Annotated in this window: 86 protein-coding genes and 1 other RNA gene (2 of these 87 only partly in view); 54 read left to right on the top strand and 33 right to left on the bottom strand. The window is 45.7% G+C overall.

Annotated features, from left to right (window positions below):
• Together RA178_RS15965 and hpf are read left to right on the top strand one after the other, a co-directional pair.
• Nucleotides 1-1,050, top strand: the 3' portion of a protein-coding gene (locus tag RA178_RS15965) for a methyl-accepting chemotaxis protein (protein ID WP_306682749.1). 519 nt of this gene lie to the left of the window's left edge; 1,050 of the gene's 1,569 nt are visible here — the last part of the coding sequence; its start codon lies beyond the left edge, outside the window; the stop codon is at nucleotides 1,048-1,050.
• Between the two features lie 248 nt (nucleotides 1,051-1,298).
• The gene (gene hpf / locus RA178_RS15960) at nucleotides 1,299-1,655 is read left to right on the top strand and encodes a ribosome hibernation-promoting factor, HPF/YfiA family (protein ID WP_028760784.1); all 357 of its coding nucleotides are present in this window, start codon (nucleotides 1,299-1,301) and stop codon (nucleotides 1,653-1,655) included.
• Between the two features lie 93 nt (nucleotides 1,656-1,748).
• Here the strand turns inward: hpf and RA178_RS15955 are convergent, their stop codons facing one another.
• Together RA178_RS15955 and RA178_RS15950 are read right to left on the bottom strand one after the other, a co-directional pair.
• Nucleotides 1,749-2,399 (bottom strand): response regulator transcription factor, encoded by a 651-nt coding sequence (locus RA178_RS15955; RefSeq protein WP_168823385.1) that lies wholly within the window; start codon nucleotides 2,397-2,399, stop codon nucleotides 1,749-1,751.
• Nucleotides 2,400-2,428: 29 nt separating this feature from the next.
• Nucleotides 2,429-3,592, bottom strand: coding sequence for a sensor histidine kinase (locus RA178_RS15950; RefSeq protein WP_306682747.1), 1,164 nt, complete (start codon nucleotides 3,590-3,592; stop codon nucleotides 2,429-2,431).
• Between the two features lie 183 nt (nucleotides 3,593-3,775).
• Here RA178_RS15950 and RA178_RS15945 point away from each other — a divergent pair, with 183 nt between their 5' ends.
• Entirely contained in the window at nucleotides 3,776-4,282 is a 507-nt protein-coding gene (locus RA178_RS15945; RefSeq protein ID WP_306682745.1) for a DUF2141 domain-containing protein, read from the top strand.
• Nucleotides 4,283-4,296: 14 nt separating this feature from the next.
• Entirely contained in the window at nucleotides 4,297-5,961 is a 1,665-nt protein-coding gene (locus RA178_RS15940; protein WP_306682743.1) for a carotenoid oxygenase family protein, read from the top strand.
• A gap of 65 nt (nucleotides 5,962-6,026) precedes the next feature.
• On the opposite strand, the gene RA178_RS15935 is transcribed toward RA178_RS15940, so the two are convergent.
• The gene (locus RA178_RS15935) at nucleotides 6,027-6,749 is read right to left on the bottom strand and encodes a YebC/PmpR family DNA-binding transcriptional regulator (RefSeq protein ID WP_028760779.1); all 723 of its coding nucleotides are present in this window, start codon (nucleotides 6,747-6,749) and stop codon (nucleotides 6,027-6,029) included.
• Nucleotides 6,750-7,184: 435 nt separating this feature from the next.
• Here RA178_RS15935 and RA178_RS15930 point away from each other — a divergent pair, with 435 nt between their 5' ends.
• Together RA178_RS15930 and RA178_RS15925 are read left to right on the top strand one after the other, a co-directional pair.
• Nucleotides 7,185-8,753, top strand: coding sequence for a methyl-accepting chemotaxis protein (locus RA178_RS15930; RefSeq protein ID WP_212600005.1), 1,569 nt, complete (start codon nucleotides 7,185-7,187; stop codon nucleotides 8,751-8,753).
• Between the two features lie 332 nt (nucleotides 8,754-9,085).
• Nucleotides 9,086-9,310 carry a TIGR02922 family protein gene (locus RA178_RS15925; RefSeq protein ID WP_028760777.1) on the top strand — a complete coding sequence of 75 codons (225 nt, stop codon included), beginning with the start codon at nucleotides 9,086-9,088 and terminating at the stop codon, nucleotides 9,308-9,310.
• A 176-nt stretch (nucleotides 9,311-9,486) separates the two neighbouring features.
• Here RA178_RS15925 and RA178_RS15920 read toward each other — a convergent pair whose 3' ends face one another.
• Nucleotides 9,487-10,068 carry a TetR/AcrR family transcriptional regulator gene (locus RA178_RS15920; protein ID WP_212600006.1) on the bottom strand — a complete coding sequence of 194 codons (582 nt, stop codon included), beginning with the start codon at nucleotides 10,066-10,068 and terminating at the stop codon, nucleotides 9,487-9,489.
• Between the two features lie 130 nt (nucleotides 10,069-10,198).
• Between RA178_RS15920 and RA178_RS15915 the strand changes: the two genes are divergently transcribed.
• A complete protein-coding gene (locus RA178_RS15915; protein ID WP_028760775.1) occupies nucleotides 10,199-11,266 on the top strand; it encodes an alkene reductase in 1,068 nt (355 codons plus the stop codon).
• Between the two features lie 70 nt (nucleotides 11,267-11,336).
• Here the strand turns inward: RA178_RS15915 and RA178_RS15910 are convergent, their stop codons facing one another.
• Nucleotides 11,337-13,754, bottom strand: a complete 2,418-nt coding sequence (locus RA178_RS15910) for a Lon protease family protein (RefSeq protein WP_306682737.1) — start codon at nucleotides 13,752-13,754, stop codon at nucleotides 11,337-11,339.
• A 520-nt stretch (nucleotides 13,755-14,274) separates the two neighbouring features.
• Here RA178_RS15910 and RA178_RS15905 point away from each other — a divergent pair.
• Nucleotides 14,275-16,995: a putative bifunctional diguanylate cyclase/phosphodiesterase gene (locus tag RA178_RS15905; protein ID WP_371134932.1), complete on the top strand. Its 2,721-nt coding sequence runs from the start codon at nucleotides 14,275-14,277 to the stop codon at nucleotides 16,993-16,995.
• A gap of 99 nt (nucleotides 16,996-17,094) precedes the next feature.
• Nucleotides 17,095-18,333 carry a DEAD/DEAH box helicase gene (locus RA178_RS15900; RefSeq protein ID WP_263179065.1) on the top strand — a complete coding sequence of 413 codons (1,239 nt, stop codon included), beginning with the start codon at nucleotides 17,095-17,097 and terminating at the stop codon, nucleotides 18,331-18,333.
• 178 nt (nucleotides 18,334-18,511) lie between these two features.
• Here the strand turns inward: RA178_RS15900 and ssrA are convergent.
• Together ssrA and smpB are read right to left on the bottom strand one after the other, a co-directional pair.
• Nucleotides 18,512-18,867, bottom strand: a transfer-messenger RNA (tmRNA) gene (gene ssrA, locus RA178_RS15895).
• Between the two features lie 71 nt (nucleotides 18,868-18,938).
• Entirely contained in the window at nucleotides 18,939-19,430 is a 492-nt protein-coding gene (smpB, locus tag RA178_RS15890; protein ID WP_006080832.1) for an SsrA-binding protein SmpB, read from the bottom strand.
• 278 nt (nucleotides 19,431-19,708) lie between these two features.
• On the opposite strand from smpB, the gene RA178_RS15885 reads away from it, so the two are divergent.
• Nucleotides 19,709-20,146 (top strand): type II toxin-antitoxin system RatA family toxin, encoded by a 438-nt coding sequence (locus RA178_RS15885; RefSeq protein WP_028760728.1) that lies wholly within the window; start codon nucleotides 19,709-19,711, stop codon nucleotides 20,144-20,146.
• Nucleotides 20,136-20,468: an RnfH family protein gene (locus RA178_RS15880; RefSeq protein ID WP_106651167.1), complete on the top strand. Its 333-nt coding sequence runs from the start codon at nucleotides 20,136-20,138 to the stop codon at nucleotides 20,466-20,468. Before RA178_RS15885 ends, RA178_RS15880 begins: the two co-directional genes overlap by 11 nt.
• An 89-nt stretch (nucleotides 20,469-20,557) precedes the next feature.
• Here RA178_RS15880 and RA178_RS15875 read toward each other — a convergent pair whose 3' ends face one another.
• On the bottom strand, nucleotides 20,558-21,049 hold the full coding sequence (locus RA178_RS15875) for an outer membrane protein assembly factor BamE (RefSeq protein WP_306682730.1): 492 nt from the start codon (nucleotides 21,047-21,049) through the stop codon (nucleotides 20,558-20,560).
• A gap of 428 nt (nucleotides 21,050-21,477) precedes the next feature.
• Here RA178_RS15875 and RA178_RS15870 point away from each other — a divergent pair, with 428 nt between their 5' ends.
• The 4 genes from RA178_RS15870 (at nucleotide 21,478) to RA178_RS15855 (ending at nucleotide 26,437) form a co-directional block, all read left to right on the top strand.
• Nucleotides 21,478-22,269, top strand: a complete 792-nt coding sequence (locus RA178_RS15870) for an SAM-dependent methyltransferase (protein WP_306682729.1) — start codon at nucleotides 21,478-21,480, stop codon at nucleotides 22,267-22,269.
• A gap of 58 nt (nucleotides 22,270-22,327) precedes the next feature.
• Nucleotides 22,328-22,540, top strand: coding sequence for a hypothetical protein (locus RA178_RS15865; protein WP_306682727.1), 213 nt, complete (start codon nucleotides 22,328-22,330; stop codon nucleotides 22,538-22,540).
• A gap of 63 nt (nucleotides 22,541-22,603) precedes the next feature.
• Nucleotides 22,604-24,337 carry a GGDEF domain-containing protein gene (locus tag RA178_RS15860; protein WP_306685417.1) on the top strand — a complete coding sequence of 578 codons (1,734 nt, stop codon included), beginning with the start codon at nucleotides 22,604-22,606 and terminating at the stop codon, nucleotides 24,335-24,337.
• A gap of 330 nt (nucleotides 24,338-24,667) precedes the next feature.
• Nucleotides 24,668-26,437, top strand: a complete 1,770-nt coding sequence (locus RA178_RS15855; RefSeq protein ID WP_105249794.1) for a monovalent cation:proton antiporter-2 (CPA2) family protein — start codon at nucleotides 24,668-24,670, stop codon at nucleotides 26,435-26,437.
• 92 nt (nucleotides 26,438-26,529) lie between these two features.
• Here the strand turns inward: RA178_RS15855 and RA178_RS15850 are convergent, their stop codons facing one another.
• Nucleotides 26,530-28,971 (bottom strand): TonB-dependent receptor, encoded by a 2,442-nt coding sequence (locus tag RA178_RS15850; protein WP_306682725.1) that lies wholly within the window; start codon nucleotides 28,969-28,971, stop codon nucleotides 26,530-26,532.
• 860 nt (nucleotides 28,972-29,831) lie between these two features.
• Between RA178_RS15850 and aceB the strand changes: the two genes are divergently transcribed.
• From aceB to RA178_RS15835, 3 genes are all read left to right on the top strand, one after another.
• Nucleotides 29,832-31,481: a malate synthase A gene (gene aceB, locus RA178_RS15845; RefSeq protein WP_263167146.1), complete on the top strand. Its 1,650-nt coding sequence runs from the start codon at nucleotides 29,832-29,834 to the stop codon at nucleotides 31,479-31,481.
• A gap of 140 nt (nucleotides 31,482-31,621) precedes the next feature.
• Entirely contained in the window at nucleotides 31,622-32,947 is a 1,326-nt protein-coding gene (gene aceA / locus RA178_RS15840) for an isocitrate lyase (RefSeq protein WP_028760720.1), read from the top strand.
• Nucleotides 32,948-33,480: 533 nt separating this feature from the next.
• Nucleotides 33,481-33,849, top strand: a complete 369-nt coding sequence (locus RA178_RS15835) for an acyl-CoA thioesterase (RefSeq protein ID WP_006080843.1) — start codon at nucleotides 33,481-33,483, stop codon at nucleotides 33,847-33,849.
• A gap of 80 nt (nucleotides 33,850-33,929) precedes the next feature.
• Here RA178_RS15835 and RA178_RS15830 read toward each other — a convergent pair whose 3' ends face one another.
• From RA178_RS15830 to yiaY, 3 genes are all read right to left on the bottom strand, one after another.
• Nucleotides 33,930-34,136, bottom strand: a complete 207-nt coding sequence (locus tag RA178_RS15830) for a hypothetical protein (protein WP_028760719.1) — start codon at nucleotides 34,134-34,136, stop codon at nucleotides 33,930-33,932.
• 288 nt (nucleotides 34,137-34,424) lie between these two features.
• Nucleotides 34,425-34,790 carry a hypothetical protein gene (locus tag RA178_RS15825; protein WP_028760718.1) on the bottom strand — a complete coding sequence of 122 codons (366 nt, stop codon included), beginning with the start codon at nucleotides 34,788-34,790 and terminating at the stop codon, nucleotides 34,425-34,427.
• A gap of 851 nt (nucleotides 34,791-35,641) precedes the next feature.
• Complete coding sequence (gene yiaY, locus RA178_RS15820) at nucleotides 35,642-36,790, bottom strand: L-threonine dehydrogenase (protein ID WP_028760717.1); 1,149 nt, start codon at nucleotides 36,788-36,790, stop codon at nucleotides 35,642-35,644.
• 601 nt (nucleotides 36,791-37,391) lie between these two features.
• Between yiaY and betI the strand changes: the two genes are divergently transcribed.
• The 6 genes from betI (at nucleotide 37,392) to RA178_RS15790 (ending at nucleotide 44,056) form a co-directional block, all read left to right on the top strand.
• Nucleotides 37,392-38,003 carry a transcriptional regulator BetI gene (gene betI, locus RA178_RS15815; RefSeq protein ID WP_263145113.1) on the top strand — a complete coding sequence of 204 codons (612 nt, stop codon included), beginning with the start codon at nucleotides 37,392-37,394 and terminating at the stop codon, nucleotides 38,001-38,003.
• Nucleotides 37,988-39,457, top strand: a complete 1,470-nt coding sequence (betB, locus tag RA178_RS15810) for a betaine-aldehyde dehydrogenase (RefSeq protein ID WP_306682718.1) — start codon at nucleotides 37,988-37,990, stop codon at nucleotides 39,455-39,457. Before betI ends, betB begins: the two co-directional genes overlap by 16 nt.
• A 9-nt stretch (nucleotides 39,458-39,466) precedes the next feature.
• Nucleotides 39,467-41,152: a choline dehydrogenase gene (gene betA / locus RA178_RS15805; protein ID WP_306682716.1), complete on the top strand. Its 1,686-nt coding sequence runs from the start codon at nucleotides 39,467-39,469 to the stop codon at nucleotides 41,150-41,152.
• A 388-nt stretch (nucleotides 41,153-41,540) separates the two neighbouring features.
• Nucleotides 41,541-42,758 (top strand): BCCT family transporter, encoded by a 1,218-nt coding sequence (locus tag RA178_RS15800; protein ID WP_306682714.1) that lies wholly within the window; start codon nucleotides 41,541-41,543, stop codon nucleotides 42,756-42,758.
• A 14-nt stretch (nucleotides 42,759-42,772) separates the two neighbouring features.
• Complete coding sequence (locus RA178_RS15795) at nucleotides 42,773-43,477, top strand: TorF family putative porin (protein ID WP_173246025.1); 705 nt, start codon at nucleotides 42,773-42,775, stop codon at nucleotides 43,475-43,477.
• 102 nt (nucleotides 43,478-43,579) lie between these two features.
• The gene (locus tag RA178_RS15790) at nucleotides 43,580-44,056 is read left to right on the top strand and encodes a MarR family winged helix-turn-helix transcriptional regulator (protein ID WP_006080852.1); all 477 of its coding nucleotides are present in this window, start codon (nucleotides 43,580-43,582) and stop codon (nucleotides 44,054-44,056) included.
• An 87-nt stretch (nucleotides 44,057-44,143) separates the two neighbouring features.
• Here the strand turns inward: RA178_RS15790 and RA178_RS15785 are convergent, their stop codons facing one another.
• Entirely contained in the window at nucleotides 44,144-44,773 is a 630-nt protein-coding gene (locus RA178_RS15785; protein WP_173246022.1) for a peptidylprolyl isomerase, read from the bottom strand.
• Between the two features lie 566 nt (nucleotides 44,774-45,339).
• Between RA178_RS15785 and malQ the strand changes: the two genes are divergently transcribed.
• The 10 genes from malQ (at nucleotide 45,340) to RA178_RS15735 (ending at nucleotide 64,124) form a co-directional block, all read left to right on the top strand.
• Nucleotides 45,340-47,766 (top strand): 4-alpha-glucanotransferase, encoded by a 2,427-nt coding sequence (malQ, locus tag RA178_RS15780; RefSeq protein ID WP_306682711.1) that lies wholly within the window; start codon nucleotides 45,340-45,342, stop codon nucleotides 47,764-47,766.
• Nucleotides 47,767-47,893: 127 nt separating this feature from the next.
• Nucleotides 47,894-50,125, top strand: coding sequence for a 1,4-alpha-glucan branching protein GlgB (glgB, locus tag RA178_RS15775; protein ID WP_306682709.1), 2,232 nt, complete (start codon nucleotides 47,894-47,896; stop codon nucleotides 50,123-50,125).
• Nucleotide 50,126: 1 nt separating this feature from the next.
• Nucleotides 50,127-52,343, top strand: a complete 2,217-nt coding sequence (glgX, locus tag RA178_RS15770; protein ID WP_306682707.1) for a glycogen debranching protein GlgX — start codon at nucleotides 50,127-50,129, stop codon at nucleotides 52,341-52,343.
• A complete protein-coding gene (locus RA178_RS15765) occupies nucleotides 52,336-54,870 on the top strand; it encodes a glycogen/starch/alpha-glucan phosphorylase (RefSeq protein ID WP_212600350.1) in 2,535 nt (844 codons plus the stop codon). Before glgX ends, RA178_RS15765 begins: the two co-directional genes overlap by 8 nt.
• Before the next feature lie 46 nt (nucleotides 54,871-54,916).
• The gene (locus RA178_RS15760; protein WP_306682704.1) at nucleotides 54,917-55,063 is read left to right on the top strand and encodes a hypothetical protein; all 147 of its coding nucleotides are present in this window, start codon (nucleotides 54,917-54,919) and stop codon (nucleotides 55,061-55,063) included.
• Nucleotides 55,056-56,318 (top strand): glucose-1-phosphate adenylyltransferase, encoded by a 1,263-nt coding sequence (glgC, locus tag RA178_RS15755; protein ID WP_006085131.1) that lies wholly within the window; start codon nucleotides 55,056-55,058, stop codon nucleotides 56,316-56,318. Before RA178_RS15760 ends, glgC begins: the two co-directional genes overlap by 8 nt.
• 103 nt (nucleotides 56,319-56,421) lie before the next feature.
• A complete protein-coding gene (locus RA178_RS15750) occupies nucleotides 56,422-58,041 on the top strand; it encodes a glycogen synthase (protein ID WP_306682700.1) in 1,620 nt (539 codons plus the stop codon).
• A gap of 128 nt (nucleotides 58,042-58,169) precedes the next feature.
• Entirely contained in the window at nucleotides 58,170-61,217 is a 3,048-nt protein-coding gene (locus RA178_RS15745; protein ID WP_306682699.1) for an EAL domain-containing protein, read from the top strand.
• 129 nt (nucleotides 61,218-61,346) lie between these two features.
• Nucleotides 61,347-62,765 (top strand): DEAD/DEAH box helicase, encoded by a 1,419-nt coding sequence (locus RA178_RS15740; RefSeq protein WP_131522993.1) that lies wholly within the window; start codon nucleotides 61,347-61,349, stop codon nucleotides 62,763-62,765.
• A 252-nt stretch (nucleotides 62,766-63,017) separates the two neighbouring features.
• The gene (locus tag RA178_RS15735) at nucleotides 63,018-64,124 is read left to right on the top strand and encodes a CobW family GTP-binding protein (protein ID WP_263206097.1); all 1,107 of its coding nucleotides are present in this window, start codon (nucleotides 63,018-63,020) and stop codon (nucleotides 64,122-64,124) included.
• A gap of 79 nt (nucleotides 64,125-64,203) precedes the next feature.
• On the opposite strand, the gene RA178_RS15730 is transcribed toward RA178_RS15735, so the two are convergent.
• Nucleotides 64,204-64,965 (bottom strand): substrate-binding periplasmic protein, encoded by a 762-nt coding sequence (locus tag RA178_RS15730; RefSeq protein WP_306682694.1) that lies wholly within the window; start codon nucleotides 64,963-64,965, stop codon nucleotides 64,204-64,206.
• Nucleotides 64,966-65,349: 384 nt separating this feature from the next.
• Here RA178_RS15730 and RA178_RS15725 point away from each other — a divergent pair, with 384 nt between their 5' ends.
• A complete protein-coding gene (locus tag RA178_RS15725) occupies nucleotides 65,350-65,874 on the top strand; it encodes a DUF3087 domain-containing protein (protein WP_306682691.1) in 525 nt (174 codons plus the stop codon).
• A 100-nt stretch (nucleotides 65,875-65,974) separates the two neighbouring features.
• On the opposite strand, the gene RA178_RS15720 is transcribed toward RA178_RS15725, so the two are convergent.
• On the bottom strand, nucleotides 65,975-67,516 hold the full coding sequence (locus RA178_RS15720; RefSeq protein WP_028760700.1) for an MFS transporter: 1,542 nt from the start codon (nucleotides 67,514-67,516) through the stop codon (nucleotides 65,975-65,977).
• A gap of 401 nt (nucleotides 67,517-67,917) precedes the next feature.
• Between RA178_RS15720 and RA178_RS15715 the strand changes: the two genes are divergently transcribed.
• The 4 genes from RA178_RS15715 to RA178_RS15700 all read left to right on the top strand — a co-directional run bounded on the left by RA178_RS15715 (nucleotide 67,918) and on the right by RA178_RS15700 (nucleotide 72,225).
• The gene (locus RA178_RS15715; RefSeq protein ID WP_028760699.1) at nucleotides 67,918-69,273 is read left to right on the top strand and encodes an MATE family efflux transporter; all 1,356 of its coding nucleotides are present in this window, start codon (nucleotides 67,918-67,920) and stop codon (nucleotides 69,271-69,273) included.
• Nucleotides 69,274-69,661: 388 nt separating this feature from the next.
• Nucleotides 69,662-71,173: a BAR domain-like protein A BdpA gene (gene bdpA, locus RA178_RS15710; protein WP_113941018.1), complete on the top strand. Its 1,512-nt coding sequence runs from the start codon at nucleotides 69,662-69,664 to the stop codon at nucleotides 71,171-71,173.
• 121 nt (nucleotides 71,174-71,294) lie between these two features.
• Nucleotides 71,295-71,762, top strand: coding sequence for a DUF6386 family protein (locus RA178_RS15705; protein ID WP_251071031.1), 468 nt, complete (start codon nucleotides 71,295-71,297; stop codon nucleotides 71,760-71,762).
• Between the two features lie 109 nt (nucleotides 71,763-71,871).
• Complete coding sequence (locus RA178_RS15700) at nucleotides 71,872-72,225, top strand: hypothetical protein (RefSeq protein ID WP_306682687.1); 354 nt, start codon at nucleotides 71,872-71,874, stop codon at nucleotides 72,223-72,225.
• 11 nt (nucleotides 72,226-72,236) lie between these two features.
• Here the strand turns inward: RA178_RS15700 and RA178_RS15695 are convergent, their stop codons facing one another.
• The 7 genes from RA178_RS15695 to nadK all read right to left on the bottom strand — a co-directional run bounded on the left by RA178_RS15695 (nucleotide 72,237) and on the right by nadK (nucleotide 83,501).
• Nucleotides 72,237-73,415 carry an AAA family ATPase gene (locus RA178_RS15695; protein WP_306682685.1) on the bottom strand — a complete coding sequence of 393 codons (1,179 nt, stop codon included), beginning with the start codon at nucleotides 73,413-73,415 and terminating at the stop codon, nucleotides 72,237-72,239.
• Between the two features lie 634 nt (nucleotides 73,416-74,049).
• A complete protein-coding gene (locus RA178_RS15690) occupies nucleotides 74,050-74,619 on the bottom strand; it encodes a LutC/YkgG family protein (RefSeq protein ID WP_168823311.1) in 570 nt (189 codons plus the stop codon).
• Between the two features lies 1 nt (nucleotide 74,620).
• Entirely contained in the window at nucleotides 74,621-76,015 is a 1,395-nt protein-coding gene (locus tag RA178_RS15685; RefSeq protein ID WP_113941021.1) for a lactate utilization protein B, read from the bottom strand.
• Between the two features lie 10 nt (nucleotides 76,016-76,025).
• The gene (locus RA178_RS15680) at nucleotides 76,026-76,769 is read right to left on the bottom strand and encodes a (Fe-S)-binding protein (protein ID WP_006085148.1); all 744 of its coding nucleotides are present in this window, start codon (nucleotides 76,767-76,769) and stop codon (nucleotides 76,026-76,028) included.
• Between the two features lie 311 nt (nucleotides 76,770-77,080).
• Entirely contained in the window at nucleotides 77,081-79,885 is a 2,805-nt protein-coding gene (locus tag RA178_RS15675; RefSeq protein WP_306682682.1) for an FAD-binding and (Fe-S)-binding domain-containing protein, read from the bottom strand.
• A 77-nt stretch (nucleotides 79,886-79,962) separates the two neighbouring features.
• Nucleotides 79,963-81,606 carry an L-lactate permease gene (locus tag RA178_RS15670; protein WP_049821741.1) on the bottom strand — a complete coding sequence of 548 codons (1,644 nt, stop codon included), beginning with the start codon at nucleotides 81,604-81,606 and terminating at the stop codon, nucleotides 79,963-79,965.
• Between the two features lie 1,016 nt (nucleotides 81,607-82,622).
• Nucleotides 82,623-83,501, bottom strand: a complete 879-nt coding sequence (gene nadK / locus RA178_RS15665) for an NAD(+) kinase (RefSeq protein WP_081729057.1) — start codon at nucleotides 83,499-83,501, stop codon at nucleotides 82,623-82,625.
• A 100-nt stretch (nucleotides 83,502-83,601) separates the two neighbouring features.
• On the opposite strand from nadK, the gene grpE reads away from it, so the two are divergent.
• A complete protein-coding gene (gene grpE, locus RA178_RS15660; protein ID WP_028760692.1) occupies nucleotides 83,602-84,222 on the top strand; it encodes a nucleotide exchange factor GrpE in 621 nt (206 codons plus the stop codon).
• Between the two features lie 126 nt (nucleotides 84,223-84,348).
• Here grpE and dxs read toward each other — a convergent pair whose 3' ends face one another.
• The 3 genes from dxs to xseB are packed head-to-tail and all read right to left on the bottom strand — an operon-like array spanning nucleotide 84,349 to nucleotide 87,362.
• Nucleotides 84,349-86,217 (bottom strand): 1-deoxy-D-xylulose-5-phosphate synthase, encoded by a 1,869-nt coding sequence (gene dxs, locus RA178_RS15655; protein WP_263265553.1) that lies wholly within the window; start codon nucleotides 86,215-86,217, stop codon nucleotides 84,349-84,351.
• Nucleotides 86,218-86,238: 21 nt separating this feature from the next.
• Nucleotides 86,239-87,120 carry a (2E,6E)-farnesyl diphosphate synthase gene (gene ispA, locus RA178_RS15650; protein ID WP_306682679.1) on the bottom strand — a complete coding sequence of 294 codons (882 nt, stop codon included), beginning with the start codon at nucleotides 87,118-87,120 and terminating at the stop codon, nucleotides 86,239-86,241.
• Nucleotides 87,121-87,122: 2 nt separating this feature from the next.
• Entirely contained in the window at nucleotides 87,123-87,362 is a 240-nt protein-coding gene (gene xseB, locus RA178_RS15645; protein WP_306682677.1) for an exodeoxyribonuclease VII small subunit, read from the bottom strand.
• Nucleotides 87,363-87,676: 314 nt separating this feature from the next.
• On the opposite strand from xseB, the gene pomA reads away from it, so the two are divergent.
• The 3 genes from pomA to thiI all read left to right on the top strand — a co-directional run bounded on the left by pomA (nucleotide 87,677) and on the right by thiI (nucleotide 91,279).
• The gene (pomA, locus tag RA178_RS15640; protein ID WP_173497062.1) at nucleotides 87,677-88,444 is read left to right on the top strand and encodes a flagellar motor protein PomA; all 768 of its coding nucleotides are present in this window, start codon (nucleotides 87,677-87,679) and stop codon (nucleotides 88,442-88,444) included.
• 3 nt (nucleotides 88,445-88,447) lie between these two features.
• Nucleotides 88,448-89,374: a flagellar motor protein MotB gene (locus RA178_RS15635; RefSeq protein ID WP_113941028.1), complete on the top strand. Its 927-nt coding sequence runs from the start codon at nucleotides 88,448-88,450 to the stop codon at nucleotides 89,372-89,374.
• Nucleotides 89,375-89,824: 450 nt separating this feature from the next.
• Nucleotides 89,825-91,279, top strand: coding sequence for a tRNA uracil 4-sulfurtransferase ThiI (gene thiI, locus RA178_RS15630; RefSeq protein ID WP_028760687.1), 1,455 nt, complete (start codon nucleotides 89,825-89,827; stop codon nucleotides 91,277-91,279).
• A 135-nt stretch (nucleotides 91,280-91,414) separates the two neighbouring features.
• Here the strand turns inward: thiI and RA178_RS15625 are convergent, their stop codons facing one another.
• Nucleotides 91,415-91,651 (bottom strand): hypothetical protein, encoded by a 237-nt coding sequence (locus RA178_RS15625; RefSeq protein WP_306682675.1) that lies wholly within the window; start codon nucleotides 91,649-91,651, stop codon nucleotides 91,415-91,417.
• A 227-nt stretch (nucleotides 91,652-91,878) separates the two neighbouring features.
• Here RA178_RS15625 and RA178_RS15620 point away from each other — a divergent pair, with 227 nt between their 5' ends.
• The 4 genes from RA178_RS15620 to rlmM all read left to right on the top strand — a co-directional run bounded on the left by RA178_RS15620 (nucleotide 91,879) and on the right by rlmM (nucleotide 95,129).
• Nucleotides 91,879-92,790, top strand: a complete 912-nt coding sequence (locus tag RA178_RS15620) for a transcriptional regulator GcvA (RefSeq protein ID WP_105249769.1) — start codon at nucleotides 91,879-91,881, stop codon at nucleotides 92,788-92,790.
• Nucleotides 92,771-93,445 (top strand): alpha/beta family hydrolase, encoded by a 675-nt coding sequence (locus RA178_RS15615; RefSeq protein ID WP_306682672.1) that lies wholly within the window; start codon nucleotides 92,771-92,773, stop codon nucleotides 93,443-93,445. The genes RA178_RS15620 and RA178_RS15615 overlap by 20 nt, the downstream gene beginning before the upstream one ends.
• A gap of 28 nt (nucleotides 93,446-93,473) precedes the next feature.
• Nucleotides 93,474-93,866 (top strand): DUF423 domain-containing protein, encoded by a 393-nt coding sequence (locus RA178_RS15610; protein WP_011918954.1) that lies wholly within the window; start codon nucleotides 93,474-93,476, stop codon nucleotides 93,864-93,866.
• A gap of 177 nt (nucleotides 93,867-94,043) precedes the next feature.
• Nucleotides 94,044-95,129, top strand: coding sequence for a 23S rRNA (cytidine(2498)-2'-O)-methyltransferase RlmM (gene rlmM / locus RA178_RS15605; protein WP_011846285.1), 1,086 nt, complete (start codon nucleotides 94,044-94,046; stop codon nucleotides 95,127-95,129).
• 220 nt (nucleotides 95,130-95,349) lie between these two features.
• Here rlmM and RA178_RS15600 read toward each other — a convergent pair whose 3' ends face one another.
• The gene (locus tag RA178_RS15600; RefSeq protein WP_113941031.1) at nucleotides 95,350-96,357 is read right to left on the bottom strand and encodes an isocitrate dehydrogenase; all 1,008 of its coding nucleotides are present in this window, start codon (nucleotides 96,355-96,357) and stop codon (nucleotides 95,350-95,352) included.
• 254 nt (nucleotides 96,358-96,611) lie between these two features.
• On the opposite strand from RA178_RS15600, the gene RA178_RS15595 reads away from it, so the two are divergent.
• Nucleotides 96,612-99,446 carry a prolyl oligopeptidase family serine peptidase gene (locus RA178_RS15595; RefSeq protein ID WP_306682666.1) on the top strand — a complete coding sequence of 945 codons (2,835 nt, stop codon included), beginning with the start codon at nucleotides 96,612-96,614 and terminating at the stop codon, nucleotides 99,444-99,446.
• Nucleotides 99,447-99,545: 99 nt separating this feature from the next.
• Here the strand turns inward: RA178_RS15595 and RA178_RS15590 are convergent, their stop codons facing one another.
• The 5 genes from RA178_RS15590 to RA178_RS15570 all read right to left on the bottom strand — a co-directional run bounded on the left by RA178_RS15590 (nucleotide 99,546) and on the right by RA178_RS15570 (nucleotide 106,189).
• The gene (locus tag RA178_RS15590) at nucleotides 99,546-99,968 is read right to left on the bottom strand and encodes a DUF3192 domain-containing protein (RefSeq protein WP_028760680.1); all 423 of its coding nucleotides are present in this window, start codon (nucleotides 99,966-99,968) and stop codon (nucleotides 99,546-99,548) included.
• 110 nt (nucleotides 99,969-100,078) lie between these two features.
• Nucleotides 100,079-100,885: a flap endonuclease Xni gene (gene xni, locus RA178_RS15585; RefSeq protein WP_306682663.1), complete on the bottom strand. Its 807-nt coding sequence runs from the start codon at nucleotides 100,883-100,885 to the stop codon at nucleotides 100,079-100,081.
• A gap of 21 nt (nucleotides 100,886-100,906) precedes the next feature.
• Nucleotides 100,907-102,262: a nucleotide 5'-monophosphate nucleosidase PpnN gene (gene ppnN, locus RA178_RS15580; protein WP_028760679.1), complete on the bottom strand. Its 1,356-nt coding sequence runs from the start codon at nucleotides 102,260-102,262 to the stop codon at nucleotides 100,907-100,909.
• Nucleotides 102,263-102,318: 56 nt separating this feature from the next.
• A complete protein-coding gene (locus RA178_RS15575) occupies nucleotides 102,319-103,875 on the bottom strand; it encodes a GGDEF domain-containing protein (RefSeq protein WP_105249767.1) in 1,557 nt (518 codons plus the stop codon).
• A 151-nt stretch (nucleotides 103,876-104,026) separates the two neighbouring features.
• Nucleotides 104,027-106,189 (bottom strand): tetratricopeptide repeat protein, encoded by a 2,163-nt coding sequence (locus tag RA178_RS15570; RefSeq protein WP_306682661.1) that lies wholly within the window; start codon nucleotides 106,187-106,189, stop codon nucleotides 104,027-104,029.
• A 134-nt stretch (nucleotides 106,190-106,323) separates the two neighbouring features.
• Here RA178_RS15570 and RA178_RS15565 point away from each other — a divergent pair, with 134 nt between their 5' ends.
• Entirely contained in the window at nucleotides 106,324-108,135 is a 1,812-nt protein-coding gene (locus RA178_RS15565; RefSeq protein ID WP_306682659.1) for a M61 family metallopeptidase, read from the top strand.
• Between the two features lie 170 nt (nucleotides 108,136-108,305).
• Here the strand turns inward: RA178_RS15565 and rdgC are convergent, their stop codons facing one another.
• A complete protein-coding gene (gene rdgC / locus RA178_RS15560; protein WP_113941038.1) occupies nucleotides 108,306-109,220 on the bottom strand; it encodes a recombination-associated protein RdgC in 915 nt (304 codons plus the stop codon).
• Between the two features lie 291 nt (nucleotides 109,221-109,511).
• On the opposite strand from rdgC, the gene RA178_RS15555 reads away from it, so the two are divergent.
• The 5 genes from RA178_RS15555 to RA178_RS15535 form a co-directional block, all read left to right on the top strand.
• On the top strand, nucleotides 109,512-110,480 hold the full coding sequence (locus RA178_RS15555; protein WP_168823290.1) for a porin: 969 nt from the start codon (nucleotides 109,512-109,514) through the stop codon (nucleotides 110,478-110,480).
• Nucleotides 110,481-110,666: 186 nt separating this feature from the next.
• Entirely contained in the window at nucleotides 110,667-111,356 is a 690-nt protein-coding gene (gene phoB / locus RA178_RS15550; protein ID WP_006085167.1) for a phosphate regulon transcriptional regulator PhoB, read from the top strand.
• An 80-nt stretch (nucleotides 111,357-111,436) separates the two neighbouring features.
• Nucleotides 111,437-112,735: a phosphate regulon sensor histidine kinase PhoR gene (gene phoR / locus RA178_RS15545; RefSeq protein WP_105249762.1), complete on the top strand. Its 1,299-nt coding sequence runs from the start codon at nucleotides 111,437-111,439 to the stop codon at nucleotides 112,733-112,735.
• Between the two features lie 134 nt (nucleotides 112,736-112,869).
• Entirely contained in the window at nucleotides 112,870-114,192 is a 1,323-nt protein-coding gene (locus tag RA178_RS15540) for an IS4-like element ISSba6 family transposase (protein WP_306682614.1), read from the top strand.
• Nucleotides 114,193-114,662: 470 nt separating this feature from the next.
• On the top strand, nucleotides 114,663-115,343 hold the 5' portion of the coding sequence (locus RA178_RS15535; protein ID WP_113941039.1) for a PstS family phosphate ABC transporter substrate-binding protein. The gene runs 291 nt beyond the window's last position; 681 of the gene's 972 nt are visible here — the first part of the coding sequence; the start codon lies at nucleotides 114,663-114,665; its stop codon lies beyond the right edge, outside the window.

The following is a 115,343-nucleotide window of genomic DNA, read 5'->3' as shown; positions in this document are numbered from 1 at the left end:
GCGATGGTGGGAATGAGTCTCGCGTGCCTAGCATGGTATTACCTGATGCAGCCGCTGCAAAAGCTTGTGTCTATGGCAACCAACATTATTGACGATCCCGTCGCTACGGGCGTGTACACCGGCCGCCAAGATGAGATCGGTAAATTAGACCTCGCCCTACGTTTTTTGATCACTGAAATTGGTGGCGTTGTTGGCCGTATGGCTGATTCTGCCAGTGAGATCCAAGCACAAAGTGTCAGCCTTAAACAAACCATTACAAACACTTGGGAGCACGCTGATAGTCAGAGTGAACAAACCACGCAAGCTGCGACTGCGATGGAGCAGATGAGTGCCAGTTTTGCTGAAGTAACGGGAAACATTCATCGCACTGCCTCGGAAATGGTGTCGAGCCATGAGGCGGCTCAACGCGGGCATTCTCGTTTAGAAACGGTTATTGATGCGATACATCAGTTAAGTGTACAAGTGAGCCACTTTTCCGATGTTGTACAAGCTATTGAACAAGATAGCAGTGCGATTCACCAAGTGCTCGAAGTCATACGTGCCATTGCCGACCAAACTAACTTATTAGCCTTAAATGCGGCAATTGAAGCGGCGCGGGCTGGGGAGAGTGGTCGTGGTTTTGCCGTGGTGGCCGATGAGGTCAGACAATTATCGAGCCGTACTAGCCAATCAACCTCACAAATTGAGTTAATTGTTAGTCGTTTTAGGGAAAGCACTCAAAGGGCATCCTCGACCATGATGGCAGGGCAGGAACAGGTAAAACGTTCGGTAAGCTTAGCGCAAGATGCGAGTGTGGCTTTTGGCGAGTTGCTTTCATCTATTTCGCGAATTAATTCTTTGAGTGATGATAATGCGGCGGCGATGACGCAGCAGACTTCGGTGGCCGCAGAAATTAGCCGAGCCATCCATGTGATCAGCGACTTGGCTCAGCAGAGTTTAGAGCAGACGCTCGATGCGGCGGCGCGGGGTGATCAAGTGTCGCGTTTATCGACCAAGACGCATCATTTGTCCCAACAGTTTTGGCAGCAGAGTGTGCAACGTAAATATTAAGCGTATTTACCTTATGTCGTATTGCATTTTGTGATTGATTTATTATTAATGCCTGTTTATAAATCAATCACTTAATCATGTTTTTCTCGCTGTTTTATTTTTGACTTCTTGATGGAGGTCACATTTAGGAGATGCTAATACCTGAGTTGACCGAAATATTTGCCAATAACCCTTGTGTTTTATCCTGCATGCCCCAAGCTCTATTAGTGAAGCAAAAATAAAAGTAATGACACTAAAAGGGACAACCTATGAAAATAAATATTTCTGGTCACCACGTCGATGTTACTGATTCTATTAGAGAAGATGTTAACGAAAAATTTGCAAAAATCGCCACCCATTTCCCCTCTCTGATCGCACTGGACATTATTATTGCGAAAGAGCATGGCGAGTATCAGGTTGAGCTTCGTACGAATTATGAAGGAAGCCGTATTTCTGCTTCAGGTACTGATGAGGTTATGTACCCAGCAATCAAAGCCGCATCGAAAAAATTAGATGCAGCACTTAAGCACCGTAAAGGTCAGCTAAAAGCGGATTTGCATGAAACCCCGAGCTGTACAACGCCAGCTATTGCCCATGAAATTATCCAAGAGATGGATCTTCGTTAGGTTTTAGTCATAACTCATCGCTTTAGATGAGCACAAAAAGGGCCTTAAATGGCCCTTTTTGTTGGCAATCGGGTTTGGTTTAATGCTAATGGGTTAAATCAATGCCAGTTGTAATCCCTTGAGCACAGCTTGGGTACGGTCTCGGCAATCGAGTTTAGTGAGTATGTTAGAGACATGATTCTTCACTGTGCCCTCGGCTAAAAATACCGCATTGGCGATTTCCTTGTTGGAGAAGCCGCCCGCCATAAAACTGAGAATTTCCCGCTCCCGTTCCGACAATAATTCATTTCTAGTTACCCCAACGCTAGGTGCAGGTTTAGGCTCACTCATCTGTTTGAGTACCGAAGGCTCTATCAAGTAGCCGCCTTTGGCGACGGTTTCGATGGCGTGCAGTAACTTGTCGAGTGACACGTCCTTGAGCAAAAAGCCGTTGGCTCCCGCCTGTAAACTATTGAGGAATAACTCACTGTCATCGAAGGTGGTTAACATGATGACAGGTAAGCGATTGGCACTTTGCCGTATCTGTTTGAGCATGGCGATACCATCAAGATTTGGCATACGGATATCACTGAGCAGTACATCGACGGGATTGCTGGCAAGCTTTTTGAGTGCATCTTGGCCGTCTTCGGCTTGCCATAACACGCGAATGTTGTCGGAAATAGCGAGCAGGCTAGCGATACCTTGGCGAACCAATTGTTGATCTTCTACTAAGCCGACACTGATGATGTTGTTTTGCGTATCCATAGCGATTCTAAAGAGTTTCCAATAAAAAGTTATGCGAGTGCTGGGAGGGTGAGGGTGAGTTGGCAGCCGGGCGCCGAGTCATTTGCTCTTAACTCCAAGGTGCCATTAAAGGGTTGTAGCCTTTCCTGCATGCCGCCGAGCCCAGTACCGAACTGTCCAGTGCCGCTTTTAGCTGATGCGTTTCGCGCGGATCCCCGTGTTAGCCCCATGCCGTTGTCGCTTAGTTGCAATACCAGCGCGCTTTGGGAGTCTTCCATGCTCAGTTGCAGTTGATTCGCCTTGCCGTGACGTACGGCGTTGCTGATGCCTTCTTGCAGCACTAACAGTAGTGCCTGAGTCAGTTCGGCTGATTGCAGTGGCTTCATCCCTTTGCAGTTAAGAGTCACGCTGGGCAAGCGGGTCATCAGTGCCTCTAAAGGTGGGACTAAATCCAATCCCACTTGCACTCTTTGCGCCCTGACGACGGCGCGAATACTTTCAAGTAGCTCTTTAGCTAAGGATTTACTTTGGTTAACTTGAGGTTTGAGCTCCTCGGGCGCGGTATGGCTTAGTACTTCCAATTGCAGGGAAAGCGCTGTGAGTTGGTGGCCGAGAATGTCGTGCAAATCGCGTGATATCCTTAATCTTTCTTGCTGTTCGCTGGCTTGGCTCAGCAGGGCGCGAGTGGCAATAAGCTGTTGGTTTAGCTGTTCTTGTATCAAACGTGATTTACGTTCAGAAAGTCTTGCTTGGCTACTGCTGTAGGCAAAGAGTTGAAAGCCAAGATAAATCAAAATATTGAACACATTGCTTTGTTCATGCAATTGCCATTGCAGCAGCACGTAATAAACAAGGTTGGCTAGCAGCAGCTGTGAAATAGCTTGGCGGCGATTGAAAAACTCAGGCAACAGTGACGCCCAAATAACGAAGAGGATCGGCAGTAATGCGTTGTTTGCTGTGAGCATTAAGCTCATCACGGTTAACGGCATCACTAGCGTGGTTATGCGGCGAAGTTGAATATTATTATGCGCAACTTTATCGGTAGCTATCAGTATAAATTGCACTACAAACAGCCCATACAGTACGGCATTTAGCATGCCTTGCCATGTATGCAATGCGGCTTGATTTATCCCAACCCAAGCGACTAATGCCCAAGTGAGCACTCCAGCGGCAATCAACATGTTTTCTTCTTTCGCTAATCGATTTTCTAGCACGAATGTCTATTCCTTAATCCAATTCTGCCGACCATTCTAAGGTATCACCGCCAGATGTCACTATGCCAAAAGTCATGTTGTTATTATTTTGTTTCATGACTTTTGGCACCTGTTTTTAGTCCTGTGATTTTTTAAGCTAACTCCATCGCGGTTACTTATGAGCGCAAATAACAGGAGTAAGACATGAAACACATGAACTCGGCTATGACAACACAGGTTCGCCAAGTTAATAAGACGAAAAGGACGTTATCAGCGATTTGGGGCGCAGGCTTAGCTTGCTTACTCTTGTCGGCTGGAAGTGTGTCGGCAGGAAGCATGTCGGCTGAGAGACAGGCACATACCCTGACTGTGAATATCGATAATATTCAAGTACAAACCGGCGCCTTGATGGTGGAGCTTTACGCCAATGCCGAGGATTACGCCGCAGGCCACAATCCCTGCGCATCTATGATAAAGCCCGTCACTAAGACAGAGCATAGGCTGGTATTTAGCGATCTCGCCGATGGCCAATATGCGGTCAAGGTCTTTCACGATGAAAACGGTAATCACAGTTTAGATACCAATATGTTAGGTGTGCCGAGTGAAGGTTATGGCTTTAGCAATAACGCTGGCAGTTTTGGACCTGCGAGCTTTAAAGACGCCAGCTTTAGTTTGCAGGCCGATGCGCAAATCACCATACACATTCGCTAAGAGGGGGCTGCACCATGGATAGACGTCAATTTCTAGCAGGCTCAGCCGCCCTAATGACGACCGCTGTTTGGGCCTGTTCAGTGGATAAATTGCTGGCGCTGGATAACGCACAAGCGGTCGCACGTGAGCCATGGGCGATTGGATTTAGTGGTGCTGAAGGCGACTATCAGCTACTCACTATGCAGGTTTCGGGCGAGTGGCCAGCGCAGTTGAATGGCAATCTATATCGTAATGGGCCAGCGAAAATGTCTCGGGCAGGTAAGGCATATCAACATTGGTTTGATGGTGATGGCATGGTGCAACAGTTTAGTGTGAGCAATGGGCAAATTCAGCATCAGGCTAAGTTTATCCAAACAAAGAAGTTTAAAGTCGAAGAGGCCGCTGGCGCGTTTAAGTACACGACCGCAGGCACAGTGATCCCCAATGCTTTACCTATTCGAAATAACGATGATTTGAATGTGGCTAATACTAGTTTATTGCCGCGCCACGGCGAGTTGCTCGCTTTATGGGAGGCGGGTTCACCCTATCGACTCGATGCGCAGACCTTAACCACGCTCGGCGTTAAAAGCTTTGGCGACAAGTTTAAGGGTTTACCCTTTTCCGCCCATCCACTCGATGATGGACAAGGTGGATTGTGGAATTTTGGCGTCTGGTATGTCGGCGGCGAGAAGCTATTACTTGTGTATCAAGTGGCAGCCGATGAGAGCATTGCCAGAATGGAAGTGATTGAATTACCGCAGGCGAGTTATTTACATGCCTTCGCGCAGAGTGAGAATAAGCTAGTGTTTTATATTTCATCCTGCGTGTATGAAGAGGGCGAAACTTATATCGATGCTTTTAAATGGCGCCCCGAATTGCCATCGCAATTACTGGTTATCGACAAAGCCGACTTTAAAGCGCGCCAGTTACACCCGCTGCCCGCTGGATTTGTGTTTCACTTTGGTCAAGCCATTGAGAAGAATGACGAACTTTCAGTACAACTTTGCCTCTATCCCAATTCGGCGATTTTAACGCAAGGGATGAAGGGGTTACTAACGGGTGCCCGAAAAACAAAAACACCCCATGCAGAGTTAGTGACTACCACAGTACCGCTCACAGTACCACTCACAGCAGCTAGCAAAACGCAGTTTGCAGAGACCTTGTCTTCCTCTGCACGTATTAACCGCAGCGGCGTGATGATGGAGTTTCCCCAGTTTTCGCAGCACATTATGGGTAAAAAACAAACTAGCGGTGAAAAAGCGTTTGCAGAGAAAACAGGCGGGGCTTCGGAGTTTGTTCCGTTATTTGGCGTTGGAGCAAGATCAGATTCAGCTGTTAACTCTGGCTCCAGCTCTAACTTTAAATATGAAGCAGAATCTGACTCTGAATCAGGGCTAAGTAACACTCTGTATTGTATTCATAATGCAAAAGACAGCAGCAAGCACAGTGCGGATACAATTGGCGACGCGAGCTATAGCGCGTTTTATCTTGGCAAAGGCAAGATTGCCGAAGAGCCGCTCTATATCCCCGCCACTGAGCAGCACGAAGCCTATTTACTGATGACTTGGCTCGATTACCATAATGCACAGTCTGGTTTGTCTTTGTTTCGTGCCAGTGACATCAGTGCGGGCCCCATCGCTTCGGCTCAAATGAACAGGGTATTGCCACTAGGGTTTCATGGCTGCTTTATTGAAGCTTAATATTTTGATCTATAAATAAAAAACGCAGCTTTTAGCTGCGTTCTTGTTTCAGGCGAAAGAAACGTTTAGTCATCAATTTCCGCATTGTGATAGACGTTTTGTACGTCGTCACAATCTTCAAGTGCGGCAATAAACTTTTCAAACATAACGACATCTTCACCTTCAACTTTAGTCATGTCCTGCGGTACGAAGGTGATATTGTCAAATTCAAAGTTAACCTCTGGCATCGCTTCGGTCAGCGCAGTTTTGACTTTAAAGTACTCAGTGTGCGGCGCGTAAACTGTGATTAAGCCATCTTCCAGCTCAACATCGCTTACATCAACGTCAGCCATCATCAGCAGTTCTAAAATCGCATCTTCGTCATCACCCGCAAACACGAACACGGCTTGATGATCAAACATGTGGCCAACTGTACCTGGGCCGCCGAGTTTGGCATCGTTTTTCACGAAGGCTTGACGCACTTCGGTGAAGGTACGTTTTACGTTATCGGTTAAGCAGTCAACAATGACCATGCAGTTGCCAGGACCAAAACCTTCGTAACGGGCTGTATCGTAATCTTCACCGCCGCCGCCTTTGGCTTTTTCAATTGCGCGTTCAATAACATGCGCAGGCACTTGGTCTTTCTTAGCGCGTTCAATTAAGCGACGCAGTGATAAGTTTCCATCGGGCTCAACGCCGCCTTGCTTAGCGACAACGTAAATCTCTTTACCGTAGCGTGAATAAATGCGGGTTTTTTGACCGGCTGTTTTCGCCATGGATTCTTTCTTGTTTTGATATGCTCTGCCCATCTTGATCTCGTTAGCTCAAAAAAATTGCGCCGATATTAGCAGTTTTCTTGGCATAAGTGCAGTCGTCCCTATGTGATTTATTACCGAGAAGGCGACGGGGCACGCATTTCAGGGCAAAGTTGGTTTTCTCAAGGAAGATCCGCTTTTAGATAGGCTAGGACTATATCGCGATAGATTAATACTAATGTCTAATGCCATACGCTCGTGAGACTGTTGATGATAGCTAACTTCTACTTTGTTTATTTAGCGAGATAAATTATCTAGCTTATTCAGAGAAATAGACTAAAACTATAAATCTTGAGCGCTATCATAGTTAGTCCTCCTTGGTCATTTGTAATCAATAGCCGCTGTAATTGATACCAACTGAACGAAGGCTAATGATTCGACTCTTAGCATTTCCCTTTCATTTTTACCTTGCGCAGTTACGGGAAGTATATGGAAATACAGCACAAAATTTTAATTTTCATCAGTTTTACGCTGGTCACTCTGGGGAGTTTATTACTTGAGGGACTGCATCTTCCGAGTATTGTGCAGGCGGTGATCTTGGGCGTTCTTGCCTGTGGCTTAGTGGTGAGGGTGTGTTTGCGCGCATCTAAGGCTAAGCTCGACACCGATGAGGCAAACATTAAGGCATTACAAGAGCAAAGCATCCCCGCCCACGACATTAGTGTGCAAACCAGCAAAATTGCTATCGGTTCGGCTGAGGTGTCGCATTTTATTGATTTATTGAATAAATCAATAAAATCAAATGGCGAGCATGCCAGTGCCATTGCGGTTGCCGCGGGGCAATTGAGCCACACTACGGCCCAACTTGGCGATAATGCGGCAGATATTTTAGGCCAAGCTCAAGAGGCTGAGCGCGTTAGCGTGCAGGGACGAAGTCAAGCTCAGAAAGGTGTTGCGGCTATTCGTTCACTGAGTACGGATATTGATACCGCCGCTGAGCAAGTGCAGGCGCTTAAATCAAGAGCCGAAGAAATCCAAAAAATTACCGAGGTGATTAACTCCGTTGCCGAGCAAACGAATCTGCTGGCCTTAAATGCGGCTATCGAAGCGGCTCGTGCGGGGGAGCAGGGTCGAGGTTTTGCGGTAGTGGCTGACGAAGTACGCAGCCTTGCGGGGAAAACGGCGGGTGCAACCCAAGATATTGGCAAAATGCTATTAGAAATCCGCAGTGAAACGGATAAAACTTCTGGGCTGATGGAGCGAGTCGTGACGCAAACCGCCGATGTGGTCGCCGCCATGGGCGAGTTAGACGCGCACTTCACTGAGATTTCGGCTTCTGTGACTCAATCGGCCCATGCCTTAGGTGATATGGAAGATTCACTCAAACAATATAACAACACTACTAACGACATTAGCCGCTCGGTGACTCAAATACGTGACTCGTTAAATTCGACGGGTAAACAGAGTCATAGCGTATCCGAGCAGGCCTTTACTTTATCCTTGACCACTGAGGGTATTTTTAAAGCGCTGTCTAAATGGGATACACAAACCTTCGATCAGCAGGTTCTGCAATTGGCGAATGTTGCCGCTAAAGCGTGCGGTGACAAGTTAGCACAAGGTTTAGCCAGTGGCAGTTTTAGCGAGGCTGATTTGTTTAATCCTAAATACCAACCTATTACCAATACTCAGCCGCAGAAATACAGCACGGCTTTCGATCGTTATACCGATCAGCATTTTCCAACGATTCAAGAGCCCATTCTGGCAAAACACAGCGAAATTATTTATGCGGGAGCCGTTGATAGGAAAGGTTATTTTCCGACCCATAATAAACGCTTTAGCCAAGCACTGACAGGCAAAGTTGAGGTTGATATGGTGCACAATCGAACCAAACGCTTGTTTAATGATCCGACAGGGATCCGTTGCGGCGCCCATACTGAACCTGTGCTATTGCAAACTTATAAACGCGATACGGGCGAAGTGATGCACGACTTGTCGGTGCCCATTTTTGTAAACGGTAAACATTGGGGCGGATTTCGAGTGGGATTTAAAGCTAAGTAGATTACTGATAACTCAAATTTAGGTTATTTACTCTAAAAAATGCATAAAAACGCATCTTTATTTGTGTCTTATATGTGATCGATAGTGGGTAATTGATTAACATAATAGAAATAGATTGGCATCTTTTTGCCGAAGTGCTTAAATAGCCCAAGGTGTACAGTATAAGACAGTATTGTATCCAATAAAAAATCATAAAATTTGAATAAGACCTTAAGTAATTGATTTAAAATGTTTAAAATATCTTCCTGGATATTTTAAAATGTTGAGGACAGGGAGCTCTCTTGCGACGTAAATATAACGCAGTAGATGCTGCTTAATGTGAGTTAAATGTGATGCAAGCAAATCAAGCGACTGTAACTGTTTTATATTATGATGCCCCCGTAGGGTTAATTATGCACAACGCCGTATTAGGTAATTTGCCAGTGAGTGAAGCTGGGCGTGTGATGATACCTGCAAGTTTCCGCAAGGGAAAATCTATCATTGCTGTACTTGAAGGTGAGTGTAAGATATTGAATTCATTAGGCGAGCGAGTGTTTGCTCAAGCTAATATAGGTTAACATTTTAAACTAATCGTCATTCTTGGGACGAATAATTCGCTTTGCTAAATTATCGTCCCGACATCTTCTGCAAAAATTCTATTCAATCCATCTATTTCTATTAATGTTAGCGCTTGTTCGCCTAATCATATTCGGTTAGTCATTCAGATATTTACTGTCCCACAAATTAACGCACTTTAATGGCAGACTTCTGCCAATAATTGGTCTGCAAGGTACTGTAAGGTTTCGGCATTAGGATGGGTGTGGGCGAAGGTTCTTAAACCATAAATTCCCATCATTAAATATTGGGCTCTTTGCTCGCTGCTGCGATTGCCTTGGAGGAGTCCTTGTAACGTTGCGGTGGCAAATTGTAGTGTGAGTGCTTGCTGCCAAGATTGTAGATACTGATTGATGATGTCTCGGATCTCAACATCTTGCTCTGCAATTTCATTTAACGCTTTTGTCAGTAAGCAAGCTTGGGCGCTATCGCAACTCAGACATTCAATAACGAGATGATCTAAGTAGGTTTTCAAATTAGTAAGCACATTCTCGCCATTGCCGAATAGATTGTTGAATTGCTCGTTTCTGTCGAGTTGATATTGCTCAATGGCCGCGATTAGTAATCCGCGTTTATTGGTGAAGGCACAGTAAATCGACCCCGGATGTAATCCCGTGGCTTGAGTAAGATCTTGCATGCTCGTTTTGGTGTAACCCTTGTGCATGAAGGCGGCCATAGCGCCGCGAAGTACCAGTTCTCGGTCGAACTCTGCATTACGCATCGAATTTAATTCACTTATATAGAAACGCTTAGGCCAGATTCTACCTAAATTTGAATAAACATTCAAAAATGAACTTGAATGATCGTTCAAATAATATCTTGAATGCATATTCAAGAATGGAACTGAGAAAATGACCACACAAACCACGCCAAATTCATTGGTGAATCTGTTCGATACCTACTCACTTAATGACACTATTACCTTAAATAATCGTATCTTAATGGCACCTTTAACCCGTTGTATGGCGGATGCCGATTTAGTGCCGACCGATGATATGGTTGCCTACTATGCACGCCGCGCCGAAGCGGGTTTGATCATCACAGAGGCGACGATTATTCGTCCCGATGCTCAAGGTTATCCAAATACCCCTGGTATTTTTACTCAAGCGCAAATTGCTGGCTGGCGTAAAGTGACCGATGCGGTACATGCCAATGGCGGTAAGATTTTTGTGCAGTTATGGCATACGGGCCGTGTTGCTCATCCACACTTTTTCGGTGGTGGTGATGTGCTTGCGGCATCAGCACAGAAGATTGAAGGCAGCGTGCCAAGAATGCGCGAACTGACATATGTCACGCCAAAACCTGCCACACTTGAGGATATTCAAGGCCTAGTGCGTGATTACGCCAAAGCGGCGGAAAATGCCATTGAAGCTGGGTTTGATGGCGTCGAAATCCATGGTGCAAATGGTTATTTGATTGATACCTTCTTACACCATGACAGCAATCGCCGCACCGATGAATACGGTGGAACACCTGCCAATATGTCCCGTTTTGCGCTTGAGGTTGTCGATGCTGTTGTGGCTCGTATCGGCAAAGACAGAACCGGTTTACGGATTTCTCCAGGGGCTTATTTCAATATGGCGGCAGATAGTCGTGACCGCGAAGTTTTCGATTACTTCTTGCCTGAGCTGGAATCCCGCGATATCGCTTTTGTGCATATTGGGATTTTCGATGACAGCATGGAATTCGACTATCTTGGTGGCAGAGCTTCAAGCTATGTGCGCGCACACTATGGCAAAACCTTAGTGGGTGTTGGAAGCTACAGCGCTGAAACCGCCAGTGAAGCGATTGCAGCGAATAAGTTTGATTTGATTGCTATCGGTCGTCCATTCATTGCTAACCCTGACTATGTTGCTCGCGTGCGTGATGGCGTTGAACTTGTTCCTTACAGCGATGAAATGCTTACAAGCTTAGTGTAATTTCGCTTAATAGCTTTATAAAGAAAGGGTTAGCATGTGCTAACCCTTTTTTTGTCTCTCTCGTTTTTATTTAATCCGCTTTAACTAAGGATCTGAGTGCGGTGAGCTTTTGCTGAGCGATGCCAAAAATACTCTCGGGAGAATATTGCCCTTGGCTAGGTGCGGCCGTTTGCGGCAAACTTCCTGCGGTTTTACCGAGCAGTAATTCCATTGCTTGAGTCACATGGGTAATAGCCCAAATATGGAATTCCCCCTGTGCCACTGCATCGACAATGTCTTTGCGCAGCATAAGGTTGGCCATGTTCGAGGCAGGAATAATCACCCCTTGTTCCGGTGTACGGCCTTTTATTTTGCAGACATCGAAGAAGCCTTCAATTTTTTCATTCACGCCGCCAATGGGTTGAGTCTCACCAAATTGGTTCATCGAACCTGTGATGGCAATATCTTGCCTAATTGCTTGCTCGCTAATAGCCGAGATAATGGCGCAGCATTCAGCCATCGACGCGCTGTCACCGTCCACTCCGCTGTATGATTGCTCAAAGGTGAGGTAAGTGGTGAGCGGGATTTGCGCCGTCTTACCTAAAACTGAGGCTAAATAAGCGGTTAAGATCAACACGCCCTTAGAATGGATCCGGCCTCCAAGTTTGACTCTGTGCTCGATATCCATCACTTCACCCTTACCAAAGGCAGTGGTTGCTGTGATGCGATTGGGCATACCAAACTGATGATCTGAGGTCGAGATTACGGATAAGGCATTGATTTGCCCAACCACTTTGCCCTGAGTGCTAATCAAGGTCGTGCCGTTGGTAAAGCTTTGCATTATGTTGTCGTGCAGACGCGAGACTCTTTGCTCTTGATTTCGCAGTGCTTGCTCAACGTGCGGCACTAAAATTTGCTGGCTACCCGAAGATTTAGCGCAGTAGTTTGATTCCCGCAGCAGGTTGGCAATATTGGCTGAGTGTAGCGACAGTTTTTGCTGATCTTCGGCCTCACGCGAGCTGTATTCGATGATGCGTGCTATAGCCGCACGGTCGCAATGTAGCATGTTGTTGTCGTGAACTATGCTCGAAATAAAGCGGGCATAGTGCGCCTCAGAAGTTGAGGTTCTGTCCATCACATCTTCAAAATCGGCGGTAACGCGGAATAACTCACTGAAGTCAGGATCATAGTGCTGTAACAGCTGATAAGTTTCGTGATCGCCAAACAGAATAATTTTCACATCTAAGGGGATAGGCTCAGGCGCCAATGAAATCGTGCCCGACAGTGACACTTCCCGCTCCAGCGAACTTAAATCGAGTTTGCGTGAACGCAGGGCGCGTTTTAACCCGTCCCACACGTAAGGGCGTTCTAACACTTTTACCGCATCCATCAATAACACGCCGCCGTTAGCTTTGTGCAGACTGCCGGAGCGGATAAGTGAGAAGTCGGTGAACACTGTCCCCCTGAAGGTAGCGTTTTCCACATAGCCAAATAGGCTGTGATAACTTGGGCTTTCTTCTACGACAATAGGGAATTTTTGAGTCCCTTGAGCGACCAAAACGTTAACTTGGTAGCGGCGGGGCATTTTCTTTTCAAGGGAAGCGTAGGCTAGGCCCAGTTGTTCTTCACTTTCTTCTAAAAAGATATCTAAATTGTCTAAGATATCCGCCTGCATACCGGTTAAGAAAGTCCGCGCTTCGGGCTGGTGCTTGAACTTATCTTTGAGTGGCTTAATAAAATGGATTAATACTTCTTTGGCGACTTGTTCGTCATGCTCTTGCTGCTTGTCGCTGAATTCTTCTTCCCATTCAGTGATTTGGCGAATAATACCGCGCAGTTTAACTTCTAGGCCATTGATATTACTTTCAAATTGACTACGTTCAGTCTCTGTCAATGCTTCGAATGAAGCTTCGTCATGGGGTTCTTCACCATTGAGCGCTACCATTTGATAGTCGCCCTGCATGGTTAAACTGAGGCTGATGCCTTTTTGTTTCGCTTCTTCGGTTAATTCAGTGAGTGCGACTTCTTGTTTCTGTGATAATTGGCTTTTGAGCTTTTCGGTGCGGGCATAATACATTTCATTATCAAAGGCTAAAGGCATAGCTTTGACAAGTTTAAGCATCAACTTTTCGACGGCTTTTTTAAATTCAAGCCCAGTCCCTGCGCTCAGTTTCAGTACTTTAGGGCAACGGGTATCATCGAAATTAACCACATAGCACCAATCGTACAGGGTATGGTCGTTTGGCTCGTGACGGCTTAGGTAACGCAGCATCATGGTCCGTTTGCCGAGGCCGTTCTGACCTATGGCGTAGATGTTGTAACCCTTTTCTTTAATTCCCATTGCAAACTCTACCGCTTGCTGGGCGCGTTCTTGGCCGACAATATCATTGAGAGGTGTTAGTTCTGCTGTCGATTGGCAATCTGTGCTTAATTGGTCGAGTTCGCAAATGCGATATAATTGTTTACTGTTGAGCAGGGTAGCTTGGCTTGATACGACGTCAGTGGGCATAAATATCCTTGGTTTTTCAGCCTTATTATTTCCATTGTAGACAATAAGATAGCATTTTTGTCAATCAAAACCCTGTTATTGCTGATATATGTCTTTAGGGATGGTTTTCTCTCGCTAAGAAAGTGCTGAATTATCCGGGGGAAGACTTAATTGATTAAGTCTAACTAATTGTTACTCAATAAACTTATCGCGATACTGACACTAAAATTTTGTGCTAAAGTAGCAAATGCAATGTTAGTTGGATTTACCCGTGCAAGCAGTCTGCTGAGTGTGAGTAAGTTAGTGTGAATTTTGATGGTTTGACCTCTACCACCCTAAAAGGTGGATATGATGGAGTAAGTTTTAGATCCAACCTTAGTGCCAATTGAGATGTATTGATTTGATGTTAAACGTAAAATTTTATGAGATTTTACTGCTTGGTTAACGTTTTCCCTCTGTAGCAATATTGGGCATGTGTTTAAGGTCTTACGGTATTCTCGCTGTAGGCCGATTGAGCAGTAACGAGATCTGAGTTGGCAAGATGATGATAGATGTACCTATTACGCAGCAACAGCTGGATAACTGGTTGAGTGACTTAAATTTAGTCGCTGAGATATCAAGCAGTAAAGTAATGTTATTAGCATGGAATGCTGCGGGTGAACTTAGCAGCATGTTAAGTTCAGACTCTGCGGCTGAAAGTGAAATACAGGCAATACTCAGCCACTTAAGTGGCAATCATTTGGCTACCCCCCAGCCTGCTATAAGCCAGTCCGTTGTGATGCCCTCAATGCTCACACCATCAGAAATCGTTTCCAATCCCTTTGATATTATTGATAAACCTACTATTTTCCCTCTAAGCAATGCTAAGTTGTCCAGCTTGAGTGAGCCGATTTCAGCATTGCCCCGATTAGGCAGTCATCAAATCACGGCTGCATTATCTGTATCACAGCTAACTGAGCAGGTACGTGAGCCTCTGTTAATTATGGATACTCTGCAGCACTCAGATTGGCACACTTGTAGCGCAATCGGCAGCGTGATTTGTTTGTCTCTCGCTTGGCCATCTGGGGCAAATTTTGGCTTTTTATGTTTCTATCATAACGAGGCTCACGGCGTAGATTCAAAAACGCTACAACTTGCCAAGCTTATCAGCGATAGCATTCAACATCAGTTAGGCGAGATATTGAGCCAACATAATGCGGCTGAAACATTAAGCCGAGGTTCACCGAGTCGTGTCGATACGGTCGATTTACAAACTTTTATCGATAGTTTTGACGAACATATTTGGATGAAAAATGCCGCTGGCATTTACACTCTTTGCAATCGTAGTGTTGAGAATGCGTGGGAAATGCCCCGTAGTGAGATTGTTGGTAAATCCGATGTTGAACTCTTTGGTGCTGATATTGCAGAGATTTTTCTAGAGGGTGATAGGCTCGCTATCGAGTCTGGTACACCTATCATTGTCGCTGAGTGTTTAGATGGCAGTGAAGCTAAAAATCATCTTTGGCTAGAAACGCTAAAACTCCCAACACTCAATGCCCTGGGTGAGCTCGTGGGCGTTATCGGTATGACTCGCAACATCTCCAAGCATAAAGCAGTTGAAGAACAACTGACACTGGCGACCAATGTGTTTAAAAACTCGGTTGAAGGTGTGGTAGTGACCGACCGGCATGGCAATATTACCGACGTTAACGGTGCATTTTTTGAGATCACAGGTTATGTGAGGGAAGAGTTACTCGGCCAGAATCCTCGGATTTTTAGTTCGGGTCGGCATGATAAAGATTTTTTCGATAAACTCTGGAATGCCTTGCTTACTCAAGGTAAATGGAATGGCGAAATTTGGAATCGGCGTAAAAATGGCACGATTTTTCCGCAAAATATCACCATAAGCACTATTTATGATGACGTTGGAGATGTGCGTTATTTTGTCGCTGTATTTGCCGATATTTCAGCCCAGAAAGAGAATGAAGCGCAACTCACGCACTTAGCGTATTTTGACCCGCTAACGCATTTGCCCAATCGCATGAAGTTCATGATGCAGCTTAAGCAAGAAGTGCGACAAGCTAAGCGGCTGAATTTGCAATTAGCGACTGTGATGATTGATGTCGATCTGTTCAAGCATATCAACGACAGTTTTGGCCACAGTATAGGCGATGAGATGTTGGTCGAGCTTGCCAAGCGTTTACGCAGTCAAGTGGGTGATCAGGATGTGTTATCACGGATTGGTGGCGATGAGTTTGTGGCATTGATTTCAGGGATCGACAATAGTGCAGATGCCGCAGTTGCCATAAATCAATTGCGCCAAGTGTTTGAGCAACCTTTTATTGTGAGCACGGGCGACCACTTACGTTTAACGGCGAGTATGGGCGTTTCTTTGTATCCGAATGATGGAACCGATGCGGACACTTTACTGCGTAACGCCGATGCAGCCATGTATCGCGCCAAAAATGATGGCCGCAATAATTATGCTTTTTATACAGAGTCCTTAACTCAACAGTCTTTTGAACATCTTAAGCTGCAAAGTGCTCTCTATGGAGCGATTGAGCAAAATGCTTTGTACTTAATGTACCAGCCAAAACTTGATTTAGTGACTCGACAAACCGTTGGATTTGAAGCATTACTGCGTTGGCACGATCCTCAACTGGGGTTGATTTCTCCCGCGATATTTATTCCTGTGGCAGAAAAGATAGGTCTTATCCATGAAATTGGTTTATGGGTTTTAGAAACCGCTTGCCGTCAGGGAATGCGTTGGCTTGGTGAAGGCAAAAATTTTGGCCGTATTGCCGTGAACGTGGCAGGACAACAGTTACAGCGCAGTTCCTTTGTGGATGATGTGAAGCGTGTCTTAGCTGAAACGGGTTTGCCCGCCAAGCATTTAGAGCTTGAAGTGACCGAAAGTGTGATGATGCAGAATCCTGATCTTGCTATCCGTGACTTAAAGCGACTTGGCGATCTGGGTATCGAATTATCGGTTGATGATTTTGGTACAGGCTATTCATCGCTCAACTATTTGAAAAAACTACCTATTCATAAATTGAAAATTGATCAGTCTTTTGTGCGAGACATTCCCTTTGATACTAACAATACCGCTATCGCTAAGGCTGTGATTGCGCTTGGACATGCGTTGAAGCTGGAAATTATCGCTGAAGGGGTTGAAACTAAAGAGCAAGCTGATTTTCTGCAACAAAACCAGTGCGATCAAGCCCAAGGTTACCTTTTTAGTCGTCCGCAACTAGCTGCAGATCTCGACGCATTTTTATCGTAAAACAAGTTTGCATATAACAATAGGACTAACGCTATGCCGCTAGTCGCTTAGGGTTGTGTCTGCTAAAATTCTGGCCATTATTTTCAGTGGTTAACCGCAATGTCTTTTAGTGCCTTATCCTTAAACTCCACGTTAGTGAATACCTTAGCGGCTCTTGGTTATGAATCGCCAACGCCTATCCAGTTAGAAGCGATCCCTGCCATCTTAGCTAAACGGGATGTGATGGCTGGCGCCCAAACGGGTACAGGCAAAACCGCTGCGTTCGCCTTGCCTATCTTGCATCATTTGATGACACTCAGCCCTTCGCAAGAATTAATAACTGTGAGACCCGTACGCGCATTAGTCTTAGTGCCGACACGTGAACTGGCAGTGCAGGTACAGCAGAGTTTTGTTAAGTACGCTAAAGGGACTGATATTCGTATCGGCATCGCCTACGGCGGCGTGAGTATCGATGCGCAGGTCGCCGTGTTTAATGCAGGGATTGATGTGTTAATCGCAACTCCTGGTCGCTTACTTGATCACCTTAGACAAGGTGCATTAAATCTTAAGCAATTGAGTGTGCTTGTTTTCGATGAAGCTGACCGTATGCTCGACATGGGGTTTATGGATGAGATCCAAGCCGTGCTCAAGCAAGTACCGAGTGATAGGCAAACCCTGTTATTTTCTGCCACCTTAGATGCCGCTATCTTCAGCTTAAGTAAAACTTTACTGCGCGATCCCAAGTTGATTGAAGTTGCCAAGCGCAATACGACCGCTGCTGAAATTGAACAAGTGGTTTATGCCGTCGACGCCGACCGTAAAACCGAACTCGTCAGCCATCTGGTGCGCAGTAAAAACTGGCATCAAGTGCTGATTTTTAGCCGCACTAAGCAAGGTGTCGATAAACTGGTTCAGCAACTGAATAAAGCCGATATTATCACTCAGGCGTTTCACGGTGACTTGTCCCAAGGCGCGCGCGAGAAAGTTTTACAGGAATTTAAACAAGGTAAGATCCAAGTGCTAGTGGCAACGGATGTCGCCGCCAGAGGCCTAGATATCGTCGAGCTTAAATATGTGATCAACTTTGAGCTACCCTTTATCGCTGAAGATTATATTCATCGTATCGGTCGCACAGGTCGAGCGGGCAGTGCAGGGCTTGCCATCACCCTCTTTAGTCAAGAGGACGCCCTATTATTGGAAGAAGTTGAAGTTGTGCTCGACAAGCGTCTACCACAACAATGGTTACTAGGCTTCGAACCCGACTTTAATAAGATGGATACCGAACCTAGACGTAACGGCAAAGCGGCGCAAAAACAACGTGCTAAAAAGCGCGCTTTGGGTGGAAAGGGAAAAAGGTAGTTTTTTAGGTGCGGCGTCTGAATGGCTGAATCTAATAGAGATTAGATCAAGTGGTGACATGATTCATTTATCGACGCCAGTTCAGTTCCCGCCGCCGCATTTGAATTGATAGCTCAAAATAGCCTGAAAGTTCAAACAAAAAGGGCTTAACCTTGCGGTTAAGCCCTTCTGGTAAAATTGGTGGAGGCGGCGGGACTTGAACCCGCGTCCAGAACACCTACATCCAAGGCACTACATGCTTAGTCTCTCTTTTAATTAACCCGAATAAACTCCGAAAGACAGGATTTCATCGGGCGAGTCCGGTACTATTTCGCGGTTCACCCCCGGACGGAGTTCCCTCGCTATCAAATGTAAGATGACCATCTGTATACACCGCCCATTTGAGAGACCTGTGTCAGATGGCTAGCTAGCCTAAGCTGCTAGAGCGTAGTTATCGTCGTTTGCAACTATAACTGTGCGGCTTTTTACGAGGCCAACCGCCCCTCGGCATGCTCCCAGGGTTTCGTGAATCCTGTCGAATCCAGAATCGCCCCCAAGAATTTGATTGTAACCCGTAGCACTATGATCACCTAGCATCATTTGCTTCAAGTTCAATCGTTTGTTCATTATCCGTGCGTTTTTTCTTTTTTCATCACGCGGGCTTTTTCAACTTCCCATTCACGCGCTTTAGTATCTTCGCGCTTATCGTGATCTTTCTTACCTTTACCTAGGCCAATTTCCACTTTTACCCATGCACCTTTACGCCAGTACATTGAGATAGGAATAATAGAGTAGCCTTGGCGCTCAACTAAGCCCGCTAGTTTATCTAGCTCTTTACGGCTGAGTAGCAGTTTTTTCAAACGTAGGGGATCGCAGACAACGTGTGTCGATGCCGTATTCAAGGGAATAATGGTGCAGCCATGCATAAAGGCTTCGCCATTTTTCAGGAATACGTAACAGTCGGACAAGTTGACCTTACCCATACGGATAGATTTCACTTCCCATCCCATAAGGGATAGGCCGGCTTCCATTTTCTCTTCGAAACGGTATTCGAAGGTTGCGCGCTTATTACGTGCGATAGTCGCAGGCGCGGCTTTGCTTGAATTTTTCTTTACCATAGTGGCGCCATTATACGCACGGTGAATCAATTTGGTATTGATATAAGGTTTTATTTAGTTAATTTCAAGCCTCTATCGTGTTATTGCTGGTTTTTTGAACGTGATTAGGGGGTTGAGTATCAGCCTAAGTGCACAAGGGGTGCGTTTTTTACGTATCGTGATAAAATCCGTGCAAATTTTGATTGCTGGCCTAAGTTGTTTATTGCACGTGCGTTATTTTCGTGCGTTTGAGTTTGCTTAGGTCGCTGTGAATACGTTAGTGAAGAGTACTAAGTCCTATGCCGCAAATTTCTCGAAGTGTGTTAGTCCGTTTTAGTGCGATGCAAATGTATGACTTAGTGAATGATGTCGAGTCGTATAAGGAATTTTTACCCGGTTGTGTGGGTGGTAAAGTCTTAGAATTTGATGGTAAGACTATGCTGGCATCTGTGGATGTGAGTAAAGCGGGGATCCGTAAGACATTTACGACTCGCAACCAAGTGGTTCCTGGTAAGAGTATTGATTTAACATTGGAAAATGGGCCCTTTAAGCATTTATTGGGGCAGTGGCGTTTTACTGAGCTGACTGAAGAGGCCTGCAAGGTAGAGTTCGAGCTGAGTTTTGAGTTTTCAAGTTCGTTAGCCGATATGGCCTTTGGTAAAGTGTTTAATGATCTTATGGTATCAATGGTGACGGCATTTACGAGTCGCGCTAAGGTGATTTACAGTGACAAATGAGACAGATAAGTTTGTAGTTGATGTGGTTTATGCCTTGCCTACACAGCAAAAAGTGATTTCGGTGAATGTGAATCCCGGCACGTCAGCGATTGAGGTGGTGCGTTTAAGTAACATAGTGAGTTTTTTTCCTGAGATCGATTTAGAGACGGTTAAGCTCGGTGTGTTTAGTAATGTGGTTAAGCATGACCAAGTGATTTTGCCGGGGCAAAGGGTTGAGATTTATCGTCCTTTGATTGCTGATCCTAAGGATGTGCGTCGTCGCCGAGCAGATAAAGCTAAAGATGAAGGCCGCGCGAATAAAGTGACGGGCGGACGGGCTTAAATACTGACATCATTGCTCAATAAAAAAGCGCCCTTGGGCGCTTTTTTGTATTTGATTGACTGAGAAGAGCATAAGCAAAGTTTAGGATATTACTTAATTGGTTTTTGAACTTGCGCTTCAGCTTGATTTTCTTTCACTAATGGCTTTTCATCGGCGCGCTGTGCTGGAATTTGTGGCACTAGCTCAGTTTTATTACCTGTTGGCAAGCTGCTTTGTTCTAGCGGCGTACTAAATTCTTTGCTCAGTTCATAATCGCCTTTCACTGAGGTAAGTTTATCGCCCGTAAAGTGCAGTATGAGTTCTTTATGCGTAATGCTGGCATCACGCCCACTCTTGTAGTGATACACATAGTACCAAGTATCGTCGGCAAAACTATCTCGTAATACCGGACGGCCGAGAATGTATTCGGCTTGTTCTTTGGTCATGTCAATGCGCAACTGTTCAACTTGTTGCGGTTCCATGTAGTTGCCCTGTGGAATGTCGGGCTTATAAATTAACCAATCGAACAGGCTACAGGCACTGAGTGAAACAGAGAGCGCCACAGCGCCCAGTAGGGTAAGACTTTGCTTTTTATTGATCATTGTATGCGCTACTTCTGAAAATCTGGCGGCCATAATACCCAAGCATTCCCCCTCATGACAAGGGCAATCGGGCTTTGCAACCGTCATTGATCGAATTGTGTGACTTTTCGACCCAGTATGTTGGCTTTAGTTCTCAATCTTTAAGGATATTTATTCGCTGAAGTCATATGGGGCTATGAGTATGATTTTCTGCTTCAGAGCCGTACAGGTTTACTGTTGGCTGGATTGGGAAAAGAGTAAATGTGAGCGATTTCTTCTTTAAAGCCAAGCAATTAGTTACTAAGTCGATAGACAGTATGTGTGGCGATAAACATAGTAATCTCGTTAAAATCAGATTAAAGTTACCGATATGTTTTTATTGTGTTCTTGTACTGTGGCTTTTTGCCGTAAGTTTGCAGTGTTCGAAATAAAATAGTGGGATAGATGCATTGGGTTCTTTAGTTTGCGTAGGTACGGGTTTACAACTGGCCGGACAGATCAGTGTGATGAGTCGTAGTTATATTGAGCACGCTGATGTCGTGTTTTCACTCTTGCCCGATGGTTTTTCGCAGCGTTGGATCCAGAACATTAATCCCAATGTCATCAATTTACAGCCGTTTTATGCACAAAATGGTGAAGTTAAAAATCGCCGAGAAACCTACGAACAAATGGTTAATTCTATATTGGAGGCCGTAAGGGCTGGCAAAAAAACCGTTTGTGCGCTCTATGGTCATCCTGGAGTCTTTGCCTGTGTTTCCCATATGGCGATTACACGGGCGAGGGCAGAAGGGTTTTCAGCGAAGATGGAGCCGGGGATTTCGGCCGAGGCGTGTTTATGGGCTGATCTGGGTATTGACCCCGGCAGCTCTGGGCATCAAAGTTTTGAAGCTAGCCAGTTTATGTTTTTTAATCATGTGCCCGATCCGACAACCCATTTATTGTTATGGCAAATTGCGATTGCTGGTGAACATACCTTAACTCAGTTCCATACTACGAGTGACAGGCTGCAGATTTTGGTTGAACAACTGAATCAATTGTATCCGCGAGATCATCAAGTGGTGATCTACGAAGCTGCTAATCTGCCAGTTCAAGCCCCTAGAATTGAGTATTTGCCGTTGAGTAAGCTGCCCGAGGCAAACTTGTCTCCGATCAGTACTTTACTGATCCCGCCAGCAAAAAAACTCGAATACAACTATGCTATTTTAACTAAATTAGGCATTAGACCTGAAGATTTAGGCTAATTGTGAGTGCTGTACTTCTGAGCTGAATTCGGGAGTCATCATATAAATAAGGAAAGGTATGTCTGCATTATCGGATTTTTTTACCCAGTTAGGTCAAGATGCACAACTGATGGAAGCGTATCAACAGGACCCGGAGGCCGTAATGCGCGCCCATGGGTTAACTGATGAAGAAATTAGCGCTGTAATGAGAGGGGATATGACAAAACTAAAAGTTTTGAGTGGCGACCAAAATTATCAAACATTTATTTTAGTCAATCATGGTAATAATTAACTAATCTTGAAACGGTTACGTTGTGCCCTATTAGCCATCTTCGCCTTGTGTTCGACAGCTTTGATGGCTAACTCTCTCGATTTTGATCAGGCACTCAATGAGCTTGATGTATTACTGCAATCTGACCTTAGTGCTGCGCAGAAAAAGCTTGCCGAATATGAGAAAGAATTCAGTCGTTTAACTACAATACAACAAGGACGACTGAGGATAGATAGAGCGATAGGTTATTTTTTCACTGGTGAATATACTAAAGCGTTAGATGATCTACACCAAGCCGAAACCTTAGTGCCAAATACTGATTTATTGGCGTCAGTTTATAGTTACAAAGCCACGGTATATATAGGTCTGCGTGACTATGACAAAGCCTTGGCTGCAGTCGCTCAAGCATTAGCCCTAGTGGTGAATATTGATGATGTCACGATTAAACGGCACTCATATCTAAGAATTGCCAATATTTATTCCGAAATGGACGCTTATAGCGATATGGGCCTTTATGCCAATAAGGTGTTACAACTCGCAAAGGAAACCGATGTCCGCGATATTTGCCATGCCAAATTGCTGCGCGCTATTTATTTACTCGGCGTGAAAAATCCCGACGCCTTCGATGCCTTCGAAGATAGCCGTGAATACTGTGATGCGAAGCAATTCCCCCTTCTGGCGACTATGTCGATAAAAGGCAAAGCTATGGTTTTGCAGGAGCGGGGCGACTTTTTAGGTGCGAGAGCGATTCTACTATTAGCTTTAAAAGGGTATGAAGCTTTTCAATTTCAGTTAGAAATCAGCCATGTGCATGCACTACTTGCCGAGAATTACTTTGCCATGGATGAGCAGGTTCAAGCGAAAAGTCACGCCGTTAAAGTGCTTTCATTCCCCGATGATAATAGCTACATCGAACATAAGCATATTGCATATAAGGTATTTGCCGAACTGATGGCGGCGGATAAACAATTTGAGCAAGCCTATGAATACACAAGAAAAGAACAATATTATAATCAATTGATTTTTGACCAATCTAGAATGAAAACCCTCGCTTATCAGGCGGCTAAGTTTAATGCTGATGAACAGTCGCGTGAAATCAATTTACTCAATAAAGAGCGTGAACTTTACATCGCTCAGCAAATGGTAAAAGAGCGGGAATACACCAATATGCTGATGTTTATCACTATTCTAGTGGGTGGGCTGTTCTTCCTTGGGATTTTGTTAGCCGTAGGTCAGATGCAGAAACGTAAGTTTATGCGTATGGCGAGAATGGATGCCTTAACAGGCATATTGAATCGTGGTGCAGGGCAAGAGTTGGGAGAAAACCTTTTTGTGCAAGCCACGGCGCGTAGCGGGGATTTCTGTGTCATTTTATTCGATTTAGATTTCTTCAAACGCATCAACGATTCTTTTGGTCATGGAACTGGCGATTGGGCGCTTAAAAAGGTGGTTGACTCCCTTAAATCCCATATCCGAAATGGTGATGTTTTTGCTCGTATCGGCGGTGAGGAGTTTGCAATTTTATTACCCTATGCCGATGAAGATAAAGGCATGGAAGTGGCGGAGCAGTGCCGAGCCCGTATCGAGGCCATTGATACCCAACATTCAGGGCATAAGTTCGTCATAACGGCGAGTTTTGGCGTGAGCGGTTTAATGGCTGATGATCTGAGTTTGGATCCATTATTTCACCGAGCCGACATGGCGCTCTATGCCGCTAAGGCCAATGGCCGCAACACCGTAGTACGCTATTCTGACATATTAAAATGTGACAAGCAGGCAACTGATTTACGGCGTCATATTGCATCGCCCTCTGTGTAATGTAAGTCGAGTGAGCATTTAGTCTCATCCAGAGTTGGCAAGCCCTTACTGGTTTTATCCTTCCTTAGTTTATTGCTCGTTTTTTATTTTGCAGTCACTCACAAAATGAGATAACAGTTTAAGGTGTCTCTAAGCGCTCTTTTACTCTGCTTTGTTGCTCCAGTTGATTTCCCCTACGCTTAAGTGTTTTTCGTATCAAAAATTTCTCATTTTTAATGAATTGCCTTGACCTTGTGAATAAATAAATGGGATATCATAGCTGATAATTGCCTAGCTATTGCTGGGGCCTTACATAGAACAATGCGCATTCCTTTTTCCGTTGGAGCCTTCATGGAACAGTCGAGTTTACTCACGTCGGTGCTGCTATTTTTATTGGCGGCGGTTATTTTTGTTCCTTTAGGTAAACGTTTTGGCGCTGGCCCGATCCTTTCCTATCTAGCTGCTGGCATCATTTTAGGCCCTGGTGGCATGGCCTTAGTTTCTGATCCTGCTGCTGTGTTGCATTTTGCCGAGTTAGGTGTGGTGCTCATGTTGTTTGTGCTGGGTCTCGAATTGAATCCAAGTAAATTATGGGAACTTCGCAGTGCTATCTTTGGTTTAGGTAGTGGTCAGCTGTTGTTGTCATGGGCTGCGATTGGAGGATTGGCTTGGGGCTTTGGCTTGTCTATTGAGGCGGCTTTAGTGGTTGGTGCCGCGCTATCTTTATCATCGACAGCCTTTGCCGTGCAGTTAATGAGTGAGCATAGGTTGCTTACAACCCCACTTGGACGTGATGCTTTTGGGGTCTTGTTAATGCAAGATCTTGCGGTTATCCCTATGTTGCTGCTGACAGCATATTTGGCGCCCAATTCTGCTCAGATTGAACATCATGCGGTGCCTTGGTACTGGACGTGTCTTGCGCTCGTTGGTTTTGTGTTAGTGGGGAAATATTTACTGCCTAAATTCCTTAAACTAGTGGCAAGCAGTGGGGTGCGTGAAGTGCTCACCGCTTTTGCATTATTGCTGGTCATGGGTAGCGCTGAGTTAATGGAGTGGTTGGGACTTTCTGCGGGCATGGGGGCATTTTTGGCGGGTATTATGCTCGCTAACTCAAGTTATCGGCACCAGCTCGAAACTGACATAGAACCTTTTAAAGGCTTATTGCTTGGGCTGTTTTTTATGGCTGTCGGTATGAGTATGGATTTGAAATTATTGATATCTGATCCGTTACTTATTCTGGGCATTTTAATGGCTATGTTGCTGATTAAAACCTTTGTGCTTATGGTGTTGGGGCGCATTCGGCACCACAAATGGCGGCCTAGTATTGCACTAGGTTTGATCCTTGCTGAAGGGGGCGAATTTGCCTTTGTGCTTTTATCTCAGGCGCAGCTATCTGGTATTGTCGGCGATAAAATTGCGCAAGTCCTTGTGCTTGCTATTGGTTTGTCTATGGCAGTAACGCCTCTATTATTTACTTTGTTCCGAGCAACTAAAGCCAAAGTGGTGGATACTCGTTTGCCAGATACGATTAATGTCACCGAATCTGAAGTGGTGATTGCTGGATTTGGTCGAGTAGGCCAGATCACGGGGCGTATTTTGGCCTCATCAGGTATCCCTTTTGTCGCATTGGATAAGGATGCGAGTCATGTGGATGTTATTCGTAAATACGGTGGTGAAGTGTATTTTGGGGATGCCAGACGCTTAGACATGTTGATGTCGGCGGGGATTGCTCGGTCTAGATTACTATTGCTTGCCGTGGATAGTGTTGAGGATTCCATTGAAATTGCTCAGCAAGTGAAAACGCATTTTCCCCATATCAACATAGTCGCGCGGGCGAGGGACCGTAACCATGCTTATCGTTTGATGAGCCTTGGGGTGACGGATGTGTTTCGTGAGACCTTTGGTTCGGCGCTATCGGCCAGTGAGAAGATTCTCCAAGGCCTAGGTTTATCGCAGGTACAAGCCAACGAGCGGGTAAAAATCTTTGCTGAACATGATAAGAAACTGGTGATTGCTAGCGCAGCCCATCAAAATGATTTAGCGACGTTAATCAATCTATCGAATAAGGGTAAGGCAGAGTTGGAATCCCTTATGCGTGGAGATAGGGAGAATGTGAGCTAATGTTGTCACTCTGATTTGGATATAAAAAGAGAGCATAAATGCTCTCTTTTTTATTGGTTTACAACATCAAATTTAACGCTGATGTTTAAGTGTTAAAAGCTATAGCTGTATTGCAGTTTGACGTTGCGTTCTTCACCCGGCATACCACCGAGGAACATGGCTTTACTGTAATAGTCTTTATTGAAAAGGTTATTGATGTTCAGCTGGATTTTCCAAGAATCCGCGTTGTAGCTTACTGCCGAGTCAACGACGGTATAGCTAGGCACGTAACCGTCTGGAATACCAAATGAGCTTGAGTGCGTACTGCGATCATCGACAAATTTTGCACCAAGGCTCAGCTCGATTGGGCTTGATAATCTAAACCAATCCGCGCCATAGGTAATCCAAGCACTGGCAGTGACATAAGGTACGCCTTTTTGTCGGCTATTGTAGGTTAAAGTATTTGGATTTTGTTTATCCCTTGCATCTTGGTACATGCCGTTGAGGTTAATGCGCCATTGATCATTAAGATGGGCATTGAGATCGAGTTCAACTCCCTGAGTATCTTCGCTACCATCGTAAAAATACACGGGTACTTCTGGTCCTGATACGCCTACTTTATATTCTTCATTCGTATAAGGCACATTGGTTCGTGAGCTTTTAAAGAGCACCAATGATGCGAGCATTTGATCATCAAAGGCTTTAAAGCGCATACCCAGATCATTGCTTACCGATTCTGAATCTTCACGGTCAGTATTTTTGCCGGTCACAGAGCCTAATATACTGTAAGCCGTGCGCCCCTTTGAGTGGTTCACAAAGAAAGATAAATCGTCCGTTGGCATATAAGTTAAACCTAGATTATAGGTGATGCCGTTATCCGTAGTGTCCTCTTCCTGCGTCGCAGCAGCTTGACTTGCACTATAGCGTTCATCGACACCTAAGTGTTCATAACTTTGTTTTATCTCGTTAAAGGCAACGCCTACACGTGTGGTGAAGCCATGTCCTAAATATCCCACGTGTTGTACACCTAAACCCCAAGCGCTAACTTTTTTGTCATAGTTCGCAGTCTTGAGTGGGTCATAGTCCTCAAACTTGCCTGTACCCCAGTTAGGATTACGGATGTCGTAAATATAAGGCAGGGAACCTTGATAAGTGATTTCTCCATCCTTGTTTTTATAGATTTGATCCGCATCGTAGATAGAATATTGCTGGAAGCGAATATTACGGTCTTCATAGTTGGCATTGACCAATAATTCATTGTCTATATTGCCAATTTGGAAGTCATAACGTAAATCGGCAAAGTACTGCCACGAAGTCTCGTCGGCATCCACTTTACGGTATTCCTGACGTCTTGCAGCAAAAGGATAAAGTACGCCGTTTTCAACTAAAGGCGCGCGGGGATCTGTGTTGATCGGGTTTTTGCCTTGTTTCCAGTAGACGTAGTTATAAGCACCTGTTTGGCGGGCGAAGCCTGAAGTGTAGTCGCGATACTGTAATTGCTGATTAAGAAACAGATTATCGTTGAAGTAAATATTATGGGTTAGTTTAAATCTTAACTCTTCGCCTTCATTGTCCTTCGCCATGGGTGAAATCAGCCCTGCATCACCAAACGAATAGGGCCTTAAGCCGTCAGCACCCGACAACGAGGCCGCTAACTGCTGACGCTGTGCATCGGTCAGTTGTAGACCTTTACCACTTGGATCGTTGATCAAATCCTGCCAAGTGACCTCTCCCGCGCTCTTACCGCCGACTGAATCGGCATTGTAAATTCGAATCGGGTGGCCAATAGAGTCAACGGCAATAGCATCTTTGATGTAAGCACCTGAAAGCATTACATCTTGGCTATCACTTAATACCCATTTCAAGGCGCCATAGATTTCGTCTCTGTCTGTGCCTATATCGCGATAGCCATCACTGCGGCCGGATTTGGCCACTAAACGGTAGGCGACATCATCGCTCAGGCCACCCGTGCTATCCAGAGCAAGAGAGTAGGTATCCCATTGCCCAACTTCGGCGGTAAATTTGTTTTTTGACTCGAATTGCGGTTTTTTCTCAATTAAATTGATGACGCCGCCAGCACTCCCCATGCCATAGAGTCCAGTCGCAGGGCCTTTTAATACTTCTACGGATTCAACGTTGGTTAAAGAGCGCGTGGGGTTGAAAGTGTTACCAAGGCCAGCACCGCCATACATACCGTCATAGGTGTAATTTGCGCCTAAACCACGGATGACTATGTTGTCACCGATGCCATAGTTATTACCCGCTTGAGTCACACCACTGATGTTACGGATCAAGTCTTGCAGATTATCTGTACCTTGGGTTTCGATCAGTTCTTGGTCAACAATCACTACAGCTGCAGGGGTTTCCATGAGGGACATGTCGGATTTAGTCGCTAGCCCTGAATTTTTCACCACTGAGTTTTGTCTGCCATAAACCGTGATGCGCTCAACATTGGCTTCAGTATTTGCTGATACCGAGTTAGCTTCGGCGGATGCAGTTTGCGATAAAACGGAAAGGCAGGCGAGTGCAGTTAGTGACAAACGAAATGATTTCATTAATGGTTCCCCCAAATAAATAGGTCGCGAATAGTAATGATTTGCATTTAAGTTGGCAACATATGTTTCAGATGTCGTGGTTGAAATGTGCAGTGCTGCGAATAAGTGTTACGAAAAGGCATGTATTTGAGGAAGTAAGGTATGGGTTCTCGCAGGAGAAAAGCTTCATAAAAAGTCGCGTCTAAGCTTCATCCCGCTGTAATGTCAAATTTGTTTCATTTTTTTTATAAAAAAGTGATTTATTTTTTGAGTTAACCATCACATCCCACCTTGTTGATCGGGAAACGCAACCTGGTACTTAGTTTGAATCGCACACGACACTTGTTTCGTTTACGTAAACGTCAAAATAAAACGGTCGTTTAAATTCGTAGCAATGGCAACAGTCTTTATCATTATGATTTATATGAATTTATCTGACTTACCTCTAGGTTAGTTCAAAACATTGAGCATTTTCTACTTAGGTCTAATAGAGTAAAAATGATGTAACAATAAATTTACTATACGTTATTTAATTACGTAATTAATTACTTTGCGTATTGATTGGTAAAGTTGTCTGACAAGTTTCATTTAACTGCAATTACCATATGTGATTAAAATGTTTAATTGCATATTTATCAGTCGTTTGTTGTTTATTTTGTTGCTTGGTCAGACCAATTTTAGCATGGTTTTTACTTAGGTTAATGCATGTTTTTGTCAATCTTGGACTGTTGCAAATACAAACGTTTGTCGGTAAGTTTTAGTTCGAAACAAACATTTGATGGTTTTTTGGTGAGTTTATAAGCAGTGGTGATTGGGGATACTACTGCTTTATATGTCAGCGTTAAGCCTGTGATAGTGGAGCCTCTTGGGAGGGCATCAAGATGACGGAACACACTTTGAGTGAACAGCAATTGAATTCGACACTGGGTAAAGCTACAGCAAACGCCACGCTTAATATTGTGGGCCGTGACATTCCAGGCCAAGAAGTCATCTTTACCGAAGGGGCTGTCGCCTTACTCGAATCCCTTTGTCGTGAATTTGCCGACGAAGTACCCGCCTTACTCGCTAAACGTAAAGATAAGCAAGCGCGTATCGATAAAGGCTCATTACCCGACTTTCTGCCTGAAACCCGCGCTATTCGTGATGGTGCATGGCAAATTCGCGGTATTCCTGATGACTTACTTGACCGCCGCGTAGAAATCACAGGTCCCGTTGAACGTAAAATGGTGATTAACGCACTCAACGCCAATGCCAAAGTGTTTATGGCCGATTTCGAAGATTCTTTAGCACCAAGCTGGGAAAAAGTCGTCGAAGGTCAAATCAATCTACGTGATGCAGTGCGTGGCGATATTGAGTACACAGCACCGGACACGGGTAAGCACTATAAATTAGGGCCAAATCCTGCAGTGCTTATTTGCCGCGTTCGTGGTCTGCACCTTAAAGAAAAACACGTGCAGTTTAATGGCAAAGCGATTCCTGGCTCACTGTTTGATTTCGCACTGTATTTCTACCACAACTATCGCCAACTTTTGGCCAAGGGCAGTGGTCCATATTTTTATATTCCTAAGTTAGAAAGTCATATTGAAGCGCGCTGGTGGGCAAAAGTGTTTGCTTTTGTTGAGGAAAGGTTTTGTCTGCAAGCGGGCACGATTAAATGTACTTGCTTGATTGAGACTTTGCCTGCCGTGTTCGAAATGGACGAAATTCTCTATGAACTACGTTCCAATATCGTCGCACTGAACTGTGGTCGTTGGGATTACATCTTCAGCTATATCAAAACATTAAAACGTCATAGCGACCGAGTCTTACCGGATCGCCAAGCCGTCACTATGGATACGCCTTTCTTAAGCGCTTATTCAAGACTCTTGATTAAGACCTGCCACAAACGCGGTGCCTTAGCGATGGGCGGCATGGCAGCCTTTATTCCTGCTAAAGATCCTGCTCAGAACGAAGCGGTATTGCAGCGAGTTCGTCGAGATAAAGAGCTTGAGGCGCGTAACGGTCACGATGGCACTTGGGTCGCGCACCCTGGCCTTGCTGACACCGCTATGGGGATTTTCAACGAATACATAGGCCAAGATCACTGTAATCAATTACATATTACCCGTGATGTCGATGCGCCGATCCTTGCCAGCGAGTTACTTAAAACCTGCGACGGTGAGCGCACTGAACAAGGGATGCGTCTGAACATTCGTATCGCCCTGCAGTATTTAGAGGCGTGGATCAGCGGCAACGGTTGTGTACCTATTTACGGCTTAATGGAAGATGCGGCTACGGCTGAGATCTCTAGAGCATCAATTTGGCAATGGATCCAACATGGTAAGTCGCTGTCAAACGGCAAATTAGTGACCAAACAACTCTTTAAAGACATGTTGGTTGAAGAGCTGTCGAACGTGAAAAAAGAAGTGGGTAGCGACAGATTCACCCATGGCAAATTCACCCAAGCGGCGGTATTGCTCGAAGACATTACCACCTCCGACGAGCTGGTCGATTTCTTAACCTTACCCGGTTATGAAATGCTGACAGCTTAGAATGGACTCATTTGCTTGAACCGTTTTAGGTAAACCAGATTTAGCTGTGGCGGGGCTACCGTCAACCAAACAATTTAGCAGAGTGAAACTGGGGGGCAGTTTCATGATAGCTACAACATCAAAGATAAAGGAGCGACACTATGACTAAGGCAACGACTCAGACTTCACGTCAAGAACAGATTGATGCAATCAAGCGAGATTGGGCAGAAAACCCACGTTGGAAACACGTGCGTCGTCCTTATACCGCAGAAGAAGTGGTTGCGCTTCGCGGTTCAATCGTGCCTGAGAATACTATCGCTAAGCGCGGTGCTGCTAAGTTATGGGAATTGGTTAACGGTGGCGCTAAAAAAGGCTATGTGAATTCACTGGGTGCGTTAACGGGTGGTCAAGCGGTACAACAGGCGAAAGCGGGTATCGAAGCGATTTACCTTTCAGGTTGGCAAGTGGCAGCCGATGCTAACTTAGCCGGCACTATGTACCCAGATCAATCTTTATACCCTGCCAACTCAGTGCCAGCTGTGGTGTCACGCATCAATAACTCATTCCGTCGTGCTGACCAAATTCAGTGGGGCAATGGCGTTAATCCAGAAGATGAAAAATTTGTTGATTACTTTCTGCCAATTATTGCTGACGCAGAAGCGGGTTTTGGCGGCGTATTAAATGCCTTCGAACTGATGAAGTCGATGATTGACGCAGGCGCTGCCGGTGTTCACTTTGAAGATCAGTTAGCTTCAGTGAAGAAATGTGGTCACATGGGCGGCAAAGTATTAGTGCCAACCCAAGAAGCGGTACAAAAGCTGGTTGCTGCACGTTTAGCGGCGGATGTGAGCGGTGTCGATACACTGGTTATCGCCCGTACCGATGCTAACGCGGCCGATTTGTTAACTTCAGATTGTGACCCATACGACCGTGATTTCGTGACAGGCGAGCGCACTAATGAAGGTTTCTACCGTGTTAAAGCGGGTCTTGACCAAGCGATTTCTCGCGGTCTAGCTTACGCCCCGTATGCGGATTTGATTTGGTGTGAAACCGCTAAACCGGATCTTGAAGAAGCGCGTGTTTTTGCTGAAGCGATTCATGCTCAGTACCCAGATCAACTGCTTGCTTATAACTGTTCGCCTTCGTTCAACTGGAAGAAAAATCTGGACGACGCCACTATCGCGCGCTTCCAACAAGCCTTGTCAGACATGGGCTACAAGTACCAGTTCATCACTTTAGCCGGTATCCACAACATGTGGTACAACATGTTCGACCTCGCTTACGACTATGCTCGTGGCGAAGGTATGAAGCATTATGTTGAAAAAGTTCAAGAAGTTGAGTTTGCTGCAGCGAAGAAAGGTTACACCTTCGTCGCGCATCAACAGGAAGTGGGCACAGGTTATTTCGACCAAGTGACTACGGTTATTCAAGGTGGCCATTCATCAGTGACCGCACTGACAGGTTCTACCGAAGAAGAGCAGTTTTAAGCAGTAAGCAGCGCTTAGGATGGTCCATTGTGATTGTGGATCACTCCTCAGCACGCCTTATGCCGATGTGTGGTGAGGCGTGGTTAAAAACTCGAAATAGAGGGCAAGGGCGGACTGTGATGAGTTACCGAGCTTGCAGCTTAAATATCGAGTCGAGTATGAAAGAGTGTTACCCGTAAGCCTGTGTTTAGCTGCTTTGCAGCTGTTATCCCCGTGCAGTTCGCCTACATGTGCTGTGCGGGTTTTTAAGTCAAATTTTGTGACTTAACTTCCTACCCAGTAAGTTTTTGCTTGCCTTAGCTTGGCGACTCTATGAGTCGCTATTTTTTTGCTTATTGGTTCACTATTGCGCTGATTAATATGGTGCAACTCTGATGCGACTTGGTGCAATAATCGGATTATTTTACAGCAGCTTATTGCTATCTCATTGTTATTTAATGGCTATCAATAGTGGCCTGGAAAATGCTCTGAATAATGTGGAAAGTTATAGCGTATTAAAGCTGATTGCTGGCATTCACATTGAGGTCACCGCCATGAAATATTACAGTCGCCGTTTAGTTAAACCTGAACATTTAAATCCAGCAAACACCCTGTTTGGCGGTCAGTTGCTCAGTTGGATAGATGAGGAGGCCGCTATTTTTGCTGCCTGCCAGATGAAGAGCACCAGTCATGTGACTAAGCTGATTTCTGAAATCAACTTTATGACGCCAGCACATCAAGGGGATGTGATTGAGTTTGGTCTGGAGCTCGTGAGTCTCGGCCACAGCTCGATTACTGTCAGCTGTCAAGTACGCAATAAGATGACGCAGGCGCCAGTGGTGAGTATAGATAAGATGGTGTTTGTGCATGTGAATGCCCAAGGATTGCCTGTGCCCCATGGTATTCGGGCGAATGCGGCTTAAGGGGCGTGGCGCTTAAAATGCGTGATGCTTAAATGTATAAGATGCTTAAAATGAGCAGTGACACCTAGGCGTCACTGTCATTAGTCTTTGGTTAAATCTTCTTTTACCGATTTGACCGCATCCCGTGAAGCATGACCTATGGCTTTTGTCGTGTCTCGAGTCGCGTGGCCTATCTCAGTGGTGACTTCTTTAGTCGTTGTGCCGATGGCACGGCCTGCGTCCTTTAAATCCGCACAGGCGGATGTAGCGAGTAATAAAGGAATAATAATGAGCGTCGCTTTATTCATTGTGATGCTAATCCTCAATTTAAGTTCGTAACTCAATTTACTGGGCCTTGCCATTTTTACTGTACTAAATGACATTCGGGACAATATAACAGATCTTGAGCTGAATCACGCTATGGCGATATTATCTGCCGAGTCGCTGTTGCAATGCTTCTGGGCGAGTGTCAACCGAGTGAGCGAAACAGAAAGCAGTAAATGACGTCGTGGGTTGAGTTATCGAACTCGACAAATAAAAACGCCAGTGGCGTTTTGCGCACTGGCGTCTAAGGTCGCTAAATAATACTGCAAAGATTATTCGAGTTTGGCTAAGCGTTGTTGATAGTCTTCAATCAGGTGCTGCATGATTTCTTCTGGCGCCGCATCGTCACAGCAATCGTCTAAAAAGATTTTAAAGGTGACTAAGGCATGGCCATCATTTTTGAGTCTGTCACTCTGCATTGAGAAGTAAGCATCTTCATTTTCGGCTTTACGAACCACAAACTTATTCGTTTCGAAGGTTTTTTCCCCAGAAAGCTCGTGCCATTTAGTGATGCGATTTAACGCGATCTCACAGGACTGGTTCATTTCAATATGATTTAACCAAGTAACGGGATGTTCAGGATCTTTGTAATGTGGACATCTAACTGTGTAGTTATATACATGGGTGATTGCAGTCATAGCGTACCTACCTGTTCGAGGATATTGTTGCCATCATAGGCATCGTTTTTGAATTCGGTCAATCATTAATTAAGTCTATATAGCCTTGATGTTTTTTGACGGAGAAGGATAGTTACTGCATGAAAATTAACCATTTACTTAATCTGTCATGTCTCTATTTAGCATGAGTTTTATGCCAATAACTTTGTGCTAGATCTCAGTTTTGGGTGAAGTTTCGCTTTTGCTGAATTACTGATTAATAAAGCAACAACTTGGTCGTCAGTAAGTCTTATTGATAAAAAGAGCGAACAGCGGAGTAAATAGGTTAATTAAACTTTGATGGGAGCAATACGTATAAGTGGCAGTACTAAGTTGTCGCAGAGGAAACGCAGAAAGCAGAATGGACAGAGGCCCATTCGTTAGAACGGGCCTCTCAGCTGGCTTCATCTTTTGCAGGGAAAAAGCGAACTGGGGCCATCTTATCGGATCTGTAACAGTCTGTAACCCACAGAGATCACGTTTTTTATATCATTTTGCTATGAATATTTGAGGTTCAGATCCTTTCTTCTTGAATATGCTGATTTGTGAGCGTTTTGTCAGTGCAAAGGTGCATAGACACTGAGTTTTATGTTGGTTTTTGTTACTCAATTTTTAAGATAGTAACTTACCTCACCATCTTGTTGATACAGGTGTAAAAAAGGCCCCAATAGTACAGCAATAATCTGTGCACTATTGGAGCCTAAAACGAATTCATTGGAGGATGAAGTCGTGTTTACGCACTAGCAGGACAATAAGTCGTTATCCAGCAAGTTAGCGCACGATTGCTGTGTGCTAACTTGCGATTGGTAAGGTATCGCGATTACAGCGCACAATTACAGCGCATTAGTGAAGATCTGACAGATCTCCGCATGGGTCGCTTGTTTTGGATTCGTGAATCCACAGGCATCTTTTAACGCGTTATCCGCAAGTGTTGGAATATCTTCCGCTTTCACGCCTAATAAGGTCAGGTTTTCAGGGATCTTAACCGCAACAGACAGTTTTTTGATTGCCGCTATCGCCGCACTGGCACCTTGCTCATCTGTCATCGCAGACACATCGACACCCATAGCCTTGGCAATGTCTTTTAAGCGTGCAGGGACGACCTGGGCGTTATATTCCTGCACATGGGGCAGCAGCAGGGCGTTACACACGCCGTGGGGCAGATCGTAGAAACCGCCTAATTGGTGCGCCATCGCATGCACATAACCTAAGCTGGCATTGTTAAACGCCATACCCGCTAAGAATTGGGCGTAGGCCATTTGTTCACGGGCGTTGATGTCTTGACCGTTTTCAACTGCGTTGACTAAGTTAGCTTGAATCAATTCCATGGCCTTGATCGCACAGGCGTCGGTGATCGGGTTAGCTGCAATAGACACATAGGCTTCAACCGCGTGAGTCAGTGCATCCATACCAGTTGCGGCAGTTAGGCTCGCAGGCTTTTTCAGCATGAGCTCAGGGTCGTTGACCGACAGCAAAGGCGTGGTGTGTTTATCGACAATCGCCATTTTAATGTGGCGGGCTTCGTCGGTAATGATACAGAAGCGCGTCATTTCACTGGCAGTACCTGCCGTCGTATTAATGGCCACTAACGGCAATTGTGGTTTTGCGGATTGATCTAACCCTTCGTAATCCTTAATGCTGCCGCCATTGGTGGCAACAAGGGCGATACCTTTGGCACAATCATGGGGTGAACCGCCGCCGAGTGAAATCACAAAGTCACACTTGTTGGCTTTTAACAGGGCTAAACCCGCTTCGACGTTCGTCACTGTTGGATTAGGTTGTACGCCATCATAGATGGTGGAGGTAATGCCATTTTGACCGAGTTTTTCGGCCACTTCACCCACTAAGCCAATCTTGACTAAGGGTTTATCTGTCACTATGAGTGCGTGTTTAAAGCCTAAGGTTTTGATGTCACCGATAGCATCATCCACTGCGCCTTGGCCTAATACGTTGACAGAAGGAATAAAAAATTTAGCAGCCATAAAATCCACCTATTTGCTTGTAAAGATTAAGTTGTGTTCTTTTCTGGTGATCAAGCTACCAATTTGGAGGTAGTGAAAGTGTGAGCTTGATCGAGTTCGGCGCTTATCTGAGGGTAATTTCCCACTAAAGTTGGAACTGGGTAACTAAATTTCGGACTTTTATGACGGGTATTAGTGTTGGCGTACGATATGGTTTTTTTAGCGTTGTTAGCGCCCCTGGTGATGCATCATTTCTGTGCATTTTTCGTTTACTTTTTATCCCACTTTCTTATCCAGAGTTTGACGGCTCAATTGTTAAATCTAACAGAGGTTAAACCTCATGAATACTCTCATTTGTAGCATTAACTCCAATTAATTAGTTTGATATCTAATATTAATTTATGCGTGCTGCTGTGGTTGTGGTAGGGCCGTAAGTCAAAGAAATCTATACATTTATCTTGTTTTTACAGATTAATTCTTTTTTACATAACTAACTTGTGAGCTTTGTCACTGTGCTATTTTAGGTTGATAGTTACATCACTAATCATTATCATGATTGTTAATTGAACGTTCAATTAACGTCGTTCAGAGTATTGAGAGAGTGGTTATTCCTTGAGTATTTATGCCTAAAGCCGCAATGAAATTGATACGCAGACAGCAGCTTATCGATGCGACATTAGCATCGGTTGCCTTGCATGGATTGCAGCACACGACCATCAACAGCATTAGTCAGTTGGCGGGGATGTCGTCGGGGATCATCAGTCATTATTTCAGTGGTAAGCAGGGCTTGATCCAAGCGACGCTGCGCCACTTGCTCGAGCAGTTAAAGCAAGCGTTGCTCAATCGAATCCAAGGACAAGTGTTGGCGCCAACAGAGCGCTTAATGATGATAGTTGAAGCGAATTTTACCGAGTTACAGCGCTCACGAAATGTCACTCACACTTGGCTGAGTTTTTGGGCACAGGCCGTCCACGATCCCCAGTTAGCCCGTTTGCAGAATATCAATAGTCGCCGCTTATACAGCAACTTACATTTTTCCTTTCGGCACGTGTTGCCCAAAGAGTTTGCCCTGATGGCTGCTGAGCAAACGGCGGCGATGATCGATGGATTTTGGTTACGCAGCGCCTTAAGTGAAACCCCTGAGCAAGATTTTGTTCAGGCCGAAAAATTATGCAAAACCTTTATCCATAACGTGATAAAGCAGCATGGAGTTAATACATGTCAGTATCAGTAGAAGTTCAGTACAACTTTATTGCGGGTCAGTTGCTCGCTAACGACAGCGGCGAAACCTTCGACGTCGTCAATCCTGCCACCGGGCAATTGGCGTATCGAGTGCAAGTGGCTGATGAAAAAATTCAGCAAGCGGCCATCGAGAGCGCCAAAAAAGGCTTTGTGATTTGGTCAGCCATGAGCGCCACCGAACGCAGTCGTATTCTGTTAAAGGCGGTCGCATTATTGCGTGCTCGTAATGATGAACTCGCGGCAATCGAAGTGTGCGACACAGGTAAACCTTGGCAAGAAGCCTCAGTGGTTGATGTGGTCACAGGCGCAGATGCTATCGAATTTTTCGCCCATATTGCCCCAGGGCTTGAAGGCGCGCAGCAGCAAGTCGGTGGGGATTTTTATTACACCCGCCGCGAGCCCTTAGGCATTTGTGCTGGCATTGGCGCGTGGAATTATCCATTGCAAATCGCCTGTTGGAAGGCGGCGCCTGCCTTAGCCAGCGGCAATGTGATGATTTTTAAACCTTCGGAAGAAACGCCGCTTGGCGCACTGAAATTGGCGCAACTCTTTAGTGAGGCGGGTCTGCCCGATGGCGTATTTAACGTCGTGATGGGTGACGGCAAGGTTGGCGCTTGGTTAACGGGGCATCCAGATATTGCCAAAGTGTCCTTCACGGGGGAAGTCGGTACCGGTAAAAAAGTCATGGCCGCGGCGGCAAGTTCATTACAAGACGTCACTATGGAACTCGGTGGTAAATCACCGCTTATCGTATTTGACGATGCCGATATCGACAATGCGGTTTCAGGTGCCATGCTCGGTAACTTCTATACCCAAGGTGAAGTCTGTACCAATGGGACGCGGGTGTTTGTCCATGAGTCGGTTTATCCACGCTTTATCGAAAAACTGCTTATGCGTACTCAAACTAATATTGTGGTGGGCGATCCTATGGCGCCAGAGACTAACTTTGGCGCCTTGATCTCCAAAGACCACCAGCAAAAAGTGCTCGATTATATTCAGCAAGGTATCGACGATGGCGCAACTCTACTCACCGGTGGCACAGCATTAACGCCGGAAAATGCTCCCAATGGTTACTTTGTCGCCCCGACGATTTTCACCCATTGCACCGACGAGATGCGCATCTGTAAAGAAGAAATCTTTGGCCCTGTGATGTCGGTACTCACCTTTAAAGAGGAAGCGGAAGTGATTGCTCGGGCAAACAATACCGCTATGGGCTTGGCCGCTGGGGTGTTTACCCAAGATATCAGCCGTGCCCATCGGGTTATTCATCAGTTACAGGTGGGTATTTGCTGGATCAATGCCTATGGCGCCTCGCCAGCCGAAATGCCCGTGGGAGGTTATAAGTTGTCGGGCATTGGCCGTGAAAACGGTAGCGAGACACTCAAGCATTACACCCAAGTTAAAGCCGTTTATGTGGGTCTACAGCCCTTAGAAAGCCCATTTTAAGGAGGCATTTTGACTCAGTCATTAGAGCAAAAATATTATAACTACATCATAGTTGGCGCAGGCTCAGCGGGTTGTGTGCTCGCCAATCGCTTGTCAAAGGATCCTAAAAACGAAGTGCTGTTATTAGAAACCGGTGGCAGCGATAAGAGCATCTTTATTCAAATGCCGACGGCGTTATCAATTCCGATGAACAGCCCTAAATATGCTTGGCAGTTTGAAACTGAGCCTGAGCCGTATTTAGATAATCGCAAGATGCATTGTCCTCGGGGCAAGGTGCTTGGCGGTTCATCGTCGATCAATGGCATGGTATACGTTCGTGGTCATGCTAGGGACTTTGATGAGTGGCAGGCGCAAGGGGCGACCGATTGGGATTATAGCCACTGCTTACCGTACTTTAAGAAGGCGGAAACCTGGGCCTTTGGTGGTGATGAGTATCGCGGTGAGTCTGGGCCGTTAGGCGTGAATAACGGCAATCAAATGCAAAACCCCTTGTACCAAGCCTTTGTGGATGCGGGCATTGCGGCGGGGTATTTATCGACCGCCGATTATAATGCGGCGCAGCAAGAAGGTTTTGGCCCTATGCATATGACGGTCAAAAAAGGCGTACGCTGGTCAACCGCCAATGCCTATTTACGCCCAGCGATGGCTAGACGTAACCTCACGGTTGTGACCCACGCTTTAGTGCATAAAGTGTTATTGGAAGGACAAACGGCTGTTGGCGTTCGCATTGAACACAAAGGTAAAGTTGAAGATATTCGTTGTAACAAAGACGTGATTTTAGCTGCCGGCTCAATAGGTTCGCCGCATTTACTGCAATTATCAGGCATTGGCGATCCCCAAGTATTGGCCGATGCAGGGGTCGAGTTACAACATGAGTTGCCCGGTGTTGGTCAGAATTTACAGGATCATTTAGAGTTTTATTTCCAATTCAAATGCCTTAAACCGATTTCACTCAATGGCAAGTTAGATCCTTTCAGCAAGTTCTTAATCGGTGCCCGTTGGATCTTAGATAAGTCTGGCCTAGGGGCCACGAATCACTTCGAGTCCTGTGGCTTTATTCGCTCAAAAGCGGGTCTGGAATGGCCAGATTTACAGTACCACTTTTTACCTGCGGCCATGCGTTACGATGGCAAAGAAGCCTTTGCGGGTCATGGGTTTCAGGTACATGTGGGCCATAACAAGCCTAAGAGTCGTGGTGCCGTGACCTTAGTGTCGGCAGATCCTAAAGCGCCGCCCAAAATTCAGTTCAATTATTTACAGCATCCCGATGATATTGAAGGCTTTAGGGCCTGCGTGCGTTTGACCCGTGAGATCATTAATCAAGCGCCATTCGATGAGTATCGCGATGAAGAAATTCAACCCGGCACACAAGTGCAAACCGATGCGCAAATCGATGCCTTTGTGCGTCAATCGGTTGAGAGTGCTTACCATCCTTCTTGTTCGTGCAAGATGGGCATGGATGCGATGGCGGTGGTGGATCCCGAAACCCGCGTGCATGGATTGCAGAATTTACGGGTGGTGGATTCTTCTATTTTCCCGACTATCCCGAACGGCAATTTGAACGCGCCGACCATAATGTTGGCTGAGCGCGCTGCGGATATGATCTTAGAGGCTGAGATGTTAGCGCCAGCAGATTCCGCCGTTGTGGTTGCCGATGCTTGGCAAACCACACAAAGAAGTACTGCTACAGGTTAACGGCGCAAGTTAATGCCATAAGTGCACAACATGCCTGCTCGGTCCGTCTTATCGATGGACTGGCGGCTTCAACTTTGAAATGACTCATTAATTGATGACTCAAAACTCATTAATTGTTTACTCAAAATAAGGGTCATGATTCATTTTATCTAAAGGGTCGGTCAGCCCGCAGTGAGTGTGCAAATGACCGCTTTCACGACTGATCATCTATCAGGGTTTAACTATCGCGGAGTATTTTTAAGTAGCGATATTTAAGGCTTGAGGGCAGAACGCTGCCTTTAAAAATGGTTCAGTTTTTATTATTAAATAAAAACATGGAGTTACATTTTATGGGTCTATATCCAGATGCCGACTTATACCCAGTATCGACTGGGACTGAGTGCTCATTATGACTTGGTTATTATCCGCAGGGATACTGTTCACTTTTGCCGCGATTGCGTTTGTGATTTATCGCTGGGGCAATATTCGCTGTATCGGGGTGACGCCTGTGCGTACTTTTACCTTTATCGCGATTCTGTTTACCTCAGGACTTGATGTCGGCTTGATCATGTTTCCGCTCACCGAGTTTGCGGGTTACGCCAATGTGGCGGCGAGTCCTGAATACGGCTTTAGTAATCCGCTGGCGATTGAGTTTGGCTTCTGGGCCTTCTTGATTTGGATCTTCTACTTTTTAACCTGTTTTTATTTTTGTGTCATCGAGCCTAGGGTGAGATTCTTCGATATTCCTTGGGTTAAGTTCATCAATAATATCGTAATTATTGGCACCTGCGCCTTTACCGCCTATTTGCTATTGAGCAATTTACCTTGGTATTTACCCGAATTAGGTGATGGCGAAACCATAGTCGGTAGCTTCTATTTAATCGTATTTATGGTGATCGCCGCGGCTGTGTATTCCAGCACTAGCATACGTTATGTGCGTATCTTGAGTCTGGCGAGCACCTGGTTATTTTTAGGCTTGATTGCCATCATGTGGGCCAGTGCATTTTTATCGGCTGACTCGAGTGTGGGCGAGTTCTTTACGACCTTTGCCATGCTGGGTGACTACTTCGGCAATATTCAACATTTTGTGTTACCCATCAACGACTACCATGAGTTTTATCTGTTCTGGTGGTTTGCGTGGAGCATTATGATCGGTCAATTTACCTCACGCTTTGTCGGCGGCATGAAAACCTACCAAGTGCTGTTGGCCATGATGGTGTTTCCGTCTATCCCCATCGCGATTTGGTTCACTGTACTTTATTACTACAGCGCCAATGGCTTAGATACCTCGGGCTTCTATAATCTGGCGATGGTGATTGTGGGAATTACCTTTGTAATCAATTCACTCGACTCACTTGTACGCCTCTATACCGATAATCTTAATTTGACCATTGAGCGGTTAGGCAAGTTTAAATATGTCAGTTTTAACTTAGTCTTGCTCTGCAGTCTGACATTACTTTTTCAATTAGACTTTCTTCAAATTCAATGGGTTGGTGCAATCGCACTGGGCCTGATCTTTAGCTGTTTTGGTTACATCATGATGACGCAATTGCAAACTGTTCGTGCCATTGAGCGCTCGCCAAAAGAGAACAAAATCGACTTTACTAAAATTGAGCTAGCCAACTAATGGAAAAATTAATAATGAAATCAAAATGTTTTTATCTTGTCGCTGGTGGATTGTTATTGATGTCGACTGCGGCGAATGCCGGATTATCGGCCACTGTGACGGCGACGTCGGATTACACTTTTAATGGTGTCAGCCAAACTGACAGTGGCCCAGCACTGCAAGGCAGTCTGGATTACGGTTTTGATTCGGGATGGTACGTGGGCGGCTTTACCTCGAACGTCGACTTTGGGGGGAATGACAGCACTTGGTTGGAACTCGATGCCTATGCGGGCAAGTTTTATCAGCTCAATGAGCAACTGAGTTTCGATGTCGGGCTGGCCTATTACACTTACCACGGCGAGTCGTTTTCCGATGAGTACAACTATCCTGAGCTGTATAGCAAGTTAGGATATGATAGTTCACTGGGTCACTCTGAAGCTAAGTTAACCTACACATGGGATTACTTTGGTTTGGGTGGTGAGCATTACACTATGTTGCTTGGCCATACTGTCAGTGTCGCTGAAGGGCATGATATTCGCTTTAGTGTCGATCGCTCGACATCACTTGATGAGGATAAATGGTCATGGGATGGTGGCAAATCTTTTAATCATTTCCGTATCGCCTATCTGACCAGCTGGAGTGGCTTTGATTTTAGCCTTGCCGCCGAAGATACCAGTATGAACTTAGATACCAGTGACGAGCGTTTAGTGTTGTCGGTATCGCGTCAATTCATGTTGTAATCTAAGGGACTTTTACCATAAAAGTGCCTCCTCTTGGTGAGTTCAGCCGCGCTTTCTGGTAAGGTGCACTCGTTGCTTAGAATGGGGAGAATGAAAAGAACGATGGAAAAGTACGAACAACTGCTTATTTCGCTGCGCCGAGTGATACGCGCTATCGACATTCATTCTCGCCAGCTGAACAAACACTCAGGTTTAACTGGGCCGCAATTGATGGTGATGCAGAAAATCGCCCAATTGGATGCGCCATTGGCTAAAACCGTGGCGGAAGAAATTACGCTCAGCCCTGCGACTGTAACGACCATTATCGATCGTCTAGAGGGACGTGGTTTAGTGATCCGTCTACGCAGTGAGACTGATAAACGTAAGGTGCATTTATATCTTAGCGATGCGGGCCGAGCACTGTTACAGGACTCACCTAAACCGTTACAGGATCATTTTATTAAGCGTTATCAGAATCTTGAAGAATGGGAGCAGAGTCAATTGCTCTCAGCCGTTGAGCGTATCGCGACTATGATGGACGCCGATAAAATTGATGCGGCGCCTATGCTCTTGGTGGGGAAGATCCAAGGGGATGAGTAAGTTTCGTTTTTTCAACGACTAAAGTTATAAGATAAAAAAGCACTGAATTCTCAGTGCTTTTTTGCTTTTAGCCGATTAAGCGTTAGATCAGACAGCAGGGCAGCTTGTTTCTGTTACTGAATTGATGAGGATCTCTTGTACTGGTGTGTCTTGGAAGCCTTCGATATTTTTTGTTGGGACTATGCTGATTTGATCTGCCACCTCTATGCCGTCAACCACTTTGCCAAACACGGCATAACCATAACTACTCGCTGACGCGTCTAGATGTGGATTATCTAATACATTGATAAAGAACTGAGAGGCAGCGGTATCAGGTGCATTTGCTCTTGCCATCGCAATAGTGCCACGTTTGTTGCTAATACCGACTGCGGCTTCATTCTTGATTGAGGCACTGGTCGGTTTGCTTTTGAGACCAGTGGTAAAACCGCCGCCTTGGATCATAAAGTTATTGATGGTTCTATGGAATAAGGTGCCGTTATAGAAAGACTTATCAACATACTGCTTAAAGTTTTTACCTGTGATTGGCATGTTAGTTAAGTCAATGGCAAGTGTGATATCGCCTTTCGTCGTTTTCATTAAATAACACACATCCGCAGCTAAGGTTGGCGGAGTGGGATCGGGCGTCGGTGGCGTCGGCGTTAAATCACCATCTGTACTTCCTTCACAACCCGTCAAGGCTATGCAGCCGACAAATAGTAATCCTGATAACTTCTTCATTTCATATCCTTATTCTCAATCATCATTGGGGTGTTTTTGCTTTAGCATTCCATGGGCTTGAGCCACTGGCGTATATGTGAGGGCATATCAGGTTCCATGAATTTAATGTTGTTATTATGTTTCTATGCTGTAGCGAGACGAGATGTTGACAGAGGAGAGATAGGCTGTTCAAGTTATAAAACGCAATTGATACAAAGTGTTGCACTGATATCTGTGGTTAATATGTAACTTGACGTATTTGTTAGTATTAGTCTGAACACAATGACATAAAAATGACTTACGCTTGTCATGTTATTTCTATCCCTTTGCTCTTCACTTATTGCATGCTTTAGGAGCCATGCTTGCCCTCTTGCTGAACGCATGCCCCAATTTAGTGCATTCCACTCTTTATATCCTGATAGCTACTGAGCGCCAACTTAACTGAGTGCTTCTAGTAAGTTACTGATTTTTTGAAAATGTTTTTTGTTATTTCTCTGAAATATTTATGTCATCTTCTTGTTACTTTTCGTTGGCATGGTTACTGTATATCTAAAGCTATGGATGAGCGGTCGCGGGGGCGACAAAATATGGGGCTGGAAAAGTTGCTGTATTTGCGGGGAGTTGGAGCAGAATTTACTGATTGTTTTGGCCAAAATATCCATATTTCCGAGGTAGACAGGCAAGGTATCTTGACCTGTATGTTACAGGAAAAAAACAGCGTGGCAGGGACTGCCATTGATGCTCCTGCTACAGAAGCGTTATCGAGTGATGCTGGGCTGACCTGTGTCGATGCGGTATTGACCGAAGCATTGATCGCGTCGCAAATTGATCTACTGGATGCCCGTCCTTGGACTCAGGTGCTACCTGAATTCCATTGGTGTTTTGTGGATGAACCTTGGATAAGCCTTTGTTTACCGGAAACCTATACCTCAGATCTGAGTGTGGCGATTGAATGCGAACAGGGTGAGTCCATCGTATTCGATGTGCCTTTCTCGGCGCTTAAGTCCATTGGCGATTACCGCATTGAACAAACGCTTTATCTACACTATCGCCTTGATCTTACGCAACTGGGATTCGCACGCCTCGATTTAGCTGAGGCCAAGACCCAAGCTTTCCCTGACAACTTAATGCCCGCCGAGACTGAAGCGGTGAATTTAGCGTCCTATTTCCTGAGCAGCCAAGAGTTCACTAACAACCCTGCATTCACAAAAAACCAAGACTCATTTGTGCAAGTAGCAGACAAAAATGCGAGTGATTTCTCTGTGTTAGGTTTGGGCTTTCATCGCATAGCCTTAAGCTTAAAACATGCCCTATCGACAAGTACACAAGCGCCAAGCTTGGCGCTAGAGAGCTGTGTGACGGCAGAGGCTGATACTCGTACTTTGTTCTCTGGCACCTTAATGGTGGCGCCGCGGGCCGCTTATCAAGGCGTACTCACGGCTGTTGCCCAAGGTAAACGCCATAAACCTTGGGGGATCAGCGTCCAACTTTACAGTTTGCGCAGCGAGAGCCAATGGGGCATTGGCGACTTTGGTGATTTAGAACAACTGATCGGGCTGGTGGCGGCGCAGGGCGCGGATTTTATTCAACTCAATCCCTTGCATGCCCTCGATATCGCGGCGCCAGAGCATCCGAGTCCTTATAGTCCGTGCGATCGCCGCAGACTTAATCCTCTTTATATTCAATTACAAAGCGTTCCTGAATACCAAGCTCTTGCCACTGAATTTTCAAGTTCTATTTGGGTAGAGGCTATCGCCTTACTGAATCGTGATAATTGGCTCGATTATCCTAAAGTGAGCGAGCTGAAATACCGTGCCTTTGAGCAGTTATATCGCGTTTTTTGTGACACGCATCTGGCGAATGATACGCCCAGAGCGCAAAGATTCCATGAGTTTGTGCGTGAGCAGGGCAGTGCGCTACAAGAGTTTGCTCAAGCGGAATATTTGCGTAGTCCTAAAGCGTTTGTGCAAGAGGAAGGTTTCTATCTTTACCTGCAATTTGTGGCTGAAAAGCAGTTACACCTCTGTCAGCTAAAAGCTAAAGAGGTTGGGATGGGGCTGGGATTGATCCGTGATTTGGCCGTCGGTGCAGCGCTGCAGGGCAGTGAAGTACAGGCTAATGCCGAGCAGTTTTGTTTGAATGCCAGCATAGGTGCACCGCCCGATCCCTTTGCACCCCAAGGACAAAATTGGGGCTTAACGCCACTCGATCCTGTGAAGTTAAAACAACATAATTTTAGTCATTTTATTGCCTTGAACCGCGCTAATATGGAAAGCTGTGGTGCCTTGCGTATCGATCATGTGATGGGCTTACTGCGACTCTGGTGGTGGCCGCTGGATAAGCAACTCGGTCACGGTGCCTATGTGTATTATCCCGTCGAAACCTTGCTTGCCATCGTTTGCCTTGAGAGCCAACGTGCTCGCTGTGTGGTGATTGGCGAAGATTTAGGACTGGTGCCACCTGACATTATTCATCGTCTCTACACTTCTGGCATTTATTCCAATGAGTTGTTCTATTTCTGCAAAGACCATCAAGGCTTTAAATCACCGGATCAATATAAGTCCCAAAGCTTAATGATGCTGGCGAACCACGATGTGCCGACTTTAGTCGCTTGGTGGTGTGGCAGTGATTTACACCTGCGTCGACAGTTATCCCTGTTTGAAACTGACGAGCAGCTAGGCGAGGCGCTCGCTGGGCGTGAACATGAAAAGCAGCAACTCATTTCACTGTTAGTCGCTCAAGGTCTGTTAGCCGATGTGACGATAGCCGAACTCGATATTCAAACCTTGCTCACGGCTTGGATGACCTTAGGAGCTCGCGGTAATAGTGCGCTATACAGCGTGCAACTGTGCGATTTATTAGCAGATCGCCATGCGGTGAATATTCCCGGTACTTGGCTCGAATATCCAAATTGGCAGCGTCGCCTGCCGCTGAATTTAACGCAAGTGTCGACTTCGCCAGAGATACTGCAGCGATTACAAAATATCGCTGTGGCGAGACAGCTACCGAGCTAAATCTAGCACCAGCGAAAGGCTGCCTATGTCGCACCACATTATGCCATCCCTAAAGATGAGATTATTAGGGGGATGTGGGTAAAGAGTGCCAATTTGCAAGTTTAATTGACTGATAAACGGAAGAAAAATGATGACTCAAGCCAATGCCTATTTCTACGATGGTGCCGACGTCGCCCTACTTAATGGTCAATACACTGATGTTTTTTCGCTCTTGGGTATGCACAGTGCCAACGATGGTAAGGCATTAATTGTTCGTTGTTTTTTTCGCAATGCCCTCAGTGTGGATGTGATCAGCATTAAAGATGGCCGCAAAGTGGCGAGTCTGGACAAGGTCAACGAGCAGGGACTGTTCGCCGGCACTCTGGGACGACGCGTCAAGCCGTTTCTCTACTTGCTACGGGTGGAATATCCCCTGTGTCAGTTAGATATAGTCGACCCTTATCAGTTTGATTCACTGCTCAATAGTGATGATATTTACCTGTTTGGTGAAGGCAGCGCCGAGCGTGCCTATGAATTTTTGGGGGCCAACTGGCGTCAAACCCAAGGCGTCGAAGGTGTGCATTTTTGTGTGTGGGCACCCAATGCTAAGCGGGTTTCTGTGGTGGGAGATTTTAACCATTGGGACGATACTCGCCATGTGATGCGCCAACATATTGCCAATGGTTTATGGGAGCTATTTTTACCCAATGTGGCTGAAGGTGCACACTATAAGTTTGATTTGGTTTATCAAAATGGTGAGCGCCATACTAAATCCGATCCTATGGCAACCCAAATGGAATGCGCGCCCCATAATGCTTCTATCGTGCCCCAAAAAGCTCACCATAGCTGGAATGATACCGCTTGGATGAGTAAACGAGCGGCGACTGCTTGGCATAAAGCGCCCATGTCGGCCTACGAAGTGCACTTAGGTTCGTGGCGTCGTAAGGGAGAGCAAGGCGAGCAATATCTTGATTATCAAGACTTGATTGAACAGCTGATTCCCTATGTGAAGGAGCAAGGCTTTACCCACATCGAACTGATGCCGATCAGCGAGTTTCCCTTTGATGGTTCGTGGGGATATCAGCCAGTGGGTCTCTATGCGCCGACCCACAGATTTGGCGATGCCAATGGGTTAAAGGCCTTTGTGGATGCCTGCCATCAGGCGGGAATTGGTATTATCCTTGATTGGGTGTCGGCGCATTTCCCTAAGGATCCCCACGGCTTAGTGCGTTTCGATGGCACATGTCTGTATGAGCATGAAGATCCTCGCAAGGGCACACATCCCGATTGGGATACCTTAATTTATAACTATGATCGCGGTGAAGTGCGCAGTTTCTTGTTGAGTAATGCCTGTTACTGGCTGCGGGAATTTCACTTTGATGGCCTGCGTCTCGATGCCGTGTCTTCTATGTTGTATCTCGATTACAGCCGCGAGCCGGGCCAATGGCTGCCCAATGCCTATGGTGGACGGGAGAATCTTGAGGCCATTAGTTTCTTACAAATTTTGAATCAACGCTTGTACCAAGCTTTCCCCGGCATTTGCATGATTGCCGAAGAGTCCACCGCTTTTGCGGGGGTGACTAAGCCGACGGATCAGCAAGGTCTCGGCTTTGGCTTTAAATGGAACATGGGCTGGATGAATGACAGCTTAAGCTACTTAGGCCGAGATCCGCTTTACCGCCAGTTCCACCATCATCAATTGACCTTCAGTTTAATGTACGCCTATACCGAGCAATTTATGTTGTCCGTGAGTCACGATGAAGTGGTCCATGGCAAGGGCTCGTTGCTGCATAAAATTCCCGGTGATGATTGGCAGAAATTTGCAACTCTGCGTGCCTATTACGGTTTTATGTGGGGGCATCCAGGTAAGAAATTACTCTTTATGGGCTGCGAGTTTGGTCAGCGAAATGAGTGGAACCATAACCAGAGTTTAGATTGGCACTTATTGGCTTACGAGCCGCACCAAGGCGTCCAGCGTTGGCTTAAAGATCTCAATCACTTATATCAAAAAATGCCAGCCTTATCGGTTCAGGATTACGAGGGCGCAGGATTTAGTTGGCTAGATTGTGAGAATAGCCGCGACAGCATCTTTACCTTTGTGCGTTACGGGTTAGCGGGTGATGCGCCGTTAGTGTTTGTCATCAACATGACGCCCCAATTACACACTGGGTTCCGTATTGGTTTGCCTTTGGCGGGGGATTACCGCGAATATCTTAATAGCGATAGCCAGATTTATGGTGGCAGTAATCAAGGTAATGCGGGCACTGTGGTTGCTGAGTCGCTGCCATGGCAGGGAATGGCGCAGAGCGCGCTGATCACTGTGCCGCCCTTGGGCTGCCTAGTGATAGGGCCTGCAACTGGATTGGCTGAGGCGAACTAGCATGCAAAAGCCCACGGCTGATGATATTAAGCTCAACCCTGACGCTAAAAACCACCCATTTCAAAGCGAAAAATGGGCGTTAGGGGTAGGTGAGCCTTTTCCGCTCGGTGCTAATGTTGAAGGCGATGGCGTCAACTTTGCGTTATTTTCAGCTAACGCCACAGCGGTCGAGTTATGTTTATTTGATGACAATGGCGAGCAAGAAATCGCGCGTATTGTGTTAACTGAACAAACCCAGCAAATCTGGCATGTGTTTGTGCAAGGGCTTAAGGCGGGGCAACTCTACGGTTATCGCGTTTATGGCTCCTATGAGCCTCAGCTTGGTCACAGATTTAACCCCAATAAATTATTGCTCGACCCCTATGCGCGCCAGCTCGTCGGTGAATATCACGACCATGAGTCTAACTATGGTTACGAGCTGAACCACATGGATGAAGACTTATCTTTCAGTAAGTTAGATAACACTGCCTATGTGCCAAAATGCAAGGTCGTGGACATTCGTCCATTAATCGAGATAGCTGCCAAGCAGTCGATTCAGCCCCTTGCGACGAGGTTTCAGCCCAAACCCCTAGAGCGCAGCATCATTTATGAGATGCACGTTAAAGGCTTTACGGCGGTGCATCCTGAGATTGAACCCCATAAACGTGCCACCTTTGCGGGCTTAGCGACTCAGCCTGCTATCGATTATTTGACCGAACTTGGGGTGACGTGTGTCGAGTTACTTCCTGTACAGGCCTTTTTCACTGAGCCATTTTTGCTCGAGAAAAAGCTCACTAACTATTGGGGCTATAACAGTATCGGTTTTTTTGCCCCTGAGCCGAGTTATCTGTCATCCGACAACATTGGTGAGTTTCGGGCCATGGTGGATGCACTTCACGGCGCAGGTATCGAAGTGATCCTCGATGTGGTCTATAACCACAGCGCCGAGGGGAGTCGACTTGGGCCGACCTTTAGTTTTCGTGGCATAGATAATCTCAGTTATTACCGCCTGCATCCGAATGATAAGCGTTTTTATATTAATGATACGGGTTGCGGAAACACCTTAAATATCAATCATCCACGCATGTTACAGCTCGTACTAGATTCGCTGCGTTATTGGGTAGAAATCATGGGCGTCGATGGGTTTCGCTTCGACTTGGCGGCTTGCTTAGGTCGCGAGGCCTATGGTTTTGATCCCGGCTCAGGTTTCTTCGATGCGCTGTTGCAAGACCCTGTTTTATGCCGAGTGAAATTAATTGCTGAGCCTTGGGATATCGGCCCCGGTGGTTATCAATTGGGCAATTTCCCCGTGGCCTTTAGCGAGTGGAACGACAGATATAGAGACACTATGCGCCGCTTTTGGCGCGGCGATCACAGCATGTTGCCCGAATTTGCTCGGCGTTTTCACGGCTCGGGGGATTTTTTTGAGCACAGTGGCCGTCCACCTGCGACCAGTCTTAATTTTTTAACCAGTCACGACGGTTTTACTCTTAAAGACTTAGTGAGTTATACCCAGCGCCATAACTTGGCAAATGGGGAGGATAACCGCGATGGTCACCAAGAAAACTTCAGCCATCATTATGGGATTGAAGGGGAAACCGAAGATAGCTCAATTCTAGAACTTCGCAGTCGTCAACAACGTAACTTATTGACTACGCTATTTTTATCTCAAGGTGTGCCTATGTTGTTGAGCGGTGATGAGACAGGCCGCACTCAGCAAGGCAACAATAATGCCTATTGCCAAGACAATGAACTGAACTGGTTTGATTGGTCGGCAAAGGACATGGACACTGAGCTGTTGGCCTTTACTCAACAGCTTATTGCTCTGCGGAAACGTTTCCCGCTGTTATGTGCTAAGCGCTTCATTCACGAACAGTTATTGGCTGAATCCTTAGCCGATATTGGTACTCGATTAGATTGGTTTAGTCGCCAAGGTGAACAAATGACCAAGAGCTTGTGGACCGAATCTATGTGCCGCAGTTTGTCTGTGGTGCTTTCCGGTGATTTAGAAGATCAAGGCAAGCAGCAAGCTTTGCTGTTGATGGTTAATGCCGACGACAATCCTCTCGCTTTTACCCTGCCGACTTTCGAGCACTTGAGTCCGTGGCAATGCCTTATTCATACCCAAACTGAGCCGCTGGATGTTCAGATCTCTGCGACGCGATACTTACTGCAAGATCGTAGTCTCATGCTTTTTCATGCTGATTTTATAGGAAATGAAGGAATTAACTATGAGTGACAAAAGCGAGCTGAGCCCCAATACCAGCGAAAAACCAGTAACACTAGCTCAGTCAAAAGCCGCGAGCAAGAAAGCTCCCGCTAAACGTCAGACTAAGTCTAAAGCCGCTGAGCCCTGTGAACCCTGCGATGCTTTGCCCGCTTCTTTTGAGCGCCATTTACGTTATGGACTCAGCCGTGGCGAAGGCGTGAGCTGCGAATTATTTCAAGCGTTAGCATACAGCGTGAAAGAACAGATGCTAGATAATTGGCGTCAGACTCGAGTGGATGACAGCCATTTTAAGCGCAAGCAAGTGGCGTATTTATCCCTCGAATTTTTGATGGGCCGGGCGCTAGGTAATGCACTACTGAGTTTAGATTTGCAACAAGATAGCCGTGATGCCTTGAGCAACTATGCGGTATCGTTAGAAGAGTTAGAAGAGGCCGAACATGATGCTGGTTTAGGCAACGGCGGCCTAGGTCGATTAGCCGCGTGTTTCCTCGATAGCTGCGCCAGCATGGACTTATCAGTGACGGGTTATGGCATACGTTACGAATATGGCATGTTCGCCCAGAAGATAGTCGACGGTTACCAAGTTGAACGCCCTGACCGTTGGTTGCGCGAAGGTAATCCGTGGGAAGTGCGTGTCCCTACCCACAACGTAATAGTGCCATTTTTTGGCCATACCGAATCCTATGTCGATAAACAAGGCCGTAGGCACATTATTTGGGTTGAAACCCAAGATGTGCTCGCCGTCGCCTATGACATGCCAGTTCCTGGTTATCGCAATGGGCGGGTAAATACCTTGAGATTGTGGAAGGCTGAAGCGACCGATGATTTTGATTTAGCTGAGTTTAATCAAGGCGACTACACAGAAGCCGTGGCCCGTAAAAACTTGGCCGAGCAGATCACTATGGTACTCTATCCAAATGATGCGAGCGAGAACGGCAAAGAGCTGCGATTACGTCAGCAATACTTTTTATCCTCCGCTAGCTTGCAGGATTTACTCAAACGTTGGGTGAGTCGTCATGGTCATGATTTTACGCAGTTTGCCGCTAAAAATGTCATGCAGTTGAATGACACTCACCCTAGCATTGCCGTGCCTGAGTTGATGCGGTTATTGATCGACGAATACGGTTTGGAATGGGACAGTGCGTGGGCGATTACCAGTCAGACCATGGCTTACACTAACCATACCCTGTTGCCTGAAGCACTAGAGCGTTGGCCCGTGCGTATGATGGCGCAAATGCTGCCACGCATCTTAGAAATCATTTATGAAATCAACGCCCGTTACTTAGATATAGTCGCCCACCATTGGCCTGGAAATAGTGAGAAATTGGCGAGTATGTCAATTATTCAAGATGGTCCACATCCCCATGTGCGCATGGCGTATTTGGCGATTGTGGCGAGTTTCTCGGTCAACGGTGTCGCGGGTTTACACACGCAACTACTCAAATCTGGGTTGTTTAAGGATTTCTATGAGTTGTGGCCGCATAAGTTTAATAACCGTACCAATGGTGTGACGCCAAGGCGTTGGCTTGCCCATTGTAACCCTGCCTTAGCTAAGTTACTGACCGCCCATTTAGGTCAAGAATGGGTGACAGACTTAAGCCAGTTAACGGCGCTCAATGCTCTCACACAGGACAATGCGTTTATCCAAAAATGGCGTGATGTGAAGCAAGCCAACAAGGCTTTGCTGGCTAAGATGATTGTTAAGGAATGTGGGGTTGAGTTCGATCCGGCTATGCTGTTTGACGTGCAAGTGAAGCGTATTCACGAATATAAACGTCAGTTACTCAATATCTTGCATGTGATCCATCTCTATCATCAGATCCAGCAAGGCCACACCGAAAACATGGTGCCACGTTGTGTATTGATCGGCGGTAAAGCGGCGCCCGGTTACTTTATGGCTAAGTTGATCATCAAGCTCGCCAGCAATGTTGCTCATATGGTCAATTCCGATCCTATGGTGACGCCTTACCTACGCTTTGCTTTCTTACCAAACTACAACGTCAGCGCCATGGAAAAAATCTGTCCGGGGACTGATTTGTCCGAGCAAATTTCAACCGCGGGCAAAGAGGCATCGGGCACGGGCAATATGAAGTTCATGATGAACGGCGCCCTGACAATCGGCACTATGGATGGCGCCAATATCGAGATGTTAGAGGAAGTGGGCTCTGAGAACTTCTTCCTGTTTGGACTCAATGCGGAGCAGGTCTCGCAGGTACGTAGTCACTATCATCCGCGCAGTATTATTGATGATTCACCGGCGTTATCTGAGGTGATGAAGTTACTCAAAAGTGGTCACTTCAATCTGCTTGAGCCGGGGATTTTCGATCCCATTATTGCCGCCATCGAAAGTAGCGACGATCAATGGATGACGGCCGCCGACTTTGACAGTTACCGAGTCGTGCAAGAAGCCGTGGCGCGGGCCTATAAAGATCCGCAGGTGTGGACGCAGATGAGTATTCGCAATACCGCCGCCAGCGGACGTTTTTCGAGTGATGTGACGATCGCAGGTTATCGCGATGAAATTTGGAAACTGTAAGGGTTGAGCTCTTGGTTATAAGTCTCTTGTTATAGCGGATGAGTATATGTGTTTGAAAGGAACGCAGCAATCAATGGAAGGAATGGGGAATGCAAGTGAGAAATACTCAGGGGAGTACGGCAGTGTCTGCCGTATCGATAAGCCATTTATGGGCAATCAGTTTGCCGATTTCGGAGTAAGAGCCTATGTCTAATGTTCGTTATATCAGTAATTTAACTCGTGAAACCTATGCGTTGATTTTAGCTGGTGGGCGCGGGTCTCGCTTGCATGAACTCACGGATTGGCGTGCTAAACCTGCACTGTATTTCGGTGGTAAGTTTCGTATTATCGATTTCCCGCTGTCTAACTGCATCAACTCAGGTATTCGCCGCGTGGGTGTGGTCACACAGTACAAGTCGCATTCCTTGATCCGCCATGTGATGCGCGGTTGGGGCCATTTTAAGAAGGAGCTGGGCGAGTCGGTGGAGATTTTACCCGCTTCACAACGCTATTCGGAAAACTGGTACCAAGGCACGGCCGATGCGGTATTTCAAAATATCGATATCATTCGCCACGAGCTGCCTAAATACGTGATGGTGTTGTCTGGCGATCACGTGTATCGCATGGATTATGCTGGGTTATTAGCTGCCCATGCCGAGTCGGGTGCAGATATGACTGTCTCTTGCCTTGAAGTGCCGATTGCCGAAGCTGCGGGTTCGTTTGGGGTGATGGAAGTCGATGAAGAGATGCGCATTTTAGGCTTTGAAGAAAAGCCGCTGCAACCTAAGCATTCTCCGGGTAATCCTGAAATGTGTTTAGCATCTATGGGCAACTATGTGTTTAACACAGAGTTTTTGTTTGACCAGCTCAAGAAAGATGCCTTAAACGAAAGCTCAGATCGCGATTTTGGTAAGGATATTATTCCTGCGATCATCGAAAAACATAATGTGTTCGCCTATCCCTTTAAGAGCGCTTTCCCAAATGAGCAAGCCTATTGGCGCGATGTGGGTACGCTAGATTCTTTCTGGCAAGCGAATATGGAACTGTTATCGCCTACGCCAGCACTGAATTTGTACGATGCGAAATGGCCAATTTGGACTTTCCAAGAACAATTACCACCCGCTAAATTTGTGTTTGATGACGATGACCGACGCGGTATGGCGCTGGACTCGATTGTTTCGGGCGGTTGTATTATTTCGGGGGCGACAGTGCGCCGTAGTGTATTGTTTAACGAAGTGCGCGTTTGTTCTTATTCGTTAGTTGAAGATTCAGTAGTGCTACCCGATGTAGTCGTGCTGCGCCATTGCAAAATCAAGAATGCGATACTTGACCGTGGCTGCATTATTCCCGAAGGCATGGTGATAGGTTATAACCATGATCACGACAGAGCTAAAGGCTTTAGGGTGTCGGAAAAAGGCGTCACCTTAGTGACCCGTGACATGCTAGGTTTGCCTGTAGGCTATGAATAGTGCTTTGATCATTAAAGTAAACTGATCATTAAAGTAAAAATGGCTTAGGTATAGGCAGCTTAATAAAAGCTGCACAGTTGAAGTAGCGGGAGTATCCAATTAATTGAAACAACGCATTTTGATGGTCGCGGCTGAAAACGGTGCCCTTGCGGGCGCCAAGGTTGGCGGTATGGCGGATGTCATCCGTGATTTACCCGCCGCTCTGGCGGGTGTTGATTTGTGCGCCGATGTGATCATGCCAAGCTATGGCTTTTTAACTGCGGTAGCGAATCAACCCCAAGATCTGGGTGAGTTAACTGTGGCCTTTGGTGGTCGCTTGGAGCGAGTGCATTTGTTTGCCATGCCCCATCCCCATGTGCCAGAGGCGATGATTTATCTGCTCGAACATGCATTATGGCAATCCGTACCTGGGCAGATTTATAGCCAAGGCAGTGCCGAGCGTCCTTTCGCCGACGATGCGACTAAGTTTGCTTTCCTTTGCGCGAGCGTCGCGACAGCATTAGTTACTGGCCGAGTGCCTATGCCGACTGTGCTGCATTTACATGACTGGCATGCGGGCTGCTTAGCCATGTTAAGAGCATTCGTGCCTGAGTTCAGTGTTCTCAAAGAAATTGAGTGTGTGTTCTCTATCCACAATCTTGCACTGCAGGGGATACGTCCCTTAAGCCAAGACTCATCCTCCTTTGCGGCTTGGTTTCCCGAGCTGTTTGCCACTTTGACGCTGGGGCAAAAACAGTTAATTACTGATCCCCGTTATCCCTACTGTGTTAACCCTATGCGTATGGGCATAGTGCTGAGCGACAAAGTGCATTTAGTCTCGCCCAGTTATGCCAAGGAAGTGTTGCAGCCCTCCAAACCAGAGGCGGGATTCTTTGGTGGTGAAGGGCTAGAACATGACTTACAGGTCAAGGCCAATGACGGCAAAGTGGTGGGGATTTTAAATGGCTGTGTATATTCGTCAGTATCGGATTTACCCGCTAAGCCACCTGCGCGTATTCAAGTACCCGAGTTCAAGCAATTGCTCAGTGCGATTGAAACTGCGTTAGTGCAATGGCAGGGGCATCAAACGCAAGTGAGTGGCGTGGACATGATTGCTTTTGCCCGCACCCAAGCCCATTGGCGTCAAGCAATGGCGGAGCAAGTACCGAGTCTGTTATTGACTTCGGTGGGCCGTTTGACCGATCAAAAAGTCTTACTGCTGCGCCATCAATTGCCCTCGGGTTTATCTGTGCTTGAAACCTTACTTAAAGCATTGAAGCAAACAAAACCGACGGCGCTGCTGATTTTACTCGGCAGTGGCGATGCATCGATTGCTAAGTCTTTTCAAGCGTTAGGGGCTAAATACGATAACCTATTATTTTTGCAGGGATACAACGAGGCGTTATCCGAAGCGCTGTATCAGCATGGCGATCTGTTTTTGATGCCAAGTTCCTTTGAGCCCTGTGGCATCAGTCAAATGTTGGCCATGCGCGCGGGACAGCCATGTTTAGTGCATAGTGTAGGCGGTTTAAAGGATACCGTTGAGGATGGCGTTAATGGTTTTGCTTTTAACGGCAATAGCTTAAATGAGCAGGCCGAAGCGTTTCTGCAAAGGTTGACGCAAGCCATTGCTTGTTTCGAGGGGAAAACATGGCCACAAGTGCGTGCTGCGGCCATGGCACAGCGTTTTGACTGGCATTCTATTGCAGAGCAATATCGTCAACAACTCTATTGCAAAATGTAATGTGGTAAGTCCAAAGTGTGATGCGGCAAAGGGAATTAACGCATGATTTCTAAGTGATTCTGCTACACTTGTGGGGGAATGTTAAAATGGTATCAAGCCCCCTCATTTTTGGAGTCGCTCTCTGAGTTATGGATAAAGGTATTCTCTTTCCGTTAGTACAAAATGCGGCTTTATTGCTGGCGTTGGTCTTTTTGTACGACGTGATTCCTAAAAAGCATCAGCGGCAGTATTTTTTACTGTGGCGCATCATTATTGGGATGCTCATCGGTGGTATTGGTATCACTATTATGAGTACGCCTTGGGTATATTTGCCTGGCGTTTTCTTTGATACCCGTTCAGTTATTCTCTGTATTTCTGGTCTATTTTTCGGTGGTTTACCGACCTTAGTGGCTGTCGTGATGACCGCGCTGTATCGCATCAGTATCGGTGGCGCTGGTATATGGATTGGCGTCGGCGTGATAGTGTCATCCGGTTTAATCGGGGTGATCTGGCGTCAATATCGTAAGTCTCTGTTAGCCAATATTTCAGGTGGAGAAATTTTTCTCTTTGCCTATACCGTTCATATCGTGATGTTGTTGTGGTTCTTATTTCTACCCGATGGCATAGCAATGCCATTACTCGCCAAAGTGACCCTCCCAGTATTGACCATTTTCCCGATTGCGACTTGGCTATTGAGCCGCTTGTTATCGCGACGTTTTGAATTAGAGCGTGATGAACAAATTCGTCTGCAGGATGATTTTCTTTTTAGGAGCCAATTCAACGCGGGCAATATTGGTATTGCAATAACGGGGATAGATCAAAAGTGGATAAAGGTGAATCCACGGTTATGTCAAATGCTCAAGTATTCAGAAGCTGAATTGCTACGGATGACGTGGGCACAAATTACCCATCCCGATGATTTAGAAGCGGATGCCCTGAAATTTGAGCTTATGCTGCGGGGGGATATCGATAATTACGAGATGGATAAACGTTTTATCGTTAAAGACGGCAGCGTGGTTTACACCCATATGACAGTCGCCTGTAAGCGCGGTGGTAATAATGCCGTGTTGCTTGTTATTGCTGGATATTTAGATATCACCTCACAGGCCATTGCTGACCAAGAGGTGCTCGCTAGCCGTGAACAACTCGAACTGGTGTTGAGTAGTAGCGATCTTGGGGTGTGGGATTGGGATATTCGTAATGATCGTATCGAACGTAACGCCCGCAGCGCCGATATTCTTGGCTGCGATGTTGATATGCTCAACGCTAATAGTCGCCAATGGATGGATGCGATAGTCGCCGAAGACAGGCCTAAAGTGCTGCATTCGATTGAGGCCCATATTCGTGGCGAAACGGCGCAACATAAGATGGAGTACCGCTTAAATACCGTAAACCGTAAGGTGCGGTGGATCCTTGATACAGGTAAAGTCGTGAGCAGAGATGCAAACAACAATGCTCTGCGTATGTGTGGAACCTATACCGATATTACCGACGCAAAACTTATCGAAGAATCCTTAAAGTTGTCGGCACTGGTTTACGATAACAGCTCTGAAGCCATGAGTGTCCTCGATGAAAAGGGCGTGATTATTACCGTCAATGCCGCCTTTAGTGTGATGACGGGTTATCGCGAATTTGAAGTGCGGGACCAACATATTCGGCTGCTTTATTGTGACCTCAATGGCCGCGATTTTTACACCAAAATGAATAATGATATCCGCGAGAAAGGCCAATGGCAGGGGGAAATGTGGCAGCGGCGCAAAAATGGCGAAGAATATGTCATCTGGTTAACCATCAATACCATTAATGACAAAGAAGGCCATCCCTATCGACGTGTTGCCCTGTTCTCAGACATTACCGATAAGAAGCAAAATGAACATCTGATTTGGAAACAGGCTAACTATGATACGCTGACGGGGTTGCCTAATCGGCGTATGTTGTTGGAGTATTTAAGCAGTGAAGTGAAAAATGCCGACCGCAATCGCAACCACTTTGCCTTATTGTTCTTGGACTTAGATTTCTTTAAAGAAGTGAATGACACCTTAGGCCATGCCATGGGCGATTTACTGCTGATAGAAACCGCGAGTCGATTGAAATCTTGTGTGCGTGATGCCGACGTCGTGGCGCGTCTTGGCGGCGATGAATTTACTGTGGTGTTAAGTTCGATGGAAGACCATAAGGGGATTGAGCGCGTCGCCGAGAATATTTTGCGAAGAATTGCCGAACCCTATGTGTTAGGGGAAGAAACCGCTTATATCAGCGTCAGTATCGGGATTACTTTATATCCCGATGATTCGACCAGTATTGAAGGGCTTCTCAAGCATGCGGATCAGGCTATGTATGCGGCGAAAGATCAAGGGCGTAATCGCTTCAACTATTTCACCCCATCGATGCAGGAATACGCCAAATACCGCATGCGCTTGATCCAAGACTTACGTCAAGCGGTCGTGAATAAAGAATTTGAACTGCATTATCAGCCGATTGTTGCCTTAGCAACGGGTGAAGTGACTAAGGCTGAAGCCTTGATCCGCTGGCATCATGCGGAGCGTGGTGCTGTGTCGCCTGCTGAGTTTATTCCTGTGGCGGAGGATACTGGCTTGATTGTTGAAATCGGCAATTGGGTGTTCGAGCAAGCCGCTCGCCAGAGTGCGGCGTGGCGTCATGAATTAGGGATTGAAATCCAAATCAGCGTCAATAAATCCCCAATTCAATTTCGTGATGAAGGCACGCTGCTCAATGATTGGTTGAAGTTATTGCAAGATCTTAATATTACAGGCGCGGGAGTCTGTGTTGAAATTACCGAAGGCCTGTTATTGGACGCCAGTATGGGTGTAACCGAAAAACTACTGGCCTACCGCGATGCGGGTGTGCAAGTGTCGCTGGACGATTTTGGTACTGGCTATTCGTCACTCGCCTATTTGAAAAAGTTTGATATTGATTATCTTAAAATTGATCAATCTTTTACCCGCCATATTGATACCGATTCAAACGATCAAATTCTCTGCGAGGCGATTATCGTGATGGCCCACAAGTTGGGAATGAAGGTGATTGCCGAAGGTGTCGAAACCGATGCGCAGCGGCTAGTCTTGTTGGCTGCAGGCTGTGACTACGGCCAAGGTTACTTGTTCTCAAGACCTGTGCCTGCGGGTGAATTTAGCCAAAAATACTTACAGGATCCGCTTTTAGCCTCCCATGTCTGAGGAGATATTAACTTAGTGGCGATAATTGCCTATAAAAACGCCGCGGATTTTGCTAGACTCCGCGGCCCCGCGTTGGGGCATTGAGTATCACCTCGCATCAAAGTTTTACTACTTAGCTAAAGAGTCCCTATGAAATTTGAAACACTCGGTTTATCTTCTCCTATTTTGAATGCGATAACTGAGTGTGGCTATCAGCAACTCACTCAAGTGCAAGAGAAAGTGATCCCGCTTGCCTTTGAAGGCAAAGACATTATGGCCTGCGCCCAAACGGGTACAGGTAAGACGGCTTCCTTTGCTCTGCCTGTACTTGAAAAGTTGGCGGCTGAGTCTTTAACAAGCGACAGCAATGATAAACCGATTTTACGCGCGTTGGTGATGACGCCAACCCGCGAACTTGCGATTCAAGTCTGCGAAAATATCCAAAAATACAGCCAGTTCCTACCACTGAAAACCTTAGCGGTTTACGGCGGCGCCAACATGAATCCTCAGCGTAAAGGGGTAGAGCAGGGCGTTGATATTTTGGTGGCAACTCCTGGTCGTTTATTCGACATTATCGGCCAATTTCAGTTAGATTTGTCGAGCGTTACCACGTTAGTGATCGACGAAGCCGACCGTATGTTAGACATGGGTTTTGTGCGCGACATTGAAAAAGTGAAACGCTTAATTGCGCCGCAGCATCAAACCATGTTGTTTTCAGCCACATATAGCGATGCAGTCAAACAACTCGCCGAGAAAATGCTGAATGAACCTCAGTGGGTGAATGTTGCTGACACGACTACCGCATCCACAGTTGTGCAGGAAGTGTATCGCGTTGATAAACGTCGCAAAGCCGAGCTGTTGTCTGAATTGGTTGGCCGCAACAATTGGCGGCAAGTGCTGGTGTTTGCCAGCACGAAAGAAAGCGCCGAGCATTTATTGCAAGAATTAAAGCTGGATGGCATAGCCGCAGGTGTATTCCACGGCGATAAAACACAAGGCGCCCGTAATCGGGTGTTGGAAGAGTTTAAAGCGGGTAAATTGCGGGTGCTGGTGGCGACCGATGTGGCCGCTCGTGGTTTAGACATTCATGCCTTGCCTATGGTGATCAACCTTGAATTACCTTTCCTTGCCGAAGACTATATCCATCGTATTGGTCGTACTGGCCGTGCGGGATTAACGGGTCGCGCGATTTCGTTTGTTTCACCTTCTGACGATGAAATGCTCGCTGAAATTGAAGCCTTGATTGAGCAGAAACTGCCCGTGTCGGTACAACCGGGTTATGAAGAAGGCACGCCTTTGCCTGCCCGTTACCGTGATGCGCCCGCAGCACCGATTAAGCCGATTGGAAAGTGGAGCCATAAGGCGCCGCAGGATCGTACTATTGGTCAGTCTCGTCAGGGTAAGTACGCGAAAGGTAAAGCGCAGGATAGCAAAACCAGTGCCGATAAATCCTCTAGCCGTGCTAAGCCAGCTTCTGGCTCAGGTAAGCCGTTTAATGCGACTAAACCTAAGTCGAATTTGGTGAGCAATAAGTCAGGTTTTGGCTCTCGCACCAATAAGTCAAAATAAGTTAAGTCAAAATAAGCTAAGCACAACAATCAAGGCTAATAAGTGCAAAGTGCCTATTAGCTTAGCCGTTTAACGGTTACCTAGTTTGTTGATTTGACTGTTGATTAGACTGTTGAATAGTCAGTTGCATATTTTGCTACATAGCCTGTCGCGATTCTAAAAGCGCATCCTCACCGATGCGCTTTTTGTTGAGCTTCAAAGCCAATACTTCTACACTCGAGCGCTAAGCTTTCTATTCGAGCGAGTTTCCTTATGATTATCAAAGCGATTCCCACCAATATCATTACAGGTTTTTTAGGTGTAGGTAAAACCTCTCTGATTAAGCAATTGCTGGCGACTAAACCCGCGGATGAAATTTGGGCTGTGTTGGTCAATGAATTTGGTGAGGTCGGCATTGATGCGGGGTTACTGAATTCCTCCGATAACGGCATACAAATTCGTGAGGTTGCGGGTGGCTGTATGTGCTGCGCAGCAGGCGTACCGACACAAGTGGCCATCAATCAGTTGATTGCGAAAGCGAAACCTGACCGCTTATTGATTGAACCGACTGGGCTTGGGCATCCTAATGAAATCATTAAAGTATTGAGTGCGCCCCATTATCAGAATGTGATTTCACTGCGTAGCACCCTATGTTTGGTGGACGCGCGTAAGATCCACGATCCTCGCTATCGCGAACATGCAAATTTTATTCAACAGTTGCAAGTGGCCGATGTGATCATCGCAACTAAGTCTGACTTGTATGATGCTGAAAATACTAAGTTACTCTATGAATTGCAGACTTATTTAAGCCATATTGAACGTACTGATATTCCTGTAGTGAGCCACTCTAATCAACAGCCTTTACCTAGCGATTTGCTGGACTATCTTAACCAACCAAGGCGCGTGTCACTCAATATAAATGGGCATGCTAGCGCGGGCCTAAAGCTGGGCAGCCTACCGACGACGGCCCCAAGCTTGTTTCGTGCTGGTGGTTTTCGCTTGAGTGAGTTGAGCCTCTTTGCCGAAGGTGCAATCGAAGCCGCACTTGATTTTGATGATCGCGGTATCGTGCGAAAGCAGAATCAAGGTGAAGGTTGTTTTAGCTGCGGCTGGGTGTTTGAACCGAGTCAAGAATTTGATTTTGATAAATTAATGGATTTTATTCAGCGGCAAGCCCAGTCATCCAACGTTGGGCAAGTGTTGCTTAGATTAAAGGCCGTGATGATCACTACTGATGGAATTGCAGGATTTAACTGGATTGACCATGAGTTTACTGTGGTTGAACTCGATGACACCTTAGATTCCAGACTAGAAATGATTACCATGGACGACGTCAATTGGAACGAGATTGAGCTGCAGTTGATTGCTTGTCTTAGCTAACAGAGTTCCCCATCACTCTTTATTACAGGTGTGAGCATAGGTAAGAGGGGGCAGATTTGGTGGGAATAGTAAGGCCGGCTCAGTAAGGCAAGGTCACGCGGTATTTTTGGCCGAGTGTCGTGAGTGTGCCATTTTGGATCATCTCCTCGAAGAAGCTGTCAAAACGAGTTCTTAGCGGATCAAATTTAGCTTGTTTCGGAAAAGCCATAAAGCCGTCTCGGACATCGATTATCGGCATGATTGGCGTAATTGCTTTAGGGATTTTGATTTGGGCGAGCACTGCATTGGTATTGCGACTATTGGTGGCGAGTAAATCTAAATCACCCCGCGAAAGCCGTTCTATGCCACTTTTAATATCGACAAATTCATTGATATTTAATGATTTAGTTTGTTCAGTAAACCGTGTGCCATAACTCCAGCCCTGCATTTTTCCAATCCGTTGCGTTTTAATACTGGCATAGTCGCCATTCCACACTATTTCATTGTCTGCCCGAGCATAAAACACCATATCATCGCGGTAAAATGCCTTCGCCGCAAAAACCAAGTTGGTATTACGCTCTGGGGTATCGTAGGGACCAATAAGAATATCCGCTTGGCCACGTTCAACCATAGAGATAGCGCGGCGCCATGGGGTAATTTGATAGTGAATGTTCACACTTTGCTGCTGGGCGAAGCGATTCAAAATATCGACACCTAAGCCTGTATATTCTCCATTGGCTTGTAGTTCGAAAATTTGACTGAAACTCGAACCCACTGCGAGCAGGTCTTTGGCCTGTGCAGTCAAGCAAAGGCTGCTGAGCACCAAAAGGACGACTTGTGCAAAGCCTTTGCTGAGTATCATGGCATTCCTTGTGTGGTTTGAATGCGGGAGGTTAGAACACTGTCTCTCGTAAAAGCGGCGATATCGTTATGCAATTCACTAGGGTTAAGGTTAGCAAATTTTACTCAGATTTGATTGCACGTTAACATTTTAATGTTTTGAAATAAATGGAAGATTAATCGTAAGGGCATTAAGCCGTTGATCTTCAATCGATACATCATCCTATCCCTCAGCCTGCTTAGTTACGCCTAAAAGTTTCAATTTGTATCGTTTGTAAGTGAGAATGAGAAATGTATTTTTGTTATGCGTTTAAATCAGTTAAGGCCGAATAAAGGGGATTGCGGTATGCTCTGCCATTGATTGATTTATACGCCAATGCTGGGCGGTTTATTTGAGCGGGATGTTATGAAGCTGCAGGAAATAGATAAAACCTTGTATCGTAAAAATATGAATTTATTCATTGTGATTCTAGTTGTTAGCTTAGTCGTGTTATCGCTGATTTTTGGTACTGGACTCATTGCGCTGTTTGGGGCGACGCCTGTGCCAGGTGAGCCTACAGGTAATTTCCATTTGAATCTCTTAGGCGTGATTTTCAGTCTGGGTCTGTGTAGCGCAGTGATTTACAACTTGAAGGATAAATCCTTCTTCAGCGAAATTTATTATGTGTGGCAATTAAAGCAACTCCATAATCGTATCTATCGCAAGTTGATAAAGATTAAAGCCGCTGCGGCGCAAAATGACGTGAATGCTTTGATTATATTGCTGTTTTATTACACCAGTTTAAGACAAGTGTATGCACTCGATGATAATACGCTGACCTTACCGGCACTGACTCATGATCTCAATCGTTTGAATGCACAAATCGAAAGCCTAGGCTTATTGTTGTCGCCAGAACAATTTACGCCTGAGTTGCTGACAAGATCTTTCTGATACTGATGAGGTAAGATGAGGATCGCTCCTCACCTTGCCATCATCTAGCCCTTATCTTGTCTTTGTCGTCCTTGCCCAGAATGAGGTCAGCGAGTGTCACTTAGGCGGCTTGCTGGGCTCTTTGTAGGGTGAGTAACCACTTACCATAGATGTAAATCCCTACCGCTGAGATAGTCCCTATGGCGGCTATGATGTACCACGCCATGCCAATGTTATGGCTGTGGTACAGCAATTGAGTGAGATCGTGTGCGTTTTCACCTGTGTAACTCACCAAAGTAGTAAAGGCTTCACCTTGGGGAATGGCGCTGACCTCAGTGCTGTTCATGCCGCGCTCTAGCAATAAATCCCGCGAAAACAATTCCTTTGATGCATAAATCTCGTAGAGTTTAGGGCCAAAGTAGCCTTCTAATCCCCAGCCGATCCCTTGGGGCAACATCACAAATCCCAAGTACATGGCTTTTTTGCCTTCGGGAGCAATATTACCCATAAACTCGTTTTTCTTCGGGCTAATCATCATTTCGCCAATGGAGAACATGGCAATCGCGAATACGATAAACCATGCCGCATGGAAAGCACCGATAAACACAAAAGCTAAAATACTCAGCAAACAACCAATAAACATGGCGGTAGTGATACGGTATTTAGCCGTCAGTGCCGCGACGATAAAACAGCAGGTCATGATCAGGCCCGCATTAAGGTTGAGCATGCCTTCGGGCATCACCTTAGTGCCTTCGTTATTGAGGCCAAGCCAAAATTGCAGAATGCCGTTACTGGTGCCTTCGCTGCCAAAGAGGGAGGTGACGATTACGCTGGTATCGACCCATTCGGAAATATGGATAGGCAGCACATCGAATAAGGCATTGAACAAGAACCAAAATCCTGAAAAAACGAGCATATAGTAGATTACAATCGGCTTTTTCAACTCGCGCCAAGCATCACGCCACAGGGATTCTTGTTCGACTTCACCCGATTTTATTTGCTTATTGCGTTCCAGTCGCTCGGCTTTACCAGGCTCGGTATAGGTGAGTAAGAATAAGAAGTTGAGTGAGATAATTGCGGCGCAGGCGAAAAATACATTGTCCCACGACAATTGGCGCATATGCACGGCAACTAAGGGTCCGAGGAAACCGCCAATGTTTACAACTTGGTAAAAAATGCCCCAAGCCATTGAAGTGTTATTGCGATTAGTGGACAGCACTAAGGTGCCTTGAATGCCCGGTTTAAATATCCCTGTGCCTATGGCAAGGAGTAATGCACCGACAAGGAAGCCCCAAAAGCTGGGGAAGAATGCCATGACGAGATAGCCAAAGATTTTAATGATGGTGGAGCCGAAGATGGTTTCTTTGTAGCCCACTCGGTCAGACATGCCACCAGTGAAAACGGGCACAAAGGTTTGCATGATCGCCCAGAGGGAAATAATAATGCCGTAGTCACTCAGGCTGATCCCAAGGCCGCCCGCAGACTCTGGCGCTTTAGCGTACAGTCCTGCACTGGCTTTAACACCGTAGTAGGCGATACGCTCGACTAACTCCATACCGCCAACTAACCAAAACACATAACCTAAGCTAGTAATGGAGGCCCACATGCCGAGCTGTTTGACTTCTCGCAGATCGTTGCCTGCATTTGGACTATTCTGACTCATGTCCTTCCCTTATTATTGTTATTGAATTTATTTCTATTTAACCCATTAATTATCAAAAGCTTAAATTTATAAAGTTAATGATTTCATCTTGTTTAAATACAATAATGGGCTTGCTTGAACGGATACTTTACCTAATTCGGCCTTAAACACCAAAAAAGTAGCAGAAAATGATGAATTAACCCACATCTGTTATTGAACTGTACTGAGTTTGTCATTTGGCTGAAATTGGACTGTTTCTGCTTAAGTCATTGTGATGATTAATCTTTATTGTTAATTATTCACAATGAACATGCTTTGAGTTCTCGCTATTTTTAGGTACAATCCATTGTCGCATTTTTGTTCACCCGATCATTTTTCTAGATAGATACGACTCTAGCCCCCCCTTTTTGTGAGAAACGCTAATGACAGCAACAACATCTAATCATGCTCCTGCGGATATGAGCTTGCTCGAGGAGCCGATTGCGAAGCTTTTTTGGCGCTATACCATACCCACCATAGCCTCTATGTTGGTGACGGGCGTATATGTGACAATTGATGGCATCTTTGTTGGCCACTATTTAGGTGAAACAGGGCTGGCGGGGATGATGCTAGCTTACCCTGTGGGCGCGATTTTATACGCTATTGGCGCCATGATAGGTATGGGTAGCGCGGCATTAGTGTCAATCAATCTTGGCCAAGGTAATGTAGTCAAGGCCCGTAAACTACTGGGTAATGCCTTTACGTTATGTCTATTAACGGGATGCTTTTTTGCCCTTGTTGGCGGGATATTCTCGCGAGATATTTTGGTTGCCCTTGGGGCGCAAGGTGAGATGCTCGAAAATGCTAACGAATACTTATTCTGGTATTTTGCACTGTGTCATTTCCCCATAATTTCAATGACCTTCACCACACTGCTGCGTAATGATGGCAGGCCATCCATGGTGACTTGGGTGCTGATTTTGGGTGGTGTATTAAACACTTTCTTAGACTGGCTGTTTATTGTGGTTTTCCCCTTTGGTTTAGCGGGCGCAGCGATTGCGACTATGTTGTCGCAGGCGGTAACGGGGCTTTTGTGTTTACAGCATTTTTTCAGTCCGCGCACTCAGCTTAAAATCACTTTTGAGCAGATGAAGCTCAAGCTCGATAATTGCCTTAATATAGCCCGCGTTGGTTTCCCCAGCTTTTTGATGAATCTCTATTTGTCGATAGTGTTAACCCTGCATAATACGGCTTTTTTGTGGGTTGGCGGTCCATTACATGTGGCCGCCTATGGTGTGGTGAGTTACACAGAAGCGTTTTTCTATCTGATTTTTGAGGGCATTGCGCTTGGTACTCAACCCATTTATAGCTTTAACGCGGGAGCTGGGCGTTTTGACAGGGTTAAACAAGCGCGCAATATTGCTTTTGGTATGACGTTACTCACCGCAGCTTTAGGTTTAGCGCTGATTTATTCTCGCCCTGAATGGTTAGTGTATTTGTTTGCCGGTGATAATCCGAATTTAACACCAGTGGCGATTGAAGGTATGCGCTGGTATTTTTGGGGGTTGCCTATGGAAGGCTTAATCTTAGTCGGTGCGAGTTTCTTCCAAGCGATTAACTGTTCGAAACAAGCTTCTATGCTGACGGGCGCTAAGCTTATTCTTATCGCTGCGATCATCTACTGCTTTGCATGGGCGTTCGGCGTGATTGGTGTGTGGGTGTCGCTCGCGACCTGTAGCACTATCTTGACGATATGGATGTTTTACGCCATGAAGCGAGTCGAGGCACGTTTGCATTAATCCTTGCTTTGGGTTGTATTGGTTTCGCCTGATTTATTGACAAGACAAGGGGCGAGACAAGTAACCTGTAGCTTGGGCATAAGTGTTTAGTTTTACGTAAATTTTACAATTGGGGCGATTAGTGGCCCCGATTGTAATTGCCCACATATCTTTCGTCGTTAAACATGACTTAGGGCTAGCGTGGGATGATGGCCTCTGGTACATTTCGCTGGTTTAATCTGCAATCAAAAATGACTTATCCAAGCGTGCTCTTAAGTCGAGGCTATAGTCCTCAATTAATAGACTGAGTTCGCTTAGGCTTTTGGGTCGATTGATCGTTGATATGACTGGGTATTGAGCCGAATGACTCGCTCGTTGATTTTAGTAATTTATGTTTTATGAGGCCCTTATGCGCACCACTGCAGTCATTTCTATGCTGTTGCTTGGCGTGTTAACGACAGTTAATGCCAGTGCCAAAGAGAATGAGTTAGTGTTTGCCAGCGACTTCGAAGGCAATCGTTTATCTCAACCTTGGTCGTGGATCATGGGTTGTCAATTTGAAGGCGCTGAACCTCACACAGGTGAAAGTGCGCTGCTTTGCGTCGAAGGCAATAGCAGTATCGTCAGTAAGTACCCTATTTCTGAAGCGGGTCTATTAGAGTTTTGGGTCAAAACCCAGAATACTCAAACCCAATATCGAATCAATGTATTGACCTCTCCGGTATTAAAGCTCGATGCCCAGTGGCAGCATGTTGCTTTAATCGATATCACCCCTGGGGCTAACGAATATTTAGCACACCGAGTGTCTATTGATGATCCGAGTCGCCAATATATCCGTCTTGATATTGAGGCCATTAATGGCCCTATCAGTTTGGACGATTTGAGCTTAGGTAAAATTCGCCTTGATATGGCCCTGCAAAAAAATGAGCAGAAAATTATCGGCGGGATTTTAGATAAGCTGAAAGCTGACAAGAATTACGAAGTGCAGTCTGAGTCATTTCGTACTTTAGGTAAAAATTATGCCGCCCAGCTCGAGAGCCAAAGACAATACCTCGAGTACTCGAATGCTATTTATTCAAGTATCACCTTTGTGTTGGCGACGTCTGAGCGTAATAAAATGTCTAACCCTATGGGATATAACACCTTTAGGTCGGTTTTAACTGACGCTAAACGTGTGGCATCGCCTCTCCAACAGGCGCGTTTAGGCTCTATGGTTAAACCCTTTGGTGACTTAGCAACTGCCACCTTAAACGTGGTTAGTGCTGGCGCGTATTCCGCCTTTGCCGAACCCTTTAAGTCATTCTTAGCAGCGACTTTTGATCGCTCTAATTATGACAACAGTGACTTAAGCCGTAGTGATAAAAAGTTTGCTGAAGAAAATGGCCTGAAAATTTATCAGCAGGCCGAACGGTTTATGTCTGAAATTGAAAAAGAACTGCAACAAGTCACTGCACTCGACAATGATTTAGTCAGTATGCAGAAGAACTTAGATAATTTCCGTAAGGATCTCGACAAGCATCTGCGCAGTTACTTACAGCATGCCAGTATTGCCCGCACACCTGAAAATTACAGCCGAGTGATGAGTAAAGACGAGCAGGCACGCGCGCTGGTGATTGCTGAGGCGAGTGCCAATATCAGTGCTAAAGCTGAGGCGCTATTGGCTTCGAACAGCAATGCAGAGTTAGTGCAGTACATGATTAAAACCACTGAGAAGATTGATGAATTTCAAGAGTTCAAGGAACGTTTTAATCAGATCACTTCGGCCATGCTGACCTTCTACGACAAATTTGAGCGCTCAATTGCCGCCGAGCAAAACCCCTTTACCGATCCTAGCGATCGCGCCGTGTGGGAGCAGCACGCCAAAAGCGCCCGTAACTACATTCGCCAGTCGAAGGAAGCGTTCACCAAAGCGTTTATGTAAAGGATTGTTGTAAGTAAGTGGTAGTAACGGCCTAAAATTATGGCGATTTTTCTATTTTAGGTTTGGAGTTATCAAGGATAAAACAGGTAGTCAGAATCATTTCTGTTAGTGGGCAAGGATGATGAGTAAACCCTATACAACAACTCGGTTTGACACAGATACCGCCACAATGGCGATATTTGATCCCGCGGCATTAACTCATCGCTGTGAAGATACGGCTGATTGGTGGTCTGTGCCGAGTGACGAAATTTTGGAAATCAATCAAGGTCATGTGCTATTCGTAGGACTTGGTGCCGATGGTTGTTATGAGGTTGAAATTTTCCGCAAGCTAGGTGAGGCTGGGCTCAATTCGAATTATCTCTCTGCAAACTTAACAGTATTGTCAGGGTGCCTGTATATTGGCGCCGCCGAGCAAGTTCCAGCAGGAGATCTTGGGCCTGAAACAACCTATGGCGGCGCTTTAATTTATGCTGTGCGAGGGAATATTGAGGTGAGAGTGTATCGGCTTACACCCCATAAACTGGTGGTTGAATATGAGTCAACCTCAGAAGATGTACTAAACGAGTTTACGTCTAGCCCATTACTTTAAGCGGCTTACTTTATTCGCTACCATTTTTAATCCCTATACGGGCTGTTAAACACCAAAGGTAACTTGTTAATCATCAGGGGTAAAAAAGCAATTTAACATTATGAGTTCTATGATGAATAATACTAAATGGCGCGAATGTATGACGCTGTTAGCTTCTCGTCCTGTGTATTTGCAACTACAGTTGGTCGGTGAAGAGGACTTTCCTCTCGATTATGAAGCCTCAAATCAAGTGTTATCCGAGATCATGGCTACTGATTGTCTTTTTGTGCAAAGGTGTATTCGCTATAAATCCATTAACGCGATTAGAATTGCGAAAACCGTTTTTCCCGCCGGTTTGGCGGATGACAATGTATTTCTGCTTGCTGAATTAAAAATCAGATTACAGCAACTTGGCCAGTTACCCCTAACCGAAGACGATAAGTTTATTTTTATTCATGGTTATCATGACCTCATGGTTTGTTGAATCCAGAGCATCTACACTGGCTTACAACACACACCATATCTTAAGTTCGCTCTGCGATGGAGTTCATAGACTTCACAACCTAACAATGGCTCAGTTCTATTAAGAACTGCGCCAAAACGCTCAAAGTAGTCTTCATTAACTTGTTTTGCACTGATAAGTGGTACTTCAATACTGACATCTACACGACCTTTACGTATCAACGCCGGGTCAAGATTATCAGGATGATTTGTGGTCATTATTACAAGGCAGTCATCAAGAGGAATGATTCCGTCTAACGCGTTTAGAACGCCACCTAAAGTGAGTGGTGGGTTATCTGCATTGCTTTCTGCAGTTCGTGATACCGTCGCCTTTACACAGTCACAGTCCTCTATTAACAACATAGCTCCGGGCGGTACCTTTCTAATCGCCTTATGAATAGTGGCATCATTTACAGTCGAAAGATTCAATATGTATAGATCGCGATGATACTCAACAGCTAAGGCTCTCGCTATACCCGTCTTACCAGTACCCGTTTTTCCATGTAACAGTATGGTTAGCTTACTTACAACCGATTTCCCTCTACTTGCGAAGTTATCAACTTCTCCCATCAACTTCTGCTTAAACTCTTCATCTAGCACTAATTCACTAAAACCCGATGATTTCAATGTGCCATAGCGACACCATTCGGTTTCTTCGAAAATATTAACTTTCGGCTCTGTAGATATGTCTCCACGAGTATCTTCTAAAAAACTATATAGTTTATCTTTTGCCCACCATGGTGCACTTACAGTAATAGAATCGTATGCCATCGTACTATCGACCTTAGATCGGGTAGCCAACATGAAACAACCACCGTATTTAAACAGGTGCATACCGTAGCCGATAGATTTAACACTGACACGCCCGTCGTAACTCACACTATAGTCATAGTACACAGCCTCAGAGATAGAGCGTGAAAAAAACGGAATGGTAGTATTACTGATCAAAAAGGACAGTTTATTGAATACCTCTGTGCGCGCCTGATGGCTATCGTCTATAGTGAGCCGCACAAACAGCAGACTACTGAGCCAACTTAACAGCTTCGCGGGGACATCTTTTAGCATGTAGCCTACGAGTCCAATTAACGTAAATGTTAATACTCCAACAATGACAGCCGTCAACAAAGGATCACCATTGGTGAGCGCCTTTATTTGTAGTAATACCTCGTTCATTTACTCACCTTTACTATAAATGCCTCATGGACATAATCGAGAATACTATCAACCGAGTCGAGGATACTACCAAGGTATCCTCAGTATGTGCGCTATCGCACGTGGTTAAAGCGACTTGATAAAGATCCCCTGCTTATCACTAACGATTGTCTTAGAACGTAGTTATATCACAATGTAAATCAACATCTTAATGTTGGGTTTGTATTTAAGCGTCACTAACGTACGCAGATAAATGTTAGGGACGGCGCCGTTCATCAAAGAGCAGGATGGAGCGGCCCTGCATCCACGGATTGACTTGAACAACATCCGTGTTTAACTGCCAGTTCGCCATCTGATAGGCAGGACGCCTGAATGTCGTGCAATGCAGGGATGCATGAGAACGGCCATGGCTCTCGTTCATAAGCTTAGAGGCCCTAGGTTTCTATTCACCGAGTCGGCGAGTGAATGCCATGGCAAGCCTGTAAACTGTTAGTCAATAAACGTTAATTGGTAAGCTGTGTTAGTGGTTTATCAGCCTACAACTCAAATATCATTCAGCGAAGTCTCAATAAGAAAGCCGCTAATGAAGGCGGCTTTTGTGTTTCGATTATTCCATAACCCTTGAATTTTCTTGGTTACATTAAATCTCGAGGCATTAGAGCAAATACACGTTCAAGCTGCAGGCGCCGTGGGCGCCGACGACGAGGGCTTGTTCGATATCGGCGGTTTTTGATGGACCCGCGATAAACACCCCGAACTCACCTGAGGCTAACGTGATTTCTTTAGCTGCCTGATGTAGGGTCGGCACAATCTTATTCGTTGGCAGGGCTAAGATCAGGTTTTCACAGATAAAAGGTGTCACTCTGTGGCCTAGATTCTTATTGTTAACCCAAATGGCACCGTTTTCGGCAACGCCAATGTCACCTGGGATCACTGCATAATCTATGTTTTTGAGCTCGTGGGCTGTGGGTGGCATTTCACGGTTTGCCGTGACCCCCTCTACAAGGGAGATGACCTGTAACCCTTGGGCGATAAGTTCATCGACTTTGGCTTGCAGGGCTTTGATGCCACCTTCTTTATGCAGCGTACCCGCGACAGTATTGAGGTTGGTCTCGAACTGGCCGACGAGATTTTCGAGCCTTGGCGCCACTTCTATGCTTGGCATAGGATGATTTGTTAAGGCCGACAGTTTGAGCGCATTGAGAATTTCAAGTTTACTAGACATCTTATAGGCTCCTGTGTTTCTTAAACCAAGCTTCAAAGCTGGAGTTCGGGGCAACGGGCAGTTCACGGTATTTACCCCATGCACCGCTAAAGGGTTTTAATAGACTACCCGGTAGAATGCGCAGCGCAGTTCTCGCCACACTCATAGAGCAGTTCAGCATGGTTTCGCTTGCCATAAATTTACCCACTAATGGCATGTAACTGTTTTTGCCATAGGGGAGTTTTCCGGCTTCAGCCTTAAGGCGTCTGTGGTGGAAAATAATCTTATCGAGCGGCACCTTAGTTGGGCAGATATAGGTACAGCTGCCACACAAGGTACAGGCCCAGGCAATCGAGTTCGTGTCATCAATCTTAGCGCCCACTGCGATACCAATTGGGCCAGGAATGGTGTAGTTGTAGCTGTAACCGCCGGAGCGACGATACACAGGACAGGTATTGAGGCAACCACCACAACGAATACACTTCAATGATTCTGCGAGGATTTTATCCTTGAGCATCTCAGTGCGGCCATTGTCGACGATAATAATGTGCATCTCACCTTCGGGCTGTGGGCCACGGTAAAAGGCGCTATAAGTCGTGACAGGTTGGCCTGTGGCGTTGCGTGCCAGTGTGCGTAGCAAGACGGCTGCGCTATCGATATCGGGCACCACTTTGTCGATGCCCATTGAATGCAACTGCAACTTAGGCAGGTTAGCACCCATGTCGGCGTTGCCTTCGTTCGTGCAGACCACCACGGCGCCTTTATCGGCAATCGCCATGTTCACGCCTGTCATCGCGGCATCGGCGCTAAGGAACTGTTCACGCAGGTGGGCACGGGCGGCGCGGGTTAAATACAAGGGATCGGCTGCCCCTGCTTTAGTGCCGAGTTTCTCATGGAAGAGTTCGCCGACTTCTTCCTTTTTCATATGGATAGCGGGCACGACTATGTGTGATGGTGGCATTTTGGCGAGCTGAATAATCCGCTCACCTAAGTCGGTATCTATGACCTCAATGCCACGTTGTTCTAAGTACGGATTGAGGTGACATTCCTCGGTCAGCATAGACTTAGACTTCACCAACTTTTTGACTTTATGGCGGGATAAAATGTCATGCACGATACGATTGTGCTCTGCGCCATCTTTCGCCCAATGGACTTGTATGCCGTTGGCGATACAGTTTTGTTCAAAGGTTTCAAGATATTGAGCAAGATGGGTTAGCGTGTGGAGCTTAATTTCTGAGCCTAACTGACGCAGTTGTTCCCATTCTGGGATGCTACCCGCGGCGCGGTCGCGTTTTTCTCTGAGCATCCATAGCGCTTTTGAATGCCAGTCGACACGGGTTTCGTCGCGGCAAAAAATATCGGCTTTATGGGCATGGACTTGGGAGCCATTAGCTCCGTGATTATGATTGTAAGCCATGGTGAGTCTCCTAGAGCGCGGCGTTTAGCACTTGCGCTATGTGGCGAATTTCAATCGGCAATTGCTGTCTGCGGATCATGCCATCGAGGTGCAACAGGCATGAGGGATCAAAACCCACCACATACTCAGCACCCGTTGCGGCGTGGGCTTGGGCCTTGTCTTTGCCCATTTTGGCTGACACTGCGCCTTCATCGACGGCGAAGGTGCCACCAAAGCCGCAGCATTCGTCGCGGCGGTCTGGATACACTATGTCTATGCCTGCAATATTGGCCAATACAGCTTCGACTTTGTTGAATCTTGGCCCCATTTGCTCACTTGGGGTGGCAAGGCTTAACATGCGAATGCCATGGCAACTCAGTTGCAGGCTTACCTTGTGCGCGAAGGGCTTGGTAAAGGCTGGGATCGGCGCGATATCGTGTAAAAACTCTGTGAGTTCATAGAGTTTGTTGATCACAGCTTGTGCTTCTGGGCTGCTATCAAACTCGTGGAAGTTTTCTTTGGCGGCCACTAAACAAGAGGCGGCAGGGCAAACAATAGCGTCGCATTCCACTCCTTTAAAGGCGTTGAGCAATTTAAGGGTGGTACTGCGTGCTGCATCGAAGCAACCCGAGTTTGTCATCGGCTGGCCACAGCATGTTTGACCCGCGGGTAGAATCACTTGGTGCCCGAGTTTCTCTAATAATTCCAAGGTGGCAATCGCGACCTCTGGCATCATTTGATTGACTAGACACGGGATGAAAAGGGCGATTTTCATTGTGTTTTCTCTTTCTTGTTAGTGAACGACATTGCCTTGCAGTGTGACCCAATATCCACACTAATGCTAAGGTAGTTGATCAAATATAGGCCTATCTTAGCGGAATAAGTAGCCCTAATTTAGTAAATGAGCTTGTAGATTTTTTCAAAAATGAGAATGTTTTAACTTGATGATTACATTGGTTTTAAAATGTATTTATTCAGGTTTGAAATTCTCAAAAAATACTTAATGACAAATAAATGAGAATAGTTCGCTTATATAAATAAACGGGGCTAAAAATAGCCCCGTTTGTTTACTACTGTCATACCAGATTAGCGGCTGCACTCTTCGAGCAGATAAGCTAAGTGGCGGTAGGAAATGCCGCTGTGTTGGGTCAAACCGACTTCGCACATACGGTTGGCGTAATAGCCTTCCTTAATCTCGACAGGAATGAGCTTTTTAATATTACGCAGTGCGCTGGCGTTGATTTCAGGCTTATACAAGCCTTTTTCACCCGCGTAACCGCAGCAGTCAATTCCCGCAGGTTTGAGCACTTGTGCAGAGCAGGCATCGGCGATTGCTTGCATCTTAGGTTCAAGTTTCATCTTGCGTGCGCTACAACCTAAGTGCAGTGCCACATTGACTTTTTTGCTGATGTTGAGCTTAGTCAGTAGCTTGTCGTGCATAAACTCAACTAAGTCGATAATTTGTACTTTTGGATTACCTGACAAAGTGCGGTAGGTGCAAGACAAGGCATCGACGATCACTGGCAGCTTGCCACCATTGGTCATCTTGCTTACTGCATCGATAAGTTCTTGGCGTTTGGCATCGGCGTTTTTAAAGTCGCCCTTAGATTCCCACATCTGGCCGCAACATAAATCGCGGGTTTTTTCTGGCGTGATGACGTTATAGCCAGCACGTTCCAGCAGCGTGACAACCACCTCTGGCAAAGTGCGGTTATCGGGATCTTTTGGCGTCGGACCAAAGGTTCTACCGCCACAGGCTGGGAAGTAAACTACTGTTTCTTGGCCAACTTTAGCGGGTGATGGTTTTGGTAATTTACCGCCTTTCGGGAAATCAGGGTTCCAATAAGGCACTTCTTTTGAAATCAAACGGCCGGTTTTCATTAGGGCACTGGTAATGCTATCGCCAGTGATCTTGTGGATCACGCCAAGCATGTCAAAACCTGAACTGATGACTTGGTTAACTGCACCAAAGTGTTTGGCTTGGAAATCTAAGACCTTTTGTTCTGTAGTGCTGATGTACGGCGTGCGCAGTTTACGCACCAGTTGCCCCATGCTGTTATCCACTGGGCAAGCAATAGTACAAAGCTGGCAGGCGGCACAGGTATCAACTACATCGTATTTAGCGGCGGCGCGCATTTCTGCTGCGGCGGCTTTATCACCGGATTGTTCTAAACGTTCGATTTCACGCAGAGTCGCAATACGTTGGCGCGGCGAAAAGTTAAGGGCAGAGGTAGGGCAGGTTTTTTCGCAGAAACCACATTCGATACACTTATCAACAAAATCGTCGACCACAGGGCAGGGCTTGATGTTTTTAACGTGGACATTGCTATCGTCGTTAAGAATAACGCCTGGGTTTAGAATACCCTGTGGATCAAATACTTGTTTGATGCTCTTCATCAAAGTGTAAGCATCTTGTCCCCATTCTTTTTCGACGAACGGCGCGACAGCACGGCCAGTACCATGCTCGGCTTTCATTGAACCGTCGTACTTGTTAATCACCATGTCGGCAATATCATCCATAAAGGCATGGAAACGATCGATATCGGCTTGAGTCGAGAAGGTGGGGGTAATGATAAAGTGGAAGTTCCCCGCAAGAGCATGGCCATAAATACAGCCTTCAGGGTAACCATGTTTATGGAAAAGCTCAGTGATATCGTGCGCCGCAGCAGCAAGGTGCTCTAGTTCAAAGGCCACGTCTTCGATGATAACTGAGGTTCCCTTTGGACGCTCACCACCTACAATCGGGAACAAGCCTTTGCGCATTGCCCAGTATTTGTCATAAACCGCTGGATTAGTACTAAATTCCATTGGGCGGATAAAGTCAAAACCGGCGAGTTTCGCGGTGACATCTTGAGTATAATTTTCTAAGGTTTTGTCGTCATCAGCACGGGATTCTATCAGTAGAATAGCGGATAGGGCCGGCAATTCTGATAACCAATCTGGCATGCCAGGCTTGCCAGTTACTGCTTTGATTGATGGCCAATCAAGGAGTTCAGCAGCAGAAACGCTTTCACCGTTTATCAGTGGTATTGCTCGTGCGGCATCTTCCATATTATGGAATACGGCCATAGCAGAGGCTTTAAATTTAGCTTCATTTACTGTGTGATAAGTGACTTCATTAATAAAAGCTAAGGTGCCTTCCATCCCCACCATTAAGTGGTTGATGATGTCAAATGGGTCGGTAAAATCGAGTAACGAATTGATGCCGTAGCCGGTGGTATTTTTAATGGAATACTTTTTACGAATTCTGTCCGCTAACACTGTGTTATGACGAGTCATGTACGACAGTTCTGTCAGCGCATCCAGTATTTTTCCATGGGATTTAACAAAGGCAGCTTTTGATTTTTCACAGCCTGTATCGAGTTCAGTACCATCTGCAAAAAGAAGTTTCGCGGAAGCGATAGTTTGGTAACTGTTTTGCGCAGTACCACAGCACATTCCCGAAGCATTGTTTGCCACAATACCACCAATTTTGGCGGAGCCTATGGTGGCGGGATCGGGACCAATTTTGCGGTTAAGCGGCGCGAGTACGGCGTTAGCGTCGGAACCAATGACAGCCGCACCTAAGGTGATCTGTTTGGCATCGCTACTGACTTCAATCTTTCTAAAACCATCATGGCCTAGGATCAACAAAATACCTTCACCGATAGCTTGGCCAGATAAACTGGTTCCAGCGGCCCTAAACGTGACGGGTGCATCATGCTTACGGGCAACGGCTAATGTGAGCTTTACCTGTTCTAGGGTTTCTGCATGGACAACCACTTCTGGGACTATCCTGAAGTAGCTTGCATCGGTGGACCAGGCAAAACGGCGAACGGGATCATCCGTCACGGGATGATCACCTAATTGCGTTCTTAGATCATCGATGACCAGTTTATAGTTAATCGACATAGCATCACTCTCTTTATTAATAGATTAAAGCCGAAGTCACTGGGAGTGACTTCGGGCATTCAATAAAATAAAACGGCTTAGAATCCACCCCACAGGGTAGCTATTGTGCCCGCCAGTAAGGCATAACCAATGGCAACAGGCATTGTTTTACGGATAATTTCTGATTCTCTACCTGCCATACCCACTACCGTTGCAGCGGCAACCACGTTCATTACGCACATCATGTTACCGGCGTTTGCACCGATACCTTGTAGTGCCAATACCAGTGTGTGGTTCATGCCAATATTGTCGGCCACGCTGTATTGAAGGCTGGAGAACATCATGTTTGAGAACGTGGCGGAACCGGATAAGAAGGCACCAAAAATCCCCACGATAGGTGCCATCCAAGCCCACACTGCGCCCATGGAACCTGCCAACATATCCGCTAAAGCGACAGGCATTGAAGCAAGGCCTGCACCATTCGCGCCTGAGTTTAAGAAGATTTTTACCATAGGCACTGATGCGCCTAATGAAATAATGGTTGGCAACATGGACTTACATGAAACACCGACCGTTTGCTGAATCGCAGGGCTTTTCATTTTGAACAGGAAGAAACCTAGAATACACACGGCAACAAAGAAGGCACCTGGTGCATATAAGGTTGCGAAGCTGGCTTTAAGCTCAGTGCCCATTAGGCCTGTCCAGCTGATGTTAAAGCTTGATAACCATGCTTTTAACGGTGCCACTGTACGCGACAGTACCAAAAGCGCAGCCATGATGATGTAAGGTGTCCAAGCGGCAATTTGGGAAAACTTAGCCGTTGTTTCGACTTTTCCGCTTTCTTGACTGTCATTCTCTGCGAAATCATTCCATGGCGTTTTAGGCAGTAAGTAGCCTTTACGCGCAACCGGGATCACTAAGGCCATACCGATCAATGAACCGATAACCGAAGGGAATTCTGGGCCTGCAAGGTAGTTGATGATCCACGCGGGGACGGTAAAGGCAAGACCTGAGAAAATCGCAAATTTCCAAATTGCTAAGCCTTCCTTAAAGGATTTATTGCGACCAAAGAATCCAGTTAGCATGGTCACCATTACGAGAGGAATTAATGAACCTGTGATTAAGTCGATAGTGATCATATGCATGACGATATATCGAGCATAACCAGCATAGTTACCACCATGGGCAGCAAATTGCTCCGCCGCCATGCTCACGCCACCTTGGATCAGACCCTGTTCCATCCCAAAAAGTACGGGTAGACCAATCGCACCGAAGGATACACAGGCCGAGTCAGCAATTAAAGCCACGACAGCTGCGGCAACGGGTGGTACACCAAGCAATACCAGTAGTGGTGCGCCAATGGCTGCGGGAGTACCAAAACCAGCACTACCTTCAATAAAGGCACCGAATAACCAACAGATGATGATGACTTGTACACGGGCATCGGCACTGATGTTAGTAAACCCAGCACGGATAGTGTCCATGGCACCTGAGTATTTCAGGGTATTGAGTAGGAATACGGCACCAAAAATGATGGTTAACGGTGTGATGGCTGAGAGCAGTCCTTCGAGGACCGATGCCGCCAGTAATGTGGTATCCATTTGCCAAATAAACACGGCGGCGAGCGCTGTGATTATCATGGAGATAGGCATAGCCTTAGATGCAGGCATTCTGAGTAACACTAGAAATAGCATTACACTGAGCACTGGCGTCAAGCTAGCGAGGAGTTGAAGTATTGTCATGCTTGCCTCTTCATAAAGTGGTCTGTCTTATTATTGATATTAGGATTTTTCATCTGCCTTCATGTCGACTTCCCAGACCAATAAATCAGCAGTTAATACTGCAAGTACTTACGGTCTCGACATTCTGTGTTGTGTACTAGACGCTATTGTGAGCTTGACTAATATGATCTAGATCATCTTGGCTGTTATATGAAATGCTAATTTACAGTGCTGCGGGGTGCTTCTCTCGGGGGATTTTCTTATATGTGACAATGATCACTTAGACTGTTGGGTGTATATCTACTTTGGTTATATTAAATTAAATTTGTTGTTTTTCTGGTTATTAAAAGTAGAGCTATCACTCATATTCATCGTCATTATTGCAATTAACTGATCCATTTATTTCATTAATAGTCTGTTATTGGTTTTTTCAGTCATTTTTAAGGTGTGATTAAGGTCGCATAGATTGTTGTGGCTGGATTAACTCATTTACTTCTATTTTCATCAAGCTATTGTAATGTTTGCCTAATATGTCCATTCTGGAATGTTTTTTTATAGTGATCTAGAGCACCTTTTAAAATGGTGGGATTTTATTGTGATGGATATCACTTAATGAATTTTACTTTAATATGAAATTTAATAACCATTGTTTAATTTAATTTCAGTTTATTTGAGCAAACTGCCAGCCAAAATATTCAAGTATATTGAGATAACAACAGAAAAGTTGAAATAAAAAGTGACCGCTTCTAATGGGTTAAGAGAGGAAATTGAGAGAACAGGGTGAAATTGAAGCAGAAATTTTAAGTAACAAAACTAAAAAATACTGTTTGAACTTTTATCAAACTGGTTAGTGTCATTAATGCTTAAACGTCATTAATGCGAATATCAGCCGTTTGTGTGTGGTGCTAAAAAGTTCACCAAAGACTGTGCAGGGGAAAAGATAAGGCTTTAATGGCAATCTATTAGGTTAAATTTACAAAATAAAAAACAGACGTGATATGTCTCTTTTATTGGTGATTTAGCCCAAAGATACAGACTTAAAACAATTTGCTGCCCCAGCCTAATTTGGTCCGCAGAACGTGGAAATAGTTGTGTCCTTTAGGATGAATAAGCCGTAAACGTTCAGAGCTGCGGCGCACTATGATTTCATCGCCGGGTAACACGGCTAAATGCACGTGGCCATCACAGCTGACTTCGAGGTTTTCGCCATTTTCAGGTGACACAACCATTTTTATGGTGCTGCACGCATCGACAACAATTGGGCGGCACGACAAAGTGTGCGGGAACATAGGTACTAAGATTAGGGCCTGTAAATTAGGCGTCAGAATAGCGCCGCCAGCGGAGAGGGCGTAGGCCGTTGAACCGGTAGGCGTTGACACTATCATGCCGTCGGCACGTTGGCTGTACATGAACTGATCGTCAATATAGACCTCAAACTCAATCATGTGGGCAATTTTACCCGGATGGAGTACGGCTTCGTTGACGGCGGTGTTGCTCGCCTTGAGCATACCGTGGCGATAGACTTCGGCTTCGAGTAAGAATCTATGCTCGGTATCGAACTCTCCATCGAGTACCTTGGCGAGCGCCTCTTCGAAGGCATCGGGCGGCAGATCGGTTAAAAAGCCTAAATTGCCGCGGTTAACCCCAATCACGCCTAAATCAAAGCGGGCTAATACCCTTGCCGCGCCGAGCATGTTACCGTCACCACCGACGACTATGGCTAAGTCGCAACGCGCGCCAATTTCTAGTAAATCGACCGCTATGATATTGGGTCCTAATTCGGTAGCAACACGCTCTTCCACTAAGACTTCAAAGCCCTGCATTGTCAGCCAATAATGCAGACGCTTTAAGGTTTGGTTGGTCCCTTGGTGGTGAGGTTTGCCGATAAGGCCGATAGTATGAAACTTTGTGGTCATATTTATGCTAGATCTGGCCTTAGGCCTTGAAACGTCAAAATTGATCCCCATAATATGCCCAGAGTATTTCAGAAACAAAGCATTTTTAGCTGGAGTGAAAATGAGCAACGAATCGATTAAAGCAGAACAGGATCTGATCCAAGAGGGTGTAGAGTCTGAAGTATCTACCGCAGAAGCAAGTCTGATCGATGAGCTTACCCAGGCCAATTTCCGTATTGAAGAGCTGGAACAGTTACTCGCTGAAGCTTTGGCGAAAGTTGAAGAGCAGAAGGATTCAGTCATCCGCGCCGCAGCCGAGGTCGATAACATTCGTCGTCGTGCCGCAATGGATGTGGAAAAGGCGAACAAGTTTGCCTTGGAAAAGTTCGCCAATGAGCTTTTGCCTGTGCTTGATAACATGGAGCGCGCGCTAATGGGGACAAACCCAGAAGATGAAGCGACGAAAGCGATTTATCAAGGTGTTGAGTTAACTCAAAAAAGTTTACTCACCGCGGTGGCAAAATTTGGTGTTAAGCAAATTGATCCACAAGGTCAGTCATTTAACCCTGATCAACATCAAGCGATTGGCATGCAGCCAAGCGCCGAGTTCCCTGCGAACACTGTGATGTTGGTGATGCAAAAGGGTTATGAGCTGAACAGTCGCTTGCTGCGCCCTGCGATGGTGATGGTGTCACAGGGTGGCCCTAACCAAGAAAGTGCAACGATAGATATCGAAGCTTAAGCTTTATTGGATCAGCCGCTGTTATAAAAGACAGCAACAAAAAAGGACTGCAATTGCAGTCCTTTTTTATGGGCGGAATTTTTTATTGATAACATTTAGCGTCTTAACGAGATAAGCAAGTTCAGCCTATTGCGCTAGATAAGCATTGATTTGCGCCAGTATGCCTTCGGCATCCAGTTGCAAATCGTGGATGACTTCCTCTGGCGAGCCATGTTTAATGAACTCGTCTGGTAAACCAATTTGGAGTACGGCTTTAGGCATTTTTAGCTTTTGAAGCTGTTCAAGCACTCCGGCACCCGCACCGCCTATAATGGCATTTTCCTCCACAGTGACTAACACTTCATGGGTTAGTGCCATTTCTTTTACCAGATCAACATCAAGTGGTTTCACAAAGCGCATATCGACAACCGTCGCATCTAAGCTTTCGGCAGCGGTTAATGCCGATGCGAGCAAGGTACCAAAGTTAAGTATGGCAATACGCTTACCGATGCGCTTAATGACACCTTTACCAATTGGCAACGCAATCATGGACTCGACTTGCATCGCTCCCGTGGCACTACCTCTTGGGTAACGCACCGCACTTGGGCCCGCATCATAGCAATAGCCAGTGTAGAGCATTTGACGACATTCATTTTCATCGGACGGCGCCATGATCACCATATTAGGGATACAACGCATAAAGCTTAAATCGAATGCACCTTGGTGGGTTGGACCATCGGCACCGACGATACCGCCACGGTCAATGGCAAATAACACGGGCAATTGTTGTAGTGCGACATCGTGAATAAGCTGATCATAGGCGCGTTGCAGGAAAGTCGAGTAAATCGCGACTACAGGCTTGAAACCTTCGCAGGCAAAACCCGCCGCTAAGGTGACTGCATGCTGCTCGGCAATCGCTGCATCGAAATATTGTTTCGGGAAGCGCTGGGAAAACTCCACCATGCCAGAACCCTCACGCATCGCAGGAGTAATCGCTAACACTTTCTCATCTTGTTCGGCAATGTCGCACAACCATTTACCGAAGACTTGAGAAAAAGTCGGTAAACCGGGTTTGGTGGCCGGCTTTTTAAAGAGTGATGGGTCAAACTTAGGCACAGCATGCCAACCGATAGGATCTTTTTCAGCAGGTTCATAACCACGACCTTTTTTGGTCATGATGTGCAGCACCTGTGGACCTTTCAGATTACGCATATTGCGCATGGTCTCAACCAGAGCGTCTACATCATGGCCATCGATAGGACCTATGTAGTTGAAACCTAACTCTTCAAATAGAGTGCCAGGAACGACCATACCTTTGAGGTGTTCCTCAGTGCGCTTGGCCATTTCTTTGATGACTGGCATACCTTTCAACACTTTTTTGCCGCCTTCGCGCAGTGTGGTGTAGAAACGGCCTGACATCAGTTGTGCTAAATGATTGTTGAGGGCGCCGACATTTTCTGAAATCGACATTTCGTTGTCGTTCAGTACCACTAGCATGTCATTGTGCAAGTCGCCTGCGTGGTTCATTGCTTCAAACACCATGCCGCCGGTCATAGCGCCATCGCCGATGACAGCGACCACTTTACGACCTGCTTGCTCTTTTTCTGCAGCTATCGCCATCGCCAGCGCGGCGCTAATCGACGTGCCAGAATGGCCAACACTGAAAGTGTCGTATTCACTTTCTTCACGCCATGGGAAAGGATGTAAGCCATCTTTTTGCCGAATGGTGTGCATCTTGTCACGTCGACCCGTGAGAATTTTATGGGGGTAGGCTTGATGGCCTACGTCCCAGATCAGTCGATCAAAGGGGGTATTGTAGACATAGTGCAGTGCCACAGTGAGTTCTACTGTGCCGAGCCCAGAGGCAAAATGTCCGCTGGACATGCCAACAGACTTAAGAAGGAACTCGCGCAGTTCATCGGCTACTTGTGGTAAAAGTGCCTGAGGAAGCTGGCGGAGCTCATTGGGGGTGTTGGCCTGCGCCAACACGGGAAACTGAGAAATGTCCAAACTCATAGCGAGATACTTCGACTCTTATTATATTCTTCGCTCAATGATATAGCGGGCGAAGTCTGCAATTAACTGGCTATTGTATGGCAATTTAGCCAGCGCTGATAGTGCCTCTTGGATCAGTTGTTTGGCGGTGTCTTGTGCACCTTGTAGTCCAAGTAGTTGTGGAAACGTACTCTTATTCGATTCAGTATCAGAGCCTTGCGGTTTACCTAGCTCTTCGGTGGTGGCTACGATGTCAAGGATATCGTCTTGTACTTGGAAGGCGAGTCCGACCGCACGAGCAAAATCCATCATAGCAGCATACTGATCTTTTGGCGCGTTTGCGGCGATCAAAGCTAACTCAACGGCGCAGCTGATAAGGGCGCCGGTTTTCATATTATGTAGCTGAGTTAATGCTTTAAGATCAATATGTTTATCGGTCGAGGCTAAGTCTATCGCTTGGCCTCCACACATACCACGATAACCTGAGGCTTTGGCTAATACTCTTACCATAGCAATATGTTGTTCGCTGCTGACCCCTGCTACGGCTTCGGTGACAATTTCAAAGGCTAAGGTTTGCAGAGCATCCCCCGCTAAAATGGCCGTCGCTTCATCAAAGGCAATATGCACGGTCGGCTGGCCACGGCGGAGCTCGTCATCGTCCATGGCGGGTAAATCGTCGTGGATTAATGAATAAGCATGGATACATTCAATGGCTGCGGCGCAAGCATCTAACTTTTCGAGTTCGACCCCAAACATGCGTCCTACACTGTATACGAGGAACGGTCGAATGCGCTTCCCTCCCAATAAGGCACCGTAAGTCATAGCGGCTTTTAATTGGGGAGCTGTATCTTCAAGCGTACTAAAACGCTGTTTTAATTGATCATCAACTCGTTGTTGATATTCTTGAATGGTACTGACTAACACGCTTATTCGCCCTCAACGGCATAGGGGGATAGGGGCGCATTTTCGTCTTGTTTCAGTAAAATGGCCACTTTTTGTTGGGCTTGTTCGAGTTTTGCTTGGCTATTTCGAACGAGATTAATGCCACGTTCAAATTGTTTTAACGCGTCATCGAGGGAGATATCGCCTTGTTCTAGATAGGCAACGATGCGTTCAAGTTCGCCAAGGGATTCTTCAAAACTAAGATTTTCGGGTTTCTTCGCCACGTTCAGGTTTCCTTTGATTTAGCGGACACAAGGTATATCAGGGCGGCGTAAGGGTCAAATTCAGACTAAAGATATTTGCTCAATAGCACGCTTTGTTACTGAAATTTTTCCAGAAAATATAAATTGTCGCTAAACTTGCTTAGTGTGTGTCCGATAACTGACAATAGTATCATCATTTGTATGGTAATTTTTAACTGGATAAACAAGGCTCGTATGTGTGTCGGTGGGATTATCTTATTCGGTAGAATAACTGAGTGTTCTTGCTTACCCAGAGTAAGTATTATGTCGTTTATTACGAAAATTGAGGAGCCGTTGTGGATTTAGCAACAATAATCGGAATTGTGGGAGCCTTTGGTTTTATTCTCGGCGCTATGGTGACCAGTGGCGGCTTGATGATTTTCGTTGATGTGCCCTCGATCCTGATTGTGTTCGGTGGGTCCTTCTTCGTGGTAATGATGAAGTTCACTCTTAAACAGTTTTTAAGCGCCGTTAAAATTGCTTTGAAAGCTTTTGTATTTAAGATTGATAAACCAGAAGACTTGATTGAACAGTCAGTGACTATGGCGGATGCTGCCCGTAAAGGGGGTTTTTTGGCATTAGAAGAGGCGCAAATTAGCAATACTTTTATGCAAAAGGCTGTCGATATGTTGGTCGATGGTCATGATGGTGAAGTAGTGCGTGCAGCTCTAGAGAAGGATATCGCTCTAACGGAAGAACGTCATCGTACGGGGATTGGCATATTTAGAGCCTTTGGCGATGTTGGGCCAGCGATGGGGATGATAGGTACACTCGTTGGTCTCGTGGCCATGCTATCAAATATGGCGGATCCTAAATCTATTGGTCCTTCGATGGCGGTTGCGTTGTTAACCACATTATACGGCGCTATGGTCGCTAACATGGTTTGTCTTCCTATCGCGGATAAGCTAACGCTTAGAATGGGGGAGGAAATGCTCAATCGTAACCTTATTATGGATGCGGTATTGGCGATTCAAGATGGACAAAACCCGCGGGTGATTGAAGGCTTTTTGAAAAACTATCTTGCTGAAAAAAATCGTAAAATCGATACAACGGACGGAGAGTAGCCCATGGCTAAGTGCAATTGTCCACCGCCCGGAGCACCGCTCTGGTTGGCAACATTTGCCGACTTGATGTCGCTGTTAATGTGTTTCTTCGTATTGTTATTGTCATTTTCTGAAATGGACGTGATGAAGTTTAAGCAGATCGCGGGCTCAATGAAGTATGCCTTTGGTGTGCAAAATAAGGTGGAAGTTAAAGATATCCCGAAAGGGACTTCTGTCATTGCCTTAGAATTTAGACCAGGTCGCCCCGATCCGACTCCGATTGAAATCATTAACCAGCAAACGAATGAAATGACGGAACCTGTATTGGATTTCCAAGCGGGTGAAGACGATAGTGCGGGCGGTGTGCAGCAGCAAAATGGTTCTCAGCGGGGTGGCGAAGCGAGTGCAACGGCGCAAGAAGTGGCCGATGCGGTTAAAGCGGAAGCGGCAGCGGCGCAAGAAAAGATCAATCAGCAAGTGAAGAAGATGGCGCAGGAGCTCAATAAAGAGATCACCGATGGAGCGATTGAAATTGAGTCATTAGGTCAGCAGATTATTATTCGTATACGTGAGAAGGGGTCATTTGCTTCTGGCTCAGGTTTCCTGCAGCCTCGATTTAAACCTGTGGTGCGCTCAGTTGGCGAATTGTTAAAAGATGTGCCAGGTGTCATCACAGTGTCAGGTTACACGGATGATATGCAAATAAGCGATGAGCTCTATAGTTCTAATTGGGATTTATCCAGCAAACGTGCCGTGGCAGTGGCCCATGAGTTAGTACAGGTCAGCGGCTTTGATTCTAATCGAATGAAAGTGGTTGGTATGGCGTCTAACAATCCGATTGTGCCTAACGATTCTCCGGAAAATCGTGCCCGTAACCGCAGGGTTGAAATTGCTATTGAGCAAGGTAAAGCTAAGGAGTCTGAAGAAATTCAGATCGGTAATTCGCCTTAAGTGTTTAGATACTCTCCCAATCTAAAGCCGCAATAATCTTGCGGCTTTTTTATTGAGCTAATGTGGACTTTTCCCTTTTAGTTAACGTGTTATGCATCAAATCACTGTGGTTTATTTAAATCCATTTGGGCTTTACGTTAATCACATTGAGTGTGTAATCCCTAAGTTTCCTTGACCATCCCTCAACGACTTATTGTTAATAATTCATCTCAAATCACTTATTTTAAGCAGGGCAATTCACACCATTCGAATAGGCTTTAGTGACATTATTTCAGCCTAATTAGCTGCCGTGATTGAGTCATTAATACGCAATGAATACGCCATAAATGTGGCCTGTGTCGCTGTTGGCTATGTGCGCTGAAACTCGCCTTTTTAGGTTGCTTGGGTATATAATCCCCCGATTATTCTTTTAACCAATTTTGCTGTTTTAAAATTGCCCGCGGAAATCCCATGAAGTTTATTGTAAAGCTGTATCCAGAAATCATGATGAAGAGCAAGCCTGTACGCATGCGCTTCACCAAAATGCTCGAAACTAACATCCGTAATGTGCTTAAAAAAGTTGACGAAGATGCAAAAGTGCAGCGTCAATGGGACCGCATTATGGTGATGGTACCAAAGGATAAGCCTGAATTGGCCCAAGCTTTCGGTGAGCGTCTGGCGTGTATTCCTGGCATTGCACACGTAGTGCAAGTGGATGAGTACAGCTTTGAATCTGTTGATGATATTTATCAGCAAGTCTTGCCTGTTTACCGTGACCAACTCGCGGGTAAAACCTTCTGCGTGCGAGTAAAGCGTACTGGCGATCATGATTTTAATTCTATTGAAGTTGAGCGTTATGTCGGTGGTGGCTTAAACCAGTTTACTGATGCGCTGGGCGTGCGTTTAAAGAATCCGGACATTACCGTTAATTTAGAGATTGAGCGTGATAATCTTTATATGGTGACTAAGCGTATTGAAGGTCTAGGCGGTTTTCCGATGGCAACACAGGAAGATGTATTGTCCTTGATTTCGGGTGGTTTTGACTCTGGCGTCTCTAGCTATCAATTTATCAAAAAAGGCGCTCGTACCCACTACTGTTTCTTCAATCTGGGCGGCGCACAGCACGAAATTGGTGTTAAACAAGTGGCTTACCATTTGTGGAAAACCTACGGTGAATCCCACAAAGTGAAGTTTATCTCCGTGCCTTTTGAGCCTGTGGTTGCTGAGATTTTAGAGCGTATCGATAACGGACAAATGGGCGTTGTATTGAAACGCATGATGATGCGTACCGCGGCGCGTATCGCCGAGCGTATGGGCATTCAAGCCTTAGTTACCGGTGAAAGTTTAGGCCAAGTGTCTAGCCAGACCCTGACCAACTTAAACGTCATCGACCGTTGTACTGAGTTATTGATTCTACGTCCCTTAATCGCCATGGATAAGCAAGACATTATCAACGAGAGCCGTAAAATCGGCACCGAAGATTTTGCTAAATCAATGCCTGAATATTGCGGCGTCATTTCGCAAAAGCCGACGGTAAAAGCGGTATTAGCTAAGGTTGAAGCGGAAGAGAAAAAGTTCTCTGAGGATTTGATCGATCAGATCATCGCCCAATCTGTCACTATCGATATCAGGGAGATCGCAGAACAAATGGATACTCGGATTACTGAGACAGAAACGGTTGCTAGTATCGATACTAACCAAGTGGTCATTGATATTCGTGCCCCTGAAGAAGAGGAAAGCAAACCGCTGCAAATTGAAGGTATTGAGATAAAGCGCATCCCATTCTTCAAGTTAGCGACTCAGTTTGCCGATCTCGATAAGCAAAAGACTTATTTGCTCTATTGTGAGCGTGGGGTGATGAGTAAATTGCAGGCATTGTATTTAATCGAGCAAGGCTACACGAACGTGAAAGTGTATCGTCCATAAGTCGGGCGAAAACTTGCCCATTGCCGTATATCGTCAGTGGGATTGATTTGCTATTCAAGTACAAAAAAGCCGCATATTAATGCGGCTTTTTCTTTGCTCTTACTGATCGTGACCTGAGTTTCAGTGTCGTTTAGGTTATTCGGCTTTAACGACTTGCTGATGAGACGTGACATCGTCTGTGGCAATCAACAGAGTGGCTTCTTGTAGCACTTCTTGGTGCATTTTATTCATTGCAGCGGTTAAATCTGCAGTGATATTGGCTTGCAAGTCACTTGTGTCGATGACGATTTTGTCAACGAGTACATTTGCACTGGCATTGAAGCTGAGTGCTGAGACTAATATTAACGCAAATGCCGATTTTAAATTGAACATAGTCGCCTCCGGGCTGACAAATTAACGCTGTCAGACATTCCCATCATCAACTTTGAGATTGTCTAACTTAGGTATTTCATAGCTATGGATGTTTCATCGCTATTGGTGTTTCGTTGATAAGCTGTTTCATTGGCGCAAAATTTAACCAAAAACGCTGGCCTTTACAAACGATTAAATGTAACAATACGGATTAGAAAAACTAATTAAAAAACGAGACTGAGATCACTATGTCGAGAAGATTACCACCGCTTAATGCGGTTAAAGCTTTTGAGGCAGCCGCGCGGCATTTGAGCTTTACGCGGGCAGCGGAAGAATTGTTTGTTACGCAGGCTGCGGTGAGCCATCAAATAAAGGCATTAGAAGATTTCCTCGGATTAAAATTATTTCGTCGAAAGAACCGTTCTTTGCTATTAACCGAAGAAGGGCAGAGCTATTTTCTCGACATCAAAGATATCTTTATTCAGCTTGCCGATGCTACCGACAGATTACTCGCCCGCAGTGCTATTGGTTCGCTGACGGTCAGTATGTCACCCAGTTTTGCGATTCAATGGCTAGTGCCACGCTTGGCTAAATTCAGTGAGAAAAATCCCGATATCGATGTGCGAATAAAGGCCGTTGATACCGAAGCGAGTTCATTAACCGATGATGTGGATGTGGCTATTTATTATGGCTTAGGTAATTGGCCTGGGCTACGTGCAGATAAGCTCAGAAACGAAGTGCTTATTCCCGTGTGTTCGCCCATGTTGCTCAACGGTCCTAAACCACTTTCAAAACCGAGCGATTTAAAGTATCACACGCTATTACATGATATGAATCGTCACGATTGGCAGGCGTGGTTTAGGCAATGTGGCATTACCGATATTAATGTGAATCAAGGACCTATTTTCAGTCATTCGTCTTTGGTATTGCAGGCGGCGGCCCACGGTCAAGGGGTTGCTCTGGGTTACAGCGTGCTGGCACGCCCCGATATCAAAGCTGGGCGGCTTGTGTGTCCATTCCAAGAAGTCTTAGTCAGTAAAGATGCTTACTACTTAGTTTGCCAGCAAAACCATGCTGAGCTGGGTAAAGTGGTGGCGTTTCGTGAATGGATGTTAGACATGTTTGCCGAGGAGTCTCGCAGTGAGTTGTTGCCTGGATAAGCCGAGTTATGTATTAGAAGGGGAGCCTGTTAATACTTTGATTTTATTGGCCCACGGTGCGGGTGCTAACATGGATTCTGATTTTATGCAGGCCATGTCGGCGGGATTCGTTGCTCATGGCTTCCGAGTGATGCGCTTTAATTTTCCTTATATGCAGGCGAATGCAGTCGATGGTAAACGGCGTCCACCGGACCGTGCGCCTAAATTGCTCGCGTGTTTTACACAGATGCTCGATATCGCCCACTCACAACCACAAGTTGAACGTGTGGTGTTAATGGGGAAATCCATGGGCGGTCGTATGGCGGCCCTATTAGCCTGCGATCCTGCATTAGCGGCGCGCATAGATAGGGTGATTTGTTTAGGTTATCCTTTTGTGCCACTCAAAGGCGGCGAGCCTAGATTGGAACCTTTGAATGAATGCCAAGTCCCAGTATTAGTCGTACAGGGTGAGCGGGATAAGTTTGGTGGCAAAGCGCAGATCCCAAGCTGGCCCTTGAAAGCTGAGATAGGATTGGCTTGGATAACCGACGGCGATCATAGTTTTGTCCCAAGAAAGTCGTCAGGCACCAGTGAAGCCGCTAACCTTGCACGTGCTATTGATTTATCAAGTGATTTTATTCGTGAGCTTGATGTTGAGCGAATAAATGTTGAATGAGTTAATCCCATTCCAGCAGGAGCGTTAAATGCGTAAAGGTTTATTGTTACTCGCCGCCGTGAGCGGATTCTTAGCCGTCGCCTTAGGGGCTTTTGGTGCCCATGGTTTAAAAGCGGTCGCGCCACCAAACTTAATTGAAGTCTTTAACTTAGGTGTGCAATATCATTTCTACCATACCTTTGCCCTCATCATGGTTGCCTTCTCGGGCCAATGGTTAACCTCGCGTTTACTGGACTGGTCGGCATATCTCTTTGTCGCAGGCATAGTACTATTTTCGGGCTCACTATATGGACTGGCCTTGTTTGGGACTAAGTGGTTAGGTCCTATTACGCCTATGGGTGGTGGTTGTTTCTTATTGGGGTGGTTATTATTTGCCGCCGCGGTATGGCGTCACAAAGTTATCGACGGCCATGAGTCTTAATCGCTGATGCTTATGTGAGTTAACAGGCTTAGGGCGCACCTAAGCCTTTTTTATTTCTCTAATCGCAATTCAAGGTTCAGCAGTAGGCAAATAGGGCATTTGTGGATTGAAATTGGTATACTGGCGCCCAAATCGATAGTCAGCCAATGCTTTGGCTTGGATTTCTCAGGGATCCCCATGAAAAACCTATTTTTATTTTGCCGCGCAGGCTTTGAAAAAGAATGCGCTGCAGAAATCCAACAGCGAGCCGGTGAGCTCAATGTGGGTGGCTTTGTTAAGGCCAACAATAACGACGCTTATGTTGTATACCAATGTTTTGAAGACGACGCTGCCGATACGTTAGTCAAACAATTACCTTTAGATTCGCTCATTTTCGCTCGCCAGATGTTTGCTGCTAGCGACTTGTTAGTCGACTTGCCTGAAAATGACAGAATAAGCCCAATCGTTGCGGCGCTCAGTGACGTCAGCAAAGCGGGTGAAGTGCGGGTTGAAACACCTGACACTAACGAAGCGAAAGAGCTCTCGGCTTTTTGCCGTAAGTTCACTGTGCCTTTACGCCAGCATTTGAAAAAATCGGGTAGTTTGCTTGCGCAGGAAAATCCCAAACGTCCGATTATCCACGTGTGTTTTATTGGACCCGGCCGTGCCTATGTGGGTTATTCCTACAGTAATAACAGTTCGCCACATTTTATGGGCATTCCACGCCTTAAAATGGCGGCGGATGCACCGAGTCGCTCTAGTCTGAAACTCGACGAAGCCTTTGGCCAATTCGTGCCTAAGGAAGAGCAAGAAGAGCGTATTCGCAGTGGCATGAACTCCGTGGATTTGGGCGCCTGCCCAGGTGGCTGGACTTATCAACTGGTGCGTCGCGGCATGTTTGTATCGGCAGTTGATAATGGCCCTATGGATGAAAAACTGATGGAAACGGGCCAAGTGAAACATTACCGTGAAGACGGTTTCCGTTTCGAACCGCAACGTAAAAATATCTATTGGCTGGTGTGCGACATGGTTGAGAAACCAGCGCGTGTTGCCGAACTGATTGAAGCTTGGGCGATTAACGGTTGGTTTAAGGAAGCGATTTTTAACCTTAAATTACCGATGAAGAGCCGCTATAAAGAAGTGACAGCCATTCTTGAGACAATGCAGACGATTCTTAAAGAGAATGGTGTGACCGATTTTAAAGTGCAGTGTAAGCATCTTTATCACGACCGTGATGAAGTGACTGTGCATTTATGGCTACGCCCTAATACCGCGTGGAATTAATTCCAGTGCTAACCCTGCGGTGATCTTGTTGTCGCTAGAATGGTAATTGTCACGCGGGTATAAAGCCACGCAGGTTTAAAAGCTAGATAACAAAAAGCCCCAAAGGAAACTTTGGGGCTTTTTTGTGTTTACTCATTCGAGTTTCAAACGCTTGCTTCTTTTAAACTTTTGCATGAACAAGCGCATTATAGACTCGTCTTAAACGCGCTTAGCATTGAGATCACAGACGCTCAAGCACAGCTTGCGTGAAGTCAGTCGTGCCGTGAGTGCCGCCTAAATCGCGAGTCGTACGGTCGCCTTCTTCGATTACTGCAGATACCGCTTTACGGATTTGCTCAGCTTTGTCAGCCATACCTAAGTATTCCAGCATTTGGATAGACGCTAAAATCACTGAGGTTGGGTTTGCGAGGTTTTTGCCAGCGATATCAGGCGCACTACCGTGAACGGCTTCGAAAATCGCAGCATCACGGCCAATGTTTGCGCCCGGTGCCATACCTAAACCACCCACTAAACCTGCACACAGGTCCGATAAAATGTCACCGAATAGGTTAGTCGTCACGATCACATCGAAGTTTTCTGGGTTCATCACTAACTTCATGCACGTTGCATCGACGATCATTTCTTCTGTCTTGATGTCTGGGTAACGTAGGCTCACTTCACGGGCCACTTTCAGGAACAGGCCTGACGTTGACTTCATAATGTTAGCTTTGTGCACGATAGTGACTTTCTTACGGTTTTCTTTACGGGCCAGTTCATAGGCGAAAGTGGCGATTTGCTCGGCACCTTGGCGAGTCACGATACTGGTCGCTTCTGCTGTTAAACCATCTTCAGACACTTTTTGACCATGGCCAGAATACATGCCTTCGGTGTTTTCACGTACCGTGATGATATCGATATTTTCGTAACGGGCTTGGGTACCTTTGAAAGACAGTACTGGGCGTACGTTAGCATACAGACCGAATTTCTTACGCAAGGTTACGTTGATAGAAGTAAAGCCTTCACCAACGGGAGTCGTCAGCGGCCCTTTCAGCGTGATACGGTTTTTTTCAATGAGTTCTAAAGTGCGTGCTGGCAGTAACTCGCCTTGCTTTTCAAGTGCAGTCAGGCCGGCATCGGCAAATTCATATTCAAAATCACAGCCCGCTTTATCAAGAATTTTTAAGGCTGAATCAATAATACTTGGGCCAATTCCATCACCTGGAATTACGGTTATCGTTCTTTTTGACATGGAGAAGTCCTTCCACGGTTCGTCGTTACTGCAATTGTCTGCACCAGTGCTAACTGGATAGCAGGACTATGAATTTGGTATTTTTTCTGCCTATTATTTTAACCATCTTTGGTCAAACTTCACAGGAAATAGTGAGCAATATCACGATTTTTTATGTGGTATAACTTGTAAAAATACTGGGTTCTCACCATGATGGAGAGCCAATGGTTAAAAAAGTCTACTTTAGTCTAACAAATATATAAAAGAGGAAGACATTGAAGTTAATCCCTATCACATCTCTGGTTTTGTTATCCCTCGGAATATTGCCAGCAGTGCAGGCTGAAACCAGCACTAAACCGCTCACCCTAACAGACATTATGCATTTTGAATCCCTTGAAAAGCCGGTTATCTCAGATAAGGGGCAAGTCATCGCGGTCGAGTCTGCGCCCGATCGTGGGGATAGTCACGTCATTGTGAAAAATGTCCTGTCGCAGCAAAGCTATCAAATCGCGGGGGGGTCAGCTCCCTTGGTGAACCACGATGGTCGTTATGTAGCTGTGGTGGTTAAACCGAGTTTGCTCACGCGTGAAACGAGTGATGCCAAGGCGAAGAAAAAACTCAAGTCCGACATGGTGTTGCTCGATACTCAAACTGGCACGCAAACTCGCTTCGAGCGTGTGAAGGAATTTGTGTTCAGTGATGACGGTAAGCATCTGGCGATTTGGTTTGAGGCTGATGAAGAGTCCAAAAAAGATGCTGGGCCTAAAACTACCGAAAAACTCGCTGAAGCAGGCACACAAAGCCCTGCGAATATTGATAAGCCAAAGGTCGATAAGTTTGACCAAGGTCGACGTTTTACGTTGATCAGTTTAGAAGACCAAACAAAGCGAATTGATGTCGAGCAGGTTACTGGCTATGTTTTTGATAAGGCAAGCCGTAGACTCGCGCTGGCAGTGAACGATATCACCAATAAGCAACATCAATTGCAGTTAGTCGATTTAAACACTCACAAAAAAACCGTTGCCTTTGATTCGCCTAGCCAACAGATTGGTGCGTTAGCGCTGGCTAAAAATGGTCGTTGGCTTGCATTTACGCAGGGCAAAGACAGCGAGTTACCTTATGGCCGCAGCTATCAGTTATCGCTGGTCGATTTGCAGTCGAGCAAAATCAGTAACCCCCCCGAATCACCCGAGTGGAAACTCAATCGCTACACTAGCTTAAGCTTCTCATTGGATAGCGAACGGTTGTTTTTTGGCCGCGTACCTGAGGTGAGTCAGCAGCTCAGTTTGCAGAAGATCACCGAAGAAAAAGACCTGTTTGATACAAATATTGTCACCGGACAGCGTGGGCTTAAGGTGTGGCATGGGGATGATCCTCGTATTAAGCCTAATGAAATCAAGCAATATGAGGATGAGCAAAAACGCACTTACCTTGCGGTATTGCATTTAGGCTCAAATAACGTGGTGCAGCTTGGCGATAAAACTGTTCCAGATGTGACGATTTCACAACATAAACGTTTTATGTTGGCCAGTTCAGATTTGCCCTATCGCAAGATGGCAACTTGGGCAGGGTTCTACCAAGATTATTATCTGGTCGATATTAATACTGGCAGTAAAGTGCCATTTTTGACACAACAGCCGAGTGATGCCGAGCCTACGCTGTCGGGAAATGGCAAGTATGTGGCTTATTATCAGCAAGGTAATGTGTATCTATATGATATTGCTCAGGATCGTCGTACTAATCTCACAAAATCCCTAAAGGTCAGTTTTGCCGATGAAGACCACGATTATCCATCCAGCGCTCCAGGATATGGTTTTGGTCCTTGGCTTAAAAATGATGCGGGTTTCTTGGTTTACGACAAATACGATGTTTGGCAGTTTAATACCGAATCTAAGGCGGGTTTTGCCTTAACCGCAGGTAAAGGGCGTACTCAGAAAATTCAATATCGCCTTGAGGGCTTAGTCGATAATCCCGATGAGCCAGCAGAGCTTGCCTATAACGCCACTGTGTTACTCCACGGTTATAGTGATAAAACCAAGGCCGATGGTTTTTATCAAGCCACCTTGGGCGAAGCTGGCGTGAAGACGTTGATGCAAGGTGAGTATAAGCTGACCGTGTTAGGCCGCAGTAAAGATGCCGATACTATCGTGTTTTCTAAGGAGCGTTTTGACTTATTCCCTGACTTATATACGGCTAACTATAGCGCGCCGCAAAATGCAGTTAAGCAAACCGATTTAGATAAGCAGCGTCAAGCCTTTAACTGGAGCCAATCCGAGTTAGTTCACTGGACAAATGGCGATGGTAAACCGTTAGATGGCGTGCTGATCAAGCCGACGAATTATCAAGCGGGCAAGCGCTATCCTGTACTGGTTTATTACTATCGCTTTATGACGGATAGACTGCATGCCTTCCCGCAGATGAACATTAACCACAGACCTAACTTTGCTTGGTACATCAATAATGGCTATGCGGTGTTCCTACCGGACATTCGCTTTGAAATTGGTTACCCAGGGGCGAGTTCAGTACAAGCGCTCACGTCTGGCGTGCAAAAGCTGATTGAGATAGGCATTGCCGATCCCGATGCTATTGGTTTGCAAGGTCATTCTTGGAGTGGCTATCAAACGGCGTTTGCCATTACTCAAACTAAGATGTTTAAGGCGGCGGTTGCAGGTGCTCCAGTATCGAACATGACCAGTGCCTATAGCGGTATTCGCCACGGTACAGGCATTGCGCGTCAGTTCCAATATGAAACCGGACAGAGTCGTATTGGCACAAGTTTGTTTGCCGCGCCACAAAAGTACATTGAAAACTCGCCAGTATTTTATGCTGACCGTATTCAAACGCCTTTGATGATCATGTTTGGTGATAAGGATGATGCAGTGCCTTGGGAACAAGGTGTTGAAATGTACTTAGCCATGCGCCGTGCGGGTAAAGAGGTGGTGTTCTTGCAATACGAGGATGAGCCGCATCACTTGAAAAAGTACCCGAACAAGCTCGATTACAGCATTCGCATGATGCAATATTTCGACCATTATCTGAAGGGAAAACCTGCGCCAGAATGGCTCAGCAAAGGTGAAGCCTATGTCGAGTATAAGGCCGATGATGAATAGGCAATTGGCTTAGTTGTTTTACAATTGAGCCAATTCGTTGATTGTCAAAATAAAAACGCCACCGATTCGGTGGCGTTTTTATTTAACTGTCAGTCGTATTTATTTACTGGTTAATGTCTCTTGGGCAGAGCTGAGGGCTGTGTCAGTATCTGCATCGAGATATTGCTTATAGGTATCTTGGCCCCAAGCAATCAATTGATCATTTTCAAAAATCAGTGGGGTACATTCCTCTTTCGTGGTCACACCGTCTGATTTTTCATGGTGAGTGCGATAAAAGAGCACCTGTAGCTTGGTTTCTTTTACGGCTTTGGCCTCTGAAAAGTCAGCTTTACCTAGTAACTGTTTTACTGAAACGATATTTTGCCCTAGCGCTAACTCGTTCATTTTTTGGCTGTTATAGGATTGTCTGTCCTCCCAACTCATGTCATCTGGCGTAGGTTCATAAACGAGTACCACCACAGCGACAAAGGCGACGTAGGCGGCGAAAATGCTACCGATGATTACCGAAACTTTTGATTTCATTTACAGTTATTCCTTTACCTCATTAAATGAGTCACGTTATTACGTCCATAAAATACGCTTTTGTTGTTCTAAGGTAAATGCGTTAATTGCAACTTTATATTAACAGATGTTTAGGCAGGATTGATTGGGTTTTCAGGCAGGCAGTTATTATCAGGTAAGGAGTTCATCACGCGAAAATCTTTTAAATTAATATTGAGTGGCAGGTCTGTTTGTAACTGTGCGAGCTTATAGCTGAGTCTTGCCATCTCCTTACCTTCGGCAAGTTTTTTGGCTTGTTTAGCACCTAAGTTAGATAGCGATGAAAACAAGGTTGGTAAGCTTCTAAAGGTTTTCAATAATTCGGCGGCTGATTTAGGGCCTATGCCTGCAATTCCGGGAATTTTATTACCGCTATCGCCCGCTAATGCCATCAAGTCGAGAAATTGATTGCGCTCGACACCGAGTTTTTGTTCCAATGCAGCGATATCTAAGTACTGCTGATTAAAGTGATCCCACTGGCTGATTTGGCGATGATTGAGCTGACTAAAACCTTTGTCGGTGGACACTATAATGGCTTCACCCTGCGCTTTGGCGGTTTTTATCGCTAGAGTGGCAATCACATCATCGGCTTCAGCCGCCGCATAAATAGAGCCAATGTTCATCATGGTTAAGTGATCTTGCAGCGCAGCAAGGCCTTTTGCCAGCGGCTCCGGCATAGGTTTACGGCCTTTCTTATAATCGGGGTAAAGCTGTTTACGCCATGAGACTTCATCCCCATCCCACACGATAGCTACATGGGTTGGGCGATGCACACGCAGCAGTTTAGTGCACGCCAAACTGACGCGCTCTGTGAGGCTTTGCATATCGGATTCATCGGGGATCGCCGCATAGATGCGGCGAACCAAGTTGAGACCATCGATGATTAAAAACTTGTTCATGGGGTGTTGTTGCTTCGCTCTCTATTTCACTATTTGATAGCAAGGAATATAGGCGCTTCCTGGAAGCTTCATTCTTTGTTGTTGTACAAATGCACTTAAGAGTTTATCCATCATATCCATGAGCTTAGGATCGCCTTTTAGTTGGAAGGGGCCATCACGCTCTATGTGCTTGATTGTTTCCGATTTGACGTTACCCGCCACTATACCCGAAAACGCTTTACGCAGGTTGGCGGCAAGTTCGGCTTTATTGGTTTGGAAGTGTAGATCTAAGTTTGCCATCACTTCGTGGCTTGGGATAAAAGGTAACTGAAACTCAGACTCTATCTTCAGTGCCCACTGATATTGGTAAGCATCACCTGTTGAGCGGCGATAGGCTTTTACTTGCTCCATTCCTTGCTTCATGATGCGTGCCACTTCAGTGGGATTATCAATGATAATTTGGTACTTTTTCTGAGCTTCGGGTCCTAAGGTTGAGGCAATAAACTCATCAATCTTAATAAAGTAATCTGCGCTCTCCGTTGGGCCTGTGAGTATCAGGGGGAAAGGCGTTTGTTGGTTTTCTTCGTTAAGTAAAATACCCAATATATAGAGCAATTCTTCAGCCGTGCCAGCACCGCCAGGGAAGATAATAATGCCGTGGCCTAAGCGCACGAAAGCTTCGAGGCGCTTTTCAATATCGGGTAAGATCACCAGTTCATTGACAATTTGATTCGGTGGCTCGGCGGCAATAATACTTGGTTCAGTTAAACCAATATATCGTGCATTTTTAATCCGTTGCTTGGCATGACCTATCGCCGCACCTTTCATCGGACCTTCCATCGCACCAGGACCACAGCCTGTACAAATATCTAATTCCCTCAGGCCAAGTTGATAACCTACCTCACGTGTGTACTGGTATTCGATGGCATTAATACTGTGTCCGCCCCAACAAACGACTACATTAGGGTCCTTCATTGGTGCTATCGCCCGCGCATTACGCAGAATATCAAACACCACATTGGTGATATGGTGGGCATTGGTCAGATTAATGTGTTTTAGTGAGTCATATCTATCACTGATATAAAGGATATCGCGTAAGACTGAGAACAGATGCTCTTGAATTCCCGTGATAATTTGACCATCGACAAAGGCTTGTTCGGGGGGATTGATCAGTTCTAATTTTACACCGCGCTCCCGTTGTAGAACGTTGATGTCGAAATCATGGTATTGCTCGAATAGGGCTTTAGAGTTGTCGGTTTTTAAACCCGCGGCAAGCACTGCTAAGGAGCAGTTGCGGTACAGTTGGTATAGGGCACTTTTGGCACTATTTTTAAGTCGATCAACTTCAAGTTGCGAAAGCTGATCCATGCTGCCTTTTGGGCTGACTTTTACTATCATTTACCACTCCTTCGTCATGACAGGAGTGATTAGAGGAGGCGTATAGTGGGGCTTAATTATACGTCAATCACAACCCTGTCTCTGCTTTCGTGTTTCGCTTTGTAGAGTGCTGCATCGGCGCGTTCAAAGGTCTCATGTATGAGTTCACTTCCCATAACTTGCGCAGCCCCTATAGATACTGTAACTGTAATTCTCTGATTTTTAAATTTAAATGGAATATTTTTTACTTTCTCGCGCACTCTGTTTAAAAGTTGAGCGATATCAGCAGGGGCCACATCAGGTAATAGCAGTACAAATTCTTCACCGCCATAGCGGGCTACAAATTCTGTATCTCGCAGGGAGTTTTTTAATGCCATTGCTATAACTTGCAAGGTTTTATCACCTGTGCTGTGGCCAAAACTGTCGTTGATGGTTTTGAAGTGATCGATATCGGCAACGGCAACCCACAGCGGGGACTTATGTCGTTGATAGTTACGGTATTCTAGCTCCATGCGCTCTTCTAATGCAGCACGGTTAGGCAATTGAGTTAAGCTGTCGAGTAAGTTGAGTTTTTGTTGTTCAAACAAACGCTCTTTGTAGGTGTTAGCCTCACTACTTAACTCATTAAGCTCTTTGCGCATTGTCTCCATCGACTTGCGTAGCAGAGCTTGCTCTCTTTGCTCTAGGGCTTCTTTACGGGCTAATGCCGAGCGGATAGAGTTAAGTTGCTCTGTTAGTTGAGCTTTAAGGTCAACGACGTCTTCCACATCGATAATGATTTCACCGGCGTTGTCGACGCGGGTGTTAATCTCACGATTTAGCTGGGTTTTTAATTGGAAGCTACGTTGATTGTGATTGTAAGATTCGCTCACCACTTCACGCACCGCGGCTAAGGCATCATTGAGTGCAAACAAAAACTCTTGGGATGCCGATTTCTCGCGGGCGATGTTATCAAGCAATAACGCTAAAATGGTTTGGTAGGCTTCGAGCAAGCTATCAACTTCAATCTCAGAAGAGAGTACTTCTTTGATCACTAATACTTGGTCACGTTGATCTTTACGGAACTCGATTTCCGAAATCATCTGTGCCAGCTCATGGGCTAGTTGCCTGTGTTTTGGTAAGACATCAAGTTTTTCAGATTCGCTAAATTGTAGCTGTAATATGGTTTCGTAGAAGCCAATGATTTGCTTAACTTTAGGTATATATTCCCACACAGTATGAAAAGGTTTTGCCAGATCTTGCTTGAAGTAATTGACTTCTTTTTTGAGCTTTTCAGGTGCAGAGTTAACGCGTTGGATCTGACGGATCACCTGTGACAAACCAGTACGACTCTCTTCGAGTTGTACCATCACATGGTGATATTGGCCTTTTAGCAGGCGCTCGACATCAACTAATTCTGGCAATGCCTCATCGACTCGCTCAAACGTATTTAAGTTATGGCGCAGTTTGGCGAGTTTATTATCCAGCTCAAGATTTTGCCCTTTACAGGCGAGGCTTAAGTGACCAATAAATTGGAGTAATGTCTGTAACTTTGCATTTCTATCTTCATTAACTTCATCAAGGGCAAGTTTGGCCGAATGGAGTTTCTGTTGCAGCAAGGCAAGTTGTGAAACTGTAGCGCTTGAATCCTTCATCCTGAGTATTGTCCTAACTCTGCAAGGCTAAAAAACATGACAATCCTATGTCCAGATTAGCTGTTAACTCATATGATACTAATGTTATAACACTGGGCGTAGAGTGCAAATGCGATTTGCCTGTGACTCTGTGATTAATTACCGATATTGATCAAATATTTTCCAATAATTGCCTATCTTGGTTATTTTCCCAGCAAGGCCAGCGAATATCCTCTTTATTGCCGTTGGTCTCTAATCTGATTAATCCACGCTCAATGCCTTTTTCAAGGTGCAAAAATAACGGGTTTGCAAATAAGCTCAAAGGAACAAAGTCTAGGGCTCTGAGAACGACATAATAGTCGTTATTGCCATCTAAACTACGGGCACAGGCAAGCGCCATCTGCACTGTTTCAAATTTTAATTTCGCGGCCATTTTAATTTCTGATTTCGCTAAAAGTGGCAAATGCGCAAAGCCAAGACGGAAATGATGTGTGATTTGCTGTTGATCGAGTTTCAGGCGTACTTGGCTGAGTATTTGTGTCGGCTCAATAGGTTGCGTGAACCGAACCGCAAATACCCCTTGGCGTACCACATAAACAGATGCTGCGAGTGCATCCGTTAGATGATTGGCAATTTGCGCTGTTACTGCATCACTAAAATATTGGCCATAGTCCAGATCCGCCGTAAGTTGGGTGGGGAAGGCGATAATCGCGAGTGCCGTTGTGGATTCCTGACTTTGATTATGGCTTAAGTGCGCTAATAATGCGGCATACCCTAAATTGTGAGTGAAGGGTTCCTGTAGCGTTAATTGAGTTAATGCCGCGTTTTTAGCCGTTATTTTGCGGCGATTTTGTAGCATGAAAATAATCACGAGCAGCAAGAGTCCAGCAATAAGGCTGCAAATGAGCAGTAGCGTGTGAGTGTTGTTGCTTTCTTTCACTGTCTCAACGAGTTTTCCCTGTAGCATGTTGAGCTCAAGTTTTAGCTGTTGCTCTGCAAGGGCAGAGGCCGACACAGGGGAGTCTTTATCAGTCTCGGCAGGCTTTTTACCTAGCTCAATGATACGGGCTTGGGCATCGATGGTTTTTGCTAATTCACCTAATTTTTGCGCCGCCGAGGCGATAAGTGTGAGTGCGGATTTTTGTTCATCGACCAGTTTTAAATCGACCGCGAGTGCTAATGCGATATCGGCATGGGCCATCATTAGCGGCCAATCTTGGTTGGTTTGGGCGATTTCACCAATTAAGAGTTCGTTATAAACTTGATAGTGATGGCTTTGTTTTTCTTTGAATATTTGATTGGCCATCAGTAAATATTTTAGGGCGTTAACATTGTCTTTAATATTTGAGTAGGCTTGTCCTAAATTATGGAAATTAAGCCCCTGTGCGATGTAGTTACCGCGTTTTGCATCTAATTGCTGGGCATTTAGGTAGTAATCAATCGCTTTATGCCAATCCCCTTGTTCGCCATAGACCATAGCGATCACTGTCATACAACTTGAAAGATAAGTGTCATTGCCCATTTTTTTAAAGCCAGCCGCGGCTTCATGAGCGTTTTTAAGCGCTTCATCCCACTGCTTTAAATCACGGTATACCTTTGAAAGTTGTAATTGCAGATTGGTTTTCATTGATGGGTAATTAGAACGATTAGAGATCCGAATCGCTTCACTATAATGCTGTAATGATTTTGTAAGCTGCTGATTAAAGTTGTAATAAAAGCCAAGCCTCGCTTCAGCCGCCGCGATTAAATAATCGTTTCTGAGTTTATAGGCAATGTCGCGGTATGTGTGGAAGTGCATCAGTGCTGGCACTTCTTGGCGGATCAATAAATGTAAGCCACCTAGATGTTCATGAATATTGTGTTTAAGAATTAATGCTTCGATGTCATAGCTGTCGTTGATGCGGGTGAGCGCTTCATTATAAAGACCAATCGCTTCTTGATATTTCTGTTCCGTACGGCCAAGGTAACGGCCATTTAACATGGCGACCATGGCAAGTTCGTAGGGCGATTGCGCCGCAGTCGATAGGAGTTCAATCAAGCTTTTTGCGTTTTGAAAATCGACCTTGGTTTTAACGTTTGGCTCCATATTGAGGCGGGCCAGTAAATACAAAATCTGTTCAAATTCGAGTGGATTGTAGCCTTGCTCTTGGGCTGCGCGCTCAAATTGGTCACGGTTTTGAAATGCGAGGGGAAAGGAAATCGTTTTGTTGAGTGCATCATACATTTGCTGCGGTGATTCTCTTAACTCAACCTCATCCGCTTCGAGATCTCGGCTTTGGACTGTAAAAGGCAGTGACAGCAACAGAGTAAATAAAATAACCGTGAGTTTTTGCATTTGAACTGTGATTCCTCATTCCTTTAGTCAAGGAACTTATTTTGTTAGCTTTTGTTAGCGCCTAATGAGGATGCTACATCGACTTGTTATACTTGGAAAAATCATAAGAAGCATAATAACAGAAGGAAGCAAGAGTGAAACCCAACAGACTATCAATCTTGATATTGAGCGCATTATTTTCGGGTCAAGTATTGGCCGATGTGAAATACCAAATCGACCTTATTAAACCCGAATACCATATTGCCCAAGTGAGTGTCACTTTTCCTGAAGTGAAGACGAACGATTTTACGGTGAATCTCCCTGTGTGGCGGACGGGCAAATATCAAGTATTGCCTTTGGCCGATGGTGTGCGCTTATTTAGTGCTAAAGATAGTCAAGGTCATGAACTGCAATGGAAGCGCACCGCGAGCGGTGAATGGCAAGTGGCGCTCACGCAGCCAACCCGTGTTACCGTCAGTTATCAATTGTATGCTAATGAATTAGGCGAAAGGGTGCGCCATATTGACGCGAGCCATGCCTATTTAGATGCTAGCGGTGTGTTCATGTACAGTCCGCAATTTCGCTCTGAACCAATATCCGTAGAATTAAAAGTACCTAAAAATTGGCAAAGTTACTCTGGGATGTCATCGGGTAAGGCCGCTCATTCCTTTATTGCCCCTAATTATGATGTGTTGATCGACTCCCCGATTGAAACTGGTGTGAGTACCCATAAACAATTTAGTGCTAATGGTAAAAACTATGAATTGGTGTTTTGGGGGGAAGGTAACTATGACACGGATAAAATAGTAAAAGATCTTAAAGCCTTAAGCGGTCAAGCTAAGGTGATTTGGGATGATTATCCTTTTGATCGTTACGTTTATATGGTGCATGCAACGAGTGGTGCCAGTGGCGCGACAGAACATTTAAATTCTACTGTCATTCAGCTGCCGCGCTTTAGTTTCCGTGAACGCAAGGACTACCTGCGCTTTATTAGCACGGCATCCCATGAGTTTATCCATACCTGGAACGTGAAGGCTTATCGTCCCGAGGGATTAGTTCCCTACGATTATCAACATGAAAACATGACGGAATTACTGTGGATGGCTGAAGGTTCTACCAGTTATTTTCAAGATCAGTTGCTGTTGCGGGCTGGAGTGATAACAGTTAAAGAGTTCCTCGAAGATTTAGCCAAGCGCGTCGAGAAAAACCAACTCAATCCGGGTCGTGAAACTCAATCTGTGGCAGAGGCGAGTGCAGGGGAGTGGAGCAGTATCGGTGGCGATTATGCCATTAACCACAGTGTAAATATTTACTCAGAGGGTTACTTAACCTCTTTAGCCTTAGATTTTTCATTACTGCAAGACTCCGAACTTAAGTATTCATATCGCGATGTGCACCGTCGTTTATATCAAGAACATCGCGTACCAAAAGGTTATGGTGTTAGTGATGTTCAGTATATTCTTAAAGACTTATCCGGCAAAGATTATGCACCTTGGTGGCAAGCCAATGTGAATAGTCCCATGAGTTTAGATTTCCCAGAATTATTATCACAGGCTGGGTTAAATCTGTCCTATGGTAAAGATTCAAAAGCTGAGGCATTTGCGGGAATGACCTTGAGCAGCACCCATGGCTCTTTAGTGTTAGACCAAGTGTTGCGTAATGGTCCTGCTTGGCAAGCGGGCATAGTTGCGGGGGATGAAGTATTAGCGATTAATGGTCTCAAGGTGACTGCTGCGGGTTTCTATAAGCGCATCAAAGACTTTAAGGTTGGCGATAGTGTAGAGGTGGTATTATTTAGCAACGATAAAATCAAGCAAGTACAGCTCATCCTTGGCGAGCAGCAAAGCGGTAAGCTAGTGCTCAAGGGGGATGCAAAAGCGACTAAACAGCAAAAAGCTTTCTTCAAGACTTGGTTAGGCATTGATTGGCCGTTTGACAATAAAGGCGAGTTAGCGATTAAAGCTTAATGTGGTTAGGGCTTCATCTTTAGCATCTAAATGCCTTTGTCTTAAAGCCACCTAAAGTGAAATCGTCATAAAAAAGGCGCAACCATTATTTTGATGGGGCGCCTTTTCTTATCTTGTACGGCTCAGTCTAACAAGCGAATTGCAGATCTCGTTTGCTTAACGATTTCTGCTTAAACTTGTGCGTCTTCGAGTCCACCAAGGGCGGCCACGAGTGCATGCATCAAGGCGACTAACTCGCTGCCCATTAGGGCAAAGTCTGCATCTAAACGGGCCATAGGATCGTCAGTGCCGACTTCATCGTTCCCTGCTCTAAACTCTTCAGAGAATTTAAGGCGCTTCACGCTGGCATCTGATTGCAATAATAGTGCAATCGATTGGCCGAAATGCAGCGCTAACTTGTGTACTTGCTTACCTGTTGCTAAGTGAGCTAACACTTCGTCTTCTTTCAAATCCTGCTGCTTAAAGCGCACAATTCCGCCTTCATCAGCTTCAGATTTTAGCTCGGCTTCGTCTTGCATTTCAAAGGGTAATGGTGCGCTGCCAAGTTTTAACCATTCAGTTAAATTGGATTCGACTGGCGCTTTAAAGCTCAGTGGGATCACAGGTAAACTGCCGAGAGCTTTACGTAATAACGCTAATAATTCTTCGGCCTTAGTGGCACTTGAACTATCAACGAGGATCATTTCTAGCTCAGGCAAAATCAAGGCGTGGGTTTGGCTTCGACGCGAAAAAGCGCGTGGCAGTAGGCTAGTGATGATTTCATCTTTTAGCGCATCTTTTTCTTTTTTCGCCAGTTTACGATTTTCTTCATCTTCAATGAGAGCCACTTTTTCTTCTAAGGCTTCTTTGATGACTTGGCCTGGCAGAATTTTCTCTTCTTTAGTCACGCAGATCAGATGGCGATTGTCAGCGCTATGGACCAAAGAACTGCCTTTTTTGCCTAACGCATTTGAGAAACCAAATTTACTGACATCTTGGCTTGAGCAGGGGGAGAAAGTGAAATCGGCCAACGCAGTTTCTAGCGCTTCGGTTTCGACGGCAAAAGGTTTATTGAAACGATAAAGAGTAAGATTTTTAAACCACATAAGAGGCGCCCATTGAAAATTAAAGTGGCAGTTTACGGCATAGTTTGGACGGGGTAAACCTGTGTTCAATAGCTGATTTTTAACTGAGGATCAGAATTCATTAAACTGTAACATAATAATTAGCTTAGCTGCAGCCCGCATTTTTACTGGGTTTTATGCCTGGCTTCGCGTCAGCTTTTTTGCACGCCAACGTTAATGGTCACAATTGAAATAAAATTGAAACACATTCATTGCAAACTTTCGGTCGTTCCAAACCAATAACCAAGACGAACATAACGTCGAAAGGATTAAATGATGAACGTTTTTTGTAAAACTCTACTTGCTTCTGCGCTAGCTTCTGCAACTCTGGCTTCAGCTAATGCCGCTGAGCCACTGACTGTTTATGGTAAGTTGAATGTCACTGCTCAATCAAATGATGAGAAAGGTGATGCTACAACAACTATTCAAAGTAATGCTTCTCGTTTTGGTGTGAAGGGTGATTTTGCGCTGTCTAGCTCGCTGGAAGCTTTCTACACAGTGGAATATCAAGTTGATACAGGTGCAGCATCAAGCGATAACTTTACTGCACGTAACCAATTTGTTGGTTTGAAAGGCGCATTTGGTTCGTTCTCTGTGGGTCGTAATGATACCTTGTTGAAAATTTCTCAAGGTGATGTTGATCAGTTTAACGACCTTTCAGGTGACTTAGGTAAGCTGTTCAAGGGTGAAGTTCGCGCTGCTCAAACGGCGACTTACCTTACGCCTTCCTTTGGTGATTTTGTATTCGGTGTTACCTATGTTGCCGAAGGCAATGATGTAAAAGGTCAATTTGCTCAAGATGGTTTTAGCTTAGCGGCCATGTATGGTGATGCGAAACTGAAAAAAACACCCGTTTATGCATCTCTTGCTTATGACTCAGATGTGTCTGGATATGAGATTGTTCGTGCCAGCTTACAAGCTAAGTTAGCCGGTATTAAACTGGGTGGTATGTACCAGCAACAAGAGCAAACCTATAAATTTGATTCTGCAACGTCGATGCCAGTTGAAGTCACTGCAGAAAGTGCTAACGGCTATCTATTAAGCGCTGCCTATGATATTGATGCTGTTACTTTAAAAGCTCAGTTCCAAGATATGGAAGAACTTGGTGATTCATGGTCGGTAGGTGCAGACTACAGCTTAGGTAAGCCAACTAAACTATTCGCTTTCTACACGAACCGTTCGTTAGAAGCGTCTACAGATGATGACAAATACATTGGTGTTGGCTTAGAACACAAATTCTAAATCTAGCATTAAAACTCAATTAAGGAGGCATATAGCCTCCTTTTTTATTGCTATAAACAAACAGTTATATAAACTTATTATGACAAATATTACTACTATATAGCTCAAGCGGCGTGCTTATTCATAAATCTGTAATAAAAATGACTAATAATAGCCGTGTTGACATTCACTGACAGAAAATCACTTATGACTGCAAGGATATTGATAGTAGAAGACGAGTTGGCCATCCGCGAGATGCTGACTTTTGTAATGGAACAGCATGGGTTTACAACCTCTGCGGCGGAAGATTTTGATTCGGCCATTGCGCTGCTAAAGGAGCCTTACCCCGATCTGATTTTATTGGATTGGATGTTTCCTGGCGGAAGTGGTATTCAATTGGCGAAACGCTTAAAGCAAGATGAGTTTACGCGCCAAATTCCGATCATTATGTTAACCGCCCGCGGTGAAGAGGAAGATAAAGTCAAAGGCCTCGAAGTTGGCGCCGATGATTACATCACTAAACCTTTTTCCCCTAAAGAGCTGGTCGCACGTATTAAAGCCGTATTGCGTCGTAGTGCACCGACTCGTTTAGAAGAAACCATTGATGTACAGGGCTTAATGCTCGACCCTGTGAGTCACAGGGTGAGTGTGGGTGAAACTGTATTAGATATGGGCCCAACCGAATTTCGTTTATTACACTTTTTCATGACCCATCCTGAGCGTGTTTACAGCCGTGAACAGCTACTCGATAATGTGTGGGGCACCAATGTGTATGTTGAAGACAGAACCGTTGACGTGCATATCAGACGCCTTCGTAAAGCCGTTGAAGAGTCTGGTCATGATCGCTTGATCCAAACGGTTCGTGGCGCTGGTTATCGTTTCTCTACACGCATTTAGTGCTGAATAACTGTTAGGCACAAGTTAGCTTTTACGCTATCTTGTGCTCCTCTTATTTAGCCTGATGTTTGGGTTTATTTATGTCTGACTCTTATTCAGGGTATCGGTTGTTTACGCGTTTAGGTTTATATCTACTGCTTTGCGCGCTAATAGGTTTATTGGTAGGGAAACTTCTCTGGATACTCTTTATCGGCACGCTAGGGTTAGTTTGCTGGCATTACCGACAATTATCACGGCTTAACTTTTGGTTATGGCGGGATAGGAAACTCACGCCGCCGCAGGGCAGTGGGAGCTGGGAAGGTGTATTTAACGGTATTTATCGCCTTCAAGGGAAGAATCGTCGGCGTGTCGGTCAACTGGCCGCACTGCTGGCACGATTTCGTCAAGGTGCTGAGGCGTTACCCGATGCCGCTGTCGTGCTTGATTCAGAGCATAATATTTTATGGTGTAACAAGTTAGCGCAACTCATTCTCGGTTTTGTGTGGCCACAGGATAATGGTCAACGAATCGATAATTTAATCCGTCATCCTGATTTTTCTGCTTACATTAAATCCGCACAATACAAAGAGCCGCTGGAGTTACCTTCGCCGGTATCGGATAGGCGTTTGCTTGAAATCCGTATCATGGCTTACGGTGACCGGCAGCTACTGTTAATTGCGCGGGATATCACTCGTATACGTCAGCTTGAGGGAATGCGAAAAGAGTTTGTCGCCAATGTGTCGCATGAATTAAAAACGCCGCTCACTGTGCTACAGGGTTACCTCGAAATGATGCAAAGCATGGCTGAGCCTGATTCGATGAACGTCAAGCCGTTAGCATTGATGCAGCAGCAGACACGACGAATGCAATCTATGGTCGAACAGCTATTGATGTTATCGCGAATTGAAGATGCAGCGGATATTAACCTCGAAAACACTGTGAATATGACGCAGTTGATGGAGGTGCTCAAGGAGGAAGCTAAGGCGCTGGCACAAGATAAGTATGAGTTGAGTTTCTATTGTGAGCCTGGACTTGATTCTCACGGCAATGAATTGCAGCTGAGAAGTGCCTGTTCTAACTTGATTTCTAATGCGATTCGTTACACAGAACCTGGCGGGAAAATTACAGTGCAGTGGTGCAGTGTGGCTACGGGCGCCATCTTTAGCGTAACGGATACGGGTGAAGGTATTGCGGCTCAGCATATTGGTCGATTAACGGAACGCTTTTATCGGGTAGACAGTGCGCGCTCAAGGCAAACTGGTGGTAGTGGTTTAGGTTTAGCGATAGTAAAACATGCGCTTAACCACCATCACAGTAAGCTTAAAATCAGCAGTGAAGTCGGTAAAGGCAGTACTTTTAGCTTTATTATCCCTTTGCATCTTATCGAACGTAAGAAATAGTATGTGTGAGTGAAATATTTACAATGAATAATAAAAACAGGCCATTAGGGTAATGCCGATCAGTTAAGACAGATCGCTTGACGATCTCGCTGAAAAGATCAAAATCCGATGACCTCATGTCATCGGATTTTTTTATGCAACTCTCAGAAGCACTCGCCCGTACTCATATTACCCGCCTAACCGAATTCACCTGCTTAGCAGATGTGTTAGAACCTGAGTTAATTCAATCTTGCCTAGACTCTCAGGGCGTTGCGACGTTAAGACGGCGTAAATTGCCGATGGACGCGATGATTTGGGCCGTTATCGGAATGGCTTTGTTCCGAGGGGAATCTGTTCGGTCACTCATCAACAAACTCGACATTGTTTTGCCGCAAGAGATTGATTATGTTGCACGCAGCGCCGTGACTCAGGCGCGTAAACGATTGGGCAGTGAGGTTATTAGAGAAGTATTTAGTCGCAGCGCCAATACCTGGCACGCGAGAGCTGAACATCCTCATTGGTGCGGCCTTAACTTGTATGGTGTTGACGGTGTAGTGTGGCGGACACCCGATAGTGTCCAAAATCAAGCCGCCTTTGCGCGTACCGCAAACGCTTCAGGCGAAGCTGCTTATCCGCAAATTCGCATGGTTTGCTTGATGGAATTAAGCAGCCATTTGTTGGTCAACAGCGCCTTTGATTCGGTTGCCGAAAATGAAATGAACTTAGCATCCCAGCTCATTCCTAGCATTCCCAATTACAGCCTAACCCTATTTGACCGAGGATTTTACTCGCTCGGCCTGTTACACGCTTGGCAGCAAGCGCAACCTGATAGCCACTGGTTGTTGCCATTGAAGAAAGGCACTCAATATGAGGTGGTGCGAACGCTAGGAAAGCATGATCAGTGGGTGAAACTCACCACTACACCTCAGGCCAGAAAGAAATGGCCGCAGCTGCCTGAAACTCTTGAAGCGCGTTTATTGACTAAGACAGTGAAAGGTAAGCCAGTCGCCATTTTGACCTCGTTGACAGACCCGATGCGTTACCCCAGCGAAGACATCGTCGACTTATATGCCCATCGATGGGAAATAGAACTGGGCTACAGAGAGATGAAGCAACATCTACTGGAGAGCCGTTTTACGCTCCGTAGTCAACTACCGGAGCTGGTGACTCAAGAGTTATGGGGCGTGCTACTGGCCTATAATCTCATTAGATATAAGATGTTGCTGATGGCTAAAAGCTTGCCATCGGTCCACCCCAATCAACTGAGTTTTCGAGATGCGGCGAGTTATATCATCTTCAAGTTGACACAACTGTCATCACAAACACCGGGGAATATCCCGAGAGACGTATTGGATATAGAACGAAATGCACGGCAATTTAAGCTGGATGGTAAACGGGAAAGGGCATATCCACGAGTTCTTAAAATGAGCAAAAACAAGTTCCCGGTTAGACCAAAGAAAAATGCCGTTCACTCTTAAGTGAACGGCATTAGGCCATTAGGGCCTGTTTTTATTTCTAGATTTATTGAGTCTTTATTATACCAATAGTATTAAATATCTGTTCATTCAGCGGGGATTCAACGCGCTTTAGACAAGGCGAAGGCTTGAAGGCAGAGTGGTGCTCTGTCGAAAGCCTTTAACGCAGTATAAAGCGCGTTGCCATGCCGTTAACATCAGCCGCCCTTCGGGAGCCACACTGGCATCCCACTCCGGTGTTGCATGAATGACTATATTCTGCGTCAATGCGCCTTGGATTGAAATGTCTGTGAGGCTCTGAACTGATTAGATATTTAATGTGATTGGTATTAATGACAGAAAAAAGCGATAAATAGTGCATTGTCATTTAAGTGTCATATCACGGACATAGAATTGTCATTGTAGCGATTGATACTGGCTGCGTCTGAAGAAACTTAAGTTACAAATTAGTTAGCTTACTACTGGAGCACATAATGAAACTGAAAAAGCTTGTCGGCGCGATTACTCTAACAGCCGCTGGTGTATTCTCTGCCACTGCGATGGCATCGATTGATCCATCTCTGCCTACTTATGAAAAAGCGAGCGGTGTATCTGGCAACTTATCATCTGTAGGGTCAGATACCTTAGCCAACATGATGACACTTTGGGCAGAAGAATTTAAACAAATGTACCCTAACGTCAACATTCAGATCCAAGCGGCGGGTTCTTCTACTGCGCCACCAGCGTTGACTGAAGGCACTTCACAGTTCGGTCCTATGAGCCGTAAGATGAAGCCTAATGAAGTAGAAGCGTTCGAAAAGCATTTTGGTTATAAGCCAACTGCGATTCGTGTAGCTATCGATGCTTTAGCCGTATTCGTACATAAAGATAACCCAATCAAAGGTTTAAGCGTTGAACAGGTTGATGGCATTTTTTCTTCTACTCACAAATGTGGTAGCAGTGACATCCAACGTTGGGGCGATTTAGGTTTAGACGGTAACTGGTCTGCCAAAGACGTTCAACTTTACGGTCGCAACTCAGTATCGGGCACTTACGGTTACTTTAAAGAGCACGCGCTTTGTAAAGGTGACTTTAAAGCTAACGTAAACGAGCAACCTGGTTCAGCTTCTGTTGTGCAATCTGTTTCTCAATCTCTGAATGCGATTGGCTACTCA

The organism is Shewanella oncorhynchi, assembly GCF_030848765.1.
In the GTDB taxonomy this organism is placed as follows: domain Bacteria; phylum Pseudomonadota; class Gammaproteobacteria; order Enterobacterales; family Shewanellaceae; genus Shewanella; species Shewanella oncorhynchi.
The sequence above is the reverse complement of the archived record's forward strand: the minus strand, read 5'-3'. Positions and strand labels throughout refer to the sequence as shown.

Bases quoted from the DNA above. Each gene is read 5' to 3' on its own strand.
- RA178_RS15905 (WP_371134932.1), top strand. From the start codon at position 14,275: ATGATGATAGATGTACCTATTACGCAGCAACAGCTGGATAACTGGTTG.
- RA178_RS15875 (WP_306682730.1), bottom strand. From the start codon at position 21,049: ATGATCAATAAAAAGCAAAGTCTTACCCTACTGGGCGCTGTGGCGCTC.
- RA178_RS15735 (WP_263206097.1), top strand. From the start codon at position 63,018: ATGATTATCAAAGCGATTCCCACCAATATCATTACAGGTTTTTTAGGT.
- RA178_RS15800 (WP_306682714.1), top strand. From the start codon at position 41,541: ATGACTTGGTTATTATCCGCAGGGATACTGTTCACTTTTGCCGCGATT.
- RA178_RS15635 (WP_113941028.1), top strand. From the start codon at position 88,448: ATGGCTAAGTGCAATTGTCCACCGCCCGGAGCACCGCTCTGGTTGGCA.
- rlmM (WP_011846285.1), top strand. From the start codon at position 94,044: ATGAAAAACCTATTTTTATTTTGCCGCGCAGGCTTTGAAAAAGAATGC.
- RA178_RS15600 (WP_113941031.1), bottom strand. From the start codon at position 96,357: ATGTCAAAAAGAACGATAACCGTAATTCCAGGTGATGGAATTGGCCCA.
- RA178_RS15685 (WP_113941021.1), bottom strand. From the start codon at position 76,015: ATGGCTTACAATCATAATCACGGAGCTAATGGCTCCCAAGTCCATGCC.
- RA178_RS15940 (WP_306682743.1), top strand. From the start codon at position 4,297: ATGGATAGACGTCAATTTCTAGCAGGCTCAGCCGCCCTAATGACGACC.
- RA178_RS15715 (WP_028760699.1), top strand. From the start codon at position 67,918: ATGACAGCAACAACATCTAATCATGCTCCTGCGGATATGAGCTTGCTC.
- glgX (WP_306682707.1), top strand. From the start codon at position 50,127: ATGCAAAAGCCCACGGCTGATGATATTAAGCTCAACCCTGACGCTAAA.
- xni (WP_306682663.1), bottom strand. From the start codon at position 100,885: ATGAACAAGTTTTTAATCATCGATGGTCTCAACTTGGTTCGCCGCATC.
- RA178_RS15730 (WP_306682694.1), bottom strand. From the start codon at position 64,965: ATGATACTCAGCAAAGGCTTTGCACAAGTCGTCCTTTTGGTGCTCAGC.
- phoB (WP_006085167.1), top strand. From the start codon at position 110,667: ATGACTGCAAGGATATTGATAGTAGAAGACGAGTTGGCCATCCGCGAG.
- RA178_RS15825 (WP_028760718.1), bottom strand. From the start codon at position 34,790: ATGACTGCAATCACCCATGTATATAACTACACAGTTAGATGTCCACAT.
- dxs (WP_263265553.1), bottom strand. From the start codon at position 86,217: ATGAGTTTGGACATTTCTCAGTTTCCCGTGTTGGCGCAGGCCAACACC.
- RA178_RS15860 (WP_306685417.1), top strand. From the start codon at position 22,604: ATGGCTAACTCTCTCGATTTTGATCAGGCACTCAATGAGCTTGATGTA.
- hpf (WP_028760784.1), top strand. From the start codon at position 1,299: ATGAAAATAAATATTTCTGGTCACCACGTCGATGTTACTGATTCTATT.
- phoR (WP_105249762.1), top strand. From the start codon at position 111,437: ATGTCTGACTCTTATTCAGGGTATCGGTTGTTTACGCGTTTAGGTTTA.
- betB (WP_306682718.1), top strand. From the start codon at position 37,988: ATGTCAGTATCAGTAGAAGTTCAGTACAACTTTATTGCGGGTCAGTTG.
- RA178_RS15570 (WP_306682661.1), bottom strand. From the start codon at position 106,189: ATGCAAAAACTCACGGTTATTTTATTTACTCTGTTGCTGTCACTGCCT.
- RA178_RS15555 (WP_168823290.1), top strand. From the start codon at position 109,512: ATGATGAACGTTTTTTGTAAAACTCTACTTGCTTCTGCGCTAGCTTCT.
- RA178_RS15935 (WP_028760779.1), bottom strand. From the start codon at position 6,749: ATGGGCAGAGCATATCAAAACAAGAAAGAATCCATGGCGAAAACAGCC.
- RA178_RS15835 (WP_006080843.1), top strand. From the start codon at position 33,481: ATGAAATATTACAGTCGCCGTTTAGTTAAACCTGAACATTTAAATCCA.
- thiI (WP_028760687.1), top strand. From the start codon at position 89,825: ATGAAGTTTATTGTAAAGCTGTATCCAGAAATCATGATGAAGAGCAAG.
- RA178_RS15670 (WP_049821741.1), bottom strand. From the start codon at position 81,606: ATGACAATACTTCAACTCCTCGCTAGCTTGACGCCAGTGCTCAGTGTA.
- RA178_RS15590 (WP_028760680.1), bottom strand. From the start codon at position 99,968: ATGAAATCAAAAGTTTCGGTAATCATCGGTAGCATTTTCGCCGCCTAC.
- RA178_RS15830 (WP_028760719.1), bottom strand. From the start codon at position 34,136: ATGAATAAAGCGACGCTCATTATTATTCCTTTATTACTCGCTACATCC.
- glgC (WP_006085131.1), top strand. From the start codon at position 55,056: ATGTCTAATGTTCGTTATATCAGTAATTTAACTCGTGAAACCTATGCG.
- RA178_RS15720 (WP_028760700.1), bottom strand. From the start codon at position 67,516: ATGAGTCAGAATAGTCCAAATGCAGGCAACGATCTGCGAGAAGTCAAA.
- RA178_RS15910 (WP_306682737.1), bottom strand. From the start codon at position 13,754: ATGCCCACTGACGTCGTATCAAGCCAAGCTACCCTGCTCAACAGTAAA.
- RA178_RS15865 (WP_306682727.1), top strand. From the start codon at position 22,328: ATGTCTGCATTATCGGATTTTTTTACCCAGTTAGGTCAAGATGCACAA.
- smpB (WP_006080832.1), bottom strand. From the start codon at position 19,430: ATGGTAAAGAAAAATTCAAGCAAAGCCGCGCCTGCGACTATCGCACGT.
- aceA (WP_028760720.1), top strand. From the start codon at position 31,622: ATGACTAAGGCAACGACTCAGACTTCACGTCAAGAACAGATTGATGCA.
- RA178_RS15680 (WP_006085148.1), bottom strand. From the start codon at position 76,769: ATGAAAATCGCCCTTTTCATCCCGTGTCTAGTCAATCAAATGATGCCA.
- RA178_RS15765 (WP_212600350.1), top strand. From the start codon at position 52,336: ATGAGTGACAAAAGCGAGCTGAGCCCCAATACCAGCGAAAAACCAGTA.
- yiaY (WP_028760717.1), bottom strand. From the start codon at position 36,790: ATGGCTGCTAAATTTTTTATTCCTTCTGTCAACGTATTAGGCCAAGGC.
- glgB (WP_306682709.1), top strand. From the start codon at position 47,894: ATGATGACTCAAGCCAATGCCTATTTCTACGATGGTGCCGACGTCGCC.
- RA178_RS15850 (WP_306682725.1), bottom strand. From the start codon at position 28,971: ATGAAATCATTTCGTTTGTCACTAACTGCACTCGCCTGCCTTTCCGTT.
- RA178_RS15540 (WP_306682614.1), top strand. From the start codon at position 112,870: ATGCAACTCTCAGAAGCACTCGCCCGTACTCATATTACCCGCCTAACC.
- RA178_RS15925 (WP_028760777.1), top strand. From the start codon at position 9,086: ATGCAAGCAAATCAAGCGACTGTAACTGTTTTATATTATGATGCCCCC.
- RA178_RS15690 (WP_168823311.1), bottom strand. From the start codon at position 74,619: ATGTCTAGTAAACTTGAAATTCTCAATGCGCTCAAACTGTCGGCCTTA.
- rdgC (WP_113941038.1), bottom strand. From the start codon at position 109,220: ATGTGGTTTAAAAATCTTACTCTTTATCGTTTCAATAAACCTTTTGCC.
- RA178_RS15575 (WP_105249767.1), bottom strand. From the start codon at position 103,875: ATGAAGGATTCAAGCGCTACAGTTTCACAACTTGCCTTGCTGCAACAG.
- RA178_RS15885 (WP_028760728.1), top strand. From the start codon at position 19,709: ATGCCGCAAATTTCTCGAAGTGTGTTAGTCCGTTTTAGTGCGATGCAA.
- RA178_RS15920 (WP_212600006.1), bottom strand. From the start codon at position 10,068: ATGCGTAATGCAGAGTTCGACCGAGAACTGGTACTTCGCGGCGCTATG.
- betI (WP_263145113.1), top strand. From the start codon at position 37,392: ATGCCTAAAGCCGCAATGAAATTGATACGCAGACAGCAGCTTATCGAT.
- RA178_RS15725 (WP_306682691.1), top strand. From the start codon at position 65,350: ATGAAGCTGCAGGAAATAGATAAAACCTTGTATCGTAAAAATATGAAT.
- RA178_RS15675 (WP_306682682.1), bottom strand. From the start codon at position 79,885: ATGTCGATTAACTATAAACTGGTCATCGATGATCTAAGAACGCAATTA.
- nadK (WP_081729057.1), bottom strand. From the start codon at position 83,501: ATGACCACAAAGTTTCATACTATCGGCCTTATCGGCAAACCTCACCAC.
- RA178_RS15955 (WP_168823385.1), bottom strand. From the start codon at position 2,399: ATGGATACGCAAAACAACATCATCAGTGTCGGCTTAGTAGAAGATCAA.
- RA178_RS15695 (WP_306682685.1), bottom strand. From the start codon at position 73,415: ATGAACGAGGTATTACTACAAATAAAGGCGCTCACCAATGGTGATCCT.
- RA178_RS15610 (WP_011918954.1), top strand. From the start codon at position 93,474: ATGCGTAAAGGTTTATTGTTACTCGCCGCCGTGAGCGGATTCTTAGCC.
- ppnN (WP_028760679.1), bottom strand. From the start codon at position 102,262: ATGATAGTAAAAGTCAGCCCAAAAGGCAGCATGGATCAGCTTTCGCAA.
- RA178_RS15760 (WP_306682704.1), top strand. From the start codon at position 54,917: ATGTGTTTGAAAGGAACGCAGCAATCAATGGAAGGAATGGGGAATGCA.
- RA178_RS15745 (WP_306682699.1), top strand. From the start codon at position 58,170: ATGGATAAAGGTATTCTCTTTCCGTTAGTACAAAATGCGGCTTTATTG.
- RA178_RS15795 (WP_173246025.1), top strand. From the start codon at position 42,773: ATGAAATCAAAATGTTTTTATCTTGTCGCTGGTGGATTGTTATTGATG.
- bdpA (WP_113941018.1), top strand. From the start codon at position 69,662: ATGCGCACCACTGCAGTCATTTCTATGCTGTTGCTTGGCGTGTTAACG.
- RA178_RS15740 (WP_131522993.1), top strand. From the start codon at position 61,347: ATGAAATTTGAAACACTCGGTTTATCTTCTCCTATTTTGAATGCGATA.
- RA178_RS15915 (WP_028760775.1), top strand. From the start codon at position 10,199: ATGACCACACAAACCACGCCAAATTCATTGGTGAATCTGTTCGATACC.
- RA178_RS15930 (WP_212600005.1), top strand. From the start codon at position 7,185: ATGGAAATACAGCACAAAATTTTAATTTTCATCAGTTTTACGCTGGTC.
- RA178_RS15945 (WP_306682745.1), top strand. From the start codon at position 3,776: ATGAAACACATGAACTCGGCTATGACAACACAGGTTCGCCAAGTTAAT.
- grpE (WP_028760692.1), top strand. From the start codon at position 83,602: ATGAGCAACGAATCGATTAAAGCAGAACAGGATCTGATCCAAGAGGGT.
- RA178_RS15705 (WP_251071031.1), top strand. From the start codon at position 71,295: ATGAGTAAACCCTATACAACAACTCGGTTTGACACAGATACCGCCACA.
- RA178_RS15625 (WP_306682675.1), bottom strand. From the start codon at position 91,651: ATGTTCAATTTAAAATCGGCATTTGCGTTAATATTAGTCTCAGCACTC.
- RA178_RS15855 (WP_105249794.1), top strand. From the start codon at position 24,668: ATGGAACAGTCGAGTTTACTCACGTCGGTGCTGCTATTTTTATTGGCG.
- RA178_RS15785 (WP_173246022.1), bottom strand. From the start codon at position 44,773: ATGAAGAAGTTATCAGGATTACTATTTGTCGGCTGCATAGCCTTGACG.
- aceB (WP_263167146.1), top strand. From the start codon at position 29,832: ATGACGGAACACACTTTGAGTGAACAGCAATTGAATTCGACACTGGGT.
- RA178_RS15900 (WP_263179065.1), top strand. From the start codon at position 17,095: ATGTCTTTTAGTGCCTTATCCTTAAACTCCACGTTAGTGAATACCTTA.
- RA178_RS15700 (WP_306682687.1), top strand. From the start codon at position 71,872: ATGATGAATAATACTAAATGGCGCGAATGTATGACGCTGTTAGCTTCT.
- RA178_RS15620 (WP_105249769.1), top strand. From the start codon at position 91,879: ATGTCGAGAAGATTACCACCGCTTAATGCGGTTAAAGCTTTTGAGGCA.
- RA178_RS15790 (WP_006080852.1), top strand. From the start codon at position 43,580: ATGGAAAAGTACGAACAACTGCTTATTTCGCTGCGCCGAGTGATACGC.
- malQ (WP_306682711.1), top strand. From the start codon at position 45,340: ATGGGGCTGGAAAAGTTGCTGTATTTGCGGGGAGTTGGAGCAGAATTT.